The organism is Albidovulum aestuarii (assembly GCF_029961185.1).
Taxonomy (GTDB): domain Bacteria; phylum Pseudomonadota; class Alphaproteobacteria; order Rhodobacterales; family Rhodobacteraceae; genus Albidovulum; species Albidovulum aestuarii.
The window spans coordinates 1-108,915 of the sequence record NZ_JASBQQ010000003.1 but is presented as its reverse complement, the minus strand read 5'-3'; the positions used below and the strand labels follow the sequence as shown (position 1 = coordinate 108,915).

126 protein-coding genes and 2 tRNA genes (1 of these 128 only partly in view) are annotated in these 108,915 nt (G+C 62.2%); 44 read left to right on the top strand and 84 right to left on the bottom strand.

Going from position 1 to position 108,915, the window contains the following annotated elements:
- Positions 1-687, bottom strand: the 5' portion of a protein-coding gene (locus QKW60_RS08575; protein ID WP_282368019.1) for an MBL fold metallo-hydrolase. 129 nt of this gene lie to the left of the window's left edge; the window shows 687 of its 816 coding nt (coding positions 1-687); the start codon lies at positions 685-687; its stop codon lies beyond the left edge, outside the window.
- 102 nt (positions 688-789) lie between these two features.
- The gene (locus tag QKW60_RS08570) at positions 790-954 is read right to left on the bottom strand and encodes a hypothetical protein (protein WP_282368017.1); all 165 of its coding nucleotides are present in this window, start codon (positions 952-954) and stop codon (positions 790-792) included.
- Positions 955-1,127: 173 nt separating this feature from the next.
- On the opposite strand from QKW60_RS08570, the gene QKW60_RS08565 reads away from it, so the two are divergent.
- Positions 1,128-2,024: a helix-turn-helix domain-containing protein gene (locus tag QKW60_RS08565; protein ID WP_282368016.1), complete on the top strand. Its 897-nt coding sequence runs from the start codon at positions 1,128-1,130 to the stop codon at positions 2,022-2,024.
- 20 nt (positions 2,025-2,044) lie between these two features.
- Here the strand turns inward: QKW60_RS08565 and QKW60_RS08560 are convergent, their stop codons facing one another.
- The 9 genes from QKW60_RS08560 to coxB all read right to left on the bottom strand — a co-directional run bounded on the left by QKW60_RS08560 (position 2,045) and on the right by coxB (position 9,442).
- Entirely contained in the window at positions 2,045-2,629 is a 585-nt protein-coding gene (locus QKW60_RS08560) for a GNAT family N-acetyltransferase (RefSeq protein ID WP_282368015.1), read from the bottom strand.
- Entirely contained in the window at positions 2,629-3,891 is a 1,263-nt protein-coding gene (locus QKW60_RS08555) for a M16 family metallopeptidase (protein WP_282368014.1), read from the bottom strand. The genes QKW60_RS08560 and QKW60_RS08555 overlap by 1 nt, the downstream gene beginning before the upstream one ends.
- Positions 3,888-5,279, bottom strand: a complete 1,392-nt coding sequence (gene thrC / locus QKW60_RS08550; protein WP_282368012.1) for a threonine synthase — start codon at positions 5,277-5,279, stop codon at positions 3,888-3,890. The genes QKW60_RS08555 and thrC overlap by 4 nt, the downstream gene beginning before the upstream one ends.
- A gap of 9 nt (positions 5,280-5,288) precedes the next feature.
- Positions 5,289-5,969, bottom strand: a complete 681-nt coding sequence (locus tag QKW60_RS08545) for an SURF1 family protein (RefSeq protein WP_282368010.1) — start codon at positions 5,967-5,969, stop codon at positions 5,289-5,291.
- Between the two features lie 67 nt (positions 5,970-6,036).
- Positions 6,037-6,837, bottom strand: a complete 801-nt coding sequence (locus QKW60_RS08540) for a cytochrome c oxidase subunit 3 (protein ID WP_282368008.1) — start codon at positions 6,835-6,837, stop codon at positions 6,037-6,039.
- A gap of 21 nt (positions 6,838-6,858) precedes the next feature.
- Positions 6,859-7,437, bottom strand: coding sequence for a cytochrome c oxidase assembly protein (locus tag QKW60_RS08535; protein WP_282368007.1), 579 nt, complete (start codon positions 7,435-7,437; stop codon positions 6,859-6,861).
- Positions 7,434-7,598 (bottom strand): hypothetical protein, encoded by a 165-nt coding sequence (locus QKW60_RS08530; protein ID WP_282368005.1) that lies wholly within the window; start codon positions 7,596-7,598, stop codon positions 7,434-7,436. The genes QKW60_RS08535 and QKW60_RS08530 overlap by 4 nt, the downstream gene beginning before the upstream one ends.
- Positions 7,598-8,530, bottom strand: coding sequence for a heme o synthase (cyoE, locus tag QKW60_RS08525; protein ID WP_282368004.1), 933 nt, complete (start codon positions 8,528-8,530; stop codon positions 7,598-7,600). Before cyoE ends, QKW60_RS08530 begins: the two co-directional genes overlap by 1 nt.
- Positions 8,531-8,578: 48 nt before the next feature.
- Positions 8,579-9,442 (bottom strand): cytochrome c oxidase subunit II, encoded by an 864-nt coding sequence (coxB, locus tag QKW60_RS08520; protein ID WP_282368002.1) that lies wholly within the window; start codon positions 9,440-9,442, stop codon positions 8,579-8,581.
- 178 nt (positions 9,443-9,620) lie between these two features.
- Here coxB and tldD point away from each other — a divergent pair, with 178 nt between their 5' ends.
- Positions 9,621-11,042 (top strand): metalloprotease TldD, encoded by a 1,422-nt coding sequence (tldD, locus tag QKW60_RS08515; RefSeq protein ID WP_282368001.1) that lies wholly within the window; start codon positions 9,621-9,623, stop codon positions 11,040-11,042.
- A 162-nt stretch (positions 11,043-11,204) separates the two neighbouring features.
- A complete protein-coding gene (gene dprA, locus QKW60_RS08510) occupies positions 11,205-12,434 on the top strand; it encodes a DNA-processing protein DprA (RefSeq protein WP_474001825.1) in 1,230 nt (409 codons plus the stop codon).
- A 57-nt stretch (positions 12,435-12,491) separates the two neighbouring features.
- Here the strand turns inward: dprA and QKW60_RS08505 are convergent, their stop codons facing one another.
- The gene (locus QKW60_RS08505) at positions 12,492-13,325 is read right to left on the bottom strand and encodes a hypothetical protein (protein ID WP_282368000.1); all 834 of its coding nucleotides are present in this window, start codon (positions 13,323-13,325) and stop codon (positions 12,492-12,494) included.
- Positions 13,326-13,569: 244 nt separating this feature from the next.
- Between QKW60_RS08505 and topA the strand changes: the two genes are divergently transcribed.
- Complete coding sequence (topA, locus tag QKW60_RS08500; RefSeq protein WP_282367999.1) at positions 13,570-16,131, top strand: type I DNA topoisomerase; 2,562 nt, start codon at positions 13,570-13,572, stop codon at positions 16,129-16,131.
- A 24-nt stretch (positions 16,132-16,155) separates the two neighbouring features.
- Here the strand turns inward: topA and QKW60_RS08495 are convergent, their stop codons facing one another.
- Entirely contained in the window at positions 16,156-17,064 is a 909-nt protein-coding gene (locus tag QKW60_RS08495; protein ID WP_282367998.1) for a LysR family transcriptional regulator, read from the bottom strand.
- Between the two features lie 105 nt (positions 17,065-17,169).
- Here QKW60_RS08495 and QKW60_RS08490 point away from each other — a divergent pair, with 105 nt between their 5' ends.
- Both QKW60_RS08490 and QKW60_RS08485 read left to right on the top strand, forming a co-directional pair.
- Positions 17,170-18,051 (top strand): phytanoyl-CoA dioxygenase family protein, encoded by an 882-nt coding sequence (locus QKW60_RS08490; RefSeq protein ID WP_282367997.1) that lies wholly within the window; start codon positions 17,170-17,172, stop codon positions 18,049-18,051.
- A complete protein-coding gene (locus QKW60_RS08485) occupies positions 18,051-18,668 on the top strand; it encodes an HD domain-containing protein (RefSeq protein ID WP_282367996.1) in 618 nt (205 codons plus the stop codon). Before QKW60_RS08490 ends, QKW60_RS08485 begins: the two co-directional genes overlap by 1 nt.
- Positions 18,669-19,046: 378 nt before the next feature.
- Here the strand turns inward: QKW60_RS08485 and QKW60_RS08480 are convergent, their stop codons facing one another.
- The 6 genes from QKW60_RS08480 to QKW60_RS08455 form a co-directional block, all read right to left on the bottom strand.
- Positions 19,047-19,553: a hypothetical protein gene (locus tag QKW60_RS08480; protein ID WP_282367994.1), complete on the bottom strand. Its 507-nt coding sequence runs from the start codon at positions 19,551-19,553 to the stop codon at positions 19,047-19,049.
- 387 nt (positions 19,554-19,940) lie between these two features.
- Complete coding sequence (rpsO, locus tag QKW60_RS08475; RefSeq protein WP_282367992.1) at positions 19,941-20,210, bottom strand: 30S ribosomal protein S15; 270 nt, start codon at positions 20,208-20,210, stop codon at positions 19,941-19,943.
- 142 nt (positions 20,211-20,352) lie between these two features.
- Complete coding sequence (locus QKW60_RS08470) at positions 20,353-21,327, bottom strand: calcium-binding protein (protein WP_282367990.1); 975 nt, start codon at positions 21,325-21,327, stop codon at positions 20,353-20,355.
- Between the two features lie 106 nt (positions 21,328-21,433).
- Entirely contained in the window at positions 21,434-21,967 is a 534-nt protein-coding gene (locus QKW60_RS08465; protein ID WP_282367989.1) for a DUF1643 domain-containing protein, read from the bottom strand.
- Positions 21,964-22,620, bottom strand: a complete 657-nt coding sequence (locus tag QKW60_RS08460; protein ID WP_282367987.1) for an RluA family pseudouridine synthase — start codon at positions 22,618-22,620, stop codon at positions 21,964-21,966. Before QKW60_RS08460 ends, QKW60_RS08465 begins: the two co-directional genes overlap by 4 nt.
- Positions 22,621-22,675: 55 nt before the next feature.
- Positions 22,676-23,572 carry a homocysteine S-methyltransferase family protein gene (locus QKW60_RS08455; RefSeq protein ID WP_282367985.1) on the bottom strand — a complete coding sequence of 299 codons (897 nt, stop codon included), beginning with the start codon at positions 23,570-23,572 and terminating at the stop codon, positions 22,676-22,678.
- A gap of 147 nt (positions 23,573-23,719) precedes the next feature.
- Here QKW60_RS08455 and QKW60_RS08450 point away from each other — a divergent pair, with 147 nt between their 5' ends.
- Positions 23,720-24,142 (top strand): VOC family protein, encoded by a 423-nt coding sequence (locus tag QKW60_RS08450; RefSeq protein ID WP_282367983.1) that lies wholly within the window; start codon positions 23,720-23,722, stop codon positions 24,140-24,142.
- 30 nt (positions 24,143-24,172) lie between these two features.
- Here the strand turns inward: QKW60_RS08450 and QKW60_RS08445 are convergent, their stop codons facing one another.
- The 3 genes from QKW60_RS08445 to QKW60_RS08435 all read right to left on the bottom strand — a co-directional run bounded on the left by QKW60_RS08445 (position 24,173) and on the right by QKW60_RS08435 (position 28,741).
- Positions 24,173-24,973, bottom strand: a complete 801-nt coding sequence (locus QKW60_RS08445; protein WP_282367981.1) for a GFA family protein — start codon at positions 24,971-24,973, stop codon at positions 24,173-24,175.
- Between the two features lie 63 nt (positions 24,974-25,036).
- The gene (locus tag QKW60_RS08440; RefSeq protein WP_282367979.1) at positions 25,037-25,492 is read right to left on the bottom strand and encodes a GAF domain-containing protein; all 456 of its coding nucleotides are present in this window, start codon (positions 25,490-25,492) and stop codon (positions 25,037-25,039) included.
- Between the two features lie 69 nt (positions 25,493-25,561).
- Positions 25,562-28,741, bottom strand: coding sequence for a valine--tRNA ligase (locus tag QKW60_RS08435; RefSeq protein WP_282367976.1), 3,180 nt, complete (start codon positions 28,739-28,741; stop codon positions 25,562-25,564).
- A 248-nt stretch (positions 28,742-28,989) separates the two neighbouring features.
- Here QKW60_RS08435 and QKW60_RS08430 point away from each other — a divergent pair, with 248 nt between their 5' ends.
- The 5 genes from QKW60_RS08430 to QKW60_RS08410 all read left to right on the top strand — a co-directional run bounded on the left by QKW60_RS08430 (position 28,990) and on the right by QKW60_RS08410 (position 35,531).
- Complete coding sequence (locus tag QKW60_RS08430; RefSeq protein ID WP_282368655.1) at positions 28,990-30,087, top strand: M24 family metallopeptidase; 1,098 nt, start codon at positions 28,990-28,992, stop codon at positions 30,085-30,087.
- Between the two features lie 2 nt (positions 30,088-30,089).
- The gene (locus QKW60_RS08425; RefSeq protein ID WP_282367975.1) at positions 30,090-30,851 is read left to right on the top strand and encodes a nitrilase-related carbon-nitrogen hydrolase; all 762 of its coding nucleotides are present in this window, start codon (positions 30,090-30,092) and stop codon (positions 30,849-30,851) included.
- An 800-nt stretch (positions 30,852-31,651) separates the two neighbouring features.
- Entirely contained in the window at positions 31,652-33,802 is a 2,151-nt protein-coding gene (gene pnp, locus QKW60_RS08420) for a polyribonucleotide nucleotidyltransferase (RefSeq protein ID WP_282367974.1), read from the top strand.
- 132 nt (positions 33,803-33,934) lie between these two features.
- Positions 33,935-34,855, top strand: coding sequence for a hypothetical protein (locus QKW60_RS08415; RefSeq protein ID WP_282367973.1), 921 nt, complete (start codon positions 33,935-33,937; stop codon positions 34,853-34,855).
- A 25-nt stretch (positions 34,856-34,880) separates the two neighbouring features.
- On the top strand, positions 34,881-35,531 hold the full coding sequence (locus QKW60_RS08410; RefSeq protein WP_282367972.1) for an acetyltransferase: 651 nt from the start codon (positions 34,881-34,883) through the stop codon (positions 35,529-35,531).
- On the opposite strand, the gene QKW60_RS08405 is transcribed toward QKW60_RS08410, so the two are convergent.
- From QKW60_RS08405 to QKW60_RS08395, 3 genes are all read right to left on the bottom strand, one after another.
- Positions 35,526-36,545, bottom strand: a complete 1,020-nt coding sequence (locus tag QKW60_RS08405) for a DegT/DnrJ/EryC1/StrS family aminotransferase (protein ID WP_282367970.1) — start codon at positions 36,543-36,545, stop codon at positions 35,526-35,528. The two genes, QKW60_RS08410 and QKW60_RS08405, sit on opposite strands and share 6 nt — an antisense overlap.
- Positions 36,546-36,873: 328 nt before the next feature.
- Positions 36,874-37,800: an ornithine carbamoyltransferase gene (argF, locus tag QKW60_RS08400; RefSeq protein ID WP_282367968.1), complete on the bottom strand. Its 927-nt coding sequence runs from the start codon at positions 37,798-37,800 to the stop codon at positions 36,874-36,876.
- Between the two features lie 61 nt (positions 37,801-37,861).
- The gene (locus QKW60_RS08395) at positions 37,862-39,052 is read right to left on the bottom strand and encodes an aspartate aminotransferase family protein (protein ID WP_282367966.1); all 1,191 of its coding nucleotides are present in this window, start codon (positions 39,050-39,052) and stop codon (positions 37,862-37,864) included.
- Between the two features lie 260 nt (positions 39,053-39,312).
- On the opposite strand from QKW60_RS08395, the gene QKW60_RS08390 reads away from it, so the two are divergent.
- From QKW60_RS08390 to QKW60_RS08375, 4 genes are all read left to right on the top strand, one after another.
- Complete coding sequence (locus tag QKW60_RS08390; protein WP_282367964.1) at positions 39,313-40,266, top strand: carbon-nitrogen hydrolase family protein; 954 nt, start codon at positions 39,313-39,315, stop codon at positions 40,264-40,266.
- Between the two features lie 113 nt (positions 40,267-40,379).
- Entirely contained in the window at positions 40,380-40,964 is a 585-nt protein-coding gene (locus QKW60_RS08385) for a GcrA family cell cycle regulator (RefSeq protein WP_282367963.1), read from the top strand.
- A gap of 80 nt (positions 40,965-41,044) precedes the next feature.
- Positions 41,045-41,974, top strand: a complete 930-nt coding sequence (locus QKW60_RS08380) for an ABC transporter ATP-binding protein (RefSeq protein ID WP_282367962.1) — start codon at positions 41,045-41,047, stop codon at positions 41,972-41,974.
- Positions 41,971-42,732 (top strand): ABC transporter permease, encoded by a 762-nt coding sequence (locus tag QKW60_RS08375; protein WP_282367960.1) that lies wholly within the window; start codon positions 41,971-41,973, stop codon positions 42,730-42,732. Before QKW60_RS08380 ends, QKW60_RS08375 begins: the two co-directional genes overlap by 4 nt.
- 15 nt (positions 42,733-42,747) lie before the next feature.
- Here the strand turns inward: QKW60_RS08375 and QKW60_RS08370 are convergent, their stop codons facing one another.
- From QKW60_RS08370 to QKW60_RS08340, 7 genes are read right to left on the bottom strand one after another with little or no spacing between them, the layout of a single operon-like run.
- Positions 42,748-43,629 (bottom strand): RDD family protein, encoded by an 882-nt coding sequence (locus tag QKW60_RS08370; protein WP_282367958.1) that lies wholly within the window; start codon positions 43,627-43,629, stop codon positions 42,748-42,750.
- The gene (locus tag QKW60_RS08365) at positions 43,626-44,678 is read right to left on the bottom strand and encodes a stage II sporulation protein M (RefSeq protein WP_282367956.1); all 1,053 of its coding nucleotides are present in this window, start codon (positions 44,676-44,678) and stop codon (positions 43,626-43,628) included. The genes QKW60_RS08370 and QKW60_RS08365 overlap by 4 nt, the downstream gene beginning before the upstream one ends.
- Positions 44,675-45,991 (bottom strand): DUF58 domain-containing protein, encoded by a 1,317-nt coding sequence (locus tag QKW60_RS08360; protein WP_282367954.1) that lies wholly within the window; start codon positions 45,989-45,991, stop codon positions 44,675-44,677. Before QKW60_RS08360 ends, QKW60_RS08365 begins: the two co-directional genes overlap by 4 nt.
- A gap of 1 nt (position 45,992) precedes the next feature.
- Positions 45,993-46,949, bottom strand: a complete 957-nt coding sequence (locus QKW60_RS08355; RefSeq protein ID WP_282367953.1) for an AAA family ATPase — start codon at positions 46,947-46,949, stop codon at positions 45,993-45,995.
- Positions 46,936-48,267, bottom strand: coding sequence for a hypothetical protein (locus tag QKW60_RS08350; protein ID WP_282367952.1), 1,332 nt, complete (start codon positions 48,265-48,267; stop codon positions 46,936-46,938). Before QKW60_RS08350 ends, QKW60_RS08355 begins: the two co-directional genes overlap by 14 nt.
- Positions 48,260-49,012, bottom strand: a complete 753-nt coding sequence (locus QKW60_RS08345) for a hypothetical protein (RefSeq protein ID WP_282367951.1) — start codon at positions 49,010-49,012, stop codon at positions 48,260-48,262. The genes QKW60_RS08350 and QKW60_RS08345 overlap by 8 nt, the downstream gene beginning before the upstream one ends.
- Before the next feature lie 7 nt (positions 49,013-49,019).
- The gene (locus QKW60_RS08340) at positions 49,020-49,469 is read right to left on the bottom strand and encodes a DUF805 domain-containing protein (RefSeq protein WP_282367950.1); all 450 of its coding nucleotides are present in this window, start codon (positions 49,467-49,469) and stop codon (positions 49,020-49,022) included.
- A gap of 341 nt (positions 49,470-49,810) precedes the next feature.
- On the opposite strand from QKW60_RS08340, the gene QKW60_RS08335 reads away from it, so the two are divergent.
- The 5 genes from QKW60_RS08335 to QKW60_RS08315 all read left to right on the top strand — a co-directional run bounded on the left by QKW60_RS08335 (position 49,811) and on the right by QKW60_RS08315 (position 55,490).
- Positions 49,811-51,061, top strand: coding sequence for an FAD-dependent oxidoreductase (locus tag QKW60_RS08335; protein ID WP_282367949.1), 1,251 nt, complete (start codon positions 49,811-49,813; stop codon positions 51,059-51,061).
- Between the two features lie 4 nt (positions 51,062-51,065).
- The gene (locus QKW60_RS08330; RefSeq protein WP_282367948.1) at positions 51,066-51,323 is read left to right on the top strand and encodes a sarcosine oxidase subunit delta; all 258 of its coding nucleotides are present in this window, start codon (positions 51,066-51,068) and stop codon (positions 51,321-51,323) included.
- Positions 51,313-54,246 carry a sarcosine oxidase subunit alpha family protein gene (locus QKW60_RS08325; RefSeq protein ID WP_282367947.1) on the top strand — a complete coding sequence of 978 codons (2,934 nt, stop codon included), beginning with the start codon at positions 51,313-51,315 and terminating at the stop codon, positions 54,244-54,246. The genes QKW60_RS08330 and QKW60_RS08325 overlap by 11 nt, the downstream gene beginning before the upstream one ends.
- Positions 54,246-54,743, top strand: coding sequence for a sarcosine oxidase subunit gamma family protein (locus QKW60_RS08320; RefSeq protein WP_282367945.1), 498 nt, complete (start codon positions 54,246-54,248; stop codon positions 54,741-54,743). Before QKW60_RS08325 ends, QKW60_RS08320 begins: the two co-directional genes overlap by 1 nt.
- Positions 54,744-54,872: 129 nt before the next feature.
- Positions 54,873-55,490, top strand: a complete 618-nt coding sequence (locus tag QKW60_RS08315; protein WP_282367943.1) for a helix-turn-helix domain-containing protein — start codon at positions 54,873-54,875, stop codon at positions 55,488-55,490.
- Between the two features lie 147 nt (positions 55,491-55,637).
- On the opposite strand, the gene QKW60_RS08310 is transcribed toward QKW60_RS08315, so the two are convergent.
- Positions 55,638-55,712, bottom strand: a tRNA-Arg gene (locus QKW60_RS08310).
- A gap of 135 nt (positions 55,713-55,847) precedes the next feature.
- Between QKW60_RS08310 and QKW60_RS08305 the strand changes: the two genes are divergently transcribed.
- The 7 genes from QKW60_RS08305 (at position 55,848) to QKW60_RS08275 (ending at position 62,297) form a co-directional block, all read left to right on the top strand.
- Entirely contained in the window at positions 55,848-57,119 is a 1,272-nt protein-coding gene (locus tag QKW60_RS08305) for a site-specific integrase (protein ID WP_282367942.1), read from the top strand.
- Between the two features lie 522 nt (positions 57,120-57,641).
- Positions 57,642-58,604, top strand: coding sequence for a hypothetical protein (locus QKW60_RS08300; RefSeq protein ID WP_282367941.1), 963 nt, complete (start codon positions 57,642-57,644; stop codon positions 58,602-58,604).
- Between the two features lie 110 nt (positions 58,605-58,714).
- Positions 58,715-58,933: a helix-turn-helix transcriptional regulator gene (locus QKW60_RS08295; protein ID WP_282367939.1), complete on the top strand. Its 219-nt coding sequence runs from the start codon at positions 58,715-58,717 to the stop codon at positions 58,931-58,933.
- Positions 58,930-59,286 (top strand): hypothetical protein, encoded by a 357-nt coding sequence (locus QKW60_RS08290; protein ID WP_282367937.1) that lies wholly within the window; start codon positions 58,930-58,932, stop codon positions 59,284-59,286. The genes QKW60_RS08295 and QKW60_RS08290 overlap by 4 nt, the downstream gene beginning before the upstream one ends.
- The gene (locus QKW60_RS08285; protein ID WP_282367935.1) at positions 59,283-60,182 is read left to right on the top strand and encodes a DUF7146 domain-containing protein; all 900 of its coding nucleotides are present in this window, start codon (positions 59,283-59,285) and stop codon (positions 60,180-60,182) included. Before QKW60_RS08290 ends, QKW60_RS08285 begins: the two co-directional genes overlap by 4 nt.
- Positions 60,179-62,053, top strand: a complete 1,875-nt coding sequence (locus QKW60_RS08280; RefSeq protein ID WP_282367934.1) for a DUF927 domain-containing protein — start codon at positions 60,179-60,181, stop codon at positions 62,051-62,053. Before QKW60_RS08285 ends, QKW60_RS08280 begins: the two co-directional genes overlap by 4 nt.
- A complete protein-coding gene (locus QKW60_RS08275) occupies positions 62,046-62,297 on the top strand; it encodes a hypothetical protein (protein ID WP_282367933.1) in 252 nt (83 codons plus the stop codon). The genes QKW60_RS08280 and QKW60_RS08275 overlap by 8 nt, the downstream gene beginning before the upstream one ends.
- On the opposite strand, the gene QKW60_RS08270 is transcribed toward QKW60_RS08275, so the two are convergent.
- The 4 genes from QKW60_RS08270 to QKW60_RS08255 all read right to left on the bottom strand — a co-directional run bounded on the left by QKW60_RS08270 (position 62,264) and on the right by QKW60_RS08255 (position 64,176).
- Entirely contained in the window at positions 62,264-62,818 is a 555-nt protein-coding gene (locus tag QKW60_RS08270) for a HEPN domain-containing protein (RefSeq protein WP_282367931.1), read from the bottom strand. The genes QKW60_RS08275 and QKW60_RS08270 overlap by 34 nt on opposite strands.
- 193 nt (positions 62,819-63,011) lie before the next feature.
- Positions 63,012-63,410, bottom strand: a complete 399-nt coding sequence (locus tag QKW60_RS08265) for a type II toxin-antitoxin system PemK/MazF family toxin (protein ID WP_282367929.1) — start codon at positions 63,408-63,410, stop codon at positions 63,012-63,014.
- Between the two features lie 2 nt (positions 63,411-63,412).
- A complete protein-coding gene (locus QKW60_RS08260) occupies positions 63,413-63,943 on the bottom strand; it encodes a hypothetical protein (protein WP_282367928.1) in 531 nt (176 codons plus the stop codon).
- A complete protein-coding gene (locus tag QKW60_RS08255) occupies positions 63,940-64,176 on the bottom strand; it encodes a helix-turn-helix domain-containing protein (RefSeq protein WP_282367926.1) in 237 nt (78 codons plus the stop codon). Before QKW60_RS08255 ends, QKW60_RS08260 begins: the two co-directional genes overlap by 4 nt.
- Positions 64,177-64,276: 100 nt before the next feature.
- On the opposite strand from QKW60_RS08255, the gene QKW60_RS08250 reads away from it, so the two are divergent.
- A complete protein-coding gene (locus QKW60_RS08250; protein ID WP_282367924.1) occupies positions 64,277-64,594 on the top strand; it encodes a hypothetical protein in 318 nt (105 codons plus the stop codon).
- A 26-nt stretch (positions 64,595-64,620) separates the two neighbouring features.
- Positions 64,621-64,965, top strand: a complete 345-nt coding sequence (locus QKW60_RS08245) for a hypothetical protein (protein WP_282367922.1) — start codon at positions 64,621-64,623, stop codon at positions 64,963-64,965.
- A 1,285-nt stretch (positions 64,966-66,250) separates the two neighbouring features.
- Here QKW60_RS08245 and QKW60_RS08240 read toward each other — a convergent pair.
- Positions 66,251-66,327 (bottom strand) — tRNA-Arg (locus QKW60_RS08240).
- Positions 66,328-66,384: 57 nt separating this feature from the next.
- Complete coding sequence (locus QKW60_RS08235) at positions 66,385-67,818, bottom strand: sensor histidine kinase (protein WP_282367920.1); 1,434 nt, start codon at positions 67,816-67,818, stop codon at positions 66,385-66,387.
- Between the two features lie 286 nt (positions 67,819-68,104).
- On the opposite strand from QKW60_RS08235, the gene rpmH reads away from it, so the two are divergent.
- The 4 genes from rpmH to QKW60_RS08215 are packed head-to-tail and all read left to right on the top strand — an operon-like array spanning position 68,105 to position 69,990.
- On the top strand, positions 68,105-68,239 hold the full coding sequence (rpmH, locus tag QKW60_RS08230) for a 50S ribosomal protein L34 (RefSeq protein WP_128186791.1): 135 nt from the start codon (positions 68,105-68,107) through the stop codon (positions 68,237-68,239).
- A gap of 22 nt (positions 68,240-68,261) precedes the next feature.
- Complete coding sequence (gene rnpA / locus QKW60_RS08225) at positions 68,262-68,684, top strand: ribonuclease P protein component (RefSeq protein WP_282367915.1); 423 nt, start codon at positions 68,262-68,264, stop codon at positions 68,682-68,684.
- The gene (gene yidD / locus QKW60_RS08220) at positions 68,681-68,923 is read left to right on the top strand and encodes a membrane protein insertion efficiency factor YidD (RefSeq protein ID WP_282367914.1); all 243 of its coding nucleotides are present in this window, start codon (positions 68,681-68,683) and stop codon (positions 68,921-68,923) included. Before rnpA ends, yidD begins: the two co-directional genes overlap by 4 nt.
- 17 nt (positions 68,924-68,940) lie before the next feature.
- A complete protein-coding gene (locus QKW60_RS08215; RefSeq protein ID WP_282367913.1) occupies positions 68,941-69,990 on the top strand; it encodes a PLP-dependent cysteine synthase family protein in 1,050 nt (349 codons plus the stop codon).
- Positions 69,991-70,021: 31 nt separating this feature from the next.
- Here QKW60_RS08215 and QKW60_RS08210 read toward each other — a convergent pair whose 3' ends face one another.
- Positions 70,022-70,978, bottom strand: a complete 957-nt coding sequence (locus tag QKW60_RS08210) for an alpha/beta hydrolase (RefSeq protein ID WP_282367912.1) — start codon at positions 70,976-70,978, stop codon at positions 70,022-70,024.
- Positions 70,979-71,100: 122 nt separating this feature from the next.
- On the opposite strand from QKW60_RS08210, the gene ttcA reads away from it, so the two are divergent.
- From ttcA to QKW60_RS08170, 8 genes are all read left to right on the top strand, one after another.
- On the top strand, positions 71,101-71,979 hold the full coding sequence (ttcA, locus tag QKW60_RS08205; protein WP_282367910.1) for a tRNA 2-thiocytidine(32) synthetase TtcA: 879 nt from the start codon (positions 71,101-71,103) through the stop codon (positions 71,977-71,979).
- 75 nt (positions 71,980-72,054) lie between these two features.
- Positions 72,055-73,596: a putative bifunctional diguanylate cyclase/phosphodiesterase gene (locus QKW60_RS08200; RefSeq protein WP_282367908.1), complete on the top strand. Its 1,542-nt coding sequence runs from the start codon at positions 72,055-72,057 to the stop codon at positions 73,594-73,596.
- A gap of 283 nt (positions 73,597-73,879) precedes the next feature.
- Positions 73,880-75,703 carry a membrane protein insertase YidC gene (gene yidC, locus QKW60_RS08195; RefSeq protein ID WP_282367906.1) on the top strand — a complete coding sequence of 608 codons (1,824 nt, stop codon included), beginning with the start codon at positions 73,880-73,882 and terminating at the stop codon, positions 75,701-75,703.
- Positions 75,700-76,455, top strand: a complete 756-nt coding sequence (locus QKW60_RS08190; RefSeq protein ID WP_282367904.1) for an MOSC domain-containing protein — start codon at positions 75,700-75,702, stop codon at positions 76,453-76,455. The genes yidC and QKW60_RS08190 overlap by 4 nt, the downstream gene beginning before the upstream one ends.
- Positions 76,456-76,478: 23 nt before the next feature.
- Positions 76,479-77,102, top strand: a complete 624-nt coding sequence (yihA, locus tag QKW60_RS08185) for a ribosome biogenesis GTP-binding protein YihA/YsxC (RefSeq protein WP_282368653.1) — start codon at positions 76,479-76,481, stop codon at positions 77,100-77,102.
- Between the two features lie 101 nt (positions 77,103-77,203).
- A complete protein-coding gene (gene argB / locus QKW60_RS08180) occupies positions 77,204-78,082 on the top strand; it encodes an acetylglutamate kinase (protein WP_282367902.1) in 879 nt (292 codons plus the stop codon).
- A gap of 67 nt (positions 78,083-78,149) precedes the next feature.
- Positions 78,150-78,812, top strand: a complete 663-nt coding sequence (locus QKW60_RS08175) for a ferredoxin (protein ID WP_282367899.1) — start codon at positions 78,150-78,152, stop codon at positions 78,810-78,812.
- Positions 78,809-79,327: a SixA phosphatase family protein gene (locus QKW60_RS08170; RefSeq protein ID WP_282367897.1), complete on the top strand. Its 519-nt coding sequence runs from the start codon at positions 78,809-78,811 to the stop codon at positions 79,325-79,327. Before QKW60_RS08175 ends, QKW60_RS08170 begins: the two co-directional genes overlap by 4 nt.
- 67 nt (positions 79,328-79,394) lie before the next feature.
- Here QKW60_RS08170 and QKW60_RS08165 read toward each other — a convergent pair whose 3' ends face one another.
- The 11 genes from QKW60_RS08165 to QKW60_RS08115 form a co-directional block, all read right to left on the bottom strand.
- Positions 79,395-80,189: an amino acid ABC transporter ATP-binding protein gene (locus tag QKW60_RS08165; RefSeq protein WP_282367895.1), complete on the bottom strand. Its 795-nt coding sequence runs from the start codon at positions 80,187-80,189 to the stop codon at positions 79,395-79,397.
- 11 nt (positions 80,190-80,200) lie between these two features.
- On the bottom strand, positions 80,201-81,631 hold the full coding sequence (locus QKW60_RS08160; protein ID WP_419762673.1) for an amino acid ABC transporter permease: 1,431 nt from the start codon (positions 81,629-81,631) through the stop codon (positions 80,201-80,203).
- A 46-nt stretch (positions 81,632-81,677) separates the two neighbouring features.
- Entirely contained in the window at positions 81,678-82,955 is a 1,278-nt protein-coding gene (locus QKW60_RS08155) for an amino acid ABC transporter permease (protein WP_282367893.1), read from the bottom strand.
- 128 nt (positions 82,956-83,083) lie between these two features.
- Positions 83,084-84,100 carry an amino acid ABC transporter substrate-binding protein gene (locus QKW60_RS08150; RefSeq protein ID WP_282367892.1) on the bottom strand — a complete coding sequence of 339 codons (1,017 nt, stop codon included), beginning with the start codon at positions 84,098-84,100 and terminating at the stop codon, positions 83,084-83,086.
- 202 nt (positions 84,101-84,302) lie between these two features.
- Complete coding sequence (locus QKW60_RS08145; RefSeq protein WP_282367891.1) at positions 84,303-85,022, bottom strand: ATP12 family chaperone protein; 720 nt, start codon at positions 85,020-85,022, stop codon at positions 84,303-84,305.
- Complete coding sequence (locus QKW60_RS08140) at positions 85,019-85,690, bottom strand: HAD-IA family hydrolase (protein ID WP_282367890.1); 672 nt, start codon at positions 85,688-85,690, stop codon at positions 85,019-85,021. Before QKW60_RS08140 ends, QKW60_RS08145 begins: the two co-directional genes overlap by 4 nt.
- Positions 85,687-86,733: an RluA family pseudouridine synthase gene (locus QKW60_RS08135; protein WP_282367889.1), complete on the bottom strand. Its 1,047-nt coding sequence runs from the start codon at positions 86,731-86,733 to the stop codon at positions 85,687-85,689. Before QKW60_RS08135 ends, QKW60_RS08140 begins: the two co-directional genes overlap by 4 nt.
- Positions 86,730-87,107: a fluoride efflux transporter CrcB gene (gene crcB, locus QKW60_RS08130; protein WP_282367888.1), complete on the bottom strand. Its 378-nt coding sequence runs from the start codon at positions 87,105-87,107 to the stop codon at positions 86,730-86,732. The genes QKW60_RS08135 and crcB overlap by 4 nt, the downstream gene beginning before the upstream one ends.
- Positions 87,108-87,225: 118 nt before the next feature.
- On the bottom strand, positions 87,226-88,536 hold the full coding sequence (locus QKW60_RS08125) for a replication-associated recombination protein A (RefSeq protein WP_282367887.1): 1,311 nt from the start codon (positions 88,534-88,536) through the stop codon (positions 87,226-87,228).
- An 83-nt stretch (positions 88,537-88,619) separates the two neighbouring features.
- Positions 88,620-89,210 (bottom strand): acyl-homoserine-lactone synthase, encoded by a 591-nt coding sequence (locus tag QKW60_RS08120; protein ID WP_282367886.1) that lies wholly within the window; start codon positions 89,208-89,210, stop codon positions 88,620-88,622.
- A 53-nt stretch (positions 89,211-89,263) separates the two neighbouring features.
- Entirely contained in the window at positions 89,264-89,875 is a 612-nt protein-coding gene (locus QKW60_RS08115) for an autoinducer binding domain-containing protein (RefSeq protein WP_282367885.1), read from the bottom strand.
- Positions 89,876-89,953: 78 nt separating this feature from the next.
- Between QKW60_RS08115 and QKW60_RS08110 the strand changes: the two genes are divergently transcribed.
- Positions 89,954-90,154, top strand: a complete 201-nt coding sequence (locus QKW60_RS08110) for a hypothetical protein (RefSeq protein WP_282367883.1) — start codon at positions 89,954-89,956, stop codon at positions 90,152-90,154.
- 90 nt (positions 90,155-90,244) lie between these two features.
- Here QKW60_RS08110 and rplQ read toward each other — a convergent pair whose 3' ends face one another.
- From rplQ to QKW60_RS08005, 21 genes are all read right to left on the bottom strand, one after another.
- On the bottom strand, positions 90,245-90,664 hold the full coding sequence (rplQ, locus tag QKW60_RS08105; protein WP_282367881.1) for a 50S ribosomal protein L17: 420 nt from the start codon (positions 90,662-90,664) through the stop codon (positions 90,245-90,247).
- Positions 90,665-90,871: 207 nt separating this feature from the next.
- The gene (locus QKW60_RS08100) at positions 90,872-91,888 is read right to left on the bottom strand and encodes a DNA-directed RNA polymerase subunit alpha (protein ID WP_282367879.1); all 1,017 of its coding nucleotides are present in this window, start codon (positions 91,886-91,888) and stop codon (positions 90,872-90,874) included.
- Between the two features lie 118 nt (positions 91,889-92,006).
- Complete coding sequence (gene rpsK, locus QKW60_RS08095; protein ID WP_263739221.1) at positions 92,007-92,396, bottom strand: 30S ribosomal protein S11; 390 nt, start codon at positions 92,394-92,396, stop codon at positions 92,007-92,009.
- A gap of 15 nt (positions 92,397-92,411) precedes the next feature.
- Positions 92,412-92,780, bottom strand: coding sequence for a 30S ribosomal protein S13 (gene rpsM / locus QKW60_RS08090; RefSeq protein ID WP_282367876.1), 369 nt, complete (start codon positions 92,778-92,780; stop codon positions 92,412-92,414).
- Positions 92,781-92,957: 177 nt separating this feature from the next.
- Positions 92,958-93,620, bottom strand: a complete 663-nt coding sequence (locus QKW60_RS08085) for an adenylate kinase (RefSeq protein ID WP_282367875.1) — start codon at positions 93,618-93,620, stop codon at positions 92,958-92,960.
- A 181-nt stretch (positions 93,621-93,801) separates the two neighbouring features.
- On the bottom strand, positions 93,802-95,163 hold the full coding sequence (secY, locus tag QKW60_RS08080; RefSeq protein ID WP_282367874.1) for a preprotein translocase subunit SecY: 1,362 nt from the start codon (positions 95,161-95,163) through the stop codon (positions 93,802-93,804).
- A gap of 103 nt (positions 95,164-95,266) precedes the next feature.
- Positions 95,267-95,752 (bottom strand): 50S ribosomal protein L15, encoded by a 486-nt coding sequence (rplO, locus tag QKW60_RS08075; RefSeq protein WP_282367872.1) that lies wholly within the window; start codon positions 95,750-95,752, stop codon positions 95,267-95,269.
- Positions 95,753-95,966: 214 nt separating this feature from the next.
- Positions 95,967-96,407 carry a GFA family protein gene (locus QKW60_RS08070; RefSeq protein WP_282367870.1) on the bottom strand — a complete coding sequence of 147 codons (441 nt, stop codon included), beginning with the start codon at positions 96,405-96,407 and terminating at the stop codon, positions 95,967-95,969.
- A gap of 203 nt (positions 96,408-96,610) precedes the next feature.
- Entirely contained in the window at positions 96,611-96,754 is a 144-nt protein-coding gene (locus QKW60_RS08065) for a hypothetical protein (RefSeq protein WP_282367868.1), read from the bottom strand.
- 213 nt (positions 96,755-96,967) lie between these two features.
- Entirely contained in the window at positions 96,968-97,159 is a 192-nt protein-coding gene (gene rpmD, locus QKW60_RS08060; RefSeq protein WP_282367866.1) for a 50S ribosomal protein L30, read from the bottom strand.
- Between the two features lie 5 nt (positions 97,160-97,164).
- Positions 97,165-97,722, bottom strand: a complete 558-nt coding sequence (rpsE, locus tag QKW60_RS08055; protein ID WP_282367863.1) for a 30S ribosomal protein S5 — start codon at positions 97,720-97,722, stop codon at positions 97,165-97,167.
- Positions 97,723-97,834: 112 nt separating this feature from the next.
- The gene (rplR, locus tag QKW60_RS08050; protein ID WP_282367861.1) at positions 97,835-98,194 is read right to left on the bottom strand and encodes a 50S ribosomal protein L18; all 360 of its coding nucleotides are present in this window, start codon (positions 98,192-98,194) and stop codon (positions 97,835-97,837) included.
- A gap of 11 nt (positions 98,195-98,205) precedes the next feature.
- Positions 98,206-98,739 carry a 50S ribosomal protein L6 gene (gene rplF / locus QKW60_RS08045; protein WP_282367859.1) on the bottom strand — a complete coding sequence of 178 codons (534 nt, stop codon included), beginning with the start codon at positions 98,737-98,739 and terminating at the stop codon, positions 98,206-98,208.
- A gap of 10 nt (positions 98,740-98,749) precedes the next feature.
- Entirely contained in the window at positions 98,750-99,145 is a 396-nt protein-coding gene (gene rpsH, locus QKW60_RS08040; protein ID WP_282367857.1) for a 30S ribosomal protein S8, read from the bottom strand.
- Between the two features lie 12 nt (positions 99,146-99,157).
- Complete coding sequence (gene rpsN, locus QKW60_RS08035) at positions 99,158-99,463, bottom strand: 30S ribosomal protein S14 (RefSeq protein ID WP_282367854.1); 306 nt, start codon at positions 99,461-99,463, stop codon at positions 99,158-99,160.
- Positions 99,464-99,481: 18 nt separating this feature from the next.
- Positions 99,482-100,042 carry a 50S ribosomal protein L5 gene (gene rplE, locus QKW60_RS08030; RefSeq protein ID WP_282367852.1) on the bottom strand — a complete coding sequence of 187 codons (561 nt, stop codon included), beginning with the start codon at positions 100,040-100,042 and terminating at the stop codon, positions 99,482-99,484.
- A complete protein-coding gene (gene rplX / locus QKW60_RS08025; protein WP_282367850.1) occupies positions 100,042-100,347 on the bottom strand; it encodes a 50S ribosomal protein L24 in 306 nt (101 codons plus the stop codon). The genes rplE and rplX overlap by 1 nt, the downstream gene beginning before the upstream one ends.
- Complete coding sequence (gene rplN, locus QKW60_RS08020) at positions 100,347-100,715, bottom strand: 50S ribosomal protein L14 (protein ID WP_022705624.1); 369 nt, start codon at positions 100,713-100,715, stop codon at positions 100,347-100,349. The genes rplX and rplN overlap by 1 nt, the downstream gene beginning before the upstream one ends.
- Positions 100,716-100,777: 62 nt before the next feature.
- On the bottom strand, positions 100,778-101,017 hold the full coding sequence (gene rpsQ / locus QKW60_RS08015) for a 30S ribosomal protein S17 (protein WP_282367824.1): 240 nt from the start codon (positions 101,015-101,017) through the stop codon (positions 100,778-100,780).
- A gap of 10 nt (positions 101,018-101,027) precedes the next feature.
- Entirely contained in the window at positions 101,028-101,231 is a 204-nt protein-coding gene (gene rpmC, locus QKW60_RS08010) for a 50S ribosomal protein L29 (RefSeq protein WP_282367822.1), read from the bottom strand.
- A gap of 227 nt (positions 101,232-101,458) precedes the next feature.
- The gene (locus tag QKW60_RS08005; protein ID WP_263739238.1) at positions 101,459-101,878 is read right to left on the bottom strand and encodes an ester cyclase; all 420 of its coding nucleotides are present in this window, start codon (positions 101,876-101,878) and stop codon (positions 101,459-101,461) included.
- Between the two features lie 117 nt (positions 101,879-101,995).
- On the opposite strand from QKW60_RS08005, the gene QKW60_RS08000 reads away from it, so the two are divergent.
- On the top strand, positions 101,996-102,373 hold the full coding sequence (locus tag QKW60_RS08000) for a DUF1330 domain-containing protein (RefSeq protein WP_282367818.1): 378 nt from the start codon (positions 101,996-101,998) through the stop codon (positions 102,371-102,373).
- Between the two features lie 45 nt (positions 102,374-102,418).
- Here QKW60_RS08000 and QKW60_RS07995 read toward each other — a convergent pair whose 3' ends face one another.
- The 12 genes from QKW60_RS07995 to QKW60_RS07940 all read right to left on the bottom strand — a co-directional run.
- Positions 102,419-102,826: a nuclear transport factor 2 family protein gene (locus QKW60_RS07995; protein ID WP_282367817.1), complete on the bottom strand. Its 408-nt coding sequence runs from the start codon at positions 102,824-102,826 to the stop codon at positions 102,419-102,421.
- Between the two features lie 327 nt (positions 102,827-103,153).
- Positions 103,154-103,777 (bottom strand): TIGR02466 family protein, encoded by a 624-nt coding sequence (locus QKW60_RS07990; protein WP_282367816.1) that lies wholly within the window; start codon positions 103,775-103,777, stop codon positions 103,154-103,156.
- An 84-nt stretch (positions 103,778-103,861) separates the two neighbouring features.
- The gene (gene rplP, locus QKW60_RS07985) at positions 103,862-104,275 is read right to left on the bottom strand and encodes a 50S ribosomal protein L16 (protein ID WP_282367815.1); all 414 of its coding nucleotides are present in this window, start codon (positions 104,273-104,275) and stop codon (positions 103,862-103,864) included.
- A 12-nt stretch (positions 104,276-104,287) separates the two neighbouring features.
- A complete protein-coding gene (rpsC, locus tag QKW60_RS07980) occupies positions 104,288-105,013 on the bottom strand; it encodes a 30S ribosomal protein S3 (protein ID WP_282367814.1) in 726 nt (241 codons plus the stop codon).
- On the bottom strand, positions 105,013-105,393 hold the full coding sequence (rplV, locus tag QKW60_RS07975; RefSeq protein ID WP_282367813.1) for a 50S ribosomal protein L22: 381 nt from the start codon (positions 105,391-105,393) through the stop codon (positions 105,013-105,015). The genes rpsC and rplV overlap by 1 nt, the downstream gene beginning before the upstream one ends.
- A 3-nt stretch (positions 105,394-105,396) precedes the next feature.
- Positions 105,397-105,675: a 30S ribosomal protein S19 gene (gene rpsS / locus QKW60_RS07970; protein WP_263739244.1), complete on the bottom strand. Its 279-nt coding sequence runs from the start codon at positions 105,673-105,675 to the stop codon at positions 105,397-105,399.
- A 3-nt stretch (positions 105,676-105,678) separates the two neighbouring features.
- Positions 105,679-106,515, bottom strand: coding sequence for a 50S ribosomal protein L2 (gene rplB, locus QKW60_RS07965; protein WP_282367812.1), 837 nt, complete (start codon positions 106,513-106,515; stop codon positions 105,679-105,681).
- Between the two features lie 117 nt (positions 106,516-106,632).
- Complete coding sequence (locus tag QKW60_RS07960; RefSeq protein ID WP_282367811.1) at positions 106,633-106,929, bottom strand: 50S ribosomal protein L23; 297 nt, start codon at positions 106,927-106,929, stop codon at positions 106,633-106,635.
- On the bottom strand, positions 106,926-107,546 hold the full coding sequence (gene rplD / locus QKW60_RS07955; protein WP_263739247.1) for a 50S ribosomal protein L4: 621 nt from the start codon (positions 107,544-107,546) through the stop codon (positions 106,926-106,928). Before rplD ends, QKW60_RS07960 begins: the two co-directional genes overlap by 4 nt.
- Complete coding sequence (rplC, locus tag QKW60_RS07950) at positions 107,543-108,418, bottom strand: 50S ribosomal protein L3 (protein ID WP_282367804.1); 876 nt, start codon at positions 108,416-108,418, stop codon at positions 107,543-107,545. Before rplC ends, rplD begins: the two co-directional genes overlap by 4 nt.
- A 14-nt stretch (positions 108,419-108,432) precedes the next feature.
- Positions 108,433-108,744, bottom strand: coding sequence for a 30S ribosomal protein S10 (gene rpsJ / locus QKW60_RS07945; protein WP_104070856.1), 312 nt, complete (start codon positions 108,742-108,744; stop codon positions 108,433-108,435).
- Positions 108,745-108,819: 75 nt separating this feature from the next.
- Positions 108,820-108,915 (bottom strand): EF-Tu C-terminal domain-related protein (locus QKW60_RS07940; RefSeq protein WP_146176322.1); only part of this gene is annotated, 96 nt, incomplete at its 5' end.

The following is a 108,915-nucleotide window of genomic DNA, read 5'->3' as shown; positions in this document are numbered from 1 at the left end:
CGACAGCGTGCCCGCCCCGAACCAGTGCATGGGCAGGACGATGGATGAGCGCAGTCGCTTGACCACCCCGATCATGGTCGGCAGGTCCAGCGTCATGCCGCCATCGACCGGCACCATCACGACATCGAGGCGGCCGAGGGCGGCGTATTGCTGTGGCGTCGGTTCGTGGTGCAGATGGCCGAGATGGCCGATGCAGAGCCCCGCGACTTCGAAGACGAAGATCGAGTTGCCCGCTGCTTCAACCTGACCGCCGGGACGGCGGATATCGGTCGGCACATTGCGCACCAGCATCTCGCCCAGATCAAGATAATGATCGACCGGTTCTCCGGTCCAGTCCCAGCCCTGAAGGACATTGGGAATACGTTCGTCCGGCATGGACGTCCAATGCGACGAATGCGCGTGGTTCATGGTCACCACATCCGGTACCACATCGGCGGGACCGAGCATACCGGTAAAGTCGGTCGCCACCGACAGCCCGCCATGGGTCTCGATGAAATAGGTCGAATGGCCGACATAGGAAAGGCGCACCGTTTCAGCAGGCAGGGGATCACCCCACCCGGCGCGCCAGACGATGTCGGGCGCAGCATCGGCGATGGCGATACAATGGCTCGGTGTCCGTGTCTGTGCGGCGGCTGGCCCAGCTGTGACGGCAACGGCGAGAACGGCAAGAACGCGCGAGATGAGCATCGGCAGAACCTCCGCGACCAGACTAGCCCGACCGACGCGATGGGCAAACGGAAATCCCGACGCCTCACGGCTCCGTGTCCACCGATAGCCGTCTGAGCCACCTCAGCTTAACGGTGTGCGCCGACGCATCGCGGTAAACCAGCCAGAACGGCGAGACTTGCGTTCGGGCGGCATCTCACCCTGCACCGGTGGCGTGTCACGTATCGTGCGGCCATCCCAGGGCACGAAGAGCAAATGGGTAGCGGATGAGGTAATGCGGCGGGTCATGCGATTTCTCCTGGCTGAGTGAACTTGCCGGAAGCCTGCCGAACGGGGCCGAACCGCTCCACCGACCTGATCCGCCAAAGCCGGAAGAACCCGTAAGTAACCCGTAAATGCCTTGGCAGACCGGTCCTTCGAAGGGCATGCTGGGCCCATGGCAGACCGAACCCCGAGGTCCCATGGCTGAAACCGCCTCTCTCTTCGCCCGCAAATTGCGGGACTGGCGTACTGGTGCAGGGCTTCACGGCCGCATGACACAGGAGGAGCTTGCCGAGCGGCTTGGCGTCAGCGTCGATGCGATTGGAAAATACGAACGTTCTCAGTCCTTCATACGCGGTGATCTTGAACATCGGCTGAGCGATGCACTGGGCTGGAGTCGCGAGGAAGTTCTGGAATGCCGGGAAGATTGGGATTCGCGCCGTGGTACGCCAGAACGCACGGCATACCGTTTGCTAGACGATAATGTGGTCCAGTCGATCTACGGCGGCTCGTGGCGGCGTGCCTCCCATGAGTCGATTGTTCTCGCCATCGAGGAATTCGGTGCGCTGCCGGAAGAGCTTGCGGCCAATGACAGGGTCTTCGGGCCAATTTACGAGACATACCACGAGCACTGGGCCGTCGTTATGCACGGCGACCGGATGGTCGCAAAGTGGGCATTGCCCTTTCTCAACGCCGAGGACGAAGCCCTCTTTCGCGCGGGCCGGCTGCTGGAGGCGGACCTCTCGATTGAGAGGATCCGCCGCCCGATCCTGCCCGGCACCTATTTCGGATATAGCCCTGCCGTCGTCGTCCGCCCCGGCCACGAATCTGCGAGCATGCTCCTGCTCTCCTCCTTTGTGGATTTTCTCGAAGCGCTTGCCGACCGTGATGTTTTCCTGCACGGCATCGGCTCGATTTCGGTGTCTCCGGGCGGAGCACAGATCTGTCAGGACCTTGGCATGACCTGGCTCGGCACCCACTGTCTTGACCCCAGCTACGGCCTTTGGGAACTGCCCGGCGCCGCGGTCGCAGGATCGATCATTGCGCGGCGAAGCCCGAAGCTGCGGCTGCGCTATAATGAGGTGTTCGGAACCTGACTCCGGATCGGGCCGGAAGATCAGCCGATCTCTGTCCGGCCCCGCCGGTCGCCGCGCAGGTTGGCGTAGAGGACATGGTTTCGCCAGCGGCCGTTGATCTGAAGATAGCTCTGCGCGACGCCTTCGTACTTGTAGCCGCACTTTTCCAGCACCGCGCGCGACGCGGCGTTTTCGGGCAGGCATGCGCTTTCCAGCCGCGACAGGTCAAGCGTGGTGAAGCAGTAATGGATGACGGCGCGCAACGCCTCGGCCATGTAGCCCTTGCGCGCATGGGGTGCGCCGATCCAGTAGCCGATCGTTGCCGCCTGTGCCGGACCGCGGCGGATATTGTCGACCGTCACCGCGCCAAGAAGCGCATCGTCATCGCGCCGGATAAGAAAGAGCGGCACCGCCGTGCCGCCCGCCTCGGCGCGTTGCGCCCAGTAGACACGGTTGGTGAAGGCTTTCCGGGTCAGGTGATCGGCGGCCCAGACCGGTTCCCAGGGGCTCAGGAACTCGCGGCTTCGGTCCCTAAGCGACGACCAGTCGCGGAAATCGCCATGCTGCGGCAGGCGCAGCGTCATGCGCTCGGTCTCAATCCGGACGCGGCGCCGCCTGAGAAGCATCAGGCCGCGAGCCTGTCGCGCAGGGTCTCCAGCGTTGGCGCGCCCTCGACCGGCCCGTAAAGCGCCAGTGCCGTCTGGGCACGGCCCGCAAGCCCGCCGGCGAAGGTTCGGATGCCTGCGCGGGTGACGGCGTCAATCTCTGCTGCCGTTTCGGCCACGTCCTGCACCCGGCCCCAGATCGCCAGATGCCGGGCCATGCGTTCGGCACGCGCCGAGGGGCTTTCGAGGCCCATCAGAAGCCCCGCCTTCATCTGCGCCCGCGCGCGGGCAAGCTCCGCCTCGCTCATGTCCTCGGCGGCGCGCTTCAATTCATCCATCGTCAGGGTGCAGAGATCGCCGATCTCCTCAGCCGAAGTGCCGGCATAGATCGTGATCATACCGGTATCCTCATAGGCCCCGGCCTGCGCGTAGATCGAATAACACAGCCCGCGTTCTTCCCGGATTTTCTGGAAGAGGCGCGAGGACATGCCACCGCCCAGAGCCGTCGCATAGACCTGCCCGGTGAAGAAATCGTCGTCGGTGACGGAAGGCGCTTCGAAACCCATCGCGAAATGGACCTGTTCCAGATCCTTGACCTCGCGCCGCTCGCCCCCCGCCCAGGTTGCGCGCTGAACGGGCCGCGCGCCAACGGGTTTCAGGGCGCCGAAGATCGCCTCGGCGGCTTTCACGATAGCATCGTGATCGACGGCCCCGGCGGCCGAAAGGATCATCTGATCCGGCCCGTAATGCTCACCCACAAACCCGGTCAGGTCGCCACGCCCAAAGCTCGACACCCGCTCGGCGGGGCCAAGGATCGTGCGGCCGAGCGCCTGATCCGGAAAGGCCGCTTCCTGCAGCCAGTCGAAGATGATGTCATCGGGCGTATCGAGCGCCTGTCCGATCTCCTGCAGGATCACATGGCGCTCGGTCTCGATCTCTTTTTCATCGAAGACCGGGTTCAGCACGATGTCGGAAATCACGTCGAGCGCGAGCGGCACGTCGGCCTCCAGCACACGGGCATAATAGGCGGTCATCTCTCGGCTGGTATAGGCGTTGATATAGCCGCCGACATCCTCGATCTCTTCGGCGATCTGCAGGGCCGTGCGCCGGGCCGTGCCCTTGAACGCCATGTGCTCAAGGAAATGGGCAATGCCGTTCTGTTCCAGCCGCTCGTGCCGCCCGCCCGCCGTCAGCCAGATGCCGATGGAGGCCGACGCAAGCCCCGGCATCCGTTCCGTTGCGATGCGCAGCCCGTTCGGCAGGGTGGTCAGTCTGATCGTCAAGTCTTCCGCCTTTCATGGACCAGCGCCTCAAGGGCCGCCAGATCGTTCGGCACAGATGTAACACGTTCGGGGCGGGAGAAAAGATCGCCCATGCGTTCGGGCAGGCCCGGGCGCTGACCCGTGGCTTCTTCGACCGCATCGGGGAATTTCGCCGGATGCGCGGTGGCAAGCGTGATCATCGGCACATCGGGGTCACGGTTCAAATCCGCCACGGCGACGCCAACCGCGGTGTGCGGGCAAAGAAGCTCACCCGTCGTTTTGTGCATCGCCGCGATGGTGGCGAGCGTTTCCTCCTCAGACACCCGGCCCGAGACGAAGAGGTCGCGCAAGGCCTCCAGCGCGCCCTGGCTGACGGTGAAGCCGCCCGTCTCCTTCATCTCGGCCATGAGGGCCGACACCGCCTTGCCGTCGCGCCCGTAAGCGTCGAACAGCGCGCGTTCGAAATTCGAGGAAATCTGGATATCCATCGAGGGCGAGATGGAGGGCTTCACCCCGTCCATCTGATATCGCCCCGTGGTCAGGCAGCGGTGCAGGATGTCGTTCTGGTTGGTGGCGATCACCAGCCGGTCGATGGGCAGGCCCATGCGTTTGGCGATATAGGCAGCGAAGATGTCGCCGAAATTGCCCGTGGGCACGGTGAAGCTGACCGTCCGGTCGGGCGCGCCCAGCGACACGGCGGACGTGAAGTAATAGACGACCTGCGCCAGAACCCGCGCCCAGTTGATCGAGTTCACACCGGCCAGCCCCACCGCATCGCGGAACTCGAAATGGTTGAACATGTCCTTCAGACGCGCCTGGCAATCGTCAAAATCGCCTTTAAGCGCCAGCGCATGGACATTGCTTTCCAACGGCGTCGTCATCTGGCGGCGCTGCACCTCCGACACTCGGCCTTCGGGGAAGAGGATGAAGACATCGACATTGTCCAATCCCCGGAACGCCTCGATCGCGGCCGAACCGGTATCGCCCGATGTTGCGCCGACGATTGTCACGCGGCGGCCCTCGCGCTTCAGCGCGATCTGGAAGAGCTGACCGATCAGCTGCATCGCGAAATCCTTGAACGCGAGCGTGGGGCCGTGGAACAGCTCCAGAAGGAAATGGTTGGGCGCAAGCTGCACCAAGGGCGCGCGGGCGGTGTGGCCGAAGCCATCATAGGCCTTCGCGATGGCCGTGCGAAACTCCTCATCGGTGAAGGCATCGCCGACGAATGGCCGCATCACGCGGAACGCAGCCTCTTCGTAAGACAGTCCGCCAAGCGCCCGGATCTCCTCCGCCGAAAGAGTCGGGATGACTTCCGGCACGTAAAGCCCGCCATCACGGGCAAGCCCTGTCAGCATCGCCTCGCCGAAACCCAGAACCGGGGCCTCGCCCCGCGTCGAGATATAGCGCATGTCAGTTCCTCAATTCTTCCGCTGCCTGATACGCCAGAGCAGAAACGCTGTCATCCCCGCCCAGACCCCCGCCAGCGAAAACCAGGTAATCGCATAGCCGCGGTGGTCGTTCGGGATGGCGGACGCATCGACCGGCACCGGGACGATACCTTGGTCATCGCCCTCTTCCGTCCGGACCACGACAAGAACCGGCAGGGTTTTGACGCTTTCAGACATCGCAGCCACGTCACGGGCGAACCAGATCCCGGTCTTCTGATCGGGCGGCGGGGTGAAGCTGTCGGCATCGTCGGGCCAGAGAAGGTTGCCGGTGACCTCCAGCGCCACGCCGGGGCGCGGCATGGCGCGGCCGGATTCGGGGATGAAGCCGCGATCCAGAAGGATGCGCCGCCCGTCCCCGGCCTCAAAAACCGCGATAACCCGGAAGCCGGGGCCAAGCTCCTTCTGGCCGGACAGGACCAGCAGTTCGTCGCCCGTGGTGCGCCCGGCGAAGGTGACGGGGCGGTAAAGGTCCGCTACCGGATCGGGTTCTGCGATGGATGCAAGGGCCACGGGCTCTGCCCCGATCCGGGCTTCAATCCCGGCGATCACGCCCTCTTTCCATGCCAGCCGCCGAACCTGCCAGAACCCGAGCGACATCAGGATGGCAATGCCTCCGGCACCGAGGATCAGGGCAGAAAGATAGCGGCGCATGGAACCCTCAAAGTGAAAACGCGGGGGTCTCCCCCCGCGTTTCGCATGTCCGTCAGGGGGGTGCCGATCAGGCGCCCCAGATGTAGATCGCGGCGAAAAGGAAGAGCCAGACCACGTCGACGAAGTGCCAGTACCAGGCTGCGGCCTCGAACCCGACATGCTGCTCGGGCGTGAAATGGCCCTTCATCGCGCGGAACATGCAGACCAGAAGGAAGATCGTCCCGATGATCACATGCGCGCCGTGGAAGCCCGTCGCCATGAAGAACGACGCACCATAGATGTTCCCGGCGAACCCGAAGGCGGCGTGGCTGTATTCGAACGCCTGGAAGAAGGTGAAGAGCGCGCCGAGGGCAACCGCCAGCGCCAGCCCGTTGACCATGTCCTTGCGGTTGTTTTCATGCGCGATGGCATGGTGCGCCCAGGTCGCGGCGGCACCCGAACACAGCAGGATCAGCGTGTTGATCAGCGGCAGGTGCCAGGGATCGAAGGTCTCGATCCCCGCCGGCGGCCAGACACCGTCAATCGCGGGGCTTTCCGGCCCCATCGGATAAAGCGCGTGCTTGAAGAACGTCCAGAACCACGCCGAGAAGAACATAACCTCGGACATGATGAAGAGGATGAAGCCATAGCGCAGGCCGATCCGCACCACCGGGGTGTGATCACCCGTCTGACCTTCATGGACCACGTCGGACCACCAGCCGTACATGACGTAGAGCACCAGCGCGAGGCCGGCGAGGAAGATGAACGGCGTGATGCCTTTCATCCACATGACAGCGCCGAACAGCATGACGAAACCGCCAACGGCGCCCAGAAGCGGCCAAAGCGAGGGCTTGAGGATATGGTAATCGTGGTTCTTAGCGTGCGCCATGTCGGTTTCCCTGATTTGGCCTCAGTTATAGTCAGAGCCTTCGGCGGGCGAAAGGCTCGCCTGTGCCTCGGGCAGTGCGGTTTGGTAAAACGTGTAGCTGAGTGTGATATTGCGGATACGGCCCGCATCGCGGTCGTCCACAAGTTCCGGGTCGACATAGAAGACGACCGGCATCTCCACCCGCTCTCCGGGCTGCAAAACCTGTTCGGTGAAGCAGAAGCACTGGATCTTGTTGAAGTAATAGCCCGCGAGGTCGGGGGACACGTTGTAGCTTGCCGATCCTGCAACCGGTTTGTCGGTCGGGTTATAGGCCTCGTAAAAGGCCATCCCGGTTTCGCCGATCCGCAGCTTCATCTCATTCTGGACAGGCCGGAACTCCCACGGCATGCCCGGCGCAATATTGGCGTCAAAACGAACGGTTACGATTTCGTCGAGAATTTCCGACGTGTTCTCTGCGGCGACGTTGGTTGTACCGCCATAGCCGGTCACCCGGCAAAACCAATCATAGAACGGCACCGCCGCCCAGGCGAGCGCGCCCATGGTCACGACGACACCCACAAGCATCGCGGCGACACGGGAATTGCCGTCAAGCCGCTTCATTGCGCGACCTCCTCTTCCGGCAGCTTCCCCTCGACCAGATGCGAGATCTTCACCACCGACAGGCCGAAGATCAGCGCCACGAGCGCGCCGAGCACGAGGCCAAGGCCAAGATTGCGCCCCTTGCGGCGGGCATGAATCTCGTGGTCCTGCCGGATCGCCATCACCATCCCCCGAACCCGAAGGGCACGAGGCTCGCTTCAACCAGAAGCGCGCCGAAATGCAGGAAGAGATAGGCGAGCGAGAACTTGAAGAAGGCTTTCTCGGCCTTGTAGCCATCGGCCTCGGCCGCAGCCTCGTCACGCCGGACGATGCGGATGGCACCCCGGATGAAAAGCGCATTCAGCACAAGTGCCACCACCAGCGTCACCGGCCCGCCGATCGGGCTCGCCGCCAAAGCGAAGGCGAAGGGGGCCAGAAGAATCGTGTAGACGAGAATATGTTTGCGCGTCGCCGGACGGCCATGCGTGACCGTCAGCATCGGCACGCCGGCCTTGGAATAGTCGTCCTTCATGAACAGGCAGAGCGCCCAGAAATGCGGCGGCGTCCACATGAAGATCAGCGCGAACATCAGAAGCGATTCGATGGACACGCCGCCCGTGACCACAGCCCAGCCGATCATCGGGGGGAAAGCCCCGGCAGCACCACCGATGACGATGTTCTGCGGCGTCAGCCGCTTCAGCCACATCGTGTAGATGACGACATAGAAGAAGATGGTGAAGGCAAGAAACAGGCCCGCAAACCAGTTTGCGGCCAGGCCCAGCATCAGACAGGACAGGCCAGAGAGCGCGAGGCCAAGGCCCAGCGCCTCACCCTCGCCGACTTTGCCCGAGGGGATCGGGCGCGACGCGGTGCGGCGCATCACCCGGTCGATATCGGCGTCATACCACATGTTCAGAGCGCCGGAAGCGCCACCGCCAAGGGCGATGAAGAGGATCGCGGTAAAGGCGACGAAAGGATGGACATGGCCGGGTGCAACGATCAGACCGACCATCGCCGTGAAGACGACCAGCGACATGACACGCGGCTTCAGGAGCTGGACGTAATCGCCGAACTCCGCCTCCTGACCGTGATCAATGGCGCTGAAATCGCTCATTCACTCCCCCGGATGGAAGGGGCGCGGACAACCCGCGCCCTGTCCGCATTACTCTGCCGCAGCAACCTGAACAGCTGCCGACGAACCGGCATCGGCGGTCTTTGTCCGCGCCACCCAGTCGTCATAGACTTCTTGGCTGACGACCTTCACGGTGATCGGCATATAGGCGTGGTCCTTGCCGCAAAGCTCCGAACACTGGCCGAAATAGATGCCTTCACGCTCGGCCTTGAACCAAAGATGCGCAAGACGTCCCGGTACGGCGTCCTGCTTCACGGCGAAGGCCGGAATGGTCCAGGCGTGAATCACATCGGACGCAGTGACTTCTACGACCACGGTCTTGTTCACCGGCACGACAACAGAGGTATCGGTCGCCAGCAGGTATTCGTTCTGGCTGTAGCCAGCCGCCTCAAGCCCCTCGCGGCCCAGCATGAAGCTGTCGAAGGCGATGCCCTCATCGGGATATTCGTAAGACCAGTACCACTGGTTGCCGGTCGCCTTGATCACCACATCGCCTTCCGGGATCTCCTGCTGCTTGAACAAGATCGGCAGCGAGAAGGAGCCGAGCACGACAAGGATCAGAACCGGGATCAGGGTCCAGACGATCTCCAGCGGCGTGTTGTGGGTGAACTTTGCAGGCGTCGGATTCGAGCGGCTGTTGAAGCGCAGGATGACGATGGCCAACAACGCGACCACGAACCCTGCAACGATGATGCAGAGCCAGAGCAGCATGTGGTCCAGCCATTGCTGATCGCGGGCCAGTTCGGTCGCCGCCGGCTGGAAGCCGACGCCATCGGCATGCGGCGCGCCGACGATCTCAAGCCCGGTGATTCCGTCCTGGGCCATCACGGCACCGGCCACCAGCGTGGAGGTGAAGGCGGCCCCGAGGCCGGAAAGAAGTCTCGCAAAGCGCATATCGTGTTCCCGTTCCTGCCGCGGCCGTCCCGCCGCTTTCAGAACCGACCCCGGGCGAGTTGCCCGCAGCCGGTTGTATCCGGCGCTTCTAAAATCATATTAGAGGCAATGCGACAAGCGAAACCATCGCGGCAAAGCGCCGCTTTTGACCGAAATCAAGGAAGGCGACGGCTCCCCGATGACAGAAACCCGCTTTTCCCCGTTTGAGACCCATCTCGACCCCGACCGCGCGCTGGCGATTCTGCGCGCCGCGACAGCGGGCGCGGAAGACGGGGAACTCTTCCTCGAACGCCGCCGGTCCGAGGCTCTGGTCTTCGATGACGGTCGGCTTCGCAATGCGAGTTATGACGCCTCCGAGGGGTTCGGGCTCCGCGCCGTGAACGGCGAGGTGGCGGGCTACGCTCATTCCACCGAAATCTCCGAATCTGCGCTGAAGCGCGCGGCCGAGACTGCGCGGCTTGCCGTGGGCGATGGCGGCGGATTTATGGCCGCGCCGCCTTCCGGCACCAATCTCAAGCTCTACACCGATGCCGATCCGCTCGCGGACGCCGCTTTCGGCGTGAAGGTGGAAACACTTCGCGAAATCGACGCCTTTGCCCGCTCTATCGACCCGCGGGTCGTTCAGGTCTCGGCCACCATCGCGGCATCGTTGCAGGAGGTCTTCATCCTGCGGCCAGAAGGTGGGCTCGTCTCCGATATCCGCCCCATGGCGCGCCTCAATGTTTCCGTGATCGTCGAGGAGAACGGACGGCGCGAAACCGGCTCCACGGGCGGTGGCGGCCGCGCAGGGCTCGCCGCACTGATGACGCCCGAACACTGGCAGAAGGAAGTGCGCGAGGCGTTGCGCATCGCTTTGGTCAATCTTCGCGCGGTCCCTGCCCCAGCAGGCGTGATGGATGTCGCTCTTGGCGCGGGCTGGCCCGGCATCCTCTTGCACGAGGCCGTGGGCCACGGGCTGGAGGGTGATTTCAACCGCAAGAAAACCTCGGCCTTTGCCGGGCTGATGGGGCAAAGGGTGGCCGCGAAGGGTGTTACGGTGCTTGACGACGGCACCATCCCCGACCGGCGCGGTTCGATCACCGTTGATGACGAGGGCACGCCTTCGGGCAAGAACGTGCTGATCGAGGACGGCATCCTCGTCGGCTACATGCAGGATCGGCAGAACGCCCGGCTGATGGGCGTGAAACCCACCGGCAACGGGCGGCGCGAAAGCTTTGCCCATATCCCAATGCCGCGCATGACCAATACCTACATGCTGGGCGGCGATGCCCAGCCCGGCGATATCGTCGCCGACGTGAAGGACGGCATCTATGCCGTGGGCTTCGGCGGCGGTCAGGTCGATATCACCAACGGCAAGTTCGTCTTTTCCTGTACCGAGGCTTACCGGGTGAAGAACGGCATCGTCGGCGAGCCGGTCAAGGGCGCGACCCTGATTGGCGACGGCGCGACCGCGATGCAGCAGATCCGCGCCATCGGCAATGACATGCAGCTTGACCCCGGCATCGGCAATTGCGGCAAGGCCGGGCAATGGGTGCCAGTGGGCGTCGGCCAGCCGACGCTGCTGATCGGCGGGCTGACCGTCGGCGGCTCGGCGGCGTGAAAGCGTTCTGCCTGTCCCGATCGTGGTCGTGGCGGGTTAATGCGTCAAAGTCCAATTGACAGTCGGTTGTGGCCGGAAGCCTGCGCTAAGCGTGCCAGGAAATTTTTTGCAGCCGATAAATCAAGGCGCGAATCGTAACCATTGATTAACCTTAAGGTTGCAATGTCGATCTTGCGAACGAGGCGGAGGCACGAGGGAAAAGGTTTGTTGTCTTACCCCACCCCCTTCACCCCACCCACCACGGAAGAAAACAGACTGTCGTGGCTCCGCCTCATTCGCTCCCGCAGGGTCGGCACCGTTACCTTCTGGCGGCTTCTCGACGAATACGGCTCGGCCGAGGCGGCGCTTTTGGCACTGCCTGAGGTCGCGAAAGCCGCCGGAGTCACTGCCTATGAACCCTGCCCCGAACCCGTTGTCCTAAAAGAACTCAAGGCGGGCCAAGCCGCCGGGGCGCGGCTGATCTGCCGGGGTGAGCCCGCCTATCCGAAAGCGCTCGCCGATCTTCCCGACGCGCCACCAATCCTCTGGGTCCTCGGCGATACCACACACATGAGCCGCCCGATGGTGGCGCTTGTCGGTGCCCGCAACGCCTCGTCGCTCGGCACCCGCATGGCCCGCAAACTGGCCGAAGGGCTGGGCGGGGCGGGGATCACCGTCGTCTCGGGTCTTGCCCGCGGCATCGACGCCGCCGCCCATCTGGCCGCCCTGCCCACCGGCACGGTCGCGGTGATGGCGGGCGGGGTCGACGCCATCTATCCGATGGAGAATCTGAAGCTCGCCGATGAGATCGCCGCGAAGGGTGTCCGAATTTCCGAGCAACCCATGGGGCTCGACCCGGTCGCGCGCCACTTCCCGCTGCGCAACCGCATCGTCTCGGGCCTCTCCCGCGCGGTGATCGTGGTTGAGGCCGCAGCACGCTCCGGCAGCCTCATCACCGCCCGCAATGCGCTCGATCAGGGGCGCGAGGTGCTTGCGGTGCCGGGCCACCCGCTCGATGGCCGCGCGGCGGGCTGTAACATGCTCCTCCGCGATGGGGCCACTTTGGTGCGCAGCGCCGACGACGTGCTGGAGGCCCTCGCCGACGCGCCCGTTATCCGCACAAGCGAAACGGCAGGGTCACGCCCGGAAATGCCACTCCCGACGCCCGCCGCCAGACCCGGCCGCGACTGGCGCGATATGGCCGCGCTCCACCGGCAGATCCTCGACCGTCTCGGCCCCAGCCCCGTGGCCGAAGACCAGTTGATCCGTGACATTGCCCTGCCAGCCGCCGCCGTCACCCCGGAACTCGTCACGCTGGAACTCGAAGGCAGGATATTGCGTCACCCCGGCGGGCTATTGTCACGACAGAACCGCGAAGAGAAAACCGAAGCCAGCCAGACGCGCGCGCACTGACTGCATCGGCAGCGCGAATGCGCCGACCAGCTGGCCCATGTCTCAGAAAGCCTCCGGTTACGGCTCTTTGTCCTGGACATCGTCCCTCAACAGGCTCCTCAGGAACCCGCGGAATGTGAACCTTTCGCTCACCAGATCCGAAAAATTCTCGAATATGTCGCGGGCCCGAAACGCGGCATCCGACCCGATCAGATGGTAGTGTGTTCCGGCGACGAATTCCGAACCAAGCCGCTCGGACACAACCGGTTTGCCACAAAGGTAGCTGGCCAGAAGCCGCGGCGCCTCGGTATAGACGCCATCCTCGAAATGCAGGTTCAATACGCCAAGATGGGGGCGGATCTGGTCCCTCAATTGATCCGCATAGGTGCCAAGTTCGGCCCGGTCGACCGAAAACTCGGTCAGGTTCGCGATCAGATCTTCCCGCCTGCTGCCTTCGACATGACCGAAAAAGATCAGGCTTTCCCGATCCGGGGAAACGTAGGACATCCGGTGCGTGGGAAATATGTGCGGTCCGTAGACAACCTTGCCGGGCGCCTTCGCCGTCAACCCGGCCTCATCGTAGTACCGTTTGTTCGCGGCACTGAGATCAAGGATGCAATCCGCCCATCGACATGCCGAACGGATATTCTTTCGGTTACGCTCACTTCGCGCACCCCACAACGCCCGCCCGTTCTCGTCGTACATCTGCTCGGTCTGGATGGCGATCTTGTAGCCGCGACGAAGCCAGGACATCCCGAATCGCTTGTGAACGCCGCAGTAGATCAGCACGGGACGGCGCGTCGTCAGGCTTGCCGGAAGGCCGGCGATTATGTCGCTGGCCACCTGATCGAGAACCTCAGACCGCGACAGAAAGAGCATATTTCCGTGCCGCCGCCGAAACAATCCGCCCATCGTCCTGCACCGTCCTTGTGCCCGGTTCACGTGCCTATGCCGCCGCCCGTTACAGGCACTTGCCAAAAGTGCGTGTCCCGGTGGGCATCCGCGTCATAGACCGATTGGCGGGGCCGGACAACTCAGCCCGACCTCGCGCCGGCACCCCCGTTCACCCGCAGTTTTCGACCGGTCATTGACAAGCCCCGCCCTTGCCGCCCATGTAACGCGGTCAGAGCAAAAGAACCGTTTTCAAGAGGAAGTCATGGCCGTAGTCGTCGTCGAATCTCCCGCTAAGGCCAAGACAATCAACAAATATCTCGGTTCGGATTATACAGTTCTCGCTTCTTACGGCCATGTCCGCGACCTGCCTCCGAAAGACGGTTCTGTCGATCCCGACGCTGGATTCGATATGAAATGGGAAGTGGCGAGCGACAGCAAGAAACATGTCCGCGCCATCGCCGAAGCGCTGAAATCCGACGACACGCTGATCCTGGCGACCGACCCTGATCGCGAGGGTGAGGCAATCTCCTGGCATCTGAAAGAGGCGCTGGCCTCCTCGATCAAGAAGGGCAAGACCGTCCGGCGCGTCACCTTCAACGCGATCACCAAGACAGCCGTGACCGAGGCGATGGCCCATCCCCGCGATGTCGACGGCCCGTTGGTCGAGGCTTATCTCGCGCGCCGCGCGCTCGACTACCTCGTGGGCTTCAACCTCTCCCCGGTCCTTTGGCGCAAACTGCCCGGCGCCAAGTCGGCGGGCCGGGTCCAGTCGGTCTGCCTGCGCCTCATCGTCGAGCGCGAGATGGAGATCGAGGCCTTCCGCGCCCGCGAATACTGGTCGGTCACCGCAACCCTCGCCACGCCGCGCGGGCAGGAATACCAGGCGCGACTGACCGTGCTTGGCGGCAAGAAGCTCGACAAATACGATCTTGCCAACGCAACCGCAGCCGAACTGGCCGTGCAGGCCATCACCTCACGCGACCTGAGCGTGAAATCGGTCGAGGCGAAGCCCGCCAGCCGCAATCCCTACGCCCCCTTCATGACCTCCACCCTGCAACAGGAGGCCAGCCGCAAGTTCGGCATGGGCGCCAAGGTCTGCATGTCCGCCGCCCAAAGGCTCTACGAGGCGGGCCACATCACCTATATGCGTACAGACGGCATCGACATGGCGCCCGAGGCGGTGATGGCCGCGCGAGAAGAGATCAAACGGCGGTTCGGGGCCGACTACGTGCCAGACAGCCCGCGCATGTACAAGAACAAGGCCAAGAACGCGCAAGAAGCGCATGAATGCATCCGGCCCACGGATATGAGCATGTCGCCCGACAAGCTGAAACTCGCAGACGATCAGAAGAAGCTCTACGACCTGATTTGGAAGCGCACGCTGGCCAGCCAGATGGCCGCCGCGCGGCTGGAACGCACCACGGTCGATGTCGGCAGCGCCGATGGCGAGGTCGTCCTGCGCGCCACGGGGCAGGTCGTGATGTTCGACGGCTTCCTCAAGGTCTATGACGAGGGCCGCGACGATGCGGTGATCGAGGAAGACGACGACAAGCGCCTGCCGCAGATCATGGAAGGCGAGAAAGCGGACAAGCGCAAAATCGCGCCTGAACAGCATTTCACCCAGCCGCCCCCGCGCTATACCGAGGCGACTTTGGTGAAGCGGATGGAGGAGCTCGGCATCGGCCGCCCCTCCACCTATGCCTCGATCGTCACCACGATCCAGGACCGTGATTATGTGCGCAAGGACAAGAACCGCCTGATCCCGGAGGATAAGGGGCGGCTGGTGACGGCGTTCCTCACGAACTTCTTCCGGCGTTATGTGGAATACGACTTCACCGCTGATCTCGAAAACGAACTGGATGAAATTTCGGCGGGCGACCGCAATTACAAGGAAGTGCTGGCGCGTTTCTGGCGTGACTTCACCGCCGCCATCGCAGAAACCGCCGACCTGCGCATCGGCGAGGTGCTGGAAAAGATCGACGAGTTCCTTGCCCCGCATCTCTACCCTCCACGCGAGGACGGGTCGGACCCGCGTATCTGCCCGACCTGCGGCGAGGGGCGGCTGAACCTGAAGACGGCTCGCTCCGGCGGGGCCTTCATCGGCTGCTCGAACTATCCCAACTGCCGCTATACGCGCGCCCTGTCCGGCGCCAATGGCGAGGATGCGGGCGCTGCCGAGAGGGTGCTGGGTGAGGATGGCGGGCAGGAGATCTGGTTGAAATCCGGCCGGTTCGGACCTTACGTCCAGCGCGGCGAGGCGACGGACGAAACCCCGAAACCGCCCCGCGCCAGCCTGCCCAAGGGCTGGTCCCCGGAAAGCATCGACCTCGAAAAGGCGCTGACGCTGCTCAGCCTGCCTCGCGAGGTTGGCCCGCACCCCGACGATGGCGAGATGATCGAGGCCGGGATCGGCCGCTACGGGCCTTACGTCAAGCATGGCCGCATCTATGCCAACCTGCCCGAGGTCGAGGAGGTCTTTACCATCGGCATGAACCGCGCGGTCGAGGTTCTGGCCGAAAAGGCCACCCGCACGGGTCGCGCTGCCCCCGCCGCCTTGCGCGACCTTGGCGAGCACCCCGATGGTGGCGCGATTCAGGTCATGTCTGGCCGTTACGGGCCTTACGTGAAATGGGAAAAGGTCAATGCGACCCTGCCGAAGGAGATCACGCCTGAGGCGGTGACGCTGGAACAGGCGCTGGGGCTGATTGCCGAGAAAGCTGCGAAGAAGGGCGGTGGACGCAAGAAGGCCGCACCGAAGAAAGCGGCAGCGAAGAAACCTGCGGCAAAGAAAGCTCCGGCCAAGAAGGCTGCTGCGAAAAAGTAATGCCGTCAGCAGCCGCTGGGCCCGTCAAATCGTCACCGCCCTGACCGGCTCCGGCGCGGCCACCCGCTCCATCAGCCAGCTGCGAAACGCCCGCGCCGGCCGGCGGAGCGTGCCCGCATCGGGATAGACGAGGTGGTAGTATTCCAGCCCCGGCACGGCGACACCCGGCAGGCAGGGCACGAGCCCCTGCGCCCGCATGATCGGGTCGCTCGCCGGCGCGCGGGCAAGCGCGATCCCGGCGCCATGTCCGGCCAGCGCGGCCGCCATCACCGTCGAATCCACCATCACCATCCGCGCGCCGGCCCCGAGGAGCTTCAAATTCTCGAATACATGGGGCCAGCCGGCACGGTGAGTCGCGACCTCCAGCAAAGGATGCGCCAGAAGGTCCGCCGGGGCCCTGATTGCTTTCGCGATCTCCGGCGTCGCCACCGGATAAAGCACCTCACCCATCAGCCGGTCATGGGCGCGGCCAAAGGCCGACGGCGCGCCAAAGATGATCTTCAGGTCAGAGAAGGTATGGGTGAAGTCCTCGACTGCGTTGCCGGTGGTGAGATGCAGCGCGATATCGGGATGGCACGCGGTGAAGTCGGTGAAAAGCGGTGCCAGCACGCCCTGCGCGAAGATATGCACCGCCTGCACATAAAGCCGTTCCTCCCGCGCGCGGCCGAAGAGCCCCGCCGTCGATGTCTCCAAGGACACGAGCGACATCTGCACCGAGGGCAGATAGGCCCGCCCCGCCTCGGTCAGCCGTACCGCATGCGGCTGGCGGGTGAACAAAGCCATGCCAAGATGGCTTTCCAGCGCCTTGACCTGCTGGCTGACCGCCGGGGGCGACATGTTCAGCTCCGCCGCCGCGCGGGCGAAGCTCTCGGTTCGCGCCGCCGCCTCGAAGACGCGGAGCCAGTTCAGCGACGGGATGCGGGTGCGGTCCATGAGCCGAGGATAAGCTCAGCTTATCCTGACCGGCAAGAGATACCGTTCTGAGCTTTGATGTATCCGCATTAGCATTTTCACAACGCGAGTGACAGGAGACCGGCAATGTGTGTGCCCTTGATCGACGGCCGCCTCTCTGAGGTGGAAAAGGCTCGGTACTGGGAAGACGGTTACCTCTTCCCCATTCAGGCGATTCCGCCCGAAAAGGCCCGCGCCTGGCGGTCGGAACTGGAAACCATCGAACATGACTGGCTCGATGCCGGCCTGCCACTGCCGCTCACCATCTACAAGCGCGTCAACGCCAACTGTGTTCTGCCCTTGGCCCACCGGATCGGCACCGATCCCGCGATCCTCGATATCGTCGAGGGCATCCTCGGCCCCGACCTGCTGATCTACGGGGTGGAGTTCTTCATCAAGGAACCGCGCACCAAGCATAAGGTCACCATGCATCAGGATCTGACCTATTGGGGACTAGGGGCCATTGACGGCATGGTAACGATGTGGCTGGCGCTTTCGCCCGCGACCCGTGCCTCGGGCTGCATGGAGTTTGTCCGGGGCTCGCACCTCAACCCGATACTGCCGCACGAGGACACCTTCGCCGAGGACAACCTCCTCTCCCGCGGGCAGGAGGTAAAAGTCGATGTCGCGCCCGAGGACCGGGTGCCGATCGAGCTCATGCCCGGCCAGATCAGCCTGCATCACGGGCTGACAATTCACGGCTCCGGCCCCAACACCACCGACGACAGGCGCATCGGCGCGGTCGTGCGTTATGTCAACCCCGAAATCGCCCAGCTTGTCGGCGACAAGGACTACGCGATGCTGGCGCGCGGCGCCGACCGGGTCGGCAATTTCATCAACTACGCCCCGCCAACCGCGAATTTCACCCCGGCAAGCCTTGCGCTTTACGAGGAAATCCGCTCGGCTCAGGCCAAGTTCCTGATGAAGGGCACAAGCAACACCAAAGGTCTGTACGCGGAGGCACGCTAATGGAAAAGGTCAGCTTCACCCAGATGAAGGACGGCACGAAGGAGGAGTACGAATTCCTCACCGCGCATGAGATCGACCATACGAAACACACCGCCGACCGCCTGCTGACGGCCCTCGTCGACCTCTACAAGTCGCTCTCGGGCTACCAGATCACACGGCTCGGCCATTCGGTCCAGTCTGCGACTCGGGCCTGGCGCGACGGCGCCGACATCGACTGGGTGGTCGCCGCACTTCTGCACGACATCGGCGACATCTACGCGCCCTACAACCACGACGAATACGCCGCCACGATCCTGAAACCCTTCGTGCGTGAGCAATGCACATGGTGCGTCCAGACCCATGGCGATTTCCAGATGCTCTATTACGGCCACCATCTGGAGGGCTTTGACCAGCACAAGCGCGAACGCCACCGGGGCCACCCCTATTTCGACGACTGCGCCGAGTTCTGCGAACGCTGGGATCAGGCGAGCTTCGACCCCGACTACGACGACCTGCCGATCGAGTTCTTCGCACCCATGGTCCGCGAGGTCTTCGCCCGCAAGCCCTATGACCCGGCAGTGATCCGCATTGGCGAAAGAGTGCCGCTGACGGATACGAATCGCGCCGCCGAACGCTGACCCGGACTGACGCCAAGGTGCAACTACCTCCAGAAGGGCGCCTTCCCAAGACAGCGGTCCAGATCGCGTAATCTCGAATTTGATGCGGACCGTCACGAAAGTTCGGCAGTGGCACCGATCACTTCATCTGCGGCGGCAAGGAGCATTGTGTGCGAGGCCAATCCGGAACCTTGGATACAATGGGCTCGTGCGTTCAGTCGACGCGACGAGACCCTGTTTCATGCTCGCATTGCTATTTTAGGGCAGAAAGCACCGATGCAGTTCCTGCATCTGAGGTTATAATGCTGTTTTCTTTTTAAACGCACAAAACCCCCGGCGGCGAATAGCCGCCGAGAGTAAATTTTTGGTAGCTCGATTTATAAATTCAATCAGAGCCGATTAGTGGCCGCTTTTACCCGGTGCGCTTCCGGTATTATCGGCGTTGCCACCACGGTTTTCCGCACGGTTGTTGTTTTCGGAGTTGCCGGGTGCATCCTGATCACCGTTGCCCCAGCCGTTATTGCCCTTGGACTTCGGATCGTCACCGCCGTCACCACCGTCACCGCCGTCGCCGCCGTCACCACCGTCACCGCCGTCACCGCCGTCGCCGCCGTCGCCGCCGCCTTCGCCGCCGCTTTCACCGCCGCTTTCACCGCCGCTTTCACCGCCACCTTCGCTTGGGGTTTCCCCGGCGAATGCAGCGCCGAAGTGGGTCACAGGACCCAAAGCGACGAGCGCTGCGATCGTGAAAATTCCAAGTAATTCAGTCTTAAAGTCTTTCATAACAGCCTCCACCATGAAGGCATTTCGTATACTATATTTTTCCGAAATTTTGGATGCCCAAGGACTCTTTGTTTGAAAATTCAACTGCAGGTTTATTTTTACCACGTCAAGCTCACGAGCCATTCAATGGCCGCCGTCTGAGGCTGACGCCGCTCGCACAGATACTGCGGTGGCAGATGTCTTAATACATGGAGAAGTAATGTTGGCATCCGCCGCCCGGTGTCCCCGCGCGCCGCAAACCGGTTATGCCGGAGCATCATCTTCCGGCACCAAGGCGCGCGGAATGGGGCCGGAGCAGCGCCCCTCCGCGCTCTGGGCGTGACATGTCCAGTCGGCGCCCGGTTCCGCCCCGACCGATTGCCATACACTTTGCCGACAAAACGCCGACGCTTTGCCGATAGCCGAATTACCGGCTTCGCGGCATTCATTGCCGGGATCGCATCATTCAAGCCACGCAAAGAAAAACGCGCCCCGAAAGGGCGCGTTGGTCTTGGTCAGGTCTGGTCGCGATCAGCGGCGGATGCCGAGACGCTTGATCAGTTCCTGATAGCGCGCGTCATCGTTCTTCTTGAGATAGTCGAGAAGCTTGCGGCGCTGGGCGACCATCTTCAGAAGGCCACGGCGGCCGTGGTTATCCTTCTTGTGGGTCTTGAAATGCTCGGTCAGCGTGGTGATGCGCGAGGTGAGAATGGCGACCTGAACTTCCGGCGAACCGGTATCGCCTTCCTTGGTCGCGAATTCCTTCATGACGCGGGCTTTTTCTTCAGCAGTGATCGACATCGGGGTCTCCTTTCGGATTAAGGGTTATGGCGCAAGCCGGGATGTCGTCCAGCAAGGCCCGTGGAGAAGTAGCCGCCATTTGGGGCGGATGCGGGCGTATAGGGGAAATTTCCTTGAAAGAAAAGCTCTAATCGACCGGCGATCAGACCGGGGACCCGGAGCTTTCGGCAATCAGCCGTACATCGGCGGGGCTGAGCCCGTCAGCCCCCAGAACATGCGCCACAACCTTCCCGTGGATCAGGACCTGCATCGCCCCTTCCAGATCCGGGTCCGGTAGAACAGTGACCACCGGGTCGGGATGGGCCACGGGATCGTAATTCAGCACCAATTGATCTTCCACCGGGTTGTAGTCGGCGATCACCGCAGGCCCAGCGTCGCCGCTGAGCCAGTCCGAAAGCGAAAACACATCCGCCCCTTCCCCGCCCTCAACCCAGTCATCGTGGCCGGCGAAAATCGTGTCGTCGCCTTCGCCGCCATTCAGGAAGTCGCGGCCATCGGCGTCGGGGCCCCCGCTGTCCGGCAAGCGGCCATCGAGCACATCATTGCCGTCCCCGCCCATCAGAGTGTCCTGCCCCAGACCGCCGTCCAGCAGATCGTCACCAAGCGCCCCCTGAAGCGCGTCGTCCCCGCCGCCGCCATAAAGGCTGTCCTGCCCACCCCCGCCGATCAGGTGGTCTCTGCCCGCCCCACCGTCGAGCCGATCATCGCCCTCATAACCCGCCAGATAGTCGTCCCCGGCATCCCCATAGAGATCATCCGCCCCGTCCCCGCCATAAAGGCTGTCGTCGCCGTCGCCACCAAAGATCGTATCGTCTCCACCCTGACCGTGCAGGTCGTCGTCTCCGCCATCGCCATGGATCGCGTCAGCGTCGTCATAACCGCCGATCTGGTCGTCACCGCCGTCGCCGTGGATGTTGTCCGCGCTGTTCGTGCCGGAAATAACCTCGGCCAGCGGCGTGCCCTCAATGGTGTTTTCAAGCTGTTCCGCCTCGGGCGCGTCGATATCGCCCTCGGCATCCCGGTCTGAAGTATCCTCGTCCCCGGTCTTCAGAACACCGCTGAGTTCAACGGCAACACCTGCCGCGAACAGCCCCAGCAACCCGGCCAGCATGAACATCCTGCACCCCCAGATCTTCGCTACCGGCAATCCCCATCGCCGGCATACCCCGCGACCAGTCAAAGCTGGTCACGTTAACATGGGCACAATGGCGGGCTGGATAGATTCAATTTTTGGCACTTTTAGGGCGCGGCAGATCAACCCAAGGCTGCAAATTCTGCACATAGCCAACATAAAGCGGGTGCCGGGGAAATCCGGCTTTCGTCAAACCGAGATGCCAGAGCGGTAACCCGGCTTCCCGCAAAAGCTGCGCCACCGCCGCCCCGCGTCCATGACGGGACCCATGCACACCCCAGCCGCACAGAATACGCTCGGCCGAAGTTGCGGCCGCCAGAAGCTGTGCGTCGTTGTCGCGACCGACCGGCGCCTCCGCCTGCTTCAGGTCGCGCGGTTCGGTGGCGCGATAGGCAAACAGGTTGGCGACCGCGAAACCGCCAAAGCCCAGCGCCCGCGCCCGCCTTTCGCAGCGTTCGATCGTCGGGTCATTACGCTCTTCCGTAGCGGTCGAGGGGTTGAGCAGGATATAAAGCAACCGCCCGCCCGCGCCCCAGTCACGGCTGAGCAGATAGCGATACGCGCCACATTCGGAATACCGCGCCTCAGACCGGGTGCCCGCCGCCTCGTGGAACCGGACGATCACCGGAATGGGACCGGCGCGGTAAAGGTCATACCCTTGCCAGTCTCAGGGTGGTTGAACCGCAGGCTTTCAGCATGCAGCATCAGGCGAGGAAAGTCGCGGGCCGGACCCTCGGCATAAAGCGGATCGCCGAGGATCGGGTGGCTGAGTTCCATCATGTGCACGCGCAGTTGGTGGCTGCGCCCGGTCAGCGGGAAAAGCCGCACGCGGGTCGTGCCGTCCTCGTCATGGCCGAGCACCTTCCAGCTGGTCTCGGCGGGCTTGCCGTTCACATGATCGACATGCTGCCGCGGCCGGTTCGGCCAGTCGACGATCAGCGGCAGATCGACCGTTCCCTCTTTCGGTTCCAGATGGCCCCAAAGCCGCGCGCGATAAGCCTTCTTCGTCTTGCGCGCCTCGAACTGGGCCGAGAGTTCGCGCTGCGCATGGCGCGTCAGGGCAAAGACCATTACGCCGGATGTGTCCCGGTCAAGTCGGTGAACCAGCAAAGCCTCGGGATAAAGACCCTGCACCCGCGCGATCAGGCAATCGGCCAGATCCTCGCCCTTGCCCGGGACCGACAGCAGTCCGGCAGGCTTGTCGATGACAAGCACCGCGTGATCGGCATGGATCACGGTCAGGGGCGTGTCGGGCGGGGCATAGGCGTCATCGGTCATTTTGGCGCGATAGCACGACGGCACCGGCGGGAACCACCCCCCGACTGCACGGGGATCAGACCAGCCGGTGTCCCGCTGCCCTGATCCGCCGGGCGATCTCGGCGATATGGGCGGGACCGGTCTCGCAGCACCCACCGATGATCGTCGCCCCCATATCGACCCAGCGCATCGCGAAATCGGCATAATGCGCGGGCGTCATCTCGGGCCGGGCGTGCAGGGCATCGACGGTCGGGCTGTCTTTCAGGAAATCCTTGGTGATCTGCTGGAAGCCGTTGGCATAGGCACCGAAGGGCAGACCGGAGGCCCTGAAACCGTCAAGCGCCGCTGCCATCGCCTCGGGGGCGGAGCAATTGGCCAAGACCGCCGCCGCGCCGCCTTTCTCCAGCACCGGGCCAAGGGCCGCGACCGGCTCGCCCGAACGCAGGCGCGATCCGTTCTCGTCATCAACGGTGACCGACAGCCAGACGGGCCTGCCACCGGTCTTCGCGCCCTCCAGCACCGCACGCGCATGGGCGAGCGAGGCGACCGTCTCGGCAATGAAGAAATCGACCACGGGGGCCAGGAGCCCGGCAATCTCGGCATATTTCGCCACCGCCTCGTCATGCGGCGGATGGGTCTCGGGACGGTAGGAGGCGACGAGGGGGCCGAGCGACCCGGCGATCCGGCCTGAGCCATGCGCGGCCCGGGCTGCTGCCGCCTCGGCCAATGCCTGCATGTGCAGGCTCGCGAAACGGTCGTCGATTCCGGCCTTCACCAGCCGGTCGTGGTGGATCGCATAGGTGTTCGTCGTGGCCACAGTCGAGCCGGCCTTGAAATAGTCCTCATGCACCGCGCGGACGAGGCCGGGATGATCAATCATCACCTGCGTCGACCAGAGCGGCGTCGGCGCATCGCCGGACCGCGCCACCAGTTCCTGCCCCATGCCGCCGTCGAGAAGCGTGATATCGGCCATCTGTTCTCTCTCCTTGCGGATCGTCGTCCGATCTGCCTGCAATCCTGTCGCTTTCAGCGCTGGCGGAAACCGGCGGACGGGTCAAGCTGAGAATGACGGGGGCCGGGTCGGGTGCGAGCCTCCGACCACCAGCACGAGGTGATGAGAATGGATTTCGAAACGGTCACGCCAGAGGATTTCGGCCGGTCGCTGACAGGGATCGGGCTCAACCTCGTCGTGCGGGACGTGAAGCGGCTCGCGGCGTTTCTGGAGGCGGTTTTCGATATGAAGACGCACCGGGCTACGGCCGATTTCGCCATCATGACCTATCACGGCGAGGTCTTTCAGCTGCATTCCGACGGCACCTATGCCGAAAACCCGCTGCTCGGACTTCTGCCCGAAGCGGGCGCGCGTGGTGCCGGGCTGGAGATCAGGCTATATGAGACCGACCCCGATGTGGCGGCGGAACGGGCTGCGGCTATTCCTGACGCGACGCTCCTGCAGGAACCGACAGACAAGCCGCACGGGCTCAGGGAATGCTACATCCTCTGCGAAAACGGCTATGCCTGGGTGCCGAGCCGACGATTGTGATCCCACACGCAAGCTGGGTTTATATCCACCTTACTTTGTTGGCGGGCTCCACTGGCCGGATTGCGGCAGGCCGTCGTCGATCGCGTAGTAGTCCCCCTTGCTGACCACGAAGATATGGTCCGAAAGCCGACCGCCGGTCGCACCCGATACCGATCCGGCCTCGACCGAAAACTCCTCCTTTGCCGAGCGGAACCAGAGGCTTGACCCGCAATGCTTGCAGAACCCGCGCAGCCCTCCTCCGGGCGTCCGGTATTCGGCGAGCCCCTCTTTGCGGTGCCATGTCACTTTGGCCTCATCGGCGTCGAACGAGGCGGAGTAGTGCCCCGACAGCTTGCGGCACTGGCCACAATGGCAGGCGGTGATCTCGCCCGCCGGGCCCGGCAGGCTGAACGAGACCGCGCCGCAGAGGCAGGAACAATCGATCCGTTCGGGCAGATTGAGAGGGGCTTCAGGCGGCGGTCCTTCGCAGGAATAGTAGTCGCCCCGGTCTTCGGCATGGATGTGCCGGGGCAGCGTCAATCCCGTCGGCCCGTCGAGAGCACCCGGCGCGATGGCCATGCGTCCGCCGTCCTTTGGTTCCCAGAAAAGGCTCGCGCCGCAACGCGAACAGAACCCCCGCCGTGCTGCGGGCGAACTGTCATACCAGGCGAGGGTATTGCCGGATGTGATCGAAAGCCGGTCGAGCGGCACCGAGGTCGCCGCCCAGTAATGCCCGCTGGTCTTGCGGCACTGCCCGCAATGACAGGCCCAGACATCGCGCAGGGGGCCCACCGTCTCAAACCGCACGCCGCCGCAGAGGCAGCTTCCCCGGTGATGTTCCGTATCGCTCATGTGCAGTCTCCGGCCACAGCCAGAGACTGTCCTGCATAGCGGCTATCCGCCAGCCCGCCCGCGTCAGATCCTGCCGAAAACCGACGTCAGGATCGCGCCCAGCCCTTCGGCATCCTCACGCGTGAAGGCGTCGGGCTGGTCACTGTCGATATCGAAGACGCCGATCAGGCGCCCGTCCTGGCCATGGACCGGCAGCACGATCTCTGACCTTGTGGTCGAGGAGCAGGCGATATGGCCTGGGAAGGCGTCCACATCTGCAACGATCTGAACGGCGCCGGTCGAGGCGGCCGCACCGCAAACGCCCTTTTCGAAGGGGATCATCAGACAGCCATGGCCGCCCTGATAGGGTCCGATCTTCATCATCCCCGGCGCGGTGACGCGGTAGAATCCGGTCCAGTCGAAACGGGCATCGGAGTGATGTACCTCGCAGGCCACCGTCGCCATTAGCGCGATTTCATCCGTCTCGCCTTCGGCGAGGCTTTCGATGACAGCAGCGAGGGTCGGGTAGTCGATATTCATGCGTGTTTTCCTGTGGTTAGGCCGGGGGCGCTGCCCCCGGACCCCCGGAGTATTGCAGAACAGAAGAAATCAGCCGATATCGGAAAGGCGCTTCAGCGCGGCTTTCAGTTTTGCTGCTTCTTCCTCGGCCAGCGCCAGTTTCTCGCGGGTTTCCTCGACGATTTCCTCAGGTGCGCTTTCGACGAATTTGGGGTTGTTGAGGCGGCCTTTGAGCCCCCCCATATCCCGTTCCAGTTTCTCCAAGGTCTTGGAAAGACGCGCCTTTTCCTCGGCGATGTCGATGACGCCTTCGAGCGGGATGGCGAAGCTGCCGCCTTCGACGGCGACGGTGATCGCGCCCTTGGGGGCTGCGCCTTCGGTCATGCCGTCGAGGCGGGCGAGGCGGGTGATCATCGGTTCGTTGCCGACCCAAGCGGCGCGGCCACGGTCGTCCATCGCAGTCATCACGATGGGCAGTTTCAGGCCTGCGGGGACGTGCATTTCGGCGCGGGCGGAGCGGATTTCGGAGATGAGAGTGATCACCCAGTTCATCTCGCGGTCGGCATTTTCATCAATGAGTTCAGGGCCGTAGCTGGGCCAGTCGGCATGGACGAGCATCTTGGCGCGCTCGCCGGTCAGGGCCCACAATTCCTCGGTAATGAAGGGCATGATCGGGTGCAGGAGGATGTAGCACTGGTCCAGCACCCAGGCCATCGTGGCCCGTGTTTCCGCCGCATGGTCGCCGTCCATCAAGGGCTTGGAGAACTCGACATACCAGTCGCAGACCTTGCCCCAGACGAAAGCGTAAAGCGTGTTGGCGGCGTCGTTGAAGCGGAACTGGCCCAGCGCCTCGTCGACCGCGATGCGGGCACGGGCGGTCTCTCCGATGATCCAGCGGTTCACCGTATGGTTTGCGTCTGGCACGCGTATGGCATCCGTCCCGACAGCGTCCCGACAAAGGGCGCTGTTCATCTCGGCGAAACGGGTGGCGTTCCAGAGCTTCGTCGTGAAGTTGCGGTAGCCCGCGATGCGGTCTTTCGACAGCTTCAGGTCCCGCCCCATCGCCGCCATTGCGGTCAGCGTAAAGCGCACCGCATCGGCGCCGTATTCGTCGATGAGGTCGAGGGGGTCGAGGACGTTGCCCAAGGACTTCGACATCTTCTTGCCCTTCTCGTCGCGGACGAGGGCGTGGACATAGACGGTGTGGAAGGGGACCTGATCGACGACCGCAAGCTGCATCATCATCATCCGGGCGACCCAGAAGAAGATGATGTCGAAGCCGGTGACGAGGACGTCGGTGGGGAAGTATTTCTTCAGCTCCTCCGTCTCTTCGGGCCAGCCGAGCGTGCCGATGGGCCAGAGGCCGGAGGAGAACCAGGTGTCGAGGACGTCGGGGTCGCGCCACATGGGAATGTCATTGCTGGCAACTGGGAAGTTCGTATCGTCCGGCCACATGTGTGGCTCGTGATCAACTTCCACCAAGTTCGCAGGCGCGTATCCGGCCCGATCTATCCAGACTTTTCGGATTTGCTCTTTTGCCTCTTCAGCAGACGCGGCGCAGAACTCCATTGTAAGAATGCCGCCCGACGTCAGCTTTCCGCCAAGAGCGTCTTCATCGAACTTGTTTTCTCGCTTGAAATCCATGGCGCGCGACAAAGGGATCGAATCTGCGACGCTCATTCGCCACGTCCCCGGTTCTCCCTTGAGGTTCGGGACCATCGCTGTCCACACCGGAATCTGGTGCCCCCACCAGAGCTGGCGGGAGATGCACCAGGGCTCGATGTTTTCCAGCCAGTGGAAATAGGTCTTGGCGTCGCGTTCGGGCAGGATGCGGGTATAGCCTGCATCCGGGTCGAAGCTGCCTGCCTCCTGCGCCGCCATGCCCTTGCGCACCGCCTCCAGCGCCGGTTCGACGATCTTCGCGGTATCGACGAACCACTGGTCGGTCAGCATCGGCTCGATGACGACCTTGGACCGATCGCCATGCGGCTGCATCATCTTGTTCTGCTCGACCAGCGGAATGCGTTCGAGGTGCTCGGCGCCGGTTTCCTTGTCGATGCTCTTATGTAGAACGGTGACGGCCAGCCCTTCGGAGGTGATCTGGTCGATCACGCGCTTTCGCGCCTCATACCGGTCCAGCCCGCGCAGGTCGTCGGGGACGAGGTTGAGCGCGTCCGTCTCGGCCTCGGAGAGTTGGCGTTCGCCCTTGGCGACGGCCATCGCGATGGTCGCGGCCTCGGCATAAGCCGCGCCGTCAGCGCGCATCGCGGCCTTGGTGTCCATCAGCCGGTAGCAGGGGATGTTGCCGCGCTTGGCGACGCCATAGTCGTTGAAATCATGCGCGCCGGTGATCTTCACCGCTCCGCTCCCGAAGGTCGGGTCGGGGTATTCGTCGGTGATGATCGGGATCAGGCGGCGGTGTTCCTTCGGCCCGACCGGAATCTCGCAGAGTTTCCCGACGATGGGGGCGTAGCGTTCGTCCGACGGATGCACCGCGACCGCGCCGTCGCCGAGCATCGTCTCGGGCCGGGTCGTCGCGATGGAGATGTAGTCGCGGACCTCGCGGAGGGTGACGTTGCCGTCCTCGTCCTTCTCGACATATTCATAGGTCTCGCCGCCCGCGAGCGGGTATTTGAAGTGCCACATCTGGCCCTGCACCTCGATCTGCTCGACCTCAAGGTCGGAGATCGCGGTCTCAAAATGCGGGTCCCAGTTCACAAGGCGCTTGCCGCGATAGATCAGCCCCTTGTTATACATGTCTACGAAGACCTTGATGACGGCATCGTGGAAATTGCCCTCTTCGCCCTTGGGCGCGTTCGGGGCCCCGGACATGGTGAAAGCGTTGCGCGACCAGTCGCAGGAGGCGCCGAGGCGCTTCAGCTGGTCGATGATGGTGTTGCCGGATTTCTGCTTCTGCTCCCAGACAAGGCCGGTGAACTCATCCCGGCTCATATCCGTGCGGCGGCGGTTGGTTTTGGCGAGTTCCCGTTCGACGACCATCTGGGTCGCGATGCCCGCATGGTCCTGCCCCGGCTGCCAGAGCGTGTCGAAGCCCCGCATCCGGTGCCAGCGGGTCAGGATGTCCTGCAACGTGTTGTTGAAGGCGTGGCCCATATGGAGCGAGCCCGTCACGTTCGGCGGCGGGATCATGATGCAGAAGGTTTCAGGCCGCGAGGCATTGGCCCCGGCCTTGAAGGCGCCAGATTGCTCCCATGCGGTGTAAAGTCGTTCCTCGGCCTCGGCGGCGTTGAAGGTCTTTTCCATGGCCATGTTCTGTGAGTCCCGCTGGGTAATTTCGGCGTCGCAACGCCTTAGCGAAACCGCACGGAAAGGGCAACAACTCGGCGGGTTCGCGGAACGAACCGGTGCGACGGGGCGTGTCGCTTTTGGGCGGTTGGTCGCGATGCGGCTGACCATAGTCTTCGATGAACCGGGGCTGGATCAGGGATGGTGGTGGAATGCTGGAAGAGGCAAGGGCGCGAACGGGCGCATTGCAGACAGAACTGGCGTAAGCCGGGATAGATGTCGCGGTCCTGACGGATGAAAGCTCCATCGCGTATTTCGCGGGCTTCTGGGGCTATCTGTCGGTCGAATTCGGACGGCCGACTTTCCTGATCGTGCGCCCGGACCGCGCGCCGGTAGTGGTCACGCCACTGATGGAAAGCGAAATGGTGGCGGCGATGACCTGGGTTGCCGATGTGGAAACCTGGGAGGATATGGGGCCAAACGGTTGGCCCGCGGTTCTGGACCGGGTGCTGGGCGATAATCCCGGGCGGGTCGCGATCGAGCGCGGGTCGATACCGGCGATCGTGCGCAACTGGTTCGAGGATGAGCGGCCGCAGGCGCAACTTGCCGATATCCTGCCGATCATGCGACGCATGCGGATGGTCAAATCACCAGCCGAGATCGAGGTGATGCGGACGGCAGGCAAGATTGCCGGGGCGATGATGGCGGCGGCGGAAGGGGCGCTGGCCGAGGGCGCGCCGGAATACGAGGCGGCGCTGGCGGTGATCAATGCCGGGACACGGGAGGCGGCGGGGTTCCTGACCGACAAGGGCTGGGAGGCCTTCGTCTCGCCGATGATCCATAACCTGCAGGTGATGCAGTCGGGGTCGGACACCTCGATGGTGCATCGCCGCGCATCGGTCAAGCGGCTGGCGCCGGGCGACCCGGTCTACTTCTGCTTTTGCAACATGGCGCAGTTCAAGCTCTACAAGCTTGGCTTCGACCGGATGTTCTTTGTCAGTCATGTCTCGGACGCGGCCGCGCGGGTGCAGGAGGCGGCGATTGCCGCCCAGCAGGCGGCCATTGCGGCGATCCGGCCGGGGGTGACGGCGGAATCCGTGGCCGAGGCGGCGAATGTGGTCTACCGCGAACGGGGCTATGAGACCGGTTATCGCACCGGCCGGTCGATCGGCATGTCCTATCTGGAAGCGCCCGAACTGAAGACCGGCGACACGACGGTTCTGCAACCGGGTATGACCTTTGCCGTGGACGGGGGCATTTCGGTCGATGGCCAGTGTGGCGGGCGGATCGGCGACAGCATCGTGGTCACGGAAACGGGTTGCGAGTATCTGACGGACTATCGCCGTGAATTGCTGGTCGTGGGGCGCTGAGAATGCGTGTGGCGATATTCCAGTCGGCGGGGGGCGGGCGAACGCCCGGAGAGCGGATCGCTGCGCTGAAGGCGGCGATTGCGGCCGGGCGGCCGGACCTTGTAGTCTGCCCTGAACTGTTCCTGTCGGGCTATGCCGCGCCCGCCGATATCGCGCGATATGCCGAGGGGCGGGACGGGTCGCTGCAGCGCGCGGTAGCTGCACTGGCAAAGGCGCAGAACTGCGCGATCGTCTGTGGGTGTCCGGAGCGCGACGGCGGCACGCTATACAATTCCGCAGCGTTTTTCGGGGCCGATGGCAGCCTCGTGGCACATCACCGCAAGCTGGCCTTTCCATCGGGCTTTGAAAGCGACACGTTCACCGCTGGCAACCGGATCGAGGTCTTTGACTATGGCGGGATCAGGTTCGCGCTGCTGATCTGCTGCGACAGCGAGATCCCCGAAACCATGCGACTGGCGCGGCGCAAGGGCGCAGAGGCAGTGCTGGTACCGACGGCGCTGACTGCGAACTGGCCCGGCGTCGCGGAAAAGCTGATACCGACACGCGCGTTCGAAAACTGTCTCTGGGTTTGTTACGCCAACCATGCCGGGACTGAGGGTGGCCTGACCTATCTGGGAAAGAGCTGCATTGTCAGGCCGGACGGCGAAGACGCCGCGCGGGCAGGTGCCGGGCACGAAATGATCAGCGCCGAGATTGAGCAAGCCAGTGTCGCCGCAGCGCAGGCGCGGCTGCCATATCTGGGGGCTGTTCTGGATATCTCCTGAGGTCACAGCCGGGCGATCCGGCCATAGGGACCGCCTCGCATAGCGCCTGCCAACGCACAAGAGCGCAGATGTGCTGTCTCGCTTGACGGAACGGAACGCCCAAGCTGCAACCTGCGGGCGTCCTGTTTGCGGAAGGGGAATTCGGTGAAACACACGCTCCGCGTTCTGGCCGTCGCGCTTATGCCCGGGGGGCTACCCATGCAGCGCCGCTGGACGTCTTCCGCGACTGCGATACCTGCACGAAGATGATCAAACTGCCGATGGGCGACTTCGTAATGGCGCGCCTGATGACGAGTTTCGGCCCGACCTTTTAACATGCGGGTCTCCAATCTGAGTTGGCGGACTCGCCGCGGCGACTGCTTTGGGATTAAGGCACATGCCCGGCAAAGAGTCGGACGTCACACCTACTTGCTACACTAAGCGCGTTCTCAATGGCCAGCGACACAGGCATGGCTGGAAATTTGCACTGGTGATTTTGCCACCGAGCATTGCGCGGTGGTAGTTATGCGCTGCTACTGGATAGTGCGCGCGCAGCTTGGAGATCTTTCTTTGGAGAAGGATCACCGAACCACACCGTCGAATTCCGGATCACGAAGGAACTGGACTGATCCTGCGCGCAACCGTCATTCCAACCCGCCCCTTCCCAACCCAGCCGTTTTCCTGTATGGCCCCCGCCATCTGTGACGTGAGCCCATGCCCCCGGGCGCATGCGAAGGATTGGGGGCGGCGGCAATGGGGCCGCTATGAAAAAAGGGGAGACACGGGATACGCCCGTGCGTGCTCCCAAGAGGAAACGATATATGTTCAACGTGACAAAGAAATCCATCCAGTGGGGCCAGGAAGAGCTGACACTGGAAACGGGAAAGGTCGCCCGTCAGGCCGACGGTTCGGTCATCGCCACCCTTGGCGAAACCTCCGTCATGGCCAACGTGACCTATGCCCGTCAACAGAAGCCGGGACAGGACTTCTTCCCGCTGACCGTGCATTACCAGGAAAAGACCTATGCCGCCGGCAAAATCCCGGGCGGCTTTTTTAAGCGTGAAGGGCGTCCTTCGGAAAAGGAAACGCTGACCTCGCGCCTGATCGACCGTCCGATCCGCCCGCTTTTCGTGCCGGGCTTCAAGAACGAAGTGCTGGTGATCTGCACCGTTCTGTCCCACGACCTCGTCAACGATCCCGACATCGTCGCGATGATCGCCGCCTCGGCGGCGCTGACCATCTCGGGCGTGCCCTTCATGGGTCCGATCGGTGCGGCGCGCGTTGGCTTTGCCAATGGCGAATACGTGCTAAACCCCGAAGTCAGCGATATGGACCAGCTCCGCTCGAACCCCGAGCAGCGGCTTGACCTTGTCGTCGCGGGCACCAAGGACGCCGTGATGATGGTGGAATCGGAGGCCTATGAGCTGTCCGAGGCCGAGATGCTGGGCGCCGTGAAGTTCGGCCATGACGCGATGCAGCCGGTGATCGACCTGATCATCGACTTCGCCGAAGATTGCGCCAAGGAACCCTTCGACTTCCAGCCCGCCGATTATTCGGAACTGTATGCGAAGGTTCAGAAGGCAGGCGAGGCGCAGATGCGCGCCGCCTTCGCGATCCTCGACAAGCAGGAGCGGACGGCCGCGATCTCTGCCGCCGTGGACGCGATCAAGGAAGCGCTGACGGAGGAAGATCAGGCCGATGCCAATCTCGGTTCGGCGATCAAGAAGCTGGAAAGCTCGATCCTGCGGGGCGATGTCGTCGCCAACGGCAAGCGCATCGACGGCCGCGACACCAAGACGGTCCGCCCGATCGTCTCGGAAGTCGGCATCCTGCCGCGCACCCATGGTTCGGCGCTGTTCACCCGCGGCGAGACGCAGGGCCTCGTGATCACCACGCTCGGCACCGGCGAGGATGAGCAGATCATCGACGCCCTGCACGGCAACTGGCGTTCCAACTTCCTGCTGCATTACAATTTCCCGCCCTATTCGGTCGGCGAGGTTGGCCGCTTCGGTCCTCCGGGCCGCCGCGAGATCGGCCACGGGAAACTGGCCTGGCGCGCGCTTCAGGCGGTTCTGCCGGCACCGACCGACTTCCCCTACACGATCCGCATCGTGTCGGAGATCACGGAATCGAACGGCTCCTCCTCCATGGCCACGGTCTGCGGTTCGTCGCTGTCGATGATGGATGCGGGTGTGCCGCTGAAGGCGCCGGTCGCCGGTGTCGCCATGGGTCTGATCCTCGAAGAGGACGGCAAATACGCGGTCCTGACCGACATCCTCGGCGACGAGGATCACCTCGGCGACATGGACTTCAAGGTTGCAGGCACCGAGGCCGGCATCACCTCGCTCCAGATGGACATCAAGGTCGCGGGCATCACGCCGGCGATCATGGAGCAGGCGCTGGCGCAGGCCAAGGACGGCCGGATGCATATCCTGGGCGAAATGGCCAAGGCGCTGACCGAGGGCCGGAGCGAGTTTTCCGCCCACGCCCCGCGCATCGAGACGATGACCGTGCCCACCGACAAGATCCGTGAAGTGATCGGCTCGGGCGGCAAGGTCATCCGCGAGATCGTCGAAGTGTCGGGCGCCAAGGTCGATATCAACGACGACGGCGTGATCAAGATCGCCTCAGCCAACGCTGAATCGATCAAGAAGGCCTACGACATGATCTACTCGATCGTGGCCGAGCCGGAAGAGGGCAAGATCTATACCGGCAAGGTCGTCAAGCTGGTCGATTTCGGCGCCTTCGTGAACTTCTTCGGCAAGCGCGACGGTCTGGTGCATGTCTCCCAGATCGCCAACAAGCGCCTGCAGCACCCGAACGAGGTGCTGAAGGAAGGTCAGGAAGTGAAGGTCAAGCTTCTGGGCTTCGACGATCGTGGCAAGGTGCGCCTTGGCATGAAGATGGTCGATCAGGAAACCGGCGAAGAGATCGTGCCGGAGAAGACTGAAAAGGCCGACGCTGAGAGCTGATAATTCCCGAACGAAAGAGGCCCGGAAACATTCCGGGCCTCTTTGCTATTGTGGCTTGAGAGTGCCATTCCAGTTAGGAAACGGCGACCTATTCCATCAGCAACGAACGTATAACTCCCGGGAGATCAGTTGATGAGCCAACTTGCCCATGTCGAGCGCCCGGATCGCCCCATCATCGTCAACTGCCCTTCTTTCGATGAAAACAGCGGTGGAGCTATTGTACTTCACGCCTTGGTGGATCGGCTTCGCAAGCTAGGGGTTGAGGCATATGCGGTTAAGATCCTGAAAAAAGACTATGCGGAGGTCGACGCGCATTGGCTCCGCGCCCTGAAGCGGTGGAATATCCGCCGCAAGCAAACGCGTTTCAAAACGCATCCGTCGATGGATGTGCCGGTTGCACCAAAGGAACGCATCGGCGAGGGAATCATTGTCTATCCCGAAACGGTGTCCGGAAACCCGCTAGGCGCCTCTCGAGTGGTACGCTGGTTGTTGAACCGGCCTGGATATCTGGGAATTGATTCAAAGATCGCTTCGAGTGACGAAGTATTTTTCTATCAAAAGGTTTTTGCCCAAGACATACAGGGCATTCCCGACACCAGATTGCTGCAACTCCGCTGGCTTCGCGAAGATATCTACAGCGATCTGGGCCTCCCACGATCGGGCTCGTGCCGCATGATCCGCAAGGGGACCAATACTGCGGGGCAAGTTCCCCAGCCCGACCCCGCTATCCTGTTGGACGGGAAGAGCCACGCCGAAATTGCCGAGGTCTTCAACAGGACAGAGATTTTCTACTGTCACGACCCCTATACGATGTATGCCTATTACGCCGCGCTTTGTGGATGCATACCCGTTGTCATTCCTCAGCCCAACCTGAGCGCAAAGGATTGGCGCGCCGGGTTCGAGTTGAAAAAAGGAGTTGCTTATGGCGAAGAAGAAATCGATTGGGCGCGGTCTACTCGGGATGACTTGATTGCGGATATGCGAGCTGCCACGGAACGTGAAAATGAGACTGTCATACGGTTCCTCGCTACGCTGAAGGCGCGTTTCGGGTAGGTGCGGACCAAAAAGGGGATAGCTCTTGCGGGATATTGCTATTTACGGGTGCGGTGGCTTCGGGCGAGAGGTACTCCAAATTCTGCACGCTTTGAACGTTCAGGCGCGCCAATGGAACTGCCTTGGATTTGTGGTTGATCCCGGTATTACACATCCGGAGACGGTGCATGGCCTGCCTGTCTCAGATGACATCGAAACGCTCGAACGCGGTGCACGTGCTGACGTCGCGGTAGCGATCGGAAATCCCTCTGCCCGGCGATCCATTGCAGAGCGGATGGGCGCAATGGGGTGTAAGTTCCCTACACTGGTCCATCCACGCGCATGGATCGGTGATCGTGTGTCACTCGGCGAAGGCGTTGTGATTTGCGCGAATGCCTGTCTGACAACGGACATAACCGTGTTTCCGCATGTTCACGTCAACCTGTGCGCGACCGTGGGCCATGACGCTAAGTTGGGCGCCTATTCAACCATCAGTCCCGGGGCGAACATCTCTGGAAAGGTTACGCTGGGAACCGGCGTTGAAATCGGAACCGGCGCCGCCCTAATTCAGGGTGTCAGTGTTGGAGATGGCTCAGTCATCGGGGCAGGCGCCGCAGTAATTCGACCGATTCCACCCCACAGTACAGCCGTGGGCGTACCTGCTAAGATTATCAAAACCAGCACAGACAACTCATAGTAACCGTGCGATTTCTTCTGCCAGTTCGCTATCAGACAACTTGCTAACATCCGGATGGGTCGGAATATTCACGAGACGGGAATAAAGAGACGTGGTTTGAGGCAAGTCGGCAAGTGGTTTGTAGTATTTGCCAAATGTCAGGCGGCGGGCCTCCACGATCCGCTCCAGAGGAATCTCGTTCGGCGCCAAATACCCCCAACTCATGGCTGGAGCTGTTGGACCGAACGGTCGGATGGGTGACAGACCAAGATCGCTTGCAATCCTATATACGCGTTTCGCTTGTTCGAGATACAGCGGTTCCCATTGCGAGACCTTTTCAAGACGGTCAATCAGGAAGGCACAGGCAATATCCGATATCTTGCCGTTGTTCAGCCAGCATGCGGCGTCATTCGGCAACGGCCCATAATTGAGTAGACCATAGAGGTCTTCAGCAGCTTCCGGCGGCGTCAAAGCCAGCCCACCCTCACCCATACCGTAGGGCTTGGTATGATGAAGGCTGAGTGCTTGCCACGGCCAGTCCGGCATGGTCCGGCTGATGCCAGCAGCATTGTCAATCAGTAAGAACTTTCCGGATTCGCGTGCGTAGGTGACATATTCGTCGAAGTCCTGAAAAAGACCAAAAGGATTCACGACAATGATGCCGTCAAAGCCCTGCTCCGGCATTTTCCGCACCGCATCGATATCCAGAAGCCCCTGCGTCGTGCAGTCCACCAACGCCATGTCGGCAAAGTATCCACGTCCAAGATTGTGAAAGCTGAATGCAGAGCCGACCCATCTTAGTTTGCGGCCCTGACGCAAAGACAGCAGCCTTGCCATCGCCTCCAGCGCGATCCCAGCGTTGGCACATGGAGTAACGGAGCAATCGCTTCCCAATCCAAAATGCTCTGAGTAGTCATCTGCGAGTTTTGTGTACAGCGGCCCCCTATTCGCCCAGAGGTTCTGCGACGCGCACTGCTCTAGCAGGCACGAAACACGGTCCAAGTCAGGTGACTTCTGGTTCACAAATTTGATCATCTGCTGAGTATTCGTTGGCAAGGGTGGGAGAGAAGTGCGGTTTGCTCTTACCGGTTAGTAGACAGTTCTGACAGGCTTCACTAGTGACATTGGCCTAAATTCCAAACCGCTCAAGCAGATCACATCACTTACTGTAAAGGTTATGAATTGGCGGGACCAAAGCGATCGTTGCGTATGGAGCTACATGCATGGGAGGCTCGTTCTTTGGAGCGGTTATGCGTTTGCGACAACCGAATTGGCACGAGCCTGCACTGACCCGTTCGAGAGAAGCTAATTTCATGCAAAGTTGAAGACTCTGTGCATGGTCATCGGCCCTCCCTACAACAGCTTAGACCCCCAGACAGTAGCGCAGGATCGCTTTTTGCGCGTGCAGGCGGTTCTCGCTTTCGTCGAAGATCACCGAATGGGGGCCGTCCATGACCTCGTTCGTTGCCTCCTCATTCCGGTGCGCGGGCAGGCAGTGCATGAAAAGCGAATCCGGTTTGGCCTGTCCCATCATGTCGGCGTTGACCTGATACGGACGAAGCTGGTTGTGGCGCCGTTCACGCGCGCTTTCGGGATCGTGCATCGAGACCCAGGTATCGGTGACGATGGCGTCGGCACCCTTCGCCGCCTCCAGCGGGTCGCGCACGATCTCCACCTTCGAGCCGCGGTCGCGGGCGAAGGCCACGGCGCGGGGATCGGGGTCGAGCGTTTCGGGGCCGGTGAAGGTCAGGTCGAAGCCGAACTGGCCCGCGGCATGCAGCCAGCTTGAGCAGACATTGTTGCCATCGCCCGACCAGACGAACTTGCGTCCCTTGATCGGCCCCCGATGCTCCTCGTAAGTGACGATATCGGCCATGATCTGGCAGGGATGGCTCGCATCCGTCAGCCCGTTGATCACTGGCACGGTGGCGTGTTCGGCCATCTCCAAAAGCGTTGCCTCCTCAAAGGTTCTGAGCATGATCAGGTCGACGAAGCGAGAGAGAACACGAGCGGTGTCGGCGATGCTTTCGCCATGGCCAAGCTGCATTTCCTTGCCCGACAGCACCATCGTCTCGGCCCCCATCTGGCGGGCGCCGACATCGAAGGAGACGCGGGTCCGGGTCGAGGGCTTTTCGAAGATGAGCGCGATAAGCCGCCCCGAAAGCGGGGTTTCATCGTCGCGCATGCCTTTCGGGCGGTTGTTCCGCGCGTCTTTCATCGCGCGGGCCTGATCGATCATCGCGCGCAGGTCGGATTGCGCTGTCTTGTGGATATCGAGGAAATGGTTCATCGGCGTCGTCCTTACTGGAGTGCGCCGGGGGCTGCCTGCCCCCGGACCCCCGGGGATATTTTCAAACAGGTGAAGAAGCAGAGGCCGTTTCGATCGCGGTGGCCGCAGCGTCGAGACGGGTGATGGCCTCGGCGATCTCTTCTTCGGTGATGGTGAGGGGAGGCAAGAGGCGCAGCGCGTTGTCGGCGGCCGGGACCGTCAGGATGTGCTGTGCATAGCCCGCCTTGACGATATCGGCCGGGGCCGCTTTGCATTTCAGACCGAGCATCAGCCCCTGCCCGCGTACGCTTTCGAAAACTTCGGGGTGGGCGGAGACGAGCCCTTCGAGTTTCTGCCGCAGCAGGCCCGCCTTGCGGTTGACCTCGGCGAGGAAGGCGGGGTCGGTGACGATCTCCATCACTTTCGCGCCCACGGCGCAGGCCAGGGGGTTGCCACCATAGGTCGAACCATGAGTGCCGGCGACCATGCCCGAGGCGGCGTCTTCGGTGGCGAGCACCGCGCCCAAGGGGAAGCCGCCACCGATGCCCTTGGCGACCATCATGATATCCGGTGTGACACCCGCCCATTCATGGGCGAAGAGCCGCCCGGTGCGCGCGACGCCGCATTGCACCTCGTCGAAGATCAGGAGTGCGCCGGTTTCATCGCAAAGCTGGCGCAGAAGTTTCAGATCGGCATCCGTCATCGGCCTTATGCCGCCCTCGCCCTGAATGGGCTCGACCATGACCGCGCAGGTCCTGTCGCTGATTGCCGCCTTCAGGGCGTCCATGTCGCCCCATGGGAGTTGCCGGAAGCCCGGCATCAGGGGGCCGTAGCCCTTGACCATCTTTTCCGACCCCGCCGCCGCGATAGCGGCAGTGGAGCGGCCGTGGAAGGCGCCTTCGAAGGTCAGGATCTCCTCGCGCGGGGTGCCTTTGTCGTACCAGTATTTCCGCGCCATCTTGATCGCGAGCTCGGCCGCCTCGGTCCCGGAATTGGTGAAAAAGGCGGTGTCGGCGAAGGTATGTTCGACGAGAAGGTCGGCCAGCTTTTGCTGTTCGGGGATCTGGTAGAGGTTCGAGACATGCCAGAGCTTGCCCGCCTGTTCGGTGAGCGCCGCCACAAGATCGGGATTGGCATGGCCGAGCGCATTGACCGCGATCCCGGCGCCGAGATCGAGATATCGCGACCCGTCGGCCTCGATCAGCCAGGAGCCTTCGCCCTTCACGAAGGAAAGGGGAGCGCGGTTATAGGTGGGCAGGATCGACGGGATCATGGGTGAACTCCGTAAGGGAAGGCCAATGGGTGCCTCAGGGCGCGGGTCAAGTCAACGATATGGGGGATGTGGCGGGGCCACGGGGGGACGGACGTCAGGCGCGGGTGCGGCGGCGTCGGGGACGGGCGAAAGGGCGGGTCCGGTGCGTCATGACGTGGCCAATAGCCGCGAATCCGGCCGATGTCCATTGCAACTTGGCCAAGGGGGGCCAATCGGCGCGGTTTATGTTACGGTCCGGACACCAAGGGGAGGGGAAGGTCATGAAAGTCAGTCTGGTACAGGAACCGCCGGTCTATCTCGATCTGGAGCGCTCGATAGAACGCGCCGTCGCTCTGATGGCGCAGGCGGCAGGCGAGGGATGCGAGATGATCGTTTTTCCCGAGGTCTGGTTCCCGGGCTACCCGACCTTTGTCTGGCGGCTCCTGCCGGGGCGCGGCATGGGCGTGACGGACGAGCTGTTCCGTCTGTCGCAGGCGAACTCGGTCGACCTGTCACGCGACGGTCTGCGCCCGATCCGCGAGGCTGCGCGGGAACATGGCATGGTGGCAGTGGTCGGCCATCAGGAAATCGACGGGCGCTTCAGCGGCAGCACGCTTTTCAACAGTTGTGCCATCATTGATGCCGATGGCGAGATCCTGAACAACCACCGCAAGCTGATGCCGACCAATCCCGAGCGCATGGTCTGGGGCACCGGCGACGGTCAGGGGCTGCGTGTGGTCGAAACTGCGGTTGGCCGGGTTGGCACGCTGATCTGCTGGGAGAACTACATGCCGCTCGCGCGGTTCGCGCTTTATGCCCAGAACATCGACATCTATGTCGCGCCGACATGGGACAGCGGGCCGACCTGGCTTGCGACGATGCAGCATATCGCGCGCGAAGGCGGTGTCTGGGTGCTGGGCTGCGCCACCGCGATTGAGGCGTCCGACATCCCCGACACCCTGCCCCACCGGGACGCCATCTTTCCCGATCCGATGGAATGGATCAATCCGGGGGACGCCGTGGTCTACCAGCCGTTCGGTGGCGTTGCTGCGGGTCCGATGCATGCTGAAAAGGGTCTTTTGTCGGTTGACATAGATGTCGCGACCGCAAAGGCGTCCCGGCGGAAATTCGATGTCGCGGGCCACTACGCCCGCCCGGACATCTTCTCCCTTTCGGTCAACCGCGCGCCGCAACCACCTGCGACCTTCAGCCCGGACACGACAGCGCGGGCTTGATTCTCGCGCCCCTCGCTTGTATCTCGGCACGTCCCGACTAAAATGGGACAACTGCCATTCACGACCCGCCCGGCCAGTGCCGCCAGTGGGGGTCATCAAGCCGAGGATCGAATATGTCCTGGACCGACGAACGCGTCGAGACCCTGAAGAAGATGTGGACCGAGGGCCAGTCGGCCAGCCAGATCGCCAAGGAACTGGGCGGCGTGACCCGCAATGCGGTGATCGGCAAGGTGCACCGCCTCGGCCTGTCGAACCGTGCAGGTGGAGCGCCGGAACCGGCAAAGGCCAAGGCGGCAGACCCCGCACCCAAGGCCGAACCGCGCGCTGCCGCGCCGAAGCCAGCGCCTGCCAAGGCCGAGGCAAAACCCGCGCCGCGTCCCGAACCGGCCCAGGCCGCCCCGTCGTCCACGCCCGCGCGCAAGCCAATCATCCCGGCCGGTCAGCCGCTGCCGCCGCAACCCTCGGCGGGCGAGATCAGCCCCGAGGCACTCGCCTCTGTCCGCGAGGTCGAAAAGAAGGCGCGCAAGATCAGCCTGATGGAACTGACCGAGCGGACCTGCAAATGGCCGATCGGCGACCCGGCGACCGAGGATTTCTGGTTCTGCGGCCTCGCCTCGCAGCCCGGCAAACCCTATTGCGAGGCCCATGTCGGCGTCGCCTTCCAGCCGATGAGCGCAAGGCGCGACCGGCGGCGCTGATCCTGTCGGCAGGCGGCAGGAGGGTGCTTCCCTTCGCCGCCGGTTCTGACTAGCCTCCCGCCCGCGAACAGGAGGCACACATGCAGCCGATCATCGAGGTCCGCGACCTTTCCAAGACCTATGCCAGTGGCACGGTCGCTCTGACGGATGTCACGCTCGACATCCATCAGGGCGAGATCCTCGCGCTTCTGGGCCCCAATGGCGCGGGCAAGACCACGTTCATCTCGATCACCTGCGGCCTCGTGACGCCCACGGGCGGCTCGGTGCGTGTAGGCGGCCATGACGTGGTGCGCGATTACAGGGCGGCGCGGTCGCTGATCGGGCTCGTGCCGCAGGAGATCTCCGTCGAGATGTTCGAGACGGTGATCAACACCATCCGCTTCAGCCGCGGCCTTTACGGCAAGGCGCCGGACGATGCCTATCTGGAAGGCGTGCTGAAGTCGCTGGCGCTTTACGACAAGCGGGACGCCAAGCTGATGGAACTGTCGGGCGGCATGAAGCGGCGGGTCCTGATCGCCAAGGCATTGTCGCACGGGCCGAAGGTGCTCTTTCTAGATGAACCGACCGCCGGGGTCGATGTGAACCTGCGCCGCGAGATGTGGGGCGTCGTCCGGCGACTGCGCGAGGAAGGCGTGACGGTGATCCTGACCACGCATTATCTGGAAGAAGCCGAAGAGATGGCCGACCGGATTGGCGTCATCGACAAGGGACGGCTGATGCTGGTGCGCGACAAGACCGAACTGATGCATGAGTTTGGCCACAAGCGGCTGACCGTCGAGCTTACCGAACCGCTCACCGCCCTGCCCGCCGCACTGGCCGATGAAGGCGTGGCGCTGTCGGAGGACGGGATGCATGTGAGTTACGACTACGACACCCGCGCCGACCGGTCGGGCATCGCCCGGCTGTTGGCCGGGTTCGCCGCCGAGGGGGTCGCGGTGCGTGACCTCTCGACCGAGCAATCCTCGCTGGAGGACGTGTTCCTGCGGCTGGTGGAGGAGGAACGGGCATGAATTGGCAGGCCGTACGCACGATCTTCAACCATGAAATGGCGCGGTTCTGGCGCACGCCCTGGGAATCTCTGGCCTCGCCGGTCGTGTCGACCGTGCTCTACTTCGTCGTCTTCGGCGCGGCGATCGGCGGCCGCATCCAGTCGGTCGAGGGGATCAGCTACGGCGCTTTCATCGTGCCGGGGCTGATCATGCTGACGGTATTGCAGCAGTCGATCTCCAATGCCTCGTCCGGTATCTTCTTTCCGAAGTTTATCGGCACCATGTACGAAATCCTCGCTGCACCGGTATCCTTTATCGAGATCGTGCTGGGCTATGTCGGGGCCGCTGCCCTGAAATCAACCATCATCGCTGCGGTCATTTACCTGACGGCCCTCTTCTTCGTAGATCTGCCGATGCTGCACCCATTCTGGGCCCTAGGGTTCCTGGTCCTGACCGCCTTCAGCTTCTCGCTCTTCGGGTTCCTCATTGGCATCTGGGCGAAGGACTGGCAGCAATTGCAGTTCATACCGCTGATGGTGATCACGCCTTTGGTCTTCCTCGGCGGGGCGTTCTACTCGGCCTCCATGCTGCCGCCCTTCTGGGAGGGCGTCGCGAAGCTGAACCCTGTGCTCTACCTCGTCTCGGGGTTCCGCTGGTCGTTCTTCGGGCAGGCCGACGTACCGGTCGCGGCCTCGCTGATAGCGGTTGCGATCTTCCTCTGCCTCGGGCTCGGGGCCGTGTGGTTCATCTTCCGCACCGGGTGGCGGTTGCGCAGCTAGGCAGGTCAAGGCGAACTACCGGGACGGCTTTGCGGCCCCCGCTACATTTGCCTTGTCGTGGAACTTGTCTTCGCGCGCATCCCCGAAGAGTTGCCGACTTTCCAGATACTGACGCTGCTGGCGATAGAAGTCCGATAGGAACTCCCAATCGTCGTGGCTTGCGACCGCCTCGTCGAAACCGATCTTGCGCCGGATCGTGCGTGCGACTTCCGCGACGCGTTCCCGTGCTTCGACCGTACGCGGCTTCTCGCGCAGCATCTCTTCCAGAACCTGCAGCTCGAAACGGCCGTAAATTTCCAGCTGCGCGGTATCGAGGATAAAACCTGTTTCTCTCATACGGGTCTGAACCGCAAGATCGGGCATCAGAACCGAACGCGGCTGATCGACGACCAGCGTGCCCGCGATCATGTCGCCAAGGCGCTGCCGGCGCTTGTTGAACACCGGCACAGCGAGGACCAGCATGACCCAGACGAACATCGCAAGCCCGACCCAGTCATCTTCGATCGTCCCGGACATCAGCGTGGTCAGGGGCATGAAGACCTCGACCTCTTTCATCAGGTTGCGGGCAACGATCTGATGCGGGGTCAGCCGCCCGCCATCGCTGCTGATGACCCGTATCCCAACGATGCGCTTTCCGAGCGTCCGGCCGTTCCAGACGAGTTCCGAGAAGATGTAATAGGGTATCCGGATGAAGAAGATGGTCAGCAGGAACAGGGTGGCGATGATCGACCAGTCAAAGACGCCCGCCCAGATGAGCGCGAAGAAAAGCGCAAGCAATCCGCCGAAGGTGATCACGATATCCAGCAATTGCGCACCGAACCGCGCACCGCCGGTCGAGATGAGGAAGGCGATCGGCACGCCTTCCGGCGGCAGGATATTGGCGGTCCTGTCTTTCATGGAAGGTCCGTTTCCGGTTCGGGCGTCGGTGCCGGGGCGGGATCGCGCCCGGCCAGGGTCAGCCACGCCAGCCAGACCAGACCGAGCCCCCAGCCGATCAGCAGGCGCGGGCCGATGCCCTGAACGAGCTGGCGCAGGAAGCCTTCGACGATGGCCGCAACGATCAGCATGAGGCCGGCCAGAATGATCAGCTTCACCGCGTCGCGCCCCGCCTCGCGCAAAGCGGCGCGGCGCGTCCGGTTGCCCGGCAAGAGCACGGCCAGTCCAAGCTGCGCACCGCCCGCGCAGGCGACACAGATCGCCGACAATTCAGTCACGCCATGGATCGACAGCCACGCGAAGAGGTCAAGCGCGAGTCCGGCCTCGGCGAACATCGCGAAGAACGACCCAAGAAGAAGGCCATTGTAGAAGGTCAGCACAAAACTCGGCAGCGTCGCAAAGACCCCGAGCGCGAAGATGAAGATCGCGATGCCGGTATTGTGCGAGAACAGGAAAGAGGCGAACACGCCGAGTGTTTCGCCGTCCCGGCCGCCGGTTTCATAGAGCGTTTCCCGCAGATAGCTGACGGACGCGCCCGGCACCCTGCCATCGGACATTCCCGGGGGAACGAAGGTAAAGAACCAGCCCGGGTCCTGAAAATAGAGAAGGTAGCCAACAACCGCGCCGAGGAACATCGCGATGAAACCCACGACGAGCGGCAGGGCCGAACGCCGAACGGCGCGCGGAATACCTCTGGAAAACAGCCGGGCCACCGCACCCCGGATGCTTTCCTGCGGTGCGTAGACGACCAGATAGGCGCGTGCGCAAAGCGCTTCGAGATAGGACAGAAGCGCCTTGTCCATCGAGATCGACCGCGCAACGCTGAGCGAATTCATCGCCTGCCGGTAAAGGCTGGCGAGGCTCTGCGCCTCCTCGTAACTCAACGCCACAATGCCCGACTTTTCGGTGCGGGTGATCAGCCGGTCAAGTTCGACCCAACCCGCCTCGCGCTCGGCGCGGAAGCGGGACGACCGGATGAGGTCAACCTGATCTGCACCCCTGCCCGTCATATGAGCTCCTGCGATTTGATGTCGATGTAGCGCGAGATCAGACCGGCGGTCAGCTTGTCGGGCGTCGTGTCAAGACACAGGACCCCAAGGCGTCGCAGCCGGTCGAGAACGTGGCGACGTTCGAACAGCATCTGCCGGGCCGAAATCGCATTGGCCACGGCGGTCATCGCTACATCATCGGGATGGGCGAAGGCCTCAAGCTCGGGGTCCTGAAGCGCGACATAGTGGATCAGATGATGACGCGTCATGACCGCGAGGTTCTCGACCAGAAGTTCCGCTGTCACGCTGTCGACGAAATCGGAAAAGATGACGACGAGCGAGCGGCGGTCAAGATGGCTGTTCAGCTGCGTCAGGCCCAGCGTGTGGTTGGTTTCGGCGCTTTCCTGTCTAAGGGCGGCGCTGTGCTTCTGGATCTGGCCGAAGGCGCGGCGTCCGGGCCGGGGCGGAAGGAAGCTCTGCGGACGGCTGGCGAAGCTGAAGAAGCCGACATTGTCGCCGCCAAGCCCGCCCGCCCAGGTCAGCGCCAGCGCAGCATTGATCGCATGGTCGAGCTTGGAAATCTTGCCAATCCGTTCGCCCATCAGATGGCCGCAGTCGAGCCCGATGACGATCTGATGATTGCGTTCAGCCCGCGTTTCACGCGCGACGAGGCCGCGCAGCCGCGCCGAGCGTTTCCAGTCGATATTGCGCGGGTCCATGCCTTGCTGGAAATCCCGCAACTGGTGAAACTCGGACCCTTCGCCGCGAAGATTCATGTCCTTCAAGCCATCCAGCAGCGGCAACATCCGGGTCTGGATCTCGCCGTTATGTACCGGGGCAACATCGGGGATGACGTCGATTTTCAGCGACAACGGCCAGCGCGGCAGGATGTCGAAAAGCCCAAGGCGGGACCCAAAGCGCATCGAAAGCCGCTGAAGCGCCGCCTCGCCCCGTTCCACGAGATCGAGACGAACCGTCAAGGTTACATTCCGGCTGCCGGTTTCCGGCTCGACCGCGATTGCCGCCCCCCCGGTCGATATGCCGGGGTCATGCGTCAGCCGCAAATCGAAACGTCGCGGCAAGGCCCCCCGCCGGGAGGCGATATCGAGCGAGAGAGCAGCCGTCTTGCCGACAAACCCGGTTTCCGCCAGATCGGCCACGACAGCAAAACCCTTTGCGGATGGCGACAAGGCCAGATCCGCAAGCGCCAGAAGGACCGCCGCGCCCCAGAGGATGGACGCAGCGATGCCGCCATCCTGACGGACAAGCCCGATCAGGACCGTCAGCGCGGCCAGCATCAGGACCAGCGCGACAAGGCGGCGGGATGGTCGCATCCTAGCGCGGCGCGTCGGTGCGGCTGAGGATCGTGGTCAGCACGTCGTCCGTGGTTCGGCCCTCGATCTCCGCCGTTGGGCCAAGCACCAGTCGGTGTCGCAGCGCCGGGATCAGCAGTGCCTGCACATCGTCCGGAATCGCATAATCCCGCCCATCAAGCGCGGCTTTTGCCCGCACCGCCCCGGCAATCGCGTTGGCCGCCCGTGTGGAGGCGCCGTGCTGAATCTCACCATCCTGCCGCGTCGCGCGGACGAGATCGACGATATAGCTCAGGATGGTTTCGTCGAGGCGGATCGAATCGACCAGCGCATGGCCCGCCCGCAACGTCGCGCGCGTCATCACCTTGCGCAGTTCCTTACGCCCGCTGTCGGCATCCAGCGGCAGGCCTGCGCTGCGCTTCAGGATGTCGATCTCGGCCTGCCGGTCGGGGAAATCCACCAAGAGCTTGAAGAGGAACCGGTCGAGCTGCGCCTCGGGCAGCGGATAGGTGCCATGCTGTTCGATCGGGTTCTGCGTGGCGATCACGAAGAAGTCTGTGCCGAGAGCATGGGTCGTGCCGTCGATCGTCACCTCGCGTTCGTTCATCGCCTGCAGGAGTGCCGCCTGCGTTTTCGGCGGCGCGCGGTTGATTTCGTCGGCCAAGAGGATGTCGGTAAAGACCGGGCCCCTGGTCAGGCGAAACTCATTGGTTTCGAAATTGAAGAGGTTCACCCCCAATACATCACCGGGCATCAGGTCGGGCGTGAACTGAACGCGCCCGAAATCGAGGTCAACAACCTGTGCAAGGCACCGCGCCAGAAGCGTCTTCGCGGTCCCCGGCGGTCCTTCCAGTAGGCAGTGGCCGCGGGCGAAGACCGAAACAAGCAGCATGTCGATCAGCGGTCTCTGGCCCTGAACGACACTGCCGATTTCGCCGCGGATATCGTCGGCGAGAGATTGAAATTCAGACAGATCCATGGATGGTCACCACTCTTTTCAGAAGGGAATGATAATGGGCGAGATTTCGGTGCAGCTGGGCCTCGGGCATCCTGGCGGCATTCTGCATCAGGTCATCCGCCAATGCGCCGAAGTCGCGCGCGAGGTCAGGGTCGCGCCGGGCGATCAGGGTCAGGAAGCGGCGTTCGGCATCCTGCGTTGGCTGACCGCCGAAACTGCGCAGCGCGAGGTCGTTCAACTGGGAGCGGACAAAATCCGCGACCATGCGCCCGTCGCTGCCCGACAACCGCAAGAGCCGCGCCTTGGCGGTTATCGCGGCACGTTTCGATCGTTCCACCGCAAAGCGTTCGCCGGTGTCCAGTGGACCGAACCGCGCCGCTCCGCGCCAAAAGAGAACTGCCAGCACCATCAGCAACGCCGCCCAGAACACGGTGAACGGATAGTCGAAGAATCGCGCGAATTCCTCATAGCCGCGGGAATAGTCCTGCCGCTCGTCGTCGCGTTCGATCGTCGTCAGAAGGTCGGGGCTGTTGTCGATATAGACCGGCAGGTCCGCATCGCCGCGTAACCGTTTAAGCAGGGTCGGCACGAAACCGGCATTGTCGGCGATCCCCAGCCCGTGATTGTTCATAAGGTCCGGGTCAGCGACGAAATAAACTGGAAACGCCGCCTCTTCCTGATCGCAGGCCATGATCAGCACGCCACCCGCGAAATTCAGTTCCGGCCGGCAGTGTTTCGGCAGGGTGCTGGCGGTGAAGGTCTGCGCGTGGAATAGGGCAATCGTCTGCCCCGGCGCCACCTCGACCTCGGTAAATTGTGGGCCGCCGCGATGCAGGCCAGCCGTTTCCAGCCCGATCTGTTTCTTGAGTCTTTGCAACGCGCCCGACGGGATCAGGGATTGCTCATGCGCAATCCCGGTCTCGACCATCGCGCCGCGCCATTTCGGCAGCAGCACCACTGTCGGTATCTCGCTGATCTTGGTCGTGAAATTGTCCAAGTCGATGTCGCGCAACGACGCGTTGTTCATCCGCTCTTCGAGCGACTCGGGGGGATCGTCCTCGTATTCCAGGTCGATATCGTAGAGCGGCAGGACCCGAAGGCCGAGGTCTTCGACCCGGGGATGCAGGCGCGGATGCGATATGCGCGCGGGTAGCCCCGCCTGTTGCAGCCAGGCGCCGAGTGCCCGCATTCCGACAGGCGAACGGTCGAGAGCGCGGTCACCGGCGCCCGAGCCGAAGAGGGTCAGCAGGACAAGGCCCGCAATCACCAGCCCGACCACGAAGACGACCGCACCATGCGAGGTCTTGTCACGGCCACCATGGGTTGAGCCGTCAGACATGGCTGGGCGCCCTCATCTTTCCGGCGTCGAGAATGACCCGACCCGCAGCCAGCGCATTCTGGAACACGTCCTCGGCGACCGGACGTCCGCCGTAATGTGCCAGCTCTGTCCGGCGCAGGATCGTCTCCAGCCCGCCATGGTGCGACCAGCGGTCCGGTAGCCTGCGGAAGGCGCGCCGCTCGGTATCCGACCGCGCGAACCGGGTCCCGGTCGCCGTGGCCGCCGCCAGCAGGCAGTGACGCAGCAAAAGCACGAGCGCGGCACTCCGGTCCTGCATCGCGGCCAGCCGGTCGAGAAGATCCTGAGTGGTGCCCGCATTGTCGCGCGGCTCGATATTCCAGCCCGCCGGGGCATCCTGACGTTCTGCACTCTCGCCCGGCGCGCGGGCCAGAAGAACACCGGACCCGCCGAACTTGAGCCAGAGCAGCAGTGCCGCGATCAGGACGACAACCACGAGGAACACACCGAACCCGCCCAGATTCAGATCACCACCTCCGAGATCGGCGGGTGCGCGGCTGGCCCTTGCCTTGCCTGTCGCCAGGCGGCCTTCGAGCTTGCTGACATAATCGGCTGCACTCTGCGCGCCATTTCGGGTGGCGGTTTCACGGTAGGCGTTCCAACCCTCGCTGCGCGGTGCGGCGACGCGTTCAACGACAGCATAGTCGGGACCTTGACCCTGAGCGGTTGCAGCGCTGGCCGACATGACCAGCGCCACCAGAAAGCTTAACAGGCTGATGCAGCGCAACAGTTGGTCAGGCGAAGACTTCCGCACCGTTCTGAACCCTCAGCGGGTCAGGCCCGAACCGGTTGTCGCCATCGGTGCCCTTCAACACCGTTATGACCAGACTGGCGATACTGACAAGAAATCCGACATAGGGAATGTTGCTCAGGACAAACACAGCCAGAACCCACCAGCCTGACAGGTTCCGGTCGTGGAACCGGCGCACCATTACGGCGATAGACGGGATGTAGAGGCCGACGAACACGATCAACGCGATACCGCCGACAACGTAGTTCATCGTCGTGAATTCAAGCGTTTCCACTGCATCAAATCCGCCGAGGCCAAAGAACGCCGCAGCCAGCACCATCCACACAAGAAACATGAAGAGCGTGTAGTACCAATATTCAGACCGCGATGCTCGACCTTTGAAAGTAAAGTATTTTTCCCGCAGGCAGGTGCGAATTGCTTCCGTAAATCCCATTTTGAAGACTCCTTCGATACAATCTTTTGTTGCATCTAATCCGAGTCATTTTGACCATTCCATGGCATTCCGCTTCGAAAAATACCGATACACTCAAATTGTTGCAGGAATGTCCTAAGGGACGGATCAACACCCGGGTCTTCGCCGAATCTCCCTCTGGGAACGATTGAACCCGCACTGCATGGGACAGAGTTCCGACCTACCGGCAGGCCACTTCTCCGGTGAGGGGTAGCCCCGGTCAAACAGGACCGTGCCGGGATCGCCCGGGTGGGCAGGGATGGGAATGTCCCACCGCATTTTCGTTGCCATTATTTTGTTTCTTAGTAAATAGTATGACCATCATGCAACGCTATTCCGCCCTGTCGCTTCTCCGTCACGCTCTTGGCAGTCACCGGGGCTGGGCGCCTGCATGGCAGAGCCCGCCGCTCAGGGACCGGTATCAGGCGATCATTGTCGGAGCGGGGGGGCATGGGCTGGCGGCGGCCTATTATCTAGCGAAGGAGCACGGGCTGACCGATGTCGCCGTGCTGGAGGCCGGCTGGCTGGGTGGCGGCAATGTCGCACGTAATACGGTGACGATCCGGTCGAACTACATGCGCGACGAGTCGATCCCCTTCTACGTCAAATCGGTGGCGATGTTCGACGGTCTCACGCGTGATCTGAACTTCAACATGATGCATTCGAAGCGCACGATGGTCGATGTGCTGCAGACCTGGGGCATGGTGCGCGACCGCCGCCGCAGAAAGCTGATCATGGATATCTACGGCTCGACCTATGAGGATATCCCGGTCGCCGAACTGCGCCGCCGGGTGCCTGCATTGACCGGCGGCGGGCCGGACAGTCGCCTGCCGATCCTTGGCGCCGCAGTCCATACAGACGCGGCGGTCAACCGCCATGACGCGGTCGCCTGGGGCTATGCCCGCGCGGCAAGTGCGATGGGCGTGGCGATCCATCAGCAGACACCGGTGACGAGACTGTTGCGCGGCCCGGACGGCGCCATCGAAGGCGTCGAGACGCCGCGCGGCACGGTCCGGGCAAAGACCGTGGCCTTGGCCGTGTCGGGCCACACGACGACGTTGACCGAGACGGCGGGTCTGCGGCTGCCGCTCCGCACCATCAACCTCACGGCCTTCGTCTCGGAACCGGTGAAGCCTGTCGTCGATGTCATCGTCAACTGCCCGGATCTTGGCGTTTATCTCAGCCAGTCGGACAAGGGTGAACTGGTGATCGGCGGGGCGACGGATCTGGGCCAGTCCTTTCGCCGCGATATCAAGCAATCGGTCTTCGAAGATACGGTCTCGGCACTGCTGGAGCTGTTTCCTGCCTTCGCAAGGCTGAAGCTGATGCGGCAATGGGGCGGGCATCTCGACATGGCGCATGATGCGAGCCCGATTGTGTCCATGACCGACATCCCGGGACTGATCGTCAGCGCGGGCTGGTGGGGTGGCTACAAGGCGATCCCGGCAGGTGGTGCGGGCCTCGCGCATCTGATCGCCACCGGGCGACCCGACCCGCTGGTCGCGCCCTTCGGGCTGAACCGTTTCCGTAATCTCGACTATGTGGTCGAGACCGGCACGACGACGGCGAGGTAAAGCGATGCTGCTGATCGACTGCCCCTTCTGCGGCCCGAGGAACGAGAGCGAGTTCAGCTTCGGCGGCCCGGCCCTGACCCCGCGCCCGTCTGATCCGGCAGCGGTGAGCGATGCCGATTGGGTCGACTGGCTGACCGTGCCGCCCAATCCGATGGGTCTGGTTGAGGAGCGCTGGTGGCATGCGCGCGGTTGCGGGTCATGGCTGACGATCTGCCGCCATACCGTGACGCATGAGATCACGGAGGTGCGCCTTGGCCGCTGACCCGTACCGCTTGGCCGAAGGTGGCCGCATTGACCGGTCGCGGCCCCTGCGGTTCCGCTTTGACGGGCGGGACTATCAGGGCTTTGCAGGTGATACGCTGGCCTCGGCGCTGCTGGCCAACGGCGTGCGCATCGCCGCGCGCAGCTTCAAGTACCACCGGCCGCGTGGCGTCATGGGGGCGGGTGTCGAGGAGCCAGCCGTACTCGTGGAGCTGAAGGGCGACGCTGCCTCAGGCAACCGACCCGCCACCACGGTGCCCCTGACCGAGGGATTGGTCGCACGGTCGGTGAATGCGTGGCCATCCGCCCGGTTCGACATTGGTGCGGCGAACCAGCTTGCTGCCCGCTTCATCCCGGCAGGGTTTTATTACAAGACGTTCAAGTGGCCCGACTGGCACCTTTATGAGCCGTCGATCCGCCGTGCAGCCGGGCTGGCATCCGCGCCGAAGGAGCCGCCGCAGGGCGCCTATGAGGCGCGCCATGCCCATACCGATCTGCTGATCGCCGGGGCGGGACCGGCGGGGCTGATGGCGGCCCTGGTCGCAGGCCGTGCGGGCGCGCGGGTGATGATCGTGGATGAAGGGACAGAGGCCGGCGGGGCGCTGCTCAATCGCTGTCTGACCCTCGGCGGCCAGCCCGCCTTGGACTGGGTTGCGGCAGTTGTCGCCGAACTGGCCGGGATGGAGAATGTCATCCATCTGCAGAACGCGACCGTCTGGGCCTATCGCGAGCACAACCTGATGATGGTGCAGGAACGCGCGCCCGCGAACTCCTCTCTGCTGGGCCGTAACTGGCGGGTGCGGGCGGGGCAGGTGATCACCGCGACCGGTGCCATCGAACGGATGATGGTGTTTCAGGGCAACGATCGCCCCGGTGTCATGCTCGCCTCGGCCGCACAGGCCTATGTCAACCGCTGGGCGGTGCCGCCCGGCAGGCGGGCGGTGGTTTTCACCAACAACGACAGCGCCTATGCAGCCACCGCCGACATCGCGCGGGCGGGGATCGAGGTCGCCGCAATCGTAGATGCGCGTGATGGCGTTCCTGACCATTCAAGGGCACTGGTGCCGGGGATCGAGGTTCTGGCCGGACAGGCAGTCACCTCGGTTAGGGGCGGTCGCCGGGTTCGCGCCGTTTCGGTTGCTCCCATCCGGGGCGGCGCGGACCGGCAGCTCGATTGCGATCTGCTCGCCGTCTCGGGTGGATGGAATCCGGCCGTTCATCTTTACTCGCAGTCCCGCAGCAAGATCGCGTGGAATGAAGGACTGGCGACCTTCGTGCCGGACGCGCCCGCGCAGGCGGTGCGGGCTGCTGGGGCGGCGAACGGGGCGATGGAACTGGACCGCGCTTTACAGGAAGGCGTGGCAGCGGCGCTCGCCGCGCTTGGCGATCTGGGACGGTCAGGGCAGGTTCCCGAGCTGCCCGGGTCCGATGACCTGCCCTACACGGTCTCGCCCCTCTGGACCGCGCCGGGCGCGGGGGCGAAGAGCTTTCTCGACATCCAGAACGACGTGACGGTCGCCGATATCGAACTGGCGTTGCGTGAGGGCTATTCCAATATCGAACATGTCAAACGCTACACGACCGGTGGCATGGGGATCGATCAGGGCAAGACCGGCAATGTGAACATCATCGGGGCGGTGGCCGAGCGGCAGGGCAAGTCACCGGATGAGGTTGGTGTCACCACCTTCCGCCCGCCCTATACCCCGGTCGAGTTCGGCGCCATCGCCGGCAGGCGGGCCGGGCCGGTCGTGCTGCCCTACCGGCACACACCGCTGACCCGGTGGCACAAGAACAACGGCGCGGTGATGTACGAGGCCGGCGCGCGCTGGCGGCGTCCGGGTTACTATCGGCGCGCGGGTGAAAGCTTTCAGGACACGGTGAACCGCGAGGCGCGAACGGTGCGCGAGGGCGTCGGCATCTATGACGGCGCGCCGCTTGGTAAGTACGAGATCAAGGGACCGGATGCGGGCACCTTCCTCGACTGGATCTATACCAATGTCATGTCCAGCCTGACGGTCGGCAATGGACGCTACGGCCTGATGCTGACCGATGATGGCCTCATTCTCGATGATGGCGTGGCGTTCCGTCTGGCGCCGGACCGTTTCCTGATATCGACTTCCACCGGCAATGCCGATGCGGTCGGGCAGTATATGGAAAAGCTTCTGCAGATCGAGCGGCCGGACTGGCGGGTGAAGATCACCAATGTCACCAGCCAATGGGCCAATGCCACGATCTGCGGCCCGAAGGCGCGCGAGGTGATGGCCGCAATGGGCAGCGATATCGACCTTTCACCCGATGCTTTCCCCTTCATGGCCTTCCGAGACGGTCACGTGGCGGATCTGCCCGCGCGGGTGGTGCGAGTATCCTTCACAGGCGAGCTGTCGTTCGAGGTGAATGTCCGTCCCCGCGACCTGCCTGCCTTGTGGAAGGCCGCGATGGCGGCGGGTGCGCCCTTCGGTATCGCGCCGGTCGGGTCCGAGGCGAACCATGTGCTGAGGGTCGAGAAGGGGTTTCTTTCGCTGGGCCACGAGGTCGATGGCACTGTCGATCCCCATGACCTCGGCATGTCCTGGGTCATGTCGAAGAAGAAGGACGACTTCATCGGCAAACGGTCAGTGGAGTTGCGCCGCGCTTCGGGCAGGCCACGCCGGGAACTGGTGGGCATCCGCCCGCTCGATCCGAACCGTCAGGTGCCCGAAGGCGCGCCTCTGACGCCGGGCGGGCGAAAGGAGGCGACAGAGGGATTTGTCACCGCCTGTGTCTGGTCCGTCGTGGAAAACCGCTGGCTCGGTCTTGCCCTGCTGACCGACGGGCGTGCCCGGATCGGAGGGCGGGCGCATGTGCGACTGCCCGATGAGGTGATCGAGGTGGAACTCTGCGATCCCATATTCCACGACCCCAAGGGCGAAAGGTTGCGGTCCTGATGCCATACGACGTCACCATCACCCGCCTTCCACTGCGCGCCCTGTTCGATCTGAAGGGCACGGCAACGGCGCTTGCGGCGTGGTGCGGCACGGCGCTGCCCCCCTTCCCGGACCGGCCGAACAGCCGGATGGAAGCAGCCGGTCGCGGTCTTTGTTGGACGGGTCCCGATCGCTGGCTGCTGATGGCGGCGTTAGCCGAGGAAGCGACGCTGGCCAAGGCACTTCGGTCAGAGCAAGCGCCTGATGACCTTTCTGTCACTCTTGTATCCGACACGCTGACCTTCTTTGCCGTCACGGGCCCCGATGCGACCGAAGTCATGGCGGTCGTCACGCCGCTCGACCTTCATCCCGACATCTTTCCGCAGGACGGCGCGGCGTGGACGGAGGCGTTTGGCATCCGGTCAGCGACCCGCAGGATTGCGGCCGGATACGAGATTGCGGTGGATCGGAGTTATGCCGATTGGTTCGAGGAGAGCCTTCGACGTGCCAGTACCTGATTGCCAATCAATGCAGAGCAGGACAATGGCGGGGGGCATCCCGCCGGGGCGCCGAAGCGATAAATCCGGTTTCATGGCTCGGCAGGGCCATGTTACGGCTGGTCGCGCGGGAAACGGAACGGAGGGCAGATGACCGACAGCGCGGATGCCCCTGAAGAGATCGTAGCGTTTCAGGACCCATTGGGTATCGGCGGCGCGGTGGCGCTTGCAGTGTGGCGACAGCGCGTGGCCGCCGGTCTCGCCATCCGTGACCTTGGCCGCGCCTCCGGCGTGTCCTCGGCCATGATCTCGCGCATCGAGAACGCACAGGTCTCGCCCTCGCTTTCGACACTGGAGGCGCTGGCGAAGGCGCTTTCCGTTCCGGTGATCTCATTCTTTCAGCACACGATCCAGACCGCCGATATCCACTTCGTCAAGGCGGGCGAAGGTCTGGTCGCAAAGCGTTTTGCACCCGACCATATCCATGACTACCGAGTTCTGGCAAAGTTCAACGACAATTCAATGAATTTCTCCGCCGCCCGGGTCACCCTACGAAGGGCCGAGAACGGAACCCACCCGACTTACTTTGCGCGCGGATATGTTCTGCTGACCGTTGTTGAGGGCGGATGCATCTATTCTTGCGGAGGAACCGCATTCGATATGGAACCGGGCGACTGTCTGAGTTTCGATGCGCAACTGCGGCACGGCGTGAAATCGGTCACGACGGAAAGCGTGACCTTCCTGACCGTGGCCGCAAATCCGGTTTGAGCCGCAGCATATTGGCCGGACTCAGGCAAAACCCCTGATTGCGCGGCAGCAGCGTTTGCCGCGTAGAGCCACGGTTGATTAAAGGCCGGTTCACGGGCCAGACGGCGCGCGCTTCGGATCCCAAGGAGATTGCCAAGCCGGGGGGGATGGCGCACCCGGAGCGATTCGAACGCCCGACCCCCAGATTCGTAGTCTTAGGGTTGTTAATTTTCCGCATCTTGCGCCGAATTGCATGAAGCCACATTTACACTTGAAAAGCAGGGCTTTAAACCTCATCTATCTTGCATGGGGTTGCGTGAAGTTTCGCCTTCGGTGGTAGCCCCGTGGTAGCCGGGTGGTAGCCTGCAAGGAAAAGAGATGGCCGTAAGCATCAAGATCATGAAGCGTACTGTGGACGCCCTGAAGGCGACGGGTTCCCGTTACGTGGCGTGGGATACCGACGTGCCGGGCTTTGGTGTTCGCGTTGGGCCGACTGGCGGTAAGAGCTACGTCCTGAAGTATCGCGTCGGCGGCGGCCGAGCGGGTCGGGTGCGCTGGGGCGTGATCGGGCAGCATGGCGCTGTGACGCCGGATCAGGCGCGCGAGATTGCTCAGCGCTGGGCGGCCGAGGTTGCAGCCGGTGGTGACCCTGCGGGCGATAAGATCGACAAACGCAAGGCTCCGACCGTGGCCGAGCTGATGGGGCAATATCTGGAAAGCCATGTGCGGGTGCGGAACAAGGCCAGCACTGCCGCCTATGTCGCGGACCTGGTGAATCGGATCATCTGCACGGACGCCCTCGCCAAGCTGAAAGTGTCGGACGTGACAGAAGCGGACGTTGCGCGTTTTCATGCCCGCCTCGCCAAGACGCCCACCACGGCAAACCGTGCCCGCTCCGCCTTGTCCAAAGCCTTTTCGCTGGCAGAGACGTGGGGTTACCGCGAAAAGCACTCCAACCCTTGCAATGAGGTGGAGAGATACCGGGAAACCGCTCGGGAACGGTTCCTGTCCCCAGCCGAGTTTGCCGTCCTGGGCGATGCGCTGGGCAATGCCGAGCGCGGCGAACTGACGATCGTTGAGGACGGCAAGGCCAAATCTGTGCGCGTCAGCAAGTGGGCGGTGGCGGCAGTCCGGCTTCTGATCTTCACAGGTGCGCGGCGCGGCGAAATCCTCGGTTTGCGCTGGGAATGGATCGACTGGCAGGCGGGCCGGGCTAACCTGCCGGACAGCAAGACCGGCCGAAAGCCGCTGATGCTGCCGCCTGCCGCTCTTGAGGTCCTGCGTGGGCTCGACATGCCGCCAGATGGAAAGGGTTACGTAATCCGGGGCGGTGATTACAGCGATCCGGAAACCCCGCTGGTGAACCTGAAAGATCCTTGGGGCATTATCCGAAAGGTGGCCGGACTGCCGGATGTGCGCTTGCATGACCTGCGCCATTCCTTCGCATCTGTCATGGTCGCGGGCGGGGCATCTTTGCCGATCATCGGTGCACTGCTGGGGCACAAGGACGTGAAAACCACGGCCCGCTATGCGCACCTCGCCACCGATCCTCTGAAGGTCGCAGCCGATCAGGTTGGCGGAGTCCTGGCCTCTCACCTGAAGGGGCCGGAAGGTGGCGCGGAAGTGGTGCCGCTGCACCGGAAAGGGTGATCGCCCAGCGCTGGGCGGGTTGACTACATATTGTGGTCGCTCGCCGTGTTTTTCGCCGTTGCTCTTTCTGTCTGTGCCTGAAAATGGCGTTACCTCTGTTACCTCGTTACCTTTCCGTCTAACCCAATGATAATTAGTTGTTTTTCCGGTAACAAATTTCGAAGCCACAGGAAACAGATTTTCAGATCTTGTTACCGTAACCCACCGCAAATGTGAGCCTATGATAGCAAAGGCAATTCCGCGCAATTGAGCCCGTCGGCGGCGTTGGGCGTTTCAGCGCGTAATCGGGTAGTTTTTGCGCACTTTCCGCAACACTAGATGTTGTAGCTAGCCAGACTTGCTACCTTGCATTTTCATCGTGCCTGAACCTACTATCGAACCGCGCGGCTAGGCTGATCCCCGAACGCGGGCGAACTCGCACCCCGCTGCCGCGCGCACCTCTGTGCGAGGGCCTTGCGAGGGGTGCGCCACATGTCTCCGATTCGAATGGTACGCGATACGAGTGGGGCTCTAAGAGCCGAGTTGTCCGACCACTCTAGGGAGATACTGGATCGTGTGGATGCGCTCCAGACTGATCTTGAAAGGCGGCAATTACCGGATGTCTCGGCCGAGATTGCTACCTTTCTCGCGGACAAGAAGATGACGGATTATCGGCCTGAGGCCGCAACCTGTAACACTGAAGATCGCAATGAAATGCGGAGACGCGAGCGCGAAATCTCCGCTGACTTCGCCACCTTTGTGGCTGAACCTGCCAAGGTGAAATTTCCGGTCTGTGAGGTCTCTGAAGAAGTGCGATCTGCGCTGGCCAACGATCTAGCTCGTGGGAAAGAACAGTTTCCTTGGACCCGCAGTGAGAAGCCCTGGCGGGCGCTCTGCGACCTGATTGAAGTTAGAGTCGGATTGTTGCCCGACATGATTGACGAGATGTTCCCCGACACAGTTGAACGCTTCGATTCCGGCTACGGCGAGCCCTTGTCGATCGCCCCACGCAAAGAATTTGGGCGTAGGATGTTCAGTTTAGTGGTTCGATTTATCGTTGATGGCCGTTTCCTCGCGTTTGGGGAACGTCATGGGAAAGTGGTTAATCTAAACGCATCGCACTTCGAAATTGATCAGTTTCGGTTTCCGGGCCGTTCTGGATCGTCATGGATTGATCGGATCGAGGTGTTTTCACCACTTCGATTCATAGCAGCCAAAGATGCTGCCGAACAGATCATAGACAGGTCGAGCTCTATGCTTGGAACGGTGGGGCAAGAAACCCGAGCTATGAATGCTATCCGTCAGATGGCTGCCGCGCACCCTGGTGTTAAGATGAGACTGGATGACGCAATGGCCGCTTTAGAGGCTTGCGGTTTCGGATTTAGAGCCCGCGATCGTATATGGACAGGTGCCGCTCCGGAGGCTTGGAAGGCGTCCGGAACTGCAAAATGGAAGCGGTGTTTGCAATCCAACGATCTGGTGACAGCGCTGAAGGCGTGTCTTTGAGCTAGCCACTTATTTAAACCCCCCGCACGATTTGAAATCGTGCTGCCTATTCAACTCGGATCCGCGTCTGCACCTTTGCCTAACGTCAACTGGCAAAAGGATGCGAAACCATGCAAGACAAAGTTATTTCTTCAGATCGGCTGCTTTCCCGTGCCGAAGTAGAGGTGAATTTCGGCCTGTCGCGGCGTTTTCTTGAGGTCTCCGCCGTACGCGGCGACGGACCGCCGATGGTCAAGATCGGCCGTTCTGTCCGCTACCGGGTGGCCGATCTGCGCGCTTGGATCGAGGCCCGCCGTGTAAATTCCACCTCGGAAGAGGTGGCGAAATGAGCGGGCCAGAGGGGTGGGACGGCAAGAGCGTCCGACGGCACGTTGAAGCGGCCTCCGCTGAAGCCGCCGAGGCGCGGGAACTGGCGGAAAAAGCCCACGACGAAATTGCGACCCTTAGCGCCGAACTGGCCGAACTGGCGGGAAAGGTCTTACCGACCAACACGCCGGAAGGCGGGGACAATACCGAAGACGGGGCGACAGCCATGAATCGGGCCGCGCTCTTCCCCAAGGTCAAATTCATCCGGTCGGAAATCGCGTCTTGGCGCTTGTTCATGGTCGAGGTTGACGGAATTCGCGCGGCCCTGGCCGAGTGGCGGCGTTTGGAAAATGCACTTAAGGGATCGCGGGAATGACCGAGGCCGAGCGCGTGACACGAGCGCTAGGCGGCGACTGGCGGCATGGTTCTGGCCTCGCCCCCTGCCCAATCTGCCAGCCTGAAGGCCGCCGCGATCAGCGCGCCCTTTCACTGAGCGACGGCGGCGGGCGACTTCTGGTGCATTGCCACAAATCCGGCTGTGCAGTTCTCAACGAGCTGCGGAACCTTAACTTGATCGAGGGCCGGGGCTTGCCCAGCGCCGCACCAGATCCGGCGGAGGCGGAACGGCAGCGGGCCGAGGTTCGGCGAAAGGAAGTCCAGCGCCTGAAGACTGCCCACGATCTCTTCTCAGCAGGCGTAAACTGCGAAGGAACGCCCGCGCAAACCTATCTTGAGGCAAGGGGAATTCATGGCCTGCGCTTCGCCAAGTTACGCGCCACGCTGCGCTTTCATCCGGCTGCGCTGCATACACCTTCGGGTGTGCATCTGCCGGCCATGCTGGCTCAGATAAGGGGTCCGAAAGGTGAGGCGCTGGGCATCCATCGCACGTATCTGCGGCCCGATGGCAGCGGTAAGGCCGAGGTAACGCCCGCCAAGATGATGCTAGGACCGTCCGCAGGTGGCGCTGTGCGCATTGGACCGAACGGCCCGGTCATCGCTCTGGCTGAGGGGATAGAGACCGCTCTATCGATTTCGCGAGCCTCTCGCCTGACCGTCTGGGCCACCCTCTCGACCTCAGGCTTGAAAGGTCTGATCCTGCCGCCGCTACCCGTGGCCGAGGTCGTAATCATCGCCGCCGACCATGACGAGGCGGGATTGGCGGCGGCTGAGGTGACGGCCGGGCGGCTGGAAGCTGAAGGCCGGGCGGTTTCGGTGATCTATCCGCCGAAACCGGGGGCAGATTTCAACGATGTACTACGGGGTGACGCATGAGCGGCGAAGACGAGATTGCCGCCCAGGTGATCAATGCAAAAACCGCGGCGGAGGCGAAGAAAGGCGGCGCTGGGCGGAACGGGAAGGCCCAGCGCAAGAGGTCTCGCTTCTTCCCGTTCAAGGTTGACGCCGGGCAGATATGGCGCGAGGTGGAAAGCGAAGGGCAGGACGGCGAGACAAAGAAACGCTGGGTCGCCTTCGGGTCGGAATTGCGAATCCTCGCCCGGACAAGGACGGTTGACAGCGAAGATCACGGCCGGTTGCTGGAAGTGGTGGACCGGGACGGCATAGCCCACCATTGGGCAATGCCTGCGGCGCTCTTCGCTGGATCGGGGGAGAGTATTCGCGCGGAATTACTTCGCCTCGGCTGGGAGCCTGTACCCGGCGCCGGCCGGAAATGGCGCGATTGGCTGATGGAATATCTGATCTCGGCAGATCCGGAGGATTGCGCGCGATGTGTGCCGAGCATCGGCTGGCACGGTTCGGCCTACGTGTTTCCGGATCAGACAATCAGCGCGGACGCCAGTGCCGAGCGGGTTATCCTTCAAAGTGTCGAGCGCCTTGACCATGCGCTGAATCTCTCTGGCCGACTTGAGGAATGGCGCAATGAGGTGGCAGCGCGGGCGCTGGGCAATTCCCGCTTGCTGCTGGCGATCTCGGCTGCCTTCGCCGCGCCGCTCCTAGCGCTCAAGGGCGAGGACGGCGGCGGCTTTCATTTTCGCGGCGGTTCGTCCACCGGCAAGTCAACGGTTCTGGCCGTGGCGGGCTCTGTCTGGGGCGGTGGCGGCGTCCGGGGATATGTTCAGAGCTGGCGGGCGACGGACAATGCTCTTGAGGCGCTGGCGGCGCTCCACAAGGACGCCTGCCTGTGTCTGGACGAGCTGTCTCAGGTAGAGCCGAAAGCGGCCGGGGCCGCAGCCTATATGCTCGGCAACGGCGTCGGCAAGGCCCGCGCCGGACGGGAGGGGCAGGCCCGCAAGAGCCATGAGTGGCGGCTTATCTTCCTGTCGAACGGCGAAATGGGCCTTTCGGACAAGATCAGGGAAGCCGGTGGGCGGATCGCGGCGGGCATGGAAGTGCGCGTGATCGACCTGAGGGCGGATGCCGGGGCTGGCCTCGGTCTTTTTGAGGATCTGCATGGCGTGCCTGATGCCGCGATCTTTGCCCAGTCGCTGAAGGCGGCGGCGGGGCGAACCTACGGCACAGCAGCGCGCGAATTCCTGAAGCATGTCGTGGCAGATCTGGCGCGGATGCGGGATGGAATCGATGCGCTTCGCAAGGATTTCACTGTGAAAGCGGTGCCGTCCAACGCCGACGGGCAGGTGCGCAGGGTGGCGGATCGCTTCGCCCTGGTGGCGGCGGCAGGCGAATTGGCCTCGGCGCTGGGCATCACAGGCTGGCCAGAAGGCGTGGCGGCCGAAGCAGCCATGCGTTGCTTTCGTGACTGGCTGGCGGAACGGGGTGGAGTTGGGTCCAGCGAAGTCGCAGACGCGCAAGCACGGATCAGGCGGGCTGTAGAGGTCGACGGACACAGCCGCTTCCTGCCCTGGCGCTACGATCCGCGTACAGTGGTAAGGACGAACGCGATTGGCTATGTGCAGCGCGGCGATGAGGAACAGCCCGATGCGCCCCCGGTGTTTTTCCTTCACGCTTCGGGAGTGGCCGAGCTTCTGGCCGGTCTAGATCGCAATGCTGTTCTGGCCGGGCTCGCCGATGAAGGTGTGATCGTCCGCCATGAGGTAACGCAAAAGGGCCAGAAGATCACGGCGCTGTCTAAGCCCTTCAAGGTGCCGAGCGAAAAGACGGCAGTGCGGCTCTATCAACTGAACTATGCAGCGCTTATGGGCGAAGATGGCGTGGTCGATGACTGAGCGGGGACCGGATTGGGCGGCGTTGCGGCGCGTTTTTGCCCGCCTTTCACCCACTTCTGGCGAAGTGCCTAGCGCGGTCTCTCCGGGGGCGGTGGGTGCGACCGACAAGGATAAGGCCCTTGCCCGCGACTTGGCCGAAGAGCGCGCCGCGATAATGGAGTATGACGGCGGTATGAGCCGGACAGAGGCGGAAGCGCATGCACGCAAGGTTTATGGCGTTCGGCTGTCCAAGCGCTCGAAGTAGGCCGCGGCCGCGACTTGATACAAACGATCGAAGTCTTCCCATGTCAGAACGATATTCTTCCGGATTCTGAGCGTCCCAAGTCTCTCGGTTCGTTCAAACCGCTTTAGATCGGCAAGTTGCCTCTCCAACTTCTCGTTTGACCGTGGCGCGCCATAACGGCCGGACCAATCCAGCAGCATCGCCATTTCCTGCAACCGGTAACTGTCGTCTCGGGATGGTTTCGGCAGTTTCGCCTCACGCCAAAGCCGAGGTACGTCATGTGTGAACGGCGGCGGCACCTCATCGCTCAGTGCTAAGATCGCAGCCTTTAAGATCAGCTCCATCGCGATGGAGCTTTCCCTCAGGAACCCTTCAGTTAGTGCAATCCCGGTGCTGGCCATGTATCCCGATTCCGCCGAAGCTGCCTTTTGCGCCAGGGCTGTCTGATGGCTCAGGACGTATGCAGCAAACCGGGCGTTGTCCGCCTTTGCCCAGAAGTGGGCCGGTGCCTTGCGTCGAATGTCCCAAATGTCTTCAGGCATTTTCCTACGCCTCCCCACTATGCACAAAGCCCCGCACGAGGCGGGGCTTCGGGACTTTGACAATATCTAGGCTGCTCTGAACTTGTCATCGTTCGCTGAACAGCCTGCCTAGTGCTCTAGGTCTTAAAGCCCGATGACCGGGATACGACCTAGTAATTAGTGCTTACTCGTGACTAAATCAAGTGGCGAGTGATCACTCCCCACCAGCGGCAAAGCCCAGCGCGGCAAGTATGCCTGCCCGAACCGCCTTCAGATCTTCCCCGGTCGCCTGCGGAGTTTCCCACTTACGCCGTCCGACCTTGAAGCCTTCCAGCCGCCGAATGCTGAGGTTCATCAGCATGTCGCATTTCGCCCAGACCGGCAAATCATCGGCTTCGAGCGGGTTGTAGTTTCGGGACAGACGCACGTTGAACGGAAGGTTGTGAAGCGGTGCTGTCAGGCTCAACGGCACGATGGCGGCAATGTCTCCACGATACGGAAGCCTTGGGGATATGATCATGACGGGTCGCACCTTGACCATTTCCGGCACTTGGAAGCCTCTGAAGTCGCACATAAGGATTTGCCCGGCGCGCGGGTGGAAGCTGATAGGCACTGTTATGAAACCTTCTCTGCTCGCACACGGCTAGTACGCACATCCGCCTGCGCGCGCCGATAGTTTGCGCGAGTTGACCAGTGAACCCGTCCAAAACCGTCGCTTACGCCAATCCGGCTGAAGTTCGGTTCGTCTATGAACTCGCTATCCAAAGGCAGGACGAACGTAGCGCTGTCTCCGACTTCCACCCGTTGGCCCGTCGCAGTATGGGCTATATGTCGGTGGTCGTATCCGATAAATGCTGCCTCTTTTCGAAGCACTCTTCTTCTAAACCATGAAGGCGTTGCATACGGGACGCCGATCCGATTTGGAAGCGGTCCTAAATTCAGCGCCTCAATGTAGATGTCCGGCCCGATTTCCGGCAAACCGCCTTGATGAACCTTCTTCACGCCGATGGTTACACGAAACTTCGGCTTCTGAATTACGTCACGATAGACCGTCCAGCCGGCAAGAAATGCCGACACAACCAAAGATACGCCAGAGACCCCAAGCGAAATCAACTCGTTGCTGGAAAGCGTGGCAAAGAGGCTCATTCGGCACCCCGTTCACCGATGGCAACGCCCGGCCCGGCGGCAACCTGCCCGCCTTCAAGGAACTGAATGCCCTTGGCCTCTAGGGTAAGGCGCACAAGCTGCACCGTCGAAACTTTCCCCTCGCCCTTGTCGAGCTTGTTCAACGTGTTTCGATGAAGCCCGGTCAATTCGGCCAACTCGGGGTTGCTCACGCCCAGCGCTGCTTTGGCCATTCGGAACTGCTCAGGAGTCATGCTTACCTCATTTTGTGCTGTTAGCATACTAAATGGGTTGACAGCATATGCTATAAGCCCCATAGTTATGCTAACAGCACACAAACAAAAGGGCAAGCAAATGACTTACAATCGCTCCGAAATCCTGAAAGCCGCCTGGGCTGATGCAAAGAACGTGTTTACCTTTTTGGGCTATGCCCGCCACCAGCTGCGCAGCCTGTTCGCTGCGGCGCTGCGCAAGGCATGGGCGAAGGCCAAGGAAGCGGCCCGCACGGCCGCGCGCTCGGTCGAGAGCATCCGCGCCCAAATCGTCGCGATGGAAAACGCTGATCGCCTCGGCTGGGATGGAATGCAAAAGCTTTCCGCGCTCCGCACAGTGCTGGCCGAGGCGAAAGCCCGTGAAGCCGCCCAGCGCCCCGCTCTGGCGCGCGCCGCTTGATCCCGCATCGCGAAGGAAACCCACCGATGAAACCCGATCCCTATGACCGCCCCGTCACCATTCGCGATCTTGATTGCATGGCCTCTGCTGCGGCGGTGGCGGATGGTGAATTGCTGGGCCACTATCGGGAATGGCGAGCGCTCAAGTCTGACCTGGACGGCGAGACCATGAGCATGGATTCCGCGCTTTGGAAGAGTGGTGAAAAGCGCCTCTGGGAAATCGAGGATATGATTATGAATGCCCGCGCCGGAACGGTTCATGGTCTAGCGGTCAAGATCGTGGTGGCCAATGGCCTCGACTTCTGGGGCGATCCCCAACAGAAGCTCCTTACCGAGAACGCCCTTGCCATACTGGGAGACCGGCCTGTCTAATCTGTCCGCCCCGTCATCCTGCAAGCCCTGCGTCGCCTCCCAGCGCGTGGGGCTTTGCTATTTCGCCCTCTTTTCTGCCTGGCTGAGCCTGCGCCCGAGAAGGCCACACAGCGCTGTGCAGGCTGGCCTGTCTCGATCTTACTTTCTGATCTGCCGCTGCCAGCGCCCCACGCCCCGGCAGGGGCAAGTTCTTGTCGCGCCGCTGTGGCCTCCCCCGGCGCTTCGCCAAGATCAACCGTACATATCCTTGAAGTAGACGAAACCCGGCACGACCGGCTGCTTGCGGGCCGTCCGCGCCTCGCCCTAAACCCCCTTTGGGTCCTTCCGGGGTTTAGGCGTATACGGGGGCGCAAGGCGCATGTGTTTCGTGCAGCTAAATGAAACCCAAAGCCTAAACTGCGAGCTGCCGGAATAATCGAGTTCGCCAATGCACAGACTTTCGCCTGCGTAGCGCGGTCAGGCTTCAGGCAACGGGATCATGCGCCTTCTGGTCCGACTTTATACCGGATCTGGTGCTTTCCTGGCGAAATCCGCAGGGTGGTCGATCGCGCACCGTTCGCCAGCTCCTTACGGATACATTTTGGGCGCAGTAAGGCAGGGTTTTGGTGCAAACTTGGGGCTACATCGGCAAGGGGGGGGCGGGTCAAAAGTTCACGGGGCCGCGAGCCGCAGACCCGCACCCCTCGCATGTGGGGATTTTTTTTGTCAATAGGGAATTTTTAGCTAAAGCCGTATTTTTATTGGTTTTTTCTGTGTATAGGGGGTCGCGGTTTCGGCACTTTCCGCGCCTCAGAGAGAGGGAATTGAGGAATTTTTTGCCTTCGCGGAAGGTAACAAGAGCGGACGGGCGCGTTACCTCACCTGTTACCAAAAATGCCGAGTAATAGTGTTTAAAAACATATAGTTACATGTATTGGTAACAAGGTAACAGAGGTAACACGCTTTTTGTAGCTTCCCATTTTTCCTGCACCGCCCAGCGCCCGGCCTGGGCTATGTCAGATCAGAGCGGCAAGGCCGATCTTAGTGGCCATCTGCGAGCGCGGATCGCTGAGTTTCCGGTTTTGAGTTTGATGCTGAGGCTGACCCCGTTTTTTCACGGAATTGCGAAAAGCCAAATTTTACGCGACGGGTTCCCCGTCTGCGCTTTCCCGGCGCGCGGATTGTTGATTCTTTCCTGCCGCCAATCCTGCGCTAGAAACCTCGCGAAATCGCACACGGTGGTAGCCCGGTGGTAGCCCGCAAAAAGGAAAGGCTCAGGCGCTTCCGCCTAAGCCTTTGAATTTATTGGCGCACCCGAAGAGATTCGAACTCCTGACCCCCAGATTCGTAGTCTGGTGCTCTATCCAGCTGAGCTACGGGTGCGTGCGGTGGCATTTAGCGACCCCGGCGGGGCATTGCAAGGGCAAAACCGGTGAAGGGTCACGCTTCCGTTGCTGCGACCGTGCGGGTGGTCGGCACCGCGAGGCCGGGCACGAGATCACGCGGCAGATGGATGACGAATTCGGTTCCCTCCGCGTCGGACCGGAGAAGCTCCAGCCGCCCGCCATGGCCGCGTATCAGTTCGGCCGAGATGGCCAAGCCAAGCCCTGTCCCACCCTTGCGGAAGCCACCCTGAAACGGCTGGAACAGATGTTCGCGCGCCCGTTCCGGCAGGCCGGGGCCCGTATCGCCGACCCGCAGCCACCAGCCTTCTTCCTCTTCGCCCGCACTGATCTCAATCGTTCCGGGGGCGCGCGTGGCCTCGATTGCCTGACGGGCATTGCGCACGAGGTTGGTCAGCACCCGATAGAGCTGTTCGTGATCGGCCCGAACCGCGAGGGTTTGCGGGACATCCGTCACGAACTCGACGTCGTTCTCGCCAGCCGCGAGCTTTTCGCTTTCAACGACATCGCGGATCAGCGTCGACACCATGAAGCGCGTGAGCGTGGGCGGCGGTTCCTCGGCCTTGCCGAAGGCGAGGGTGGATTCGCAGAGGCCCACGGCGCGGCTGATGGAGTTTACCAGCTTCGGCGCGGCACGTTTGACCATCGGGTCGTCGCTTGTCTCCATCCGGTCGGCGAAGAGCTGGGCGGAGGTCAGGATGTTGCGCAGGTCGTGGCTGACCTTGGCCACGGCACTGCCAAGCTGGGCCAGCCGGTCCTTCTGCCTGAGTGCCCCGGTCAGCTGGTGCTGCATGCTTTGCAGTGCCTCTTCCGCCTCGCGCAGTTCAACCACCTTGGACTGAGGTTCGATGATGCGGCGAGCATCCTCGGGCGCGTCAGCATAGACCGACATGTGGCTGACCACGCGCCGGATCGGCGTGACCAGCAACCGCCGGACGGCGAGGAACAAGAGCGCCGCCGTCACCGCAGAGATCAGCGCCGAGAGCCCGAGGATACGCAAACCGTATTCGATCATCGCCGCGCGAAGCGGCGCCGTCTCCATTGTCGCCTCGATCAGCAGGCCCGCCTGCCGTACAGGCGCACCGATTACCCGGATCACCCGATTCTGTGGATCTGCAAGGCAGGCCACCGCATCGCGGATCAGCTCCCATGCCGGGGCGTCGCGCAGGTCAAAACTCCGCTCGATCGGCGCGGGAATCGGTGATGAGAGGACAAGCTGGCGCACCTCGTCCCGGCGCAGGACGACGTTATAGACTTCGGCATTGGCCAAAAGTTCCCGTTCAAGATTCTGGTCGATCATTCCGTCCGTCGCGAGCAGCGCCAGCGAGGCGATCTGCGCCCGCTCAAGCCGCGACATGATATAGTCCTCGCGGAATCGTGCGACCGAAGGCACGAAGATCAGGATCTCGGCCAGCATTACGAAGGCGGCCGTCAAGAGCAGGAAACGGCCTGACAGCGTGTTGAACAGCATGGCTGGTTTCGTTCCCCTGATCTGCCGAACTGGGCCGTGCCCCGAATGAAATTCACTTGTGATCGTGCCGTCACTACAAGAATAAGCATTCGTTGCAGCGGATTAAACCTCTGTCACTTCGGAACATGCCCTCTGCCGTCGAATCATCCTGGAAGTGGTCATGGGCGGAAAAAATCCTTCGGTGCGAGTTGACTTGCCACCATCGCCCGTCTAATAGCCGGGCTTCGAATGATACCGGCCTTCGAATCCCGTCCGGGCTTTGGGCCATCGTACCGGAGTTGCAGCGATGAAGCGCACTTTTCAACCGTCGAACCTCGTCCGCGCCCGTCGGCACGGTTTCCGTGCGCGCATGGCCACCAAGGGTGGCCGCAAGGTGCTGAACGCCCGCCGCGCGAAGGGCCGCAAGGTTCTCTCGGCCTGAGGCCAGACGGAAAGTCAAAGACATGACACCGCCGGAGGCACCCGTGCAAGGCCAATTGGGCCGGGGCACGGAGACGCCACCGGCGGTTTCCGTTTGTCTGGCGGTCCTGTCGAAACGCTCCGATTTCCTGAAAGCCGCCCAAGCCCGTCGACGCGGCAGCCCGGGTTTCCTTTTACAGGCGCGTGAACGCAGTGCCGACGAGGTGGACGCAGGCCTGATCCGCATCGGCTTTACCTGTTCCAAGAAAGTTGGCAACGCCGTCGCCCGCAACCGCGCCAAGCGGCGCCTGCGCGAGATCGCCCGGCTGGTCCTGCCTGTCGAGGGCCGCCCCGGTTGGGACTATGTGCTGATCGGCAGGCCAGAAGTGACCGCCACCCGCGATTTCGCCGAGATGCAGCGCGATCTGAAACGCGCCCTCGCGCATATTCACGGATCGTCGGAATGACCCCCCTCGCCCATCTCTTTGCACTCCCGGTACGTGCCTACCGGCTGGTCTTCAGCCCCTGGGTCGGGCATTCCTGCAGGTATCAGCCAACCTGTTCCGTCTACGCGCTGGAGGCGCTGGAGCGACACGGCGCGATAAGAGGCGGTTGGCTGGCCGCCCGGCGCATTGCCCGTTGCCATCCCTGGGGTGGATCGGGCTACGATCCCGTGCCCGGCACTGATCGCCAGGGCACAGAATGACAGGTGGAGACGAGACAATGCGCGGATGGGTCAGCGAGGCGATCACCCGGATCGAGGCAGATTTCCAGCGCTCGGCCGATACGCATCTCTTCCGCCTCGACGTTCCCGGCATCACCGGCGTCGACATCTACCTGAAGGATGAAAGCACACATCCGACCGGCAGCCTGAAACACCGGCTGGCGCGGTCGCTGTTTCTCTACGCCCTGTGCAATGGCAAGCTGCAGGAGGGGCGACCGGTGATCGAGGCATCATCCGGCAGCACCGCCGTGTCGGAGGCCTATTTTGCCCGCATGCTCGGCCTGCCCTTCATCGCGGTGATGCCGAAAAGCACGGCGCGCAGCAAGATCGAGCTGATCGAGTTTTATGGTGGCCAGTGCCATTTCGTCGGCTCCGCCCCCGAAATGCATGATGCTGCGGTCGCGCTGGCTGAAACGACCGGCGGCTATTTCATGGATCAGTTCATGTATGCCGAACGCGCCACCGACTGGCGCGGGAACAACAATATCGCCGACAGCATTTTCACACAGATGGCGCGCGAACCTCATCCGATCCCCGCCGCCATCGTGATGAGCGCGGGCACCGGCGGCACCTCGGCCACGCTTGGCCGCTATGTGCGATATCGCGGCTACAACACCGAACTTGTGGTGGTCGATCCCGAGAACTCGGTCTTCTTCGACAGCTATCAAAGCGGCGACAAGACGCTGACCCGCGCCTGTTCCAGCCGGATCGAGGGGATTGGCCGGCCAAAGGTGGAACCGTCGTTCCAGCACGACGTGGTCGACCGGATGATCCAGGTTCCCGATACGGCAAGCGTCGCCACGATCCTTTGGCTTGAAGCCCTGATCGGCCGCAAGGCGGGCGCCTCGACCGGTACCAATATCTGGGGCGCGCTTCAGGTCGCGCGCGAGATGATGGCAGAGGGGCGCGAAGGGTCCATTGTCACCCTGATGTGCGACAGTGGGCGACGCTATCTGGACACCTACTACAACCCGGATTGGGTGGCCGAGCGGATCGGCGACATCAGCCCGCATCTTGACGTACTTGCGGATTTTACCCCGACCCGCTGAAGGGTCGAACCCCAACAAGGTCCGATCTTGATCACCCGGGCGGCGCCTGCAGCGCCAGATTGCCCTGGTCCGTGACCCCGCGTGTCGGAAACTCGTTCCGGTCCAGCCCGCCGCTGATCGTGTAGAAGACGTCCTGCATCAACACCGCATCGTCGAAGAACCATGCATGGGAATGCTGTGCATCCACAGGAAGGGCGGGATATGTCTTCTTGAAATACTCACCGCAATAAACATTGGCGGCCTTTTCGATCGGCGGTTTGTCGAGCCCCACCCTGCCCGCCCGCCGGGCGACCCCGATCCGTTTGACCGCTGAGACTGACAGAATCTCATCCCGTGGATTGTAGTAGTTCGTCAGCCGGACACAGTGACGGTAAAGCGAGGAAGACTTGGAATTGTCCGCATCCAGCGAATGCACCGAGACATCCGCCGCCATCAGCAGCACCTGACTGACCGACCAGCTTTGCGAGGCGACAGACATCCGGTCATCGGCGTCATCAAACGCCTCACGGACGACATAGCTGCCCATCGAATGAGCGAGGATATGCATGTCGACCCGGCAATCGGGTTCCTGCAGCCTCGCAAACAGCGCAATCCCCTCGGTCACGAGCTGATGCGCCGCCGCCTTGGCCTTGTCGCGGTCCTCAAGATAGTTGAGCGCGACATCCCCGCTCGGCCAGTCGAAGCTGACGACGACACCCTTGAAGCCATGCGCGGCCAGCCCCTTCTTGATCTTGCGGTGCCGCTCCAGAACCGTCTTCTGCGAATTGTTGAAGCCGTGGACATAGAAAACGATATCGCCCGTTGTCATCGGATTGGGTGTGCCGCCCTGCGCTTCATCCATGACAGCCTTGCGCCATTCGTTCTTGGTGATCTTGTGCTTGAATAGAATATTGCTGGCGTTGCCCGGCACAGCGACGAAATGGCTGGTCGCCGGGTCGTCGCCGAACCCGTCCCCCTTCTTGCTGCGCGCAACGAAAATATAGTCCATGATGCTCTCCTGAAAGTCTCTGGTTCAATCCCGTCAGGATGCCACTTATCCGGCATTTCTCAAAGAGTGGCGGTCGACACGTAGCCTTGCCGCAAATCAAGCGATGCAGTATCGCAAACGCCATGCTTGACGACCTTGATGATATCCATCCGCTGTTTCACGGCGCGCCTGCCTCGACGGAGTTCAAGAAACTCCGCAAGCGGATCGTGCGCGAGACGCGCGAAGCGATAGAGGCTTACGGCATGATCGAACGCGGTGCGCGCTGGCTGGTCTGCCTGTCGGGCGGCAAAGACAGCTACACCCTGCTGGCGGTGCTGCATGAATTGAAATGGCGCGGCCTTCTGCCAGTCGATCTGCTGGCCTGCAACCTCGATCAGGGACAGCCGGGTTTTCCGGCAACGGTGCTGCCCGAGTTCCTGACGAAGATGGGCGTCGAGCACCGGATTGAATATGCCGACACCTATTCCATCGTCACCGACAAGATCGCGCCGGGGGGCACGATGTGTTCCCTCTGCTCGCGGCTTCGTCGCGGCAATCTCTATCGCATCGCGCGTGAAGAGGGCTGTTCGGCCGTGGTGCTCGGCCATCACCGCGACGATGTCTTAGAGACCTTCTTCATGAATCTCTTCCACGGCGGGCGGCTGGCCACCATGCCGCCGAAGCTTCTGAATGAGGATGGCGACCTTTTCGTCTACCGTCCCCTCGCCTTCGTGGCCGAAGCAGATTGCGAAAAATTCGCGAGGGCAATGAACTATCCGATTATCCCCTGCGACCTCTGCGGCTCGCAGGATGGGCTGCAACGCCAGCAGGTCAAGCAGATCCTCGACGGATGGGAGTCGCGCAGTCCCGGCCGCAGGCAGGTCATGTTCCGGGCGCTGATGAACGCGCGACCATCGCATCTCCTGGACCCGAAACTCTTCGATTTTGTCAGTCTCGCCACGGGCAGAAGCAAAGCATCGGATTTTAACGAAATTCCGAAGTTTTCGTCAGACGAAGATTAACCTCCCGCTCACCCCCGCCCCTTAGCGTTGACCCGAAAGGCCCATTTCCGTGGCCCGGCGACTGAGGGAACTGCCATGATCCGACACGGTATCCGCACCAGCCTGATCAGAACCGGTGCGGATCTGGCGCGGCCGGAACTGCTGGTATTGTTCACCGGTCTGGCGGCCGCAGGTCATTTTTTCGGCGCTGCCGGTGCGGCACTCGTCCTCTGCACTGGACTGCCGCTGGCCTGGCTCGCAGGGCGCCGGCCTGGCGAACCAGCGCCGATCCCGATCCGGAAAACCATCGATGTGGTCACCGGCCTTCCGGCGTCGATCGCGGTGCATGACGCGCTCGACCGCGGTTTCCTGACCGAGGAAGAGACCGGCCAGACCACCGCCTGCCTTGTCGTTGGCCTCGACGAACCCAATCGCGTGCGCACCAGCTTTGGGCAAAGCGCTCATGAACTGGTCCTGCGAAAGATCGCCGACCGCTTGCAGGGGGTTCTGCGGGATCAGGACGTGCTGGCCCGCGCCGACGGCGAAACTTTTGCCGTGGCGCTTGCACCCGGACGGAGGATGGACCTCGAATCGGTCATCCAGGTCGCTGCGCGGCTGAAGGCTGCCGCCGCCGAACCGATCAGCATCGATGCGACCACGGTCTATGTCAGTGTCTCTGTCGGCTTCTGTCTTTCGGGCCGTGCGCCGGAGCGGACAGGTCAGGCGTTGCTCACCGCCGCCGCCGCCGCGCTTACGGCCGCAGCGCGCAGCGGAGCGGGAACGATCCGCGCCTTTACCGCGGATATCGCGAAGGCCACATCGGCGCATGTCGCCCTGCAGGGCCGTATCGAGGCTGCTCTGGAAACCGGCGAAATCGTTGCCTACTTCCAACCGCAACTCTGCACAGATACCGGCGACATCTCCGGTTTCGAAGCGTTGGCCCGCTGGCAACACCCCGAGCGTGGCGTTCTGACGCCAGCCGAATTCCTTCCGGCGATCCTCGAAGCAGGTCTTGGGGGGCGTTTGGGCGAGATCATTCTCAACCATGCGCTCTCGGCCCTGCGAATGTGGGATGCCGACTGTCTGAGCGTTCCCATGGTCGCGGTCAATTTCTCGCGCGAGGAGCTGTGCGACCCGTCTTTGGTCAGCAAGATCAAATGGCAACTGGATCGCTTTGACCTGAGGCCCGAACGGCTGACGGTGGAAATTCTGGAAACCGTTGCGGCAGAGTCTGAAGACGACATCGTCGTGCGCAATATCTCTGCCCTTGCACAGTTCGGCTGCCCAATTGATCTTGACGATTTCGGCACCGGCCATGCCTCGATCGCCGCGATCCGCCGGTTCGCCGTGAACCGCATCAAGATCGACCGGTCTTATGTCACGCAGGTCGATTGTGACCCGGCGCAGCAGCGCATGGTGACTGCGGTCCTGTCGATGGCGGAGCGGCTGGGGTTGAAAACGCTGGCCGAAGGCGTGGAAACCATCGGGGAACACGCCATTCTGGCGCAGCTTGGCTGCACCCATATTCAGGGCTATGTTATTTCCCGCCCATTGCCGATTCAGGCCACCCGTGACTGGATCGTCAGACATCGCGCCAAGCTTTCCGGTCCACCAAGCGTGAAACGCCGCACCGGTTGATCCAGCCCCGGGTCAGCAACGATCCGGTACCCCTGTTTCAATCTCGCAGTTTCAGACCGTGCCCGCAGGGCTATTTTCGTGACCACGACCGCGCATCTGCGCCGCACTCGACGTTGGCCGACCGGCAACCGGGTCTGCCAACCGCCCCTGAGCTGCAAAGGCGCTGCCCAGAGCACAGGTCAGCCCTTGCCAGCAAGGCCGATACCCGAAAACCGCTTGACCTTTCGCCGCCCGTTCTGTTGAACCAGCCGAGACTTCGGACAGGACGGGTAGTGACGCCATCATGGATGACCAGAACAAGAACCTCATTCTCGCGACGGTGCTGTCGTTCCTGGTGATCCTGATCTGGTTCACCCTGTTCCCGCCGCCAACACCCGAGGTCGATCCGAATGCGCCCACAACAACCGCGCAAGGCGTGGACGCAACCCAGCCCGCAACCGCGACAGGCGAACCCGCCTCCGGGGCACCTGCCGTCGACACGGCCGCCGCCGAACTGTCGGCCGCCGCGCGCGTCGACATCGAAACGCCGCGGCTCGAAGGTTCCATCTCGCTTCTCGGCGGGCGCATCGACGATCTGTCGCTGAAGGATTACAAGGTTTCGCTTGATGAGGGCGCCGCGGATGTCCGGCTGCTGGCGCCGATCGGCGGCACCGACCTCAATGCAGCGAAGCCCTATTATGCAGTCTATGGCTGGCTGCCGGCCGGTGGACTTGACCCGTCGTTTGTGCCCAACGCAAAGACGTTGTGGCAGGTCGAAGCGGGCGCGACGCTGGCCCCGGGAAAACCCGTCACGCTTAAATGGGACAATGGCGCAGGTCTGGTCTTCCACCGCAAGATCGAGGTCGACGACGACTACCTTTTCACCGTAACCCAATCGGTTGAGAACCAGACCGGCGCTGCGGTCCGCCTCGCGCCTTACGGCATCGTCGCCCGCCACGGAATTCCCGACGCCCAGCGCATCTACGTTCTGCACGAGGGTGTCGTCCGCATGTCGGATGGCGTGCTGGAGGAAACCAAGTATTCCGCCATTCCGGATCTCGATATCGACAACCGGGAAGGCGCACCTGCAGAGCCCGTCGCCGTCACCGCCGATGGCTGGATCGGATTCACCGACAAATACTGGATGACGACACTTGCCCCTGCTCCGGGCCAGCCTTTCACCTCGGTCGTGAAATACGTTCCCGGGGCAGACATCTATCAGGCCGAAGCACGCCTTCCGGTGATGGATGTCGCGCCGGGCGCAACCTCGACCGCAACGACGATGCTTTTTGCCGGTGCGAAAGAATGGGAAGCGATCAAGGGTTATGAAGAAACCGCCGGGATCAAGGGTTTCGTCGACTCCATCGACTGGGGCTGGTTCTTCTTCCTGACCAAACCGATGTTCCAGTTGCTGCACTGGCTCCATGGCGCCATTGGCAACATGGGCTGGGCGATCATCGCGCTGACCTTCATCATCAAGCTGATCGTCTTCCCGCTGGCGCGCAAATCCTACATCTCGATGGCCAGGATGAAGGAGTTGCAGCCTGAGATGGAGGCCCTCAAAGAGGCTGCGGGCGACGATCGCCAGAAGATGCAGAAAGGCATGATGGAGCTTTACAAGAAGAACAAGGTCAACCCGGCCTCCGGCTGCCTGCCGATCCTGCTTCAGATCCCGATCTTCTTCTCACTCTACAAGGTCATCTACGTCACGATCGAACTTTACCACGCCCCGTGGTTTGGCTGGATCAAGGACCTTTCGTCACCCGACCCTTCGTCGATCCTGAACCTCTTCGGCCTTCTGCCCTGGGCCACACCCGACCAGGGCTCGCTCTTCTTCATCTTCTCGCTCGGCGTGCTGCCGATCCTTCTCGGCATCTCGATGTGGTTCCAGCAGAAACTGAACCCCGCACCGACCGATCCGACTCAGCAGATGATCTTTGCCTGGATGCCGTGGATCTTCATGTTCATGCTCGGTAGTTTCGCCTCGGGCCTCGTCATTTACTGGATCGCGAACAACACGATCACTTTCGTCCAGCAATACACGATCATGTCGATGCACGGGAAACGCCCGGATCTCTTCGGGAATATCAAGAGCGGGTTCAAACGCGACAAGTCGGCGCCGAAATGACGCCGACAGTTGCTTCGCTCCAGCGTCATCCGCTGAAATCGCATGGTCGCGAGGCATTGTCGCGGGCCCGGTTGACTGCGGGGCAGGGCCTGCGATGGGACCGGCACTGGGCGGTGGCGCATGACGCGGCGAAGATCACGGAGGGCGAATGGTCGCCCTGCCAGAACTTTTCACGCGGGTCCAAGGCGCCGAAGCTGATGGCGATCAATGCCACGCTTGACGAGGCGGCAGCGTCCCTGACGCTGACCCATCCGGAGCGGCCCGATATCACATTCCGTCCGGACGATGCCGCCGATGCCGCCCGCTTCATCGATTGGGTTCGCCCGATCAGCCCGACCGACCGGGCCCTGCCCACGCGAATTTATTCGGTTGAAGGCCGTGGCATGACCGATACCGACTATCCATCGATCTCCCTCATCTCGCTCGCGTCGAACCGGGCGCTGGGGGAATATATGGGCGTCGACCTTTCCCCTTTGCGCTGGCGGGGCAATATCTGGCTGGAAGGCCTGAAGCCCTGGGAAGAGCGGGACTGGATCGGCCGCAAGCTCAGGGTCGGCGGCGCGGTACTGGAGATCGTCGAACCGAAAGAGCGCTGTCTGGCCACGACCGCGAACCCTGTGACCGGTGAACGCGATGCCGACACCCTGCGCGCGCTGACAGCGCTGCATGGCGACAATGATTTCGGCCTTTACGCAAAGGTCATCGACTCCGGCGAAATCAATGTCGGCGACCGGGCGGAGCTTTTGCCGTGACGATTCCCTTCCCGCTGGCCCCGATGCCGGACGAAGCCAGCCGCGAAAAGGGGCGGCTGATGTTCGCCGGCCCCATCGACTTTCTCAAAGGTGTCGTCGCGATGTCGGGCCTGCCCCCGGCCGACCGGGTGGAGGTCTGTTTCGCGGGCCGTTCGAATGTCGGAAAAAGCTCTCTCATCAACGCGCTGACGGGCCGCAAGGCACTGGCGCGCGCCTCCAACACGCCGGGCCGGACGCAGGAGATCAACTATTTCACGGCCGGAGACACCCATTACCTCGTCGACCTGCCCGGCTATGGCTATGCCGAGGCGCCTGTCGCGGTGGTGGCGAAATGGCAAGCGCTGTTAAAATCCTATCTCGGCGGGCGGCAAACCCTACGCCGCGCCTTCGTGCTGATCGACATGCGCCACGGCATCAAGAAGGTGGATGAGGAGATCCTGACGCTTCTCGACCGGTCCGCCGTGACCTTTCAGGTGGTTCTGACCAAGGCAGACAAGATCAAGACCTCGGAACACGAGAAGGTCCTGACCCAGGTCCGCGCGGCGCTGCAAAAGCACCCTGCTGCCTACCCCGAGATAGTCGTGACTTCGTCCGAAAAGGGCGATGGCATCGAAACGCTGCGGGCGATCATCGCAACGATGGCGTGAGGCGGAAGGATTTTGGCTCCCGCCCTTGGCCGACGTCGCGGAACGCTGTAACACCACGTCATCCGCCCTTTCAGGTTTTTTCGCGAATGAGAAAGCAAGACATGAACCGTGACTGGATCGCCACCGCTCGGACCCTTTCCGAGGCGCTGCCCTACCTTCAGCGCTATACCGGCGCCGTCGTCGTCGTGAAGTTCGGCGGCAACGCGATGGGGGATGAGGCGGCAATGGCCGAGTTTGCCCGCGATATCGTGCTGATGCGTCAGGTCGGGATGAACCCGGTTGTCGTCCATGGTGGCGGGCCGATGATCAACGATCTGCTGTCTCGGCTGGGCATCAAGTCGGAGTTCGTGCGCGGCAAGCGCGTAACCGACAAGGCCACCGTCGAGGTCGTCGAGATGGTTCTGACCGGCCTTGTCAATAAGCGCATTGTTCAGGCAATCATGGACGAAGGCGGCAGAGCGGTCGGGCTTTCGGGAAAGGACGACGACCTCATGGTCTGCGTTGCCGACGATCCCGAGCTTGGCTTTGTCGGAAAGCCGGTCGAGATGAACGTGCAGGTTCTGCGCGACCTCTTCACCGCCGGGATCATTCCTGTCGTCGCGCCGGTGGCGACGGGAATGGAGGCGAACGAGACCTTCAACGTCAATGGCGATACCGCTGCGGGCGCCATAGCAGGTGCCCTTCAGGCTGACCGCCTTCTGCTGCTGACCGACGTCTCGGGCGTGAAGAACGAGGCGGGCGAGGTCATGACCCAGCTGACGCCGGACGAGGTTCGTGATCTCACCGCCAAGGGCGTCATCGCGGGCGGCATGATTCCCAAGACCGAAACCGCGCTGAAGGCGATTGAGGAAGGTGTGCGCGCCGTCGTCATCCTCGATGGACGGGTGCCGAACGCGTGTCTTCTGGAACTGTTCACCGATCACGGCGCGGGCTCTCTCATCCGCACGACCGAACCACGTGTGAAGCCGCGCGTGCGGTAACGAAAACCACGCGTCGAAGGTCGCCTTTGGCATTGCCGACGGCTGAGGGGCACGGCATCGTTCCGTCATGACGCGGGCCGATCTTTCCAGTATCGACAGAAGTGCCGCCGGACACCGCCTAGCGGTTTTCGGCGGGTTTAATCCCGCACCCGGGGATGACTGCCCGGAGGGAACCCGAACGCTGTTGCTATTCGGACCTTCGGAACCGGGATTCTGGGCGCAACTGACGGCATCGCCGGAATGGCGGGACGGCACCGCTGACCCGCTGGATCGCTGGTCGAAGCGGGTGCTTGGCGACATCGCCGCCACCTGCGGCGGTCAGGCCATCTTCCCCTCCGACGGCCCGCCCTATCCGCCATTCTATCGCTGGGCGCTCAGGACCGGACGGGTCTGGGCCTCGCCCGTGCAGCTACTTGTCCATGATCAGGCAGGGCTCATGGTGTCGTTCCGGGGCGCCCTGGCGTTGCCCGACCATCTTGACCTGCCGCCACCGCCCGCTGCCTCACCCTGCCTTAGCTGCGCCGACCGTCCCTGCGAGGTAGCCTGCCCGGCCGGTGCGCTGACGACAGAAGGCTACGATGTGCCCTCCTGTCATGCTTTCCTTGACGCCACTGCCGGTCGGGATTGCCTTTCTTCGGGTTGTCTTGTTCGCCGCGCTTGCCCGCTGTCACAAGCCTATGGCAGGCTGCCGGAACAATCCGCCTATCACATGAGGCTTTTTCACAAATGACTCCTTCCGGCCACCGCCGCCTGATCCTGACACGCCATGCAAAATCCGCTTGGGACGATCCCGCAACCGCCGATCATGACCGGCCCCTGAACGGGCGCGGGCGGCGCGCGGCGCTGGAACTGGGGGAGTGGCTTCATTCGCGGGGCTACGAACCCGATCAGGTCCTGTGTTCAACAGCCGAGCGGACCAAGGAGACCTGGACCCGGATGGCGGCCGCACCGCTGGAAGTGACCCCGAAGGTGGAGTTCGTGCCGGCGTTGTACCACGCGGCGCCGGACGTGATGATGAAATACCTTTCGAAGGCGACCGGTGATTGCGTGTTGATGATCGGGCACAATCCCGGCATCGCTGAATTCGCTGCCCGCCTGCCCGCGCGCGTGCCCGCCGACCCGGACTTCCACCGCTATCCGACCGGCGCCACGCTGGTGGTCGATTTCCAGATCGACCGCTGGTCGGCGATCAAGGCAGGGTCCGGCTCCGTCTTGGATTTTTTCGTGCCATCGGGGCGGGACTGAAAGCCCGCCCATATACGCAAAAAGCCCCGGCAGAAACCGGGGCTTTTTTTCTTGTATCCAATGAGTGTCAGTGTCCGAGAATCTGGCTTAGGAACAACTTCGTCCGGTCCGATTGCGGGTTGTTGAAGAACTCTTTCGGTTCATTCTGTTCAACGATCTGGCCCTGGTCCATGAAGATGACCCGGTTCGCCACAGCCTGGGCGAAGCCCATCTCGTGGGTCACGCAGAGCATCGTCATCCCCTCTTCGGCCAGCTCGATCATCGTATCGAGCACTTCCTTGATCATCTCGGGGTCAAGCGCCGATGTCGGTTCGTCGAACAGCATGATGCGCGGCTTCATGCAGAGCGACCGGGCAATGGCCACCCGCTGCTGCTGACCACCCGACAACTGGCCCGGATACTTGTTGGCTTGCTCCGGAATCTTCACCTTTTCAAGGAAATGCATCGCCGTCGCCTCGGCTTCTTTCTTCGGGACCTTACGGACCCAGATGGGCGCGAGTGTGCAGTTTTCGAGGATCGTCAGATGCGGGAAAAGGTTGAAGTGCTGGAACACCATCCCGACCTCTGACCGCACCTTGTCGATGTTTTTGAGGTCATTGGTGAGTTCAATTCCGTCGACAACGATTTTGCCCTGCTGGTGTTCCTCCAACCGGTTGATGCAGCGGATCAACGTCGACTTGCCGGAACCGGAGGGACCGCAGATGACGATGCGCTCGCCCCGGTTCACCGTTACGTTGACGTCGCGCAGCACGTGGAACGCGCCGTACCATTTGTTCATATTGGTGATCTGGATTGCGACTTCGTCCGAAACCTGCATGTGGCTGCGGTCGATTTCGCGGGTGACTGCATGTGGGTCCGACATATGGACTCTCCTTAACGGTGTTCACGCTTCAGCTTGTTCTCGAGGTACATGGCGTACCGCGACATGCTGAAGCAGACGATGAAGAAAATGGCGCCGACGAAGATGTAGGGTTCCCAGTAGACACCCTTCCATTCGATGGCGGCGCGCACGGCGTCGGTGATGCCTTTCAGCGGGTCGAGCAAGGCGACGAAGACCACCAGTGTCGTGTCCTTGAAGAGCCCGATGAAGGAGGACACGATCCCGGGGATGGAGATCTTCAGCGCCTGTGGCATGATGATCAGCCGTTGCGCCTTCCAGTAGTCGAGACCAAGCGCGTCGGCCGCCTCGTACTGCCCGCGCGGAAGCGCGGCGAGACCACCCCGGATCACCTCGGCGATATAGGCGGCCGAGAAGAGCGTGACCATGATGATGACGCGCAGGATGATGTCGAAGTTGGTCCCCGGCGGCAGGAAGTAGTTCAGAAGCAGCGAGGCCACGAACAGAAGCGTGATCAACGGCACACCGCGGATGAACTCGATGAAGCCGACGCAGATCGCCTTGACAAGCGGCATATCTGACCGACGGCCGAGCGCGAGGATGATCCCCATCGGCAGCGAGATCGCGATGCCTGCAATTCCGATGGTGAAAGCAAGGACGAAGCCCCCGAATTCATCGGAATCAACACCCCTGAGCCAGAACGGCTGCGTCCGACCGGTCAGCCCGGTCAGCGTGTCAGAAAGAGCCCCGGCAGCGAAGTACCACCAGAGGATCGCCGCGATCGCACCGGCACCGGCGCCGACGATCGTTCCGACTGCATTGCTCGCGAACCGGAATGCGATCCAGCCAACGACAAATCCAAGCAGCGCAACGACTGGCAACCAGATCGTGCCGCCCCAAAGAAGCCAGAACGCAAGACCCGTGTAAACGCCTGTGAACCAAAGCAGATTGACCGGCCAGTGAACGCCACGAGACCCCAAGTAGCCGGTAATTGCGGCAAGCAGCACGAGAATCCCGACCGGGATCCATTGGCCATAGCTTACCGAAAGCCAGAGGATGAGCACGGCGATCACACCGCCCGCGATCCAGAGCTTGTTCGATTTTTCCGAGAACAGAACCGGTGCGAGCGCGACCATCAACAGCAGAAGCGCCAGAACTGGCCGCCAGTAGAGTTCACGCGGATAGAACCCGAACATGAATTGGTTCCAGCGTTCCCGGATCACCGCCCAACAGGCGCCATGTGCATCCTCGCCCCAGGTTGCCGCGATGATCTCGCGGCATTCCCCGAGCGAGTTGGCGTTCCAGACGCCGTGAAGGAACCATGGAAGCCCCAGCTTCAGCACAAAGAAAATCGCAGCAAGTCCCAGAACGGTCAGGGTCGAATTCAGCCAGCCCGAGAAGAGGTTCTCGCGCAGCCACTTGATCGCGCCGGATTCCAACGCCGGCGGGTCTGAGGGCGGCAACATTTCCTTGCGGACGAAGAGGGCCGAATTGGCATGAAGGTCGGACATCTCAGCGCTCCTTCAGCTTGACGGCGTTGTTGTAGACGTTCATCCCCGAGGAGATGAGCAGGCTCAGCGCCAGATAGGTGAGCATCAGGATGAGCATGCATTCCAGCTCTCGTCCTGTCTGGTTAAGCGTGATGCCGCCCAGCGTACCGCGCAGGTCCATGTAGCTGACCGCAATCGCCAGCGACGAATTCTTCGTCAGGTTCAGGTATTGCGAGATCAGAGGCGGAATAATCACCCGCAGAGCCTGTGGAAGGATGATCAGGCTCATCGTACGTCCCGGACGCAGCCCGAGCGCGAAGGACGCCTCGGACTGACCCTTGGAAATGGCCATGATGCCGGCGCGAACGATCTCGGCAATGAAGGCCGCCGTGTAGAGCGTCAGTCCAAGCCAGAGCGCCATCAGTGCGTTCGAGACAAGGATGCCGCCGGTAAAGTTGAACCCGCCGAGTGTGGGGATCTCCAGATGGAAGCCGAGGGCGAGTAGAAGCACGATGATTGGGCCGAAGAGCACCAAAAGGCTCTTCCACCAGGTAACAGGCCGGATGCCGGTCGCCTCCTGCACTGCTGTCGCGTGTTTCTTGATCGCCCGGTAGCCGAGAATGCTGCCGACGATCACTGCGAGGATCGCGAGTGTGTTGAGGCTGATCGGTAGGAAGCCGATTTTAATCTCGCCCAGCGAGCGTTCGTAAAGTGCCGCCGGAACGAAGGTACCGCGATTGGTGATGGCAACGGTGTCCAGGAGGATCATCGAGGCGGCCGGTTCTTCGCCTGCCGCGATCATCTCATCTGTAACCTTGAAATCACGAGGTTGCGGCGTGATCTCGGTCAAGACTGCAAAAATTACAAGGATCCAAAGCAGTACCGGGACGTTGCGAAAGCCTTCGACATAAACCGTCATCAGGCGCGCGACGAGCCAGTTCTTCGACAGTCTGAGCACGCCGACAATCACTCCGACAACGGTCGCCGCCACGCAACCCAGCACCGCCACGAGGATCGTGTTGACGAGCCCCACGAGCATTGCACGCAGATGGGTGTCGTCGTTGGTATAGGGTATGAGCGTCTGATTGATGTCATAACCGGCCCGGTTCCAGAGGAACGAGAAGCTCGGCGTCTTATCCAGCGCCGTGAGATTGGCCATCAGGTTGTCATAGAGCCACCAGACTCCGGCCATGGCGAGAATTACAACGATGGTCTGAATGGTGATCGACCGATAGCGCGTATCGTAAATCAGCATCCCTAGCCGAAAGGATTCCCTCGGCGTGTCAGCGGCTGTAGCCATGATTATATCCCCGTTGTCGAAGGCGTTTGCGGCTTTGCCGTCTGTTCAGGGCACAATGCCCCGGCCTTCTGTCTGTTCTTGATGGAGGAAAAAGGCGCGCGGTTTTCCGCGCGCCTTAAGGGGTCAGATCAGCGGAACGGCGGCGTGTAGAGCAGGCCGCCCTGAGTCCACTGCGCGTTGAGGCCGCGGGCCAGACCGATCGGGGTCGATTCACCGAGATACTTGGCGAAGATTTCGCCATAGTTGCCTTCGGCAGCAATCGCACGCTTGCCCCATTCCTTGTCGAGCCCAATCATCGCACCAAGGTCGCCCTCGGTTCCGAGGATCCGGTTGACTTCCGGGTTCTCGGTGCCCTTCGACAGCTCTTCCACGTTGGCCGAGGTTACGCCGAATTCTTCCGCCGCGATCAGCGCGTTCAGCACCCAGCGGTTGATGTCGGCCCACTGGTCATCGCCATGGCGGACGAGCGGCCCGAGCGGCTCTTTCGAGATGATTTCCGGAAGGATGATGTGATTTTCCGGATCGGCAAACACAGCGCGCGTCGCGGCAAGGCCCGAAGCGTCAGTTGTGTAGGCGTCACAAGCACCGGCAAGGTACTGCTGTTCGCCTTCAGCGTTGGTCTGGATCGCGACCGGCTGGTAGGACATGTTGTTGACCTTGAAAAAGTCAGCAAGGTTCAGTTCGGTCGTCGTGCCGGTCTGGATGCAAACCGTGGCGCCGTCCAGTTCCTTGGCCGAAGAAACGCCGAGGTCCTTCTTCACCATGAAGCCCTGGCCGTCATAGTAGTTCACACCGGTGAAGGTGAACTTGAGGTCCGCATCGCGCGAGAAGGTCCAGGTCGTGTTCCGGGCCAGCATGTCGATCTCGCCCGACGCGAGAGCAGTAAAGCGGGTTTCGCCAGTGGTCGGAACGTATTTCACCTTGGACGCATCACCAAGAACGGCAGCCGCGACGGCCTTACAGATGGCCACGTCAAAGCCCTGCCAGTTGCCGTTGGCATCCGGGGCTGCGAAGCCCGTGAGACCGGTGTTGACGCCACAGATCAGCTCGCCGCGGGCCTTGACGTCGTCAAGCGTTGCCGCCGACGCGAAGCCAGCCAGCAGAGCACTCGCTGCCAGCGTCCCGAGGAATACCGATTTTTTCATATGTACCTCTTCCTGAGTTGCCACCCCGAGGGGCGGTCTGTTCGGACCGAGTGGTCGGCCCCTGTTTATTGGGGTTCATGCCCCCGCGCGGCGCAGTGTTGAACGATGTGTTGCGCGCGTCAAGGTCGCAAACAGCCCGGCGAATGACGGAAATGCCATTTGACATGTGGTTTTTCGGGGTGACGCGGCGTCGCGCGTAACTTTATTCCGCAAGTGGGCGTGAAAGTTCCCAAAAATGGCGCGCCCGAAGGAACTCCGTCTTGCGCAGCGCCGCGTTGGCGGACGCTTCTTCGTCTTCGCCCCAATGCTCGGCTTGCCAGTCTTCGTCCAGGCGCGACAGAGACCAGAGGGATTCGGCGTCGAATTCGCCGCGCGTTGCAGCAAGTCCCAGGATCAGTGAACCGCTGAGCCCGACCAGATCGTAAAGCGCGGTAAGCTGAAATGGCGTCGTCGCTCGGACCACAGCGGCCAACCTGTCGAGACACTCCGCAGGCTGGGCTACCGGCACGACGCCCCGCGTAACGCAGAGGCGCGAACTGAACGTATCTGCCGCCCAGTCCAGCAGCGGGTCCCAGGCCTTCGCCTGCGCCTCGACCAGAGCCTTCGGCGCTTCGGCGCGGTAGCAGAGAAGGTCTGACCCGCCGTAGTCGGCCACCAGTTGCGCTACTTCCTCGAACTGCGGGGCGACCTTGTCGATGGCGGCATTGGCCCGGCGCGTCACGGGCATGGTGCGGGGATCAACTGCCCCTTCGACCGCCTGCCATTCTGCCGCGATCGCCTCGGCCATTGCATGGCTCGGCAGCAACAGGGGCGCTTTGGCGGGTGTACGCACGGGACGTGCGTCAAGCAGCACGGCAAAGCCACCTTCTGCCTCAGCCACCGTCACCGCTTTCCAGAACCGTTTCGCCTTCCAGCCGCTCATGCCGTCTCCAAGATATCGTCAATCGCATCCGCCAGCGCACCAGCCGTTTCCACCACCCGTCCGGCCCCGGCCGCTGCCAGCGTCTCGGCCCGGTGATAACCCCAGCTGACCCCGATCGTGTGGAACCCGGCGGCGCGGCCCATCTGGATGTCATAGGTCGTGTCGCCGATCATCACCGCATCCCGAGCCGGAACCCCGGTTTCGGCCAATGCCGCAAGCAGCATCGAGGGGTGCGGTTTCGACGGGTGATCATCGGCGACTTGGGTGGTGATGAAATTGTCCTGCAATTCGTGCCCGGCCAGAACATGGGTCAGCCCGCGCCGGGATTTACCGGTCGCCACACCGAGAAGCGTCTCGGGTTCTGCACGAAGCCGCACGATGAGATCGGCCATTCCGTCGAATAATGGCGACAGGCGGTCCGCCCGCATTCGCCCGAAGCTGCCCTTGTAGGCCTCGACCAGATCGGCTTGCGCAACCGCCGGCAGCTCCGGGACGAGGCGGGCCATCGCCTCGGGCAGCGACAGGCCGACGATGGAGAGGATCTCGGCGCGCGAGGGCAGCGGATGGCCGACCTCAGTGAACGCATGCTCCATCGCCCCGTGGATATGGTCCTGACTATCGACAATCGTGCCGTCGACATCGAAGACCACCAGCCGCAGCCCCGTCATGCCTCCTCCGCGAACGGATCGGCGGGGACATCGGCCTCGGACCAGCCGAGTGTCTTCCAGGTGCGTTTCATATGGTCGGGCAAAGGCGCGGTCAGGGTAATGCGTTTGCCGGTGATCGGGTGATCGAAGCTGATCGAACGCGCATGAAGATGCAGCTTGCGGCTGATATCGCCGCCCAACTGGGCGCCCCAACCATCGCCGAGGTTTTCCTGCCCTGAACCGCCATATTTGCCGTCGCCCACGATCGGGTGGCCCAGTTCGGCCATATGGGCCCGAAGCTGATGGGTGCGGCCGGTCACCGGAACCAGCGCGACCCATGCGGTGCGGGTGCCAAGCGCGTCGAGTACAGCGAAATCGGTCGTCGCCCGTTTCGCGCCATCGGTCTCATCGATCTTGGACGGATGAACGGCCATCATTTTCTCGCCTTCGCCGCCCCGCCCATGGCCGGGAGCCTTCACCAAACCGAACCGGATCGTACCCATCTTCGGGTTCGGCACACCGGCAACGGCCGCCCAGTAGATCTTGCGCGTGGTGCGCGACTGGAAGGCTTCACTCAGCGCACGGGCAATGCGGCTGGTGCGGGCCAGAAGCAGGACGCCGGATGTGTCCTTGTCGAGCCGGTGGACGAGCTTCGGCTGATCCTTGTAGCCGAACATCAGGGCGGCACTCAGACCGTCGACATGGCGGTTGCCCTGCCCCGATCCTCCCTGCGACGGCAGGCCCGGCGGCTTGTTCAGGGCGATGATATGTTCGTCCTTCCACAGGACCGCCGCCTGGATCATCTTTGCATCGGCGGCGCTGATCCCGGCCTCGGGCTTCGGCACGTTGGATTCGGATGCCGGCAGCGGCGGCACGCGCACCTCCTGCCCTGGCTGGACCCTGGTGGAGGCCTTGACCCGCCCGCCATCGACGCGGATCTGCCCGGTGCGGCACAGCTTCTCGATCTGGCCCTGCGTGATCTGCGCGAAACGCCTCTTCAGCCAGCGGTCGAGACGGCTTTCGCCCTCGTCGACGGACACGGTCAGGAGTTTGACGCTGCTCATGCGAATACCCCACGGGTCACGGCCATTCCGGCGACGATCCCGGCTAACGACAGGATCACCGACCCAAGAACATAGGCGGCGGCAAGCCCCGTCTGGCCACGTTCCCAGATGGTCAGCGCGTCGAGCGAGAAGGCCGAGAAGGTGGTGAAGCCGCCCAAGAGACCCGTCATCAGAAACGGCGCCATCCGGGTCGCGTCCTTGTGGGCCAGCGCCACGACAATCACCCCCATCAGGAACGAGCCCACGACGTTCACCACGACCGTGCCCCAGGGAAAACCGGGGCCGATCAGCCGCATCGCGGCGACATTGGTCATATAGCGGGCCGAGGCGCCGAGCGCGCCGCCAAGGGCCACCTGAAGCAGGGTCTGGATCATGGCGCCTTCCTCATGCCTCACGCGGGCAAAGTCAACTCCGGCCAGCGCTCCTCAAAGCCCCTTCGGGGCACTCATCGCCACGAGAAGCCCGGACACTGGCCTCGGCGCACGAGGAGTGTCAGCTGCGTTTGTCGCGCAGCTTCGCGAACCACTCGACCCGCTTCTTCAGTTCACGTTCATAGCCGCGCTCGACCGGCTGGTAGAAGACGGGGCGCTTCATCGTTTCGGGAAAATAGTTCTGGCCAGAAAACCCGTCCTCGGCGTCGTGGTCATAGGCATAGCCCGACCCGTAGCCCTGATCCTTCATCATCTTCGTCGGCGCATTCAGGATATGTTTCGGCGGCGGTTCCGACCCGGTCTTGCGCGCCTCGGCGCGCGCCGCCTTGTAGGCGACATAGACCGCGTTCGATTTCGGCGCGAGCGCGAGATAGGTGACGGCCTCGGCCAGCGCCAATTCGCCCTCGGGGCTGCCAAGGCGTTCATAGACCTCCCAGGCGTGCAGGCAGATCGACTGCGCCTGCGGATCGGCAAGACCGATATCCTCGACCGACATCCGCGTGATGCGGCGGGCGAGGAAACGCGGATCCTCACCGCCTTCCAGCATGCGCGCGAACCAGTAGAGTGCTGCGTCCGGGTCGGACCCGCGCACGGATTTATGCAGGGCAGAGATGAGGTTGTAATGCTCCTCGCCCGACTTGTCGTATTTCGCTGCGCGCCGCATCAGTCGATCGGACAAGGCCGTTGTGTCGAGCGTTTTGTCGGTCTTCCAGGCGGCCACCTGTTCGATGAGGTTCAACAGCGCGCGGCCATCGCCGTCGGCCATGTTCACCAGTGCCTCGCGCGCCTCCGCCTTCAGGGGCAGTGCACGGCCAAGCTCCTTTTCCGCCCGCTGCACCAGAAGCTCCAGATCGGCGGGCGAGAGCCGGTCCAGCACGATCACCTGCGAGCGGCTGAGAAGAGCGGCGTTCAGTTCAAATGAGGGGTTTTCGGTGGTGGCGCCGACCAGCACGATAGTGCCGTCTTCCATATGCGGCAGGAACCCGTCCTGCTGGGCCTTGTTAAAGCGGTGAATCTCATCAACGAAGAGGAGCGTGCCCCTGCCCTGCTGACGGCGCAGCTTCGCCGCCTCGAAGACTTTCCGAAGCTCAGGCACGCCGGAAAAGATCGCGCTGATCTGCACAAAGGCAAGGTCAGTGGCATCGGCCAGCAACCGGGCAATCGTGGTTTTGCCAACTCCGGGCGGACCCCAGAGAATCAGCGACGAAAGAGATCCCGAGGCCAGCATCGCGCCGAGAGGGCCATCGGCAGAGAGTACCTTCTTCTGCCCGATAACTTCGGCAATCGCGGCAGGCCGCAACCGGTCCGCCAACGGACGCGGCGCGTCGTGCAGGGTTGCAGTATTGGCGGTCTGATCGAAAAGATCCGGCATGGCCGAGAGACTATCTCAGCGGCAATGCCGATAAAAGCGGAAGCATGGGCCGGCTGCCATTTGGAAGCCGGCCCGTCTGGCAATCAATGCAGCGTCGACGAGAAGTCCATCGACACGACCTGGTTGTCCACTCCGTCGATATTCATCACCGGTCCCATCGCCGTCATGTCGACACCGACCCGTCCGGCCCAGCGCGGCCAGTTCGCTGCGAGAAGCGTCAGACAATGTGTTGCGCCAAGGCGCCGGGCCGCTCCTCCGAGTTCCATGACCAGCTTTGCATGCACCCTGCGGCGCAGATGCGCCGGAACCGTGTGTGATACGAAGAGGCGCGAACTCTCCCAGACGGTTTCCGCCACGGGCGCCTCCTCGAAAAGAAGGTTCGCCGGGATCGTGTCGAGAAGTCCGCGCTGTGCATCGCGGATCATGTAGGAATAGATCCCGCAGCGTGCTGTGGTCGGCGTCAGGCGGTTCCCCGCCAGAACCTGGCCCAACTCATCATGCACGACAACCCAGCGGCTTGCCGGTGTATCGTACTGGTCGTATTCCATGCCGAGCGCCTCGGGCAGGTCCCATTTGTTGTGACCGATGAAAAGCTCACGCCGAGCACGAAGCATATTGGCAAAGAGCTCCCCATGGTTGTGGAGATTCTCAAAAGAAAGGGTAGTGGTCTGCATGACATCCTCCTGCAGGGTGGGTGGTTAATCGGTAACCTTGCGGAGGACGACCGTCAGAGCAGTCGGTAGTCTTTTGCCCTCTGGATCGCTTCGGCAGTCGTCCGCGCCATCAGTCTCTGCCGCGCAGAGTTAAGTCTGGCCTTGAGCGCACTTTCCGAAATCCCGAGTTTCGCGGCCGCTGCTGCGTGCCGGTCGCCGCCCGCAATGCACTTAAGAGCTTCGATCTGAGCCGTCGTCAGTTCGCTCGGCGGCTCGGTCGCATCGTGCAACTCATGCACGATCGATGCCACACGGGCAATCTCTTCGTCGGTGAACTCCCGCTCGCTATGGGCGATACTTGCGATCGTACGGGAACTTATTTCTCCGTAGGACACCGTCGCGCCGTATTTCAGGCCGTATTGTGCTGCTTCTGCGAAAAGTCCGAATGGATCGGGCAATCGCTTGTCGCTCCAACGGATCGTGCCGGTCGTACTGAACCCCCAGGCGGTCATGGGATCGCGAAGCACATAGCCATTGTTGGTATAGTGATCGAGCCAAGCCTGATCATAGGTCTGAAACGTCATCAAAGGCGCAGTAAAACGAATGTGCAAACCAAGGAAATAACCGGCCGGGGCGAGAAGCCCCAGCTCATGTAACCTGAGATCTATGCCGCGATGCGAAGACATGTCTTTTTAGACAAGTTGCCTTGCCCCCAATCAACTCTAAATTGATCCTCAGCGTATTTCTCGTTGAGGGTCAAGCTATTGCGTACGATCGATCCTGAGCTGTTTGCAAGGCTGATGCGCCTTCCCGATACCGCGCGAACAGATCTCCTGGAATTCCTGGGCGCAACGCCACTGGCAGATGTGCAGCTGTCAGCAGTTATCGATGCGGCCGCCGCGCAGATGCAATCGACAAGCCGGTCGGTACATATTGCAACAGGCAGAATCGACGACATCATTTAGCAGCACACCCATTGAACGAAACAACCCCGCCGATAGTAGCGACGGGGTTGTTACTTTTACAATACCACGCGCTAGGCGGGTGACGCTACGTCAGGATTCGGCGGCTTCCGCGGCCTCGAGACGCGCCTTGTCGGCAGCGCCCTTGGCGGCCGGATCACGGTCGACGAATTCGATGATCGCCATTGGCGCCATGTCGCCATAGCGGAACCCGGCTTTCAGAACGCGGACATAACCGCCCTGACGGTCCTTGTAGCGCGGGCCGAGAATTTCGAAGAGGCGTGCGACATACTTGTCCTGCTTAAGCTGGGCAGCCGCCTGACGACGGGCATGCAGGTCGCCGCGCTTGGCGAGCGTGATCAGCTTTTCGATGATAGGACGCAGTTCCTTCGCCTTGGGAAGGGTGGTCTTGATCTGTTCATGTTCGATGAGCGAACCGGCCATGTTGGCGAAGAGCGCCTTACGGTGCTCATGGGTACGGTTCAGACGGCGGTAGCCGCGGGCGTGACGCATTTTGATCTCCTATCGTCTTTTGCTTTGTCCGGCGGGCGTGGTCCTCGCGCCGCTCTCCTTGGGGCGTTGTGCCCATGTTTTCCCCGCATCTGGCGGGCATTCCGGGGGGGCCGTCTAAAGCCGGCCCACCCGTCTGTCAAGCGTCCCGCATCCGTATGGCATCTGTCGGGCATCCGTCCCGACACGCCGCACGGCGGATTAGGACTTTCAGAACTGGTCTTCGAAGCGCTTCGCGAGGTCTTCGATGTTCTCTGGCGGCCAGTCCTCGACATCCATGCCGAGGTGCAGACCCATGCCCGAAAGCACTTCCTTGATCTCGTTCAGCGACTTGCGGCCGAAGTTCGGGGTGCGCAGCATCTCGGCTTCGGTCTTCTGGATCAGATCGCCGATATAGACGATGTTGTCGTTCTTCAGGCAGTTCGCCGAACGGACGCTGAGTTCCAGCTCGTCCACCTTCTTGAGGAGGAGCGGGTTGAATTCCAGCCCGTCGTCCGCGTCCTGCTTGGAGGCCGATTCCGGTTCGTCGAAGTTGACGAAGATGCCAAGCTGGTCCTGAAGGATGCGCGCGGCATAGGCCACGGCATCGTCCGGGGTCAGCGAGCCGTCCGTCTCGATCTTCATCGTCAGCTTGTCATAGTCCAGAACCTGGCCCTCACGGGTCGGCTGAACTTCGTAGCTGACTTTCTTGACCGGCGAATAGATCGCGTCGATCGGGATCAGACCGATGGGTGCGTCTTCCGGGCGGTTCTTGTCGGCCGCGACATAGCCCTTGCCGGTATCGACCGTCAGTTCCATGAAGAGGTCGGCGCCGTCGTCGAGGTGGCAGATCACGTGGTCCTTGTTCAGAACCTCGATGCCATTCGATTCCGAGATGTCGCCAGCGGTGACAACGCCCGGACCCTTGGCCGAGATCGACAGGCGCTTCGGCCCTTCGACTTCCATCTTCAAGGAGACGCCCTTGAGGTTCAGAACGATGTCGGTGACGTCTTCGCGGACACCGGCGACCGAGGAGAACTCGTGCAGCACGTTGTCGATCTGGACGGAGGTGATGGCAGCGCCCTGAAGCGACGACATCAGCACCCGGCGCAGCGCGTTGCCAAGCGTCAGGCCAAAGCCGCGCTCCAGCGGTTCGGCGATCAGCGTCGCCTTGCGCTGCGGGTCGTTGCCCGGCTTTACGTCAAGCTGCTGCGGCTTGATCAGTTCAGCCCAATTCTTGTGGATCATGCGTTCTGCCTCCATACCTGTTCCCGGTCCATGACCGATGCCCGGGAACGCCCGAGGGAAAAAACGAAAACGCCCCGGGCCGCGCTTTGCCGCACGGCCCGGACCGCTGAATAAGTCGTCAGACGCGCCGGCGCTTCGGCGGACGGCAGCCGTTATGCGCGATCGGCGTCACATCACGGATCGAGGTGATGTTGAAACCGGCGGCGGCGAGGCCGCGCAGCGCGCTTTCACGGCCCGAACCCGGGCCCTGCACTTCGACTTCCAGCGTCTTCACGCCGTGTTCCTGCGCCTTGCGGGCCACGTCTTCGGCAGCCATCTGGGCGGCATAGGGGGTCGACTTGCGCGATCCCTTGAAGCCCATCGTGCCGGCCGAGGACCAGGCAATCGCGTTGCCCTGAACGTCGGAGATCAGGATCTTGGTGTTGTTGAACGAGGAGTTCACATGCGCAACGCCAGCGGCGATGTTCTTGCGCTCCTTGCGCTTCATACGGGTCTTGTCACGAGCCATCGGTCAAGCCTCCCCTTACTTCTTCTTACCGGCAATGGCCTTTGCGGGGCCTTTGCGGGTACGGGCGTTGGTGTGGGTCCGCTGGCCGCGGACCGGGAGGTTGCGGCGATGACGCAGGCCGCGGTAGCAGCCGAGATCCATCAGACGCTTGACGTTCATCTGCACTTCGCGGCGCAGGTCGCCTTCGACCGTGAAGTTGGCGTCGATATGTTCGCGGATGGCGAGCACTTCGGCGTCGGAAAGCTCGTTCACACGACGGGTCGGTTCGATCTTGACCGCCTCACAGATTTTGTGGGCGATATCGTTGCCGATGCCGTGGATATACTGAAGGGCGATGGGGACGCGCTTCCCCGTCGGGATGTTGACGCCAGCAATACGTGCCACGCGTAGCTTCCTTTCGTTGCGGTTCCGTGATGCCGGAACCTTTTTTCACAACTATGGCCCGAAGGCTTGGATGCCGCCGGGCCGGTTCTTCCGAACTGATTCGCTTACGGGAAAACCCGGCAAATCAAGACGATTCTCATCAGAGACGCCGTGACCTAGTGGGATTTGACGCTGGCGTCAAGACGCCGTGGCCTGATCCAGCACATTGGCGATGGATTTGGCGACCGCGTCGATCTCGCCCAGCCCGTCGACGGTGAAGAGATCGCCCATCGCGTAGTAGTAGCCGATGAGCGGAGAGGTCTTCTTGTAGTACTCCATCAGCCGCTGCTTGAGGCTGTCGGCGTTGTCGTCGGCGCGGCGCTTGAATTCGGCCTTCTGGCCGCAGCTTGTGCAGGTGCCATCGACCGGGATCGGCTTGGTAATGTCGTTGTAGACTTCGCCGCAATTGCCGCAGGTCGAGCGCGCCGTAATCCGCTGCACCAGCGCGTCGTCGTCCACCCGCATCTCGATCACCGCGTCAAGCTGGTTGCCCGACCGCTTGAGAAGCGCGCCGAGCGCATCCGCCTGCGCCAGCGTGCGCGGGAAGCCATCGAAGATGAAACCCTTGGCCTTGGTGTCGGCAAGCTTCTCCTCGATCAGGCCGATGACGATCTCATCCGTGACCAGGTCGCCGCGCGCCATGACATCGGCGACGATCTTGCCCATCTCGGTGCCGGAGTCCTTGGCCTCGCGCAGCATGTCGCCGGTCGAAAGCTGCACCAGTCCGCGTTCTTCGACCAGAAGCCGGGCCTGAGTTCCTTTGCCCGCCCCCGGCGGTCCGAGAAGAATGATATTGGTCATGGGTCCCCCTTTAGGCCGGCCGGGTTTACACCGAATTGCTACCCAAGCCAACGCCTGTGTGCAATCGGATACCGACCACCTGTGAGGGTGTAGCGGCGTTTCGGGTTTAGATTGAATCAGAATTCGAACCTTTTTCGTTCGAATTCTGATTCACCTTGTTTCCGTCGAAACCCGACACGCTCTAGCGACGCGAGGGCGCTTTCTTTGCCCCGCCCCGCCTCTTGCCGCGCAGCTGGGACTTTTCGATCAGCCCTTCATACTGGTGCGCAAGAAGATGCGATTGGATCTGGTTGATCGTGTCCATCGTGACCGACACGACGATCAGCACCGACGTACCGCCGAAGTAGAACGGGATCGACAGTTGCGAGCGCAGGATCTCGGGCAGAAGGCAAACGGCGGCCAGATAGCCGGAGCCGACGACGAGGATACGCGCCACGACATAGTCGAGGTAATCCACCGTCTTCGCGCCCGGACGGATGCCCGGAATGAAGCCGCCCTGGTTTTTCAGGTTGTCGGCCACATCATCGGATTTGAACGACACGTTCGCGGTGTAGAAATACGCGAAGAAGACGATCATGCTCGTGAAGAACAGAAGGTAGAGCGGCTGGCCGGGGCCGAAATAGGCGAGGATCGTCGACATGACCGGGCCGGTCTGTGAACCCGAGAAGGTCGCGATCGTGGTCGGCAGCAGCAGAAGCGACGAGGCGAAGATCGCCGGGATGACGCCCGCCGGGTTGACCTTGATCGGCAGGTGCGAGGACGAGCCGTCCATGATCTTCATGCCGACCTGGCGGCGGGGATACTGAATGTGGATCTTCCTCAGCGCCCGCTCCATGAAGACCACGAAGGCGATGACGCCGATGACCATCAGGATCACGCCGATGATGACCGGGGCAGAAATCGCGCCGATCCGGCCCTGTTCGAAGAACTGCGCAAGTGCTGCCGGGATATTGGCGACGATGCCGACGAAGATGATCAGTGAGACGCCGTTGCCGACGCCGCGCGCGGTGATCTGTTCGCCAAGCCACATCAGGAACATGGTGCCGCCCACCAGCGTGATGACGCAGGCCAGCTGGAAGAAGAGCCCGGGATCATGGGCCAGGTCGCCCGCCTCAAGGCTGCGGGCAAGCCCGTAGGCCTGGAAAGTCGCGAGAAGAACCGTTCCGTAACGGGTATACTGGTTGATCTTCTTGCGTCCCTGCTCGCCCTCTTTCTTGAGCTGTTCGAGCGCGGGCACCATCGCCGTCAGAAGCTGGACGATGATCGAGGCCGAGATATAGGGCATGATGCCAAGCGCGAAGATCCCCATCCGGCCCAGCGCGCCGCCGGTGAACATCTGCAGCATGCCGCCGATGCCCTGAGAGGCGTCCTTCATGAACTCGCGAAGGGCCACCGCGTCGATGCCGGGCACTGGGATATAGGTGCCAAGGCGGTAGACGATCAGAAGTCCGATGGTGAAGAAGATGCGTTGGCGAAGGTCGGTGGCCTTGCCAAAGGCCCCCCAGCTTAAGTTCGCCGCCATTTGCTCTGCAGCAGATGCCATTCCGGTCTCGCTTGTATGACAGCGCCGCCGAACCGTTTCCCGGTCGGCGGCGCTTTGGAAAACTCGTGTCTATGTAAGCGCCGCTTGCGTCGCCCACAACACCTTATTCGGTGGCTTCCGCCGCCGGTGCCGCAGCCGTGACCGAAAGTGCGCCACCGGCCTTCTCGACGGCCTCGATGGCGGCTTTCGACGCGCCGGTGACGGCAAGCTTCAGCTTGGCCTTGACCTCGCCCTTGGCGAGAACGCGGACACCGTCAAGCTTGCGGCGGACAACGCCGGCTTCGACGAGGATGTCCTCGGTGATCTCTTTCTTGGCGTCGAGCTTGCCCGCGTCAACGAAGGCCTGAAGCTGGCCGAGGTTCACGACAGCGAATTTCTTGGCGTTCGGCTTGTTGAAGCCGCGCTTCGGCAGACGCCGGTAGAGCGGCATCTGGCCGCCTTCGTAACCGCCGATGGCCACGCCCGAACGGGATTTCTGACCCTTGATACCGCGGCCGGCAGTCTTGCCCTTGCCCGAACCCGGACCACGCGCAACGCGCTTGGATTTCTTGGCGGCGCCGGGATTGTCCCGGAGTTCATTCAGTTTCATGTCGCTTCTCCTTGGCCGGAAGACCCCCGCCAGCGACGGTTGGGGGCACACGGCATTTCTTGATTTGTGAGTCGGGCCCTGAAGGACCACCGGGGGCGTATAGACGCGCACTGACGCCAATGCAAGCTTTCAGAAAAAACGCTCGCCCCCGCCGCAGGGCGGGGGCTTCATATTACACGCCCCGGATCAGATCAGGGACGAAATTAGCGCCTCGTCATGCGCCTTTCGGCCAGACGAAACTCGGCTGCAGACCCTCATAGACCGGACGGCCGTCATTCGGTTTCGGGTAGCCTTTCGACTCATCCCAGAAAGCGTGATAGGTCGCCTTCGGGAATTTCGCGTCGTCGTATCCCATCACGTTCGGCACCGCGACACGGATGCGTTTCTGCTTGTCGTCCAGCATAAGAACCGCGTTGCACTTCTCGCAAAGGCAGATTTCAAGGGGGCCGTTCGGATTGTCGGCATTGAATGGCACGCGCTTCATCGCGGCTTCGTTGTCAGTCTTCAGTTCGCCGTGGTTGAAGAAGGCGACATGGGTCGTGTGCTGGCCCGTGACCTTCTTGCAGACATTGCAGTGGCATTCGTGATTGTCGATCGGTTCAGCAGAGGCGCGCACGGGATGATGCTCGCAGCCGCCAGCATAGTGTTGAGACATGGTTTCCCCCTGGATGGTCGCCTTCTGGCGACAAAGATTTTTCTGAGAAAGACCGGTAACGAAGCACCGCTTACGGGCGGTAGCTTAGCACAGGAAACCGTATTTGGGGAAATCAGGCATGGGTGGCCGTTTCAGCAATGTCGACCACAAACAAAAACGCCCCGGGGGTCGCCGGAGCGTTTTCGGGCACTCTATCGCCAGGATCAGTTCCGCGTGTCGCGGAGATAGTCGGTCCAGTAGGGCGCAGGCTCGCCGCGCGTGGCGACGGTGGTCAGGTGGCGGATCGTAGAGCGGATGATCCGCAGCATCTCCGCAAGGGGTTTGGCGGTGTGCGTAACAGCAACCATGGTCGTATTCCTGATATCCATTCTTCGGTCGCTGAAAGACATAGGACGCCCGCCTCGGGTCGGCTACCGACAATCGCGAAGAGCCGCCTTGCGTCCCGTGCAAGGCTAAACTGCCGGAACGAAACGAAAAGCGCCCCGGTTTCCCGGGGCGCTTTCAAAATTCTTTCGAAGAATTTTGGCAAATTCCTTTGGAAGGAATTTGCGCCTGCGACGTCAGCCGCGCTCTTCGACGATGGTCACAAGATGCGGGATCTTGTTGACCATGCCGCGCACGGCGGGCGTGTCTTCCAGCTCACGCGTGCGGTTGATCTTGCCGAGGCCGAGGCCCTTCAGCGTCGCAGCCTGAATGGCGGGGCGACGGGCGGCTGAGGCGATCTGCTTCACGACGATGGTTTTCTTGGCCATGGGTCTCAGGCCTCCGCCGCTTCAGCCGCTTCCGGCTTCTTCAGGATGTCAGCCACCTTCTTGCCGCGGCGCTGCGCGACCATGCGGGGGCTCGATTCCTGCTTCAGACCGTCGATCGTGGCCCGGATCATGTTGTAGGGGTTCTGCGAGCCCAGCGACTTGGACACAACATCCTTGACGCCCAGCATCTCGAACACGGCGCGCATCGGACCACCGGCGATGATCCCGGTACCTTCCGGGGCGGTGCGCATCACGACGCGGCCCGCACCATGGCGGCCTTCGATGTCGTGGTGCAGCGTGCGGCCATCGCGCAGCGGCACACGAACGAGTGAACGCTTCGCCTGTTCGGTTGCCTTGCGGATCGCTTCCGGCACTTCCTTGGCCTTGCCCTTGCCGAAGCCGACGCGGCCGCGCTGGTCACCGACCACCACGAGCGCGGCGAAACCGAAGCGCTTACCGCCCTTCACAGTCTTCGACACACGATTGATCGCAACGAGGCGATCAGCAAATTCCGGGGTTTCCTCGCGGTCGCGACGGTCCCGGCGGTTTTCACGTTCTGCCATCAGGCATTCCTTCACTGGTGGCGCGGCACAGCGCCGTTTGGGCCGATCCTGGTGTCCCGGATCAGGTCCGGGGCCCGGATCATCGGGGCGGCACGGGTGCCGCCCGCAGTCATCAGAACTTCAGGCCGCCTTCGCGGGCTGCGTCGGCGAGCGCTTTGATCTTGCCGTGGAAGAGAAAGCCGCCACGGTCGAAATAGCACTCTTCGACACCGGCTTTCTTTGCACGTTCGGCGATCGCCTTGCCGATCTTCGCCGCCGCCTCGACGTTGTTCTTGCCAACGACACCCAGATCCTTTTCGAGGCTGGAGGCCGAGGCGAGCGTCACGCCCTTGACGTCGTCGATCAGCTGAACGCTGATGTTCTTGGAGGAGCGATGAACCGAGAGACGCGCGCGTCCGTCGGCCATCTTGCGAAGCTTGTTCCGGACGCGCAGGCGGCGCTTGAGGAACAGTTCCCGTTTGCTGTTTGCCATCTGTCTGGTCCTTACTTCTTCTTGCCTTCCTTACGGAAGATGTACTCGTCCTTGTACTTGATGCCCTTGCCCTTGTAGGGCTCCGGCCGGCGCCATTCGCGGATATTGGCCGCGACCTGGCCGACGAGCTGCGGGTCAGTACCTTCGACGATGATCTCGGTCTGCTTCGGGGTCGTGACGGTCACGCCCTGCGGCACTTCGAAATTCACTTCGTGGCTGTAGCCGAGCGACAGTTTCAGGACATTGCCCTGCATCTGCGCGCGGTAGCCGACGCCGTTGATCTCAAGTTCCTTCTTGAAACCGGTCGTCACGCCCTGCACGAGGTTCGCCACCATGGAGCGCGACATGCCCCATTGCTGACGCGCCCGCTTGGAGGTGCCGCGCGGCTTCACCGAGATTTCATTGCCTTCCAGCGTGATCGTGACATCGTCGGTGGCGGTGAAGGAAAGGGTGCCTTTCGGCCCTTTCATCTCAACCTTCTGGCCCGAGATGGTCGCGGTTACGCCCGAGGGAACTTCGACGGGTTTCTTGCCGATACGAGACATGGAACCCTCCTTAGAATACGGTGCAGAGCACTTCGCCACCAACATTGGCAGAGCGTGCAGCTGCATCCGACATCACGCCTTTCGGCGTGGAGACGATGGAAACACCGAGGCCCTGACGGACCGACGGAAGCTCCTTGGAACCGGAATAGACCCGGCGGCCCGGCTTCGAGACGCGCTTGATCTCGCGGATCACAGGCGTGCCTTCGAAGTACTTGAGGCTGATTTCCAGTTCAGGATGGCCATTGGCCTCAACCTTTTCGTAGCCGCGGATATAGCCCTCGTCCTTGAGCACGTCGAGCACCCAGGCGCGAAGCTTGGAGGCCGGCGTGCGGACGGTGGACTTGCCGCGCATCTGCGCGTTGCGGATGCGGGTCAGCATATCGCCGAGAGGATCGTTCATCGACATTTCTCGACCTCCTTACCAGCTCGACTTTACCATGCCGGGGATCTGGCCCATGGAGGCGAGATCACGCAGCATGATGCGGCTGAGCTTGAGTTTGCGGTAATAGGCGTGCGGACGGCCCGTCAGCTGGCAGCGGTTGTGAATCCGCGTGGCCGAGGAGTTACGGGGCAGCTTCGCCAGTTTCATCGTCGCCTTGAAACGCTCTTCCATCGGCTTCGACTGGTCTTCGATGATTTCCTTCAGTGCGGCGCGCTTGGCAGCATATTGCTTGACCAGCTTGGCGCGCTTCACTTCACGGTTCACCATGGATTTCTTTGCCATATCGTCGTTCCTCCGCGATCAGCTGTTGAAGGGCATGTTGAATTGCTTCAACAGCGCCTTCGCTTCCGCGTCAGTCTTCGCGGTGGTGCAGATGATGATGTCCATGCCGAGAACTTCGTCGACCTTGTCAAAGTCGATCTCGGGGAACACGATGTGTTCCTTCAGGCCCATCGCGTAGTTGCCACGACCGTCAAAGGACGTGCCCTTCACGCCGCGGAAGTCGCGAACGCGCGGCAGCGCGATCGTGATCAGGCGGTCGAGGAATTCGTACATCCGGTTACCACGCAGCGTGACCTTGGTGCCGAGCGGCATCTCTTCACGAACGCGGAAGCCGGCGATCGACTTCTTGGCCTTGTTGATCACGGCCTTCTGACCGGCGATGAGCGTCAGCTCTTCGGCGGCCTGTTTGACCTTCTTGGTGTCCTTCACGGCCTCGCCGACGCCCATGTTCAGGACGATCTTGTCGAGACGCGGGATCTGCATGTCGTTCTTGTAAGAGAACTGCTCTTTCAGAGCGGCGCGGATCGACGCCTGATAGGCGGCCTTGAGGCGCGGGGTATAGGTTGCTGTGTCGAGCATCAGATCACGTCCCCCGTGGTCTTGGCGAAACGCACCTTCTTGTCACCTTCCATGCGGAAGCCGACGCGGGTCGCTTTGCCGTTCTTGTCCATCAGCGCGAGGTTCGACAGGTCAACCGGCATTGCCTTCGGCTGACGGCCGCCCTGGCTGTTCTGGGTCTGGCGGGTGTGGCGGATGGCGATGTTGATGCCCTCGACCACGGCCTTGCCCGCCTTCGGGTCAACGGACGCGATCTCGCCCTCTTTGCCCTTGTCCTTGCCGGCAAGGACGACGACCTTGTCGCCTTTTTTCAGTTTCGCAGCCATCAGAGCACCTCCGGAGCCAGCGAGATGATCTTCATGAAGTTCTTGGCGCGCAGTTCGCGCACGACCGGCCCGAAGATACGGGTGCCGACCGGCTCACCCTGGTTGTTCAGGATGACGGCGGCGTTGCGGTCGAAGCGGATTGCGGTGCCGTCTTCACGGCGGACTTCCTTGGCGGTGCGCACGACGACGGCCTTGCGGACGTCACCTTTCTTCACGCGGCCGCGCGGTATGGCTTCCTTGACCGACACCACGATGATGTCGCCGACGCTGGCGTAGCGGCGGTGGGAACCACCCAGGACCTTGATGCACTGAACCCGGCGCGCGCCGGAGTTGTCAGCAACATCCAGATTGGTCTGCATCTGGATCATTTGGTTTCTCCCGACCTTTGGGGCTTATTCCCCAGGGTTTCGATTGAGCTTTCAGGGGGTGCTTACGCCGAGGCGTCGCTTACCACCGTCCAGCGTTTCGTCTTCGAGATCGGCGCGCATTCCTCGATGCGGACAGTGTCGCCGACCTTGAATTTGTTATCCGCGTCATGGGCGCGGTATTTCTTCGACTTCCGCACGGTCTTGTGCAGCAGCGGATGCTTGAAGCGACGCTCGACGAGGACGGTGATCGTCTGCTCGTTCTTGTCCGAGGTCACGACGCCTTGCAGGATACGTTTGGGCATGGTGCGCTCCTCAGTTCGCCGCCGCTTCAGCGGCTTTCTGGTTCAGAACGGTATTGATACGGGCAACGTCGCGGCGGACCTTGCGCATACGGGCGGTGTTCTCCAGCTGGCCGGTGGCCTGCTGGAAGCGGAGGTTGAAGGCCTCCTTCTTCAGCGCGACAAGCTCATCGCGGAGCTGGTCGGGCGTCTTCGCTTTCAGTTCGCTGGCGTTCATGCGCCTCTTTCCTTTCAACATCACCGGAAGGCCCTTTGCGGGGTTGCCTTCAGCCCGGTGGAGTCAATGATGACCATGCGAATCCGGGAACCCGGAATCGCAGGATGCGTCCCTATAAGGGAGGGGGCGGCGGGGGGCAAGGGAAAGTTTTCTCTACACTTGGGCGAAGACGCGTCTTTCGTTCACAGCGTCATAGAGCCATTACCTTCCGATGCAAGCCGACAGCTCTAGTCCACCAGCCCCAACTGCCGCGCGATGCTGGCGCTGTCGTAATAATCACGGCCCTCCACGACTTTGCCGTCCCTGACCCGCATTACCGAGCAATAGCGCGACTCTTGCCGCCGACCGCTGGGCGGAAAGTCCCCGAGGGATGACTTGAGGGTGCCGGTATGCGTGCCCCGATTCACGAACTCCACCACAGCCCAGTCGCCGTCGACGATGACCCGCGTGACCTTGACCTCGCCATCGGGGAACGCATCGCGCCAGCGCTGGTAATCTGCGCGGTAGGCATCGGGGCCGACCTGCGCCTCACCCCGCGCGACATCCTCGAACTGGCAATCGGCGGCAATGACCGCGGCACCCCGGTCGGGGTCACGCATGTCCCAGCTTTCGTGGAACTGGCGGACAATCCTTTCGGTCTCACGCATTGACCCCTCCCCGCTATGGCGCTTTGGAGAGCGTAGGCTCGGCACATGCATCTGGCAAGGAGGCGACACGACACCCATGACGAAGCAGTCCTTGAGGCGGATTCAAGGATTGGCGGCATGTCCGAAATCGCAAATACTGGCCTTGCCGAATCCGGGCCGATGCACCGGATCGCGCAGAGAGGGAGTTGCGCCGTGCCTGCTTACCTGATCGCCGATGAAATCATCACCGACCAAGACACGTTCGACGAATACAAGCGGCAGGTTCTGCCGACCATCACTGCCCATGGCGGGCGCTTCCTGTCACGCGGCGGTGCGCTTGAGGTTCTCGAATCCGGCAAGGACTGGACGCCGGGGCGTATGGTGATCATCGAGTTTCCGAGTATGGAAGCACTGAAGCGCTGGTACCATTCCCCGGAATACGTAGCGATCATGGGCATACGACAAAGGTCCACGCAAAGCACCCTGGTCGCACTCGATTCCGGCGGCGTCGTTTGACCGCCCGCCCTGGTCGCGCCCCGGCAACGTTTCGTCGCCGTACGCCTATTTCGGGATGATCTTGCCCACGAAGCTGTGGCTGACGATCTTGCCGCCGTCGACGACAAAGGTATCGGCTGCATATTCGTAGACATTGTCGGGCGACTCGCCGTTCCATACCATCACGGCCGTATTGCCGGCGATGTTCATGCCGTCTGAATTCATGGAGATGTCCGGCTGGGAAAACTCGGCCACGAAGTCCTCGTAAAATCCTCGGATTTCGTCATGCCCGGAATAGACCTTGTCAGATGTCAGCAGCAAGGCGTCATCGGCATAGGTCGCGACGATCTGATCGACGTCGAGTGCCCCGACGCCACGAAGGTTCTCCATCACGACCTCTTCGGTGCTGTCCTGCGCGGAAACTGGCAACGCGAACGCAGTCGCCATGAAAAGTGCTGCAATGTATCTTGTCATGGAATGTCCCCCTCTGTTCCGGCGCGGTGCAGATACCGTCCACCGGAGTTCCCTGTGGCAAAGTTATCACAGTATCGCGGGTGCCCGCATCACGATTGCGAAACCGGATGTTTCATGGACCTGAAACAGAAAAGGGCAGAGAAAACTCCGCCCTTTTCAGCCATTCTGATCGGTCAGGCTTACCAGTCTTCGCGCACGACAACACGGGTCGTTACCGGGCGCTTCCACCCCTGCAACCTGCTTCCCGACAGCGGGTCAGCCAAAATCCTGGCGCACCACGGTACAATGGCAGGTCTGACGATCAACCACCGTTCGGCCGGGCCGATCTCACGCCCAACCGTAGTTGAAGCTGACGCTGATCCGGTCCTCTTCGGCCATGTTCATCGGCACTTCGTGACGCAGCCAGCTTTCCCACAGCAGAACATCCCCCGCCTCGGGCTTCACATAGACAAAGCTCTGCAGTTCCTGTGGGGCGGTCTTCTTACGCAGGGGGGCGTGCATCATCATCGGCAGGCGCGGGTCTTCCAGCTTCAGCGCCGAGGTGCCTGTCGGCATCGCGACATAGGTCGTCCCCGAAATCACCGAATGCGGGTGAATATGGCTGGCATGCATACCGCCTTCGGGCAGGATATTGATCCACAGACTGTCGCATTTCAGCTTCTTGCCCTGCAGATCAAAGCCCAATTCCTTGCAGAACGCCGCCACATGCTTGTCCAGCGCCTTTTCCAGATCGCCGAAGATCGGAAAACGCCAGGGCAGATCGTTGAGCGAGGAATAGGAGGTATAGCCCGGATAGCCATTCGCCTCGCACCAGTCCTGTCCGGCCTCGTCATCTTCGGCGATGGCTATGCACGAGGCATTCAGTTCGCTGTAGTCGATCTTGCTCTTCGCAAGCTCGTTCAGCGAGGCGCGGTAGAGGCGGGTCACGAAAAGCGGGGTTGTGGCGGCCATGGGGGCGATCCTTCGATGAAACGGCAAGGCCCCCGCCGCTTCCGGCAGGGGCCCTATTTCATAAGTCAGTCGATATGACTGCTCTTACCAGTCTTCGCGAACCACGACGCGGGTCTTGATCGGCAGCTTCATCGCACCGAGGCGCAGGGCCTCGCGGGCGATGGTTTCGTTCACGCCGTCGATCTCGAACATGACACGGCCCGGCTTGACCTTGGCAGCCCAGTAATCGACCGAACCCTTGCCCTTACCCATCCGGACTTCGGTCGGCTTCGACGAAACCGGCGTGTCCGGGAAGACGCGGATCCAGACCCGGCCCTGACGTTTCATGTGGCGGGTGATCGCGCGGCGGGCCGCTTCGATCTGCCGCGCGGTGATGCGCTCAGGCTCGGTCGCCTTCAGGCCGAAGCCGCCGAAGTTCAGTTCGAACCCGCCCTTGGCTTCGCCGCTGATCTTGCCCTTGAACTGTTTGCGGAACTTTGTCCGTTTCGGTTGCAGCATCTTCCTTACTCCTTACCGGGCGTCGCGGCGCGGGCCGCGCGGGTTCGGACCACGCGGAGACGGACCGTCCTGGGCCTCAGCCGCCTTGCGGTCGCGGGCCTGGGGGTCGTGCTCCATGATCTCACCTTTGAAGATCCAGACCTTGATCCCGATGATGCCATAGGGGGTCGTCGCTTCGGCGAGCGCATAGTCGATGTCGGCACGCAGGGTGTGCAGCGGCACGCGGCCTTCGCGGTACCATTCGGTCCGGGCGATCTCGGCACCGCCGAGGCGGCCCGCGACGTTGACCCGGATGCCGAGCGCACCCATCCGCATCGCGTTCTGCACGCCGCGCTTCATCGCACGGCGGAACGACACCCGGCGCTCAAGCTGCTGGGCGATCGACTCGGCCACCAGCTGGGCGTCAAGCTCGGGCTTGCGGACCTCGACGATGTTGAGGTGCAGTTCCGAGTCGGTGAAGTTCGCGAGCTTCTTGCGCAGCGTTTCGATATCCGCGCCCTTCTTGCCGATGATGACACCGGGGCGGGCGGTATGGATCGTCACGCGGCACTTCTTGTGCGGACGTTCGATGATGACCTTGGAGACGCCGGCCTGCTTAGCGTAGTCATGGATGAACTCACGCATCTTGAGGTCTTCAAGAAGCAGATTACCGTAGTCTTTGCTGTCGGCGTACCAGCGGCTGTCCCAGGTGCGGTTGACCTGGAGGCGCATCCCGATGGGGTTAACCTTCTGTCCCATTATGCGGACTCCTCAACTTGACGCACCTTGATGGTCAGTTCGCTGAACGGCTTCATGATCTTGCCGAACCGGCCACGGGCGCGCGGACGGCCGCGCTTCATCACCAGGTTCTTGCCGACCCAGGCTTCGGCGACGACCAGCGTGTCGACGTCAAGACCGTGGTTGTTCTCGGCATTGGCAATCGCCGATTGCAGGCATTTGCGCACATCCTCGGCGATCCGCTTTTTCGAGAAGGTCAGGTCGGCAAGCGCCTTTTCGACCTTCTTGCCACGGATCATCGCGGCGACGAGGTTCAGTTTCTGCGGCGAGGTGCGAAGCATCTTGGACTTTGCCATCGCTTCGTTATCGGCCACGCGGCGCGGATTCTTTTCCTTGCTCATGGCTTACTTCCTCTTGGCTTTTTTATCGGCGGCGTGACCGTAATAGGTCCGCGTCGGCGAGTATTCACCGAACTTCTGACCGATCATCTCTTCGGTCACGTTGACCGGGATATGCTTCTGGCCATTGTAGACGCCGAAGGTGAGGCCGACAAACTGCGGCAGGATGGTGGAGCGGCGCGACCAGATCTTGATCACTTCCGACTTGCCCGAGGCTTGCGCCTTTTCCGCCTTCTTCAGAAGGTAGGAATCGACGAACGGGCCTTTCCAAACAGAACGAGACATTGATTAACGCCCTTTCTTCGCGTGGCGCGAACGGACGATGTACTTGTCCGTCTTCTTGTTCGACCGGGTGCGGTTGCCCTTGGTGCCCTTGCCCCACGGGGTAACCGGGTGACGGCCGCCCGAGGTCCGGCCTTCACCACCGCCATGCGGGTGGTCGATCGGGTTCATCGCAACACCGCGAACGGTCGGGCGAACGCCCATATGCCGCTTGCGGCCGGCCTTGCCGAGGTTCTGGTTCGAATGATCGGCATTCGAAACAGCGCCAACGGTCGCCATGCATTCCTGACGGACCATGCGCAGTTCGCCCGAGGAGAGGCGGATCTGGGCGTAGCCGCCGTCACGGCCGACGAACTGGGCATAGGTGCCCGCGGCGCGTGCGATCTGGCCGCCCTTGCCGGGCTTCATCTCGACGTTGTGGACGATCGTGCCGATCGGCATGCCCGAGAACGGCATCGCATTGCCGGGCTTCACGTCGGTCTTCGCACCAGCGATGACCTGATCACCGACCGCGAGACGCTGCGGGGCCAGGATATACGCCTGCTCACCGTCCTGGTACTTCACCAGCGCGATAAAGGCGGTGCGGTTCGGGTCGTATTCGATCCGTTCCACGGTCGCCGGGACGTCGAACTTGCGACGCTTGAAATCTACGATGCGGTAAAGGCGCTTTGCCCCACCGCCCTTGTGCCAGGATGTAACTCGCCCGGTATTGTTCCGGCCGCCCGTCTTGGTCAGACCCTCAGTGAGGGCCTTGACCGGGCGACCTTTCCAAAGCTCCGAACGGTCGATCAGTACCAGCCCACGCTGGCCCGGCGTCGTCGGCTTATACGACTTGAGTGCCATGCTTCTGTCTTCCGTTGCTTTGAACCTGTCGGTCCGTTGGGTATAGGGCCCCGAAGGTCCCCGGTTAGAAAATCGAGCGGCCCCGGAACCCGGGGCCGCGAGATTCGGCGCCTTCTATCAGAGCCCCGAAGAGACGTCGATAGTGTTCCCCTCTTCGAGGGTCACATAGGCTTTCTTCACATCGCTCCGCTGGCCAAGCTGGCCGCGGAAGCGCTTCGTCTTGCCCTTGGTGATGGTGGTGTTCACCGCCTTCACCTTCACGCCGAACACCGCCTCGACCGCTTCCTTGATCTGCGGCTTGGTTGCGGATTTCGTCACCTGGAAGACAACCGCGCCGGCCTCGGAGGCCATTGTCGCCTTTTCGGTGATGATCGGCTTGACGATCACGTCGTAATGTTCCGGTTTCACGCTCATTTCAGACGAGCCTCCAGAGCTTCGACACCCGCCTTCGTGAGAACGAGCGTCTCACGCTTGAGGATGTCATAGACATTGGCGCCCATCGAGGGCAGCACATCGATGCCCTGGATGTTCGCTGCGGCACGGGCGAAGTTCTCGTTCACGTCGGCGCCGTCGATGATCAGGACCTTTTTCCAGCCGAGTTCCTTCGCCGTTTTGGCGAGGACCGCGGTCTTGGCGTCCTTCATGTCGAGACTGTCGACGATGATGAGCTGACCGGCACCGGCCTTGGCCGAGAGCGCATGCTTCAGACCGAGCGCCCGGAACTTCTTGGGCAGGTCATGGGCGTGGCTGCGCGGGGTCGGGCCCTTGTAGGTACCACCGTGACGGAAGATCGGCGCCTTGCGGGACCCGTGGCGTGCGCCACCGGTGCCCTTCTGGCGATAGATCTTCTTGGTCGAGTAGGACACGTCTGATTTACCCAGTACCGAATGCGTACCGGCCTGCGCCTTCGCGCGCTGCCAGCGCACGACGCGGTGCAGGATGTCGGCGCGCGGCTCCAGCCCGAAGATCTCGTCGGAGAGATCGATCGAGCCTGCCTTCTTGGCGTCGAGCTTGATCACATCGAGTTTCATTCTTTCTCTCCTTCGGGCGCGTCACCGGCATCACCGGCATCGGCTTCACCTTCAGCGGCAGCAGACGCTTCGGCAGCAGCCAGAGCGGCTTCCTGCGCGGCGGCTTCGGCTTCGGCCGCGGCCTTGCGGGCGGCTTCTTCCTCGGCAGCAGCGGCGGCGGCGGCTTCTTCAGCGGCCTTCTTGGCGGCTTCGCCAGCCGAGCGCAGCGCGGCAGGCAGGATCGCGTTTTCAGGGAACGGCTTCTTCACCGCATCCTTGATGGTGACCCAGCCACCTTTCGAACCCGGAACCGAACCCTTGACCATGATCAGGCCACGGTCGCTGTCGGTGCGGACGACCTGCAGGTTCTGCGTGGTCACGCGGACGGCGCCGAGATGACCGGCCATCTTCTTGCCTTTGAAGACCTTGCCGGGATCCTGACACTGACCGGTCGAACCGTGCGAACGGTGGCTGATCGACACGCCGTGCGAGGCGCGCAGACCGCCGAAGTTGTGACGCTTCATCGCACCGGCGAAACCCTTACCGATCGAGGTGCCCGCGATATCCACGAACTGACCTTCGAAGTAGTGGTCGGCGGTGATTTCCTCGCCAACTTCGATCAGGTTTTCCGGGGAAACCCGGAATTCCGCGATCTTGCGCTTCGGTGCCACGTTTGCCTTGGCAAAGTGGCCGCGCATAGCGGCGGTGGTCCGCTTGGCCTTGGCGGTGCCGGCACCGAGCTGAACGGCCGAATAGCCATCCTTCTCGGCCGTGCGCTGCGCCACGACCTGCAGGTTGTCCAGTTGCAGGACGGTCACCGGAACCTGCCGGCCGTCCTCGAGGAAGAGCCGGGTCATGCCCAGCTTCTTCGCGATCACTCCAGAGCGCAACATGTCTGATGCCCTCCTCAGTTCAGCTTGATTTCGACGTCGACGCCGGCGGCGAGGTCGAGCTTCATCAGCGCGTCCACGGTCTGCGGGGTCGGGTCGACGATGTCGAGAAGGCGCTTGTGGGTACGGATTTCCCACTGGTCGCGCGACTTCTTGTCGATGTGCGGACCACGGAGAACCGTGAACTTCTCGATTTTGTTCGGCAGCGGGATCGGGCCGCGGACCTGGGCACCGGTGCGCTTGGCCGTGTTCACGATCTCCTGCGTGCTGGCGTCCAGCACGCGGTAATCGAAGGCCTTGAGCCTGATGCGGATATTTTGACCAGTCATTTCATTGCCTCTTGCGGGGCTTCAAAGTTGAGAGGCAGACCGGGCCTCGTGCCCGGCCTGCATCGAACCGTAGTCTTACTTGATGATTTTCGACACGACGCCAGCGCCGACGGTGCGGCCGCCTTCGCGGATGGCGAAGCGGAGCTTCTCTTCCATCGCGATCGGGGCGAT

Bases quoted from the DNA above. Each gene is read 5' to 3' on its own strand.
- rplX (WP_282367850.1), bottom strand. From the start codon at position 100,347: ATGGCTGCGAAACTGAAAAAAGGCGACAAGGTCGTCGTCCTTGCCGGC.
- rpsQ (WP_282367824.1), bottom strand. From the start codon at position 101,017: ATGCCCAAACGTATCCTGCAAGGCGTCGTGACCTCGGACAAGAACGAG.
- QKW60_RS08145 (WP_282367891.1), bottom strand. From the start codon at position 85,022: ATGAGCGGCTGGAAGGCGAAACGGTTCTGGAAAGCGGTGACGGTGGCT.
- yidC (WP_282367906.1), top strand. From the start codon at position 73,880: ATGGATGACCAGAACAAGAACCTCATTCTCGCGACGGTGCTGTCGTTC.
- rplD (WP_263739247.1), bottom strand. From the start codon at position 107,546: ATGAAACTCGATGTGATCAAGCTCGACGCCAAGAAGGCAGGCTCGATC.
- rpsJ (WP_104070856.1), bottom strand. From the start codon at position 108,744: ATGACTGGTCAAAATATCCGCATCAGGCTCAAGGCCTTCGATTACCGC.
- QKW60_RS08115 (WP_282367885.1), bottom strand. From the start codon at position 89,875: ATGTCTTCGCATCGCGGCATAGATCTCAGGTTACATGAGCTGGGGCTT.
- QKW60_RS08395 (WP_282367966.1), bottom strand. From the start codon at position 39,052: ATGATCCCGTCGATCCTGCCCACCTATAACCGCGCTCCCCTTTCCTTC.
- QKW60_RS08170 (WP_282367897.1), top strand. From the start codon at position 78,809: ATGACTCCTTCCGGCCACCGCCGCCTGATCCTGACACGCCATGCAAAA.
- rplR (WP_282367861.1), bottom strand. From the start codon at position 98,194: ATGGCAAACAGCAAACGGGAACTGTTCCTCAAGCGCCGCCTGCGCGTC.
- QKW60_RS08125 (WP_282367887.1), bottom strand. From the start codon at position 88,536: ATGCCGGATCTTTTCGATCAGACCGCCAATACTGCAACCCTGCACGAC.
- QKW60_RS08375 (WP_282367960.1), top strand. From the start codon at position 41,971: ATGAATTGGCAGGCCGTACGCACGATCTTCAACCATGAAATGGCGCGG.
- pnp (WP_282367974.1), top strand. From the start codon at position 31,652: ATGTTCAACGTGACAAAGAAATCCATCCAGTGGGGCCAGGAAGAGCTG.
- QKW60_RS08260 (WP_282367928.1), bottom strand. From the start codon at position 63,943: ATGAGCCTCTTTGCCACGCTTTCCAGCAACGAGTTGATTTCGCTTGGG.
- rplE (WP_282367852.1), bottom strand. From the start codon at position 100,042: ATGCTCGACACAGCAACCTATACCCCGCGCCTCAAGGCCGCCTATCAG.
- tldD (WP_282368001.1), top strand. From the start codon at position 9,621: ATGACAGAAACCCGCTTTTCCCCGTTTGAGACCCATCTCGACCCCGAC.
- QKW60_RS08455 (WP_282367985.1), bottom strand. From the start codon at position 23,572: ATGGCCGATATCACGCTTCTCGACGGCGGCATGGGGCAGGAACTGGTG.
- QKW60_RS08485 (WP_282367996.1), top strand. From the start codon at position 18,051: ATGGAAAAGGTCAGCTTCACCCAGATGAAGGACGGCACGAAGGAGGAG.
- QKW60_RS08070 (WP_282367870.1), bottom strand. From the start codon at position 96,407: ATGTCTCAACACTATGCTGGCGGCTGCGAGCATCATCCCGTGCGCGCC.
- argB (WP_282367902.1), top strand. From the start codon at position 77,204: ATGAACCGTGACTGGATCGCCACCGCTCGGACCCTTTCCGAGGCGCTG.
- QKW60_RS08100 (WP_282367879.1), bottom strand. From the start codon at position 91,888: ATGATCCACAAGAATTGGGCTGAACTGATCAAGCCGCAGCAGCTTGAC.
- rpmD (WP_282367866.1), bottom strand. From the start codon at position 97,159: ATGGCCAAGAAAACCATCGTCGTGAAGCAGATCGCCTCAGCCGCCCGT.
- QKW60_RS08215 (WP_282367913.1), top strand. From the start codon at position 68,941: ATGCGCGGATGGGTCAGCGAGGCGATCACCCGGATCGAGGCAGATTTC.
- QKW60_RS08340 (WP_282367950.1), bottom strand. From the start codon at position 49,469: ATGGGATTTACGGAAGCAATTCGCACCTGCCTGCGGGAAAAATACTTT.
- QKW60_RS08315 (WP_282367943.1), top strand. From the start codon at position 54,873: ATGACCGACAGCGCGGATGCCCCTGAAGAGATCGTAGCGTTTCAGGAC.
- rplN (WP_022705624.1), bottom strand. From the start codon at position 100,715: ATGATCCAGATGCAGACCAATCTGGATGTTGCTGACAACTCCGGCGCG.
- QKW60_RS08065 (WP_282367868.1), bottom strand. From the start codon at position 96,754: ATGGTTGCTGTTACGCACACCGCCAAACCCCTTGCGGAGATGCTGCGG.
- QKW60_RS08350 (WP_282367952.1), bottom strand. From the start codon at position 48,267: ATGTCTGACGGCTCAACCCATGGTGGCCGTGACAAGACCTCGCATGGT.
- QKW60_RS08140 (WP_282367890.1), bottom strand. From the start codon at position 85,690: ATGACGGGGCTGCGGCTGGTGGTCTTCGATGTCGACGGCACGATTGTC.
- rpsE (WP_282367863.1), bottom strand. From the start codon at position 97,722: ATGGCAGAACGTGAAAACCGCCGGGACCGTCGCGACCGCGAGGAAACC.
- rplP (WP_282367815.1), bottom strand. From the start codon at position 104,275: ATGCTGCAACCGAAACGGACAAAGTTCCGCAAACAGTTCAAGGGCAAG.
- rplB (WP_282367812.1), bottom strand. From the start codon at position 106,515: ATGGCACTCAAGTCGTATAAGCCGACGACGCCGGGCCAGCGTGGGCTG.
- QKW60_RS08255 (WP_282367926.1), bottom strand. From the start codon at position 64,176: ATGACTCCTGAGCAGTTCCGAATGGCCAAAGCAGCGCTGGGCGTGAGC.
- ttcA (WP_282367910.1), top strand. From the start codon at position 71,101: ATGCTTGACGACCTTGATGATATCCATCCGCTGTTTCACGGCGCGCCT.
- yidD (WP_282367914.1), top strand. From the start codon at position 68,681: ATGACCCCCCTCGCCCATCTCTTTGCACTCCCGGTACGTGCCTACCGG.
- QKW60_RS08245 (WP_282367922.1), top strand. From the start codon at position 64,621: ATGAAACCCGATCCCTATGACCGCCCCGTCACCATTCGCGATCTTGAT.
- dprA (WP_474001825.1), top strand. From the start codon at position 11,205: ATGTCGATCTTGCGAACGAGGCGGAGGCACGAGGGAAAAGGTTTGTTG.
- QKW60_RS08320 (WP_282367945.1), top strand. From the start codon at position 54,246: ATGCCATACGACGTCACCATCACCCGCCTTCCACTGCGCGCCCTGTTC.
- QKW60_RS08135 (WP_282367889.1), bottom strand. From the start codon at position 86,733: ATGAGCAGCGTCAAACTCCTGACCGTGTCCGTCGACGAGGGCGAAAGC.
- QKW60_RS08390 (WP_282367964.1), top strand. From the start codon at position 39,313: ATGAAAGTCAGTCTGGTACAGGAACCGCCGGTCTATCTCGATCTGGAG.
- QKW60_RS08405 (WP_282367970.1), bottom strand. From the start codon at position 36,545: ATGATCAAATTTGTGAACCAGAAGTCACCTGACTTGGACCGTGTTTCG.
- QKW60_RS08155 (WP_282367893.1), bottom strand. From the start codon at position 82,955: ATGGCTACAGCCGCTGACACGCCGAGGGAATCCTTTCGGCTAGGGATG.
- QKW60_RS08435 (WP_282367976.1), bottom strand. From the start codon at position 28,741: ATGGCCATGGAAAAGACCTTCAACGCCGCCGAGGCCGAGGAACGACTT.
- QKW60_RS08370 (WP_282367958.1), bottom strand. From the start codon at position 43,629: ATGAAAGACAGGACCGCCAATATCCTGCCGCCGGAAGGCGTGCCGATC.
- QKW60_RS08330 (WP_282367948.1), top strand. From the start codon at position 51,066: ATGCTGCTGATCGACTGCCCCTTCTGCGGCCCGAGGAACGAGAGCGAG.
- thrC (WP_282368012.1), bottom strand. From the start codon at position 5,279: ATGCGCTATATCTCGACGCGGGGCGAGGCCCCGGTTCTGGGTTTCGGC.
- QKW60_RS08470 (WP_282367990.1), bottom strand. From the start codon at position 21,327: ATGTTCATGCTGGCCGGGTTGCTGGGGCTGTTCGCGGCAGGTGTTGCC.
- QKW60_RS08285 (WP_282367935.1), top strand. From the start codon at position 59,283: ATGACCGAGGCCGAGCGCGTGACACGAGCGCTAGGCGGCGACTGGCGG.
- cyoE (WP_282368004.1), bottom strand. From the start codon at position 8,530: ATGAGCGATTTCAGCGCCATTGATCACGGTCAGGAGGCGGAGTTCGGC.
- rpsC (WP_282367814.1), bottom strand. From the start codon at position 105,013: ATGGGACAGAAGGTTAACCCCATCGGGATGCGCCTCCAGGTCAACCGC.
- rplQ (WP_282367881.1), bottom strand. From the start codon at position 90,664: ATGCGTCACGCCCGCGGCTACCGCCGTCTGAACCGTACCCATGAGCAC.
- rpsK (WP_263739221.1), bottom strand. From the start codon at position 92,396: ATGGCTCGTGACAAGACCCGTATGAAGCGCAAGGAGCGCAAGAACATC.
- QKW60_RS08365 (WP_282367956.1), bottom strand. From the start codon at position 44,678: ATGACGGGCAGGGGTGCAGATCAGGTTGACCTCATCCGGTCGTCCCGC.
- QKW60_RS08460 (WP_282367987.1), bottom strand. From the start codon at position 22,620: ATGACCGATGACGCCTATGCCCCGCCCGACACGCCCCTGACCGTGATC.
- rplF (WP_282367859.1), bottom strand. From the start codon at position 98,739: ATGTCTCGTATCGGCAAGAAACCCGTCGAAGTTCCCTCGGGCGTAACC.
- QKW60_RS08280 (WP_282367934.1), top strand. From the start codon at position 60,179: ATGAGCGGCGAAGACGAGATTGCCGCCCAGGTGATCAATGCAAAAACC.
- rpsN (WP_282367854.1), bottom strand. From the start codon at position 99,463: ATGGCAAAGAAATCCATGGTGAACCGTGAAGTGAAGCGCGCCAAGCTG.
- QKW60_RS08540 (WP_282368008.1), bottom strand. From the start codon at position 6,837: ATGGCGCACGCTAAGAACCACGATTACCATATCCTCAAGCCCTCGCTT.
- QKW60_RS08335 (WP_282367949.1), top strand. From the start codon at position 49,811: ATGCAACGCTATTCCGCCCTGTCGCTTCTCCGTCACGCTCTTGGCAGT.
- rpsS (WP_263739244.1), bottom strand. From the start codon at position 105,675: ATGTCTCGTTCTGTTTGGAAAGGCCCGTTCGTCGATTCCTACCTTCTG.
- rplV (WP_282367813.1), bottom strand. From the start codon at position 105,393: ATGAGCAAGGAAAAGAATCCGCGCCGCGTGGCCGATAACGAAGCGATG.
- QKW60_RS08545 (WP_282368010.1), bottom strand. From the start codon at position 5,969: ATGCGCCGCTATCTTTCTGCCCTGATCCTCGGTGCCGGAGGCATTGCC.
- QKW60_RS08530 (WP_282368005.1), bottom strand. From the start codon at position 7,598: ATGGCGATCCGGCAGGACCACGAGATTCATGCCCGCCGCAAGGGGCGC.
- QKW60_RS08290 (WP_282367937.1), top strand. From the start codon at position 58,930: ATGAGCGGGCCAGAGGGGTGGGACGGCAAGAGCGTCCGACGGCACGTT.
- QKW60_RS08275 (WP_282367933.1), top strand. From the start codon at position 62,046: ATGACTGAGCGGGGACCGGATTGGGCGGCGTTGCGGCGCGTTTTTGCC.
- QKW60_RS08535 (WP_282368007.1), bottom strand. From the start codon at position 7,437: ATGAAGCGGCTTGACGGCAATTCCCGTGTCGCCGCGATGCTTGTGGGT.
- QKW60_RS08235 (WP_282367920.1), bottom strand. From the start codon at position 67,818: ATGCTGTTCAACACGCTGTCAGGCCGTTTCCTGCTCTTGACGGCCGCC.
- QKW60_RS08165 (WP_282367895.1), bottom strand. From the start codon at position 80,189: ATGTCGGACCCACATGCAGTCACCCGCGAAATCGACCGCAGCCACATG.
- QKW60_RS08175 (WP_282367899.1), top strand. From the start codon at position 78,150: ATGACGCGGGCCGATCTTTCCAGTATCGACAGAAGTGCCGCCGGACAC.
- QKW60_RS08415 (WP_282367973.1), top strand. From the start codon at position 33,935: ATGAGCCAACTTGCCCATGTCGAGCGCCCGGATCGCCCCATCATCGTC.
- QKW60_RS08200 (WP_282367908.1), top strand. From the start codon at position 72,055: ATGATCCGACACGGTATCCGCACCAGCCTGATCAGAACCGGTGCGGAT.
- topA (WP_282367999.1), top strand. From the start codon at position 13,570: ATGGCCGTAGTCGTCGTCGAATCTCCCGCTAAGGCCAAGACAATCAAC.
- QKW60_RS08295 (WP_282367939.1), top strand. From the start codon at position 58,715: ATGCAAGACAAAGTTATTTCTTCAGATCGGCTGCTTTCCCGTGCCGAA.
- coxB (WP_282368002.1), bottom strand. From the start codon at position 9,442: ATGCGCTTTGCGAGACTTCTTTCCGGCCTCGGGGCCGCCTTCACCTCC.
- yihA (WP_282368653.1), top strand. From the start codon at position 76,479: ATGCCGGACGAAGCCAGCCGCGAAAAGGGGCGGCTGATGTTCGCCGGC.
- QKW60_RS08480 (WP_282367994.1), bottom strand. From the start codon at position 19,553: ATGGCTCGTGAGCTTGACGTGGTAAAAATAAACCTGCAGTTGAATTTT.
- QKW60_RS08005 (WP_263739238.1), bottom strand. From the start codon at position 101,878: ATGCGTGAGACCGAAAGGATTGTCCGCCAGTTCCACGAAAGCTGGGAC.
- rpsH (WP_282367857.1), bottom strand. From the start codon at position 99,145: ATGTCGATGAACGATCCTCTCGGCGATATGCTGACCCGCATCCGCAAC.
- QKW60_RS08565 (WP_282368016.1), top strand. From the start codon at position 1,128: ATGGCTGAAACCGCCTCTCTCTTCGCCCGCAAATTGCGGGACTGGCGT.
- QKW60_RS08385 (WP_282367963.1), top strand. From the start codon at position 40,380: ATGTCCTGGACCGACGAACGCGTCGAGACCCTGAAGAAGATGTGGACC.
- QKW60_RS08210 (WP_282367912.1), bottom strand. From the start codon at position 70,978: ATGGACTATATTTTCGTTGCGCGCAGCAAGAAGGGGGACGGGTTCGGC.
- QKW60_RS08355 (WP_282367953.1), bottom strand. From the start codon at position 46,949: ATGGATCTGTCTGAATTTCAATCTCTCGCCGACGATATCCGCGGCGAA.
- rplO (WP_282367872.1), bottom strand. From the start codon at position 95,752: ATGAAACTGAATGAACTCCGGGACAATCCCGGCGCCGCCAAGAAATCC.
- QKW60_RS08190 (WP_282367904.1), top strand. From the start codon at position 75,700: ATGACGCCGACAGTTGCTTCGCTCCAGCGTCATCCGCTGAAATCGCAT.
- rpmC (WP_282367822.1), bottom strand. From the start codon at position 101,231: ATGAACGCCAGCGAACTGAAAGCGAAGACGCCCGACCAGCTCCGCGAT.
- QKW60_RS08360 (WP_282367954.1), bottom strand. From the start codon at position 45,991: ATGCGACCATCCCGCCGCCTTGTCGCGCTGGTCCTGATGCTGGCCGCG.
- QKW60_RS07995 (WP_282367817.1), bottom strand. From the start codon at position 102,826: ATGACAAGATACATTGCAGCACTTTTCATGGCGACTGCGTTCGCGTTG.
- QKW60_RS08560 (WP_282368015.1), bottom strand. From the start codon at position 2,629: ATGCTTCTCAGGCGGCGCCGCGTCCGGATTGAGACCGAGCGCATGACG.
- QKW60_RS08440 (WP_282367979.1), bottom strand. From the start codon at position 25,492: ATGAATATCGACTACCCGACCCTCGCTGCTGTCATCGAAAGCCTCGCC.
- QKW60_RS08150 (WP_282367892.1), bottom strand. From the start codon at position 84,100: ATGAAAAAATCGGTATTCCTCGGGACGCTGGCAGCGAGTGCTCTGCTG.
- QKW60_RS08270 (WP_282367931.1), bottom strand. From the start codon at position 62,818: ATGCCTGAAGACATTTGGGACATTCGACGCAAGGCACCGGCCCACTTC.
- QKW60_RS07990 (WP_282367816.1), bottom strand. From the start codon at position 103,777: ATGGCCGCCACAACCCCGCTTTTCGTGACCCGCCTCTACCGCGCCTCG.
- QKW60_RS08570 (WP_282368017.1), bottom strand. From the start codon at position 954: ATGACCCGCCGCATTACCTCATCCGCTACCCATTTGCTCTTCGTGCCC.
- QKW60_RS08305 (WP_282367942.1), top strand. From the start codon at position 55,848: ATGGCCGTAAGCATCAAGATCATGAAGCGTACTGTGGACGCCCTGAAG.
- QKW60_RS08160 (WP_419762673.1), bottom strand. From the start codon at position 81,631: ATGTTGCCGCCCTCAGACCCGCCGGCGTTGGAATCCGGCGCGATCAAG.
- rplC (WP_282367804.1), bottom strand. From the start codon at position 108,418: ATGTTGCGCTCTGGAGTGATCGCGAAGAAGCTGGGCATGACCCGGCTC.
- QKW60_RS08505 (WP_282368000.1), bottom strand. From the start codon at position 13,325: ATGGGCGGATTGTTTCGGCGGCGGCACGGAAATATGCTCTTTCTGTCG.
- QKW60_RS08250 (WP_282367924.1), top strand. From the start codon at position 64,277: ATGACTTACAATCGCTCCGAAATCCTGAAAGCCGCCTGGGCTGATGCA.
- QKW60_RS08380 (WP_282367962.1), top strand. From the start codon at position 41,045: ATGCAGCCGATCATCGAGGTCCGCGACCTTTCCAAGACCTATGCCAGT.
- rnpA (WP_282367915.1), top strand. From the start codon at position 68,262: ATGACACCGCCGGAGGCACCCGTGCAAGGCCAATTGGGCCGGGGCACG.
- QKW60_RS08490 (WP_282367997.1), top strand. From the start codon at position 17,170: ATGTGTGTGCCCTTGATCGACGGCCGCCTCTCTGAGGTGGAAAAGGCT.
- secY (WP_282367874.1), bottom strand. From the start codon at position 95,163: ATGGCATCTGCTGCAGAGCAAATGGCGGCGAACTTAAGCTGGGGGGCC.
- argF (WP_282367968.1), bottom strand. From the start codon at position 37,800: ATGAACCATTTCCTCGATATCCACAAGACAGCGCAATCCGACCTGCGC.
- QKW60_RS08495 (WP_282367998.1), bottom strand. From the start codon at position 17,064: ATGGACCGCACCCGCATCCCGTCGCTGAACTGGCTCCGCGTCTTCGAG.
- QKW60_RS08085 (WP_282367875.1), bottom strand. From the start codon at position 93,620: ATGACCAATATCATTCTTCTCGGACCGCCGGGGGCGGGCAAAGGAACT.
- QKW60_RS08000 (WP_282367818.1), top strand. From the start codon at position 101,996: ATGTCCGAAATCGCAAATACTGGCCTTGCCGAATCCGGGCCGATGCAC.
- QKW60_RS07960 (WP_282367811.1), bottom strand. From the start codon at position 106,929: ATGAGCGTGAAACCGGAACATTACGACGTGATCGTCAAGCCGATCATC.
- QKW60_RS08450 (WP_282367983.1), top strand. From the start codon at position 23,720: ATGGATTTCGAAACGGTCACGCCAGAGGATTTCGGCCGGTCGCTGACA.
- rpsO (WP_282367992.1), bottom strand. From the start codon at position 20,210: ATGTCGATCACTGCTGAAGAAAAAGCCCGCGTCATGAAGGAATTCGCG.
- QKW60_RS08425 (WP_282367975.1), top strand. From the start codon at position 30,090: ATGCGTGTGGCGATATTCCAGTCGGCGGGGGGCGGGCGAACGCCCGGA.
- QKW60_RS08445 (WP_282367981.1), bottom strand. From the start codon at position 24,973: ATGAGCGATACGGAACATCACCGGGGAAGCTGCCTCTGCGGCGGCGTG.
- QKW60_RS08120 (WP_282367886.1), bottom strand. From the start codon at position 89,210: ATGCAGACCACTACCCTTTCTTTTGAGAATCTCCACAACCATGGGGAG.
- rpmH (WP_128186791.1), top strand. From the start codon at position 68,105: ATGAAGCGCACTTTTCAACCGTCGAACCTCGTCCGCGCCCGTCGGCAC.
- crcB (WP_282367888.1), bottom strand. From the start codon at position 87,107: ATGATCCAGACCCTGCTTCAGGTGGCCCTTGGCGGCGCGCTCGGCGCC.